A 112,861-nucleotide genomic window follows, 5' to 3' on the forward strand; every position below is an offset into this window, starting at 1 on the left:
GGCCGCTGCCACCGGTGCTGTGACCGCCGCCACGAGCCCGGCGACCGCCTCGAGCAGCACAGTCCCCGCCCTCGCCTCCGCTGATGTTGCGGCCGCTGCCACGGCTGACCGAGCGGCGACCGCCTCCGGCGAACCTGAGGCTTCAGCCGGACAGTCGGCAGGCGAGCAGGACTGCACTCTGGACGGACACGTGATGGCGGCTGCCGGCGGGCGGTCGGCGGACGAGCCCGGCGGCGCGTCGGGCGAGAGTGGTCTCGGTGAGCCGGAATCCGACGAGAACGTGTTGCGCGCTTCCGACGTCCGGTACGCCTACCGGGAAGGGCACGACGTGCTGCACGGCGTGTCCCTGACCGTCCGGCCGGGGGAGCGGCTGGCCGTGGTGGGGCCGTCGGGGGCGGGTAAGTCCACGCTCGGACGGCTGCTGGCCGGCATCCACGGCCCCCGCACCGGGTCCGTCACCGTCGGCGGCGTGCCGCTGGTGGAGCTGCCGCTCGACGAGCTGCGCGGCCAGGTCGCCCTCGTCACCCAGGAACACCACGTGTTCAAGGGCACCATCCGCGACAACCTCATCATCGCCCGCCCGGACGCCGCCGACTCCGCGGTCGTCGCGGCGCTCAAGGCCGTGGACGCCCTCGACTGGGTGCTGGACCTGCCCGACGGCCTGGACACCGAGGTCGGCTCCGGCGGCCACGCCGTGTCACCAGCTCAGGCCCAGCAGCTAGCGCTGGCCCGGCTCGTACTCGCCGACCCGCACACCCTCGTCCTGGACGAGGCCACCTCCCTCATCGACCCCCGGGCCGCCCGCGACCTCGAACGTTCCTTGGCCGCCGTCCTGGAAGGCCGCACGGTCATCGCCATCGCCCACCGCCTCTACACCGCCCACGACGCCGACCGGGTGGCGGTTGTCGAGGACGGCCGGATCACGGAGCTGGGCTCGCACGACGAACTGGTCGCGGCGGGCGGCTCGTACGCGGCACTCTGGCGCAGCTGGCACGGCAACCCCAACTCCAACCCCAGCACTGAGTCCTGATTCGGTCCTCGGTCCCGACGGTCCGCCTGCAGGTAGGCGGTCGAAACCAACCTGAGGAGTTCCGCGCTGCCTGCAAGGTCACCCGTGGACGGAACGGGGTCGGGCCCGGGTGCTGGGTCAGGTGAGGGTGAGGGAGCCGCGGTCGGTTCTCAGGACGGCGGTGAGGGTGGGGGTGGTGCCGTGGTCGAGGTCGAGGTCGAGGTGGACGTCCAGGGCCGAAAGGTCGCGGCGTATCGCCTCGGGGTCGGGATGGCGGGCGCGGAACGACGTCAGCTCGACCGTCGGCAGGCCCGTCTCCGTGGGATGGCGGGTGGCGCCCCAGTCGATGAGGAAGGGCACCAGGCCCGCCTTGGACGGTGGGGTGAGCCGCCAGCTCAGCAGCTCGCCGGAGGGCGTGTGGCGGGACATGTCCTGGGGGTCGCCGGGGTCGTAGCCCCGCTCGCGGGCACGGGCGACCGCCGCGTCGATGTCCGTCACCGCCGCCGCCCACGTCACCAGCCGTGCCATGGTGAGCGTGTCGATGCCGAACGGACGCGGCCCGGTCGGCGGCTCCTGCTCCGGATCCGGGCCGATGATCTCCAGGTACGCCCTGCCGCCCAGGCCGAGCAGCCGGTTGCGGGTGCCGAGCCCTGGATGTCGCCCGCCCTCCACCATCTGTACGTCGAGCTGCTGCTCGATCTCGGCCACGGTGGTGTCGAGGTTGGGAGTGGCGTAGACAAGGTGATCCAGCGTCATGTCTGCATTCCAACATCCCTTGATGGTGTGTCGGGGACCGGGGTGCCATCAGGGATCCGGGGTGCCATCAGGGATCCGGGCGTCATCAGGGGATCGGGTGTCATCAGCGGCGCTGTTGCTGGGTGGTTGTGTCGGGTTGGGGTTCTGTTCCTCTTTGGTGCTTCTCGGTCGTCCTGCTGGCTTCCCGGTCGTCCGGTCAGCTTTTCGCTTATCCGGGTGGTTTCTTGGTCGTGCGGGCGGCTTCTCGTTTGTCCGGGTGGTTTCTTGGTCGTGCGGGCGGCTTCTTGTTTGCCCGGTTGGGTTCTCGGCGTCCGCGCGGCTTCTCGGTTGTCCGAGTGGCGTCTTGGTCTCCGGGGTCAGCGCCTCGTGCTCGACGGGGGGAGGGAACCTCGTGGTTCTCGCCGCGGTCAGCACGTCGTGGTCTTGGAGGGGAGGGCGCGGGTGGTCAGGTACGTGTCGATGTGGTCGCGGGCGCAGGCGTTGGTGCCGTAGAGGGTGTGGCCGGGGCCGTCGTGGCGGATGACGACGCTGCCGGGGACCTGGGAGAGCACGCGCTGCGCCGAGTCCGACTCGTGCCAGGCGCCCGCGCCGAGCAGCGGCGGCAGGCCCTTAGGCAAGGTGGTCGGCGGATTGGTCACCGGGACGGGCCAGCCGATGCAGTTGAGGGTGGCCGAGGCCGGGGTGTTGGCGGCCCCCGTGTTGGGCGCGAGCTTGCGGAGCCTGGCCAGAGTGGTCATCAGCTCTTTGCGGGTGGCGGGGCGAGGCCAGTCGGTGCACTCGGTGACCGGGGTGGCCTGGTCGGGGTAGCGGGCGCCCTTGGCGGGGACGAAGCCCGAGGCGTCGCCCTTGGCGGCCTTGCGGATGGCCTCGGCGAGCTTGGGCCAGGCGGTCTCACCCTGGCGGGCGAGGCCGAGGGCGAAGGACTGGAGGTCGATGGCCCGGTAGGCGACGTTCGCCGTGCCGGTGGGGACGGGGGAGCGGTCGGCGCGGGCGATCAGCTTGCGCCAGAGGGCTCGTACGTCACCACAGCCGTTCGCGGCGCACCACGTGAAGAAGCGCCGCATGGACTGCTCGTTGGACTTCGCCGTCGCCTCCAGCTCGCGGGTCCAGTCGGCGGCGCTGTGGTTGAGCGTGCCGTCGAGGACCATCGTGCGGACGCGGTCAGGAAAGAGGCGGGCGTACGCCTGGCCGTAGAAGCCTGCGTAGGAGGCGCCGTAGAAGTTGAGCTTGTCCGCGCCCAGGGCCTTCCTGATCGCCTCCATGTCCCTGGCGTGGTCGGCCGAGCTCATGTTGGCGAACAGCTCAGGGTCTTTGAGCCGGCAGGCTTCGGCGTAGCCGCGGTTGGTGTCGGACAGGCGGCCGAAGTCGGCGTCGTCGCGCGGCACGGCGGCGATGGGGATGCGGGTCCACGAGCAGGGCAGGCCGGTGCTCAGGCCCCCGAACTGCTCGCCGTAGCCGCGGGTGTCCCACGTGATGACGTCCATGTGGCGGCGGAGCTTCGTCCACCAGTCGGCGAGCGAACGCGTCATGGCGATGCCCGGGGCTCCCGGACCGCCGTACGCCACCAGAACCTGGCCCTTCGACGGGCCGGTGGCCTTGAGCCTGCCCACCTTGAGGGTGATCTTCCGCCCCTCGGGTTTCCGCCAGTCGACCGGCACCTCTAGGTCGGCGCAGTCCATCTCCGTGCCCCCGCCGCCCGTCTCGCCGCTCTGGCAGGGTCGCCAGTTGAGCGACGACCGGGAGCCGACCGTGGTCGCCCCGGAAGCTTGTGCCTCTGCGGCGGTCGAGGGTTGCTGCAAGGTAGTGGCGGGCTGGTGGAAGGGCGTGGTGAGCAGGGTCAAGGCCACGGTCAGGGGCTTCAGCATGGCGATCACGATGCCGGAGCCGGGGCCGGGTTCGCGTCGGACCAGGGTTTGGTTTTCAGGGGCCTGTTGTACGACCTGGGTTCGACAGACCCCAGTCCGCCTGCCGTCCCTCCGCCGTTCAGCCCGCCATACGCCGCATCGCCCGTCAGTCCGCCGTACGCCGCACTGCCCGTTAGTCCGCCGTACGCCGCATCGCTCGTTAGTCCGCCGTACGCCGCATCGCCCGTCAGCCCGCCGTACGCCACGCCGCACGTCCCGCCTTCCCTCGTCCCCGTACGCGAAAAAGGCCGGGCGGGACACGAATCCCGCCCGGCCTTCCGCGTGAAGACCGCTAGCCCAGCGTCTTCTTCAGGAAGTCCACCTGCAACAGCAGCAGGTTCTCCGCCACGACCTCCTGCGGCGTCATGTGCGTCACCCCCGACAGCGGCAGCACGCTGTGCTGCCGCCCGGCCGCCAGCAGCGCGGAGGACAGGCGCAGCGTGTGGGCGGACACGACGTTGTCGTCGGCCAGGCCGTGGATGAGGAGGAGGGGGCGTTCGAGCTTGGCCGCGTCGGCGAACAGCGACGACTTCTCGTAGACCTCCGGCTGTTCGTTGGGGTCGCCGAGGTAGCGCTCGGTGTAGCAGGTGTCGTACAGCCGCCAGTCGGTCACCGGCGCGCCCGCCACGGCGGCGTGGAAGACGTCGGGGCGGCGCAGGACGGCGAGCGCCGCCAGGAAGCCGCCGAACGACCAGCCGCGGATGGCGACCCGCGACAGGTCGAGGTCGTCGGGGTACTGCTCGGCGACGCCCTGCAGCGCGTCGATCTGGTCCTCGAGCGCGGGGGTGGCGAGGTCGTTGAGCACGGCGCGCTCGAAGTCGACGCCTCGCCCGGGGGTGCCGCGGCCGTCGGCGACGATGACGGCGAAGCCCTGCTCGGCGAACCACTGGCTCTCCAGGTACGAGGCCCGCCGGTTGAGCACCCGCTGGGCGTGCGGGCCGCCGTACGGGTCCATCAGCACGGGCAGCTTGCGCGAGCCCGGCTCGTGCCAGGAGGGCAGCACCACGGCGGTGGCCAGCTCGCGCCGGCCGGAACGGCCGATGGAGACCCGCAGGTCGAGGCCCGGAGGCTCGGCGAAGGACGGGATCGGTACGGCCATCCCGTCGCGGCGTACGACCGTCGTGGAGACCCCTTCGGCGTCGAGGCTCTGCTCGGTCAGCACGCCGACACCGCCCGCCATGCGTCCGGAGAACACCCCGGACCGGGTCGAGACGGGCAGCAGCGAGTGGCCGTCCCACGTCCAGAGCTGGATCTCGGTGGGGTCGCCGCTCGCGGTGAACAGCACGCTGTCGTGATCGACGTCGAGCACGGCGCGCACCTGGAGGGTCGGCGGCGTGACGGCGCGGTCGCCGACGAACAGCCGGTGGCCGCCCTCGGAGTTGGCCACCCACACCAGGGAGCCGTCGTCGAGGTGGGCGGGCACGCCGGGCACGATGTCGACCCAGGCGGGGTCGGTGTCCTCGCGGACGAGCGTCTTGGCGCCGCTGGCCGGATCGACCTCGAACAGCCGCATCGTGCGCTGGTCGCGGGTGAGCGTGACGATCGACAGCGCGTGGGCGTCCCAGGCCGCGTTGGCGAGGTACTCCTCCTCGTATGGCACCCCCACCCGCGAGCCGTCGAGCCCCAGCACGTAGAGCTCGGTGATCGCGTTGGGCGTGCCGGCGGCGGGATAGCGCTGGGCGGTCGCGGGACGGTCGGGGTTGGCCGGGTCGGCGATGTGCCACACCTGGACGGGCGCCTCGTCGGCGCGCTCGACCAGCAGCGCGTCGCTCTGCGGCGACCACCAGAAGCCGCGCATCCTGTCCATCTCCTCGGCGGCGATGAACTCGGCCAGCCCGTACGTCACCGTCGGCGACTCCGGCTCGGCCAGCGCGCGGTCATGGCCGGACGCGAGGTCCTGGACGCGCAGCGCGCCGCCCGTCACATAGGCGACATGCCGCCCGTCGGGGGACAGGCGGGGGTCGATGACCGCCCCTGGCGTCTCCAGCCTGCGCGTCCGCCCGCCGGCCAGCTCCGCCACATAGAGCTGCCCGGACAGCGCGAAGCAGACCTTGCTCACGTGGAAGTCGGTGGCGTACGCGACGATGCCGCCCGCCGCCTCCCTGCTGCGCTCGCGCCTTGCCCGCTCCTCCGGCGGAAGGTTCTCCTCGTCCTCGCCGTGCAGCTCGCGCGGGTCGACGACCAGGCGCTCGACGTGGGTCTCGGTGTCGAGCTCCCACAGACAGGTCACCGGATCGGTGCCCGTCTTCGTACGCAGGAACACCACCCGGCCGCCGTCCGGGGAGATCGTGAAGCCTCTGGGAACGCCCAGCGTGAAGCGGCGGGTCCTGGCATTCAGGCGCGGGAAGCTCTCGCTCATGGCCTCAATCCTGCCATTGCTACGCTCGTGACCATGACTGACCGACGGCTGCTGCTCGTGCACGCCCATCCGGACGACGAGTCGATCGGCACCGGCGCCACCATCGCGAAGTACGTCGCGGAGGGCGCCCACGTGACGCTCGTGACGTGCACGCTCGGCGAGGAGGGGGAGATCATCCCCGGCGATCTCGCGCACCTGGCGGCCGATCGTGACGACGCGCTCGGGCCGTACCGCGTCGGCGAGCTGGCCGCCGCCTGCCAGGCGCTCGGCGTGGAGGACCACCGCTTCCTCGGCGGGCCCGGCCGCTGGCGCGACTCGGGCATGATGGGCGTCGCCTCCAACGACCACCCGAGGGCGTTCTGGCGCGCCGACCTCGACGAGGCGGCGGGGGAGCTGGTCAAGGTCATCCGCGAGGTACGCCCCCAGGTCCTGGTCACGTACGACGACAACGGCTTCTACGGTCACCCCGACCACATCCAGGCGCACCGGGTTTCGCGCAGGGCGTTCGAGCTGGCGGCGAAGCCCGGCTACGGCGAGGGCGAGCCGTGGCAGATCGCGAAGTTCTACCACACCGCCGTCCCCCGATCGATCCTGCGGCGCGGCACGGAGGCGCTGCGCGAGGCCGACACCGGCTTCCTCATCGAGGACGTCGACGACATGCCGTTCGGCTGCGCCGACGAGGAGGTCACCACCGAGATCGACGCGCGGCCCTGGATCGGCAACAAGATCGAGGCCATGCGCGCCCACGCCACCCAGATCACCGTCCGCCCGCCGTGGTACGCCCTGTCCAACGACATCGGCCAGGAGATCCTCGGCGTCGAGCACTACAGGCTGGCCATCGGCGTCCCGGGTCCCTCGGTGCCGGGACCGCCGGTCGAGGCCGGGGGCCTCGGTGAGCCGCACAACCGCGAGAACGATCTGTTCGCGGGCATCCACTAACCTCGTTCGACATGGAACATCGCAGCCAAGCCGAATCGGCGCTCGGCGGCGCCGCGTACGGCATGCTGTTCGTGCTCGGCGTCGTCATGGCGGTCGTGGGCGGGTTCACGCATCCGGAGTGGCAGGTCGGGCCGGTGCCCGGCGCGGCCGTGCTGTGGGTGCTGGCGCTGTTCGGGGTGAGCCTGGGCGCGGGCAAGCTGATGAGCGCGCGGCTCGGGGCCATGGCGACGGCGCTCGGGTGGCTGCTGGTGACGATGCCGTTCACGCTGGAGCTGGGCTCGGGCGACCTGGTGATCGCCGCCGGCACTCCGGGTTACGTCTACCTGTACGGCGGTTTGGTGAGCCTTGTCGCGGCTTATCTGCTTTCGCCCTCGTCAGGAGGCGGTTCGTGGCTTTTGCGGGGGTACCCCGTTAAAGAACCAGACCTAAAGGCATAAAGTATCTGAGTGCATTCCACAGAGCGGCACGTAGACCCTGCAACTTTCCGTAAGGTCGTCGGCCGCTTCGCCACCGGAGTCGCGATCGTCACGACCAGGCGTGGCGATGCCGATCACGCGATGACGATCAACTCCTTCACCTCCGTCTCGCTCGATCCCCTGCTTGTGCTCTTCTGCGCGGAGAAGATCGCGCGCTTCCACGACGCCGTGCTGGAGGCCGGGGTGTGGGGCGTCTCGGTGCTGCCGGCCACCATGGAGGACGCCTCCCGCTTCTTCGCCCACCGCGGCCGGCCGCTCAACGGACAGCTCGCCACCTGGGCCCACCACCGGGGCGAGTCGGGCGTCGCGCTCTTCGACGACGCCATCGCCACCCTGGAGTGCACGACCACGGCGGTGCACGACGGCGGTGACCACTCGATCGTGGTGGGCGGTGTGACGGCGCTCGGCACCCCGTCGGGCGCCGCGCCCCTGCTGTACCACGAGGGCCGCTACAAGTCGCTGTGACGTTCGGCCCGCGCCGGACGGAGGATGCGGACGTGTGACGGGCCAGGCGCTGCCGGCCTGGCCCGTTCACTGTGCGATGAGGTGTCCCGGCGATGAGCCGGGTGACCCCGTGCGGGGCGTTACTGAACCGGGACGCTCCCCGTCTGGGACGGATCGGGCGCCGTGCTCTCGGTCGGAGTCTCCGTCGATGTCGGGGTCTCCGTGGGGACGCTGGTTTCCGTCGGGGTCGGTTCCTCCGTCGGTTCCTGTGTCGGTTCCTCCGTCGGCTGCTCCGCCGGAGGCTCCGACGGCGGTGGGCAGGTCGGGATCGTGTCCGTCGGGGTCTCGGAGGGGGTCTCGGAGGGGGTCTCGGACGGGGTCTCCGTCGGGACGCCGGTGGGCGTCTCGGTCGGGAGGACCGGCACGGAAGGCGACGGGGCCGCCGTGTCCGTGGGGGTGTCCGGAGGCGTTTCCGCAGGAGTCTGCGTCGGGGCCGGAGCCGGGGTCTCCGTGGGGGTGGTCCCGTCCGTCGGAGGCGTGGAGACCGTGGGAGCGGGCGTCTCCGCCGGGTCGGAGGGCGGGACGGACTCCGTGGGCTCCACGTACGGCTGACAGGTGACGGTCACGGTGGGCCCGGGTTCGGTCACGGTGACGGTCTCGCGTACGGTGACGGTGGGCAGCGGCGCCACGATGACGGTCGGCTCCCCGCGCTTCCTGTACGTGCCCCGGCCCAGCCGGGCCTTGGCGGTGCCCTGGCCGCCGACCACGATCAGGTCGACGCCGGCCGTCTTGCACGACCGTCTCTTGCACACCCGCTGCTTGATGTTGAAGAAGGCCGCGCTCTCATGGGTGACCGAGACGTTCAGATAGGAGACACCCCTTCGCTTGACCACCTTCGTCTCGGCGGTGAACTCCCCGCTCGTGGGGCTCTCCGTCGGGGTGGGGGCCGGGGTCAGGGTCTCGGCGGGCGGCGGCGACGTCGTGGTGGACGCCGTGGGGGGCGTCGCGGGCGGTGAGGCCGTGGGGTCTGCCGTCGTGGGGTCTACGGCTAAGGCCACACGCTGTTGGGAGGGGTTACCAGTCAGTTGGAGGGGTTCGGACGACGATGTCTGGGTGATTGCGACTCCACCGGCTCCTGCCAGTGCGACGGTGCCGAGAAGTGCGCCCAGGATTGAGAATCTCATAATCCTGCTCTTGTGGGAGATTTCAGGACGGGTCTCGTTGGTCCGACTTGTCAACCTTGGTCAAGACTGAGACGCATGGACGGACGCTTCCGGTTCCGGCGTGTGGCGAACTATGTGAATCTTTCTACGCCACTCGGATTGCTGATCGCCGTCATCGGCGGCGCGACCAGGCGACCCGGCCCGAACGGGCTCATCCTGGCCTTCGGCTACCGCTACCGCTTTCCCGCCGCCGCGGCCTTCACCGTTGGAAATGTGGTCCTGACCAGGAGAAACGCACTCAGTGAGCGGCTTGTCCTGCATGAAGGCCGGCATGCGACGCAGTGGGCCTGGTGCCTCGGGCTGCCCATGCTGCCGCTCTATCTGCTGGCCATGCTGGTGTCCGTCATGGTCTGCGGTAATCCGGCGGCGTACAACATCTTCGAACGATCAGCCGATTTGGACGACGGCGGTTATCCGCGCAAAGCGGTGTGGTGGCGCAGGAGGAATGGCAGCCAGGGTTGACTCGATTTTGTCAAGAGCGCGGCTCGGCTGGAGCGCCGGCGCGATCCCGGCGGCGGCCCCCGCTGCGTAGCGGGGGCCCGGGAGAGCCGGTCAGGGGTTGAGCTTCAGGGTGTGGGCGGCGGCCTTCTTCACGGCGGCCTCGGACGAGTACATCGGCATCAGGTCGCCGCGCGCCCATGCCTCCGCCTGGTCCCAATAGTTCTCGTGGTACGCGTGCCCCGACGCCCCCGTCAGGTTGATCCACTGCGACTTGTCCAGGTCGGCCAGGTCCACGACCATCCGCATCGACGGCACCGCCGTGATCTCGTACCCGTTCTGAACGTTCCACCCGGTCGCGTTCACCGCGTCCTTACCGCCCGGGACCTTCAGCGGCCCCCGGTTGAACAGCGCCTCGATCGGCGCGATGCCGGAGGTGCCGAGCGAGCCGTTGACGAGTTCGAGCGTGTGCAGGTCGCCCCAGCGCCACGCCCTGACGTCCTCGCCGAGCCGGTCGGCGAGCTCCTGGTGCGCGGAGGCCATGGCCTGGCGCAGGATGTCGTCGCGGGTCTCGGTGTAGTTCTTCGTGGTCACGTCGTCCCAGAACGGGTCGTCGGGGGCGTCGAGCAGCCGCCTGACCACCTCGTACCAGCGGTCGCCGCCGGTCGGCCTGGCCCCTTCCGGCAGGTCGTCGTTGAAGGTGAGGATGAGCAGCTGCCGCCAGACGGCGTTGAAGTAGGCCGCGGCCGCCGAGTCGAGGCTCTGTGACCGGTCCCACGACTTCAGCAGGTCCCTCGCCTGTACGGCGGGGCCGGCCAGGTCCACCTTCAGCAGGGCGGGCACCAGCGTGTCGGCGAAGCCGTTGTGGGTGTCCTGCTGGATGCGGGCCATGGTGGCCGCGTCGATGGGGCCCTTCTTGATGGCCTCGCGGATGAGCGTGCGGATGCGCTCGGAGCGGTAGCCGTAGGACCAGTCCTGGGTGAGCAGGGGCTGGTAGCGGCTGGGGTCGATGACGGCGTTGTTGGCGGTGACGATGAAGCCGTCCGCCGGGTCCTCGATGCTCGGGAGCTGGTCGTACGGGATGGGCGCGGGCTTCCAGTCGTACTCGCCGGTCCAGCCGGGCACGGGCCAGGTGCCGTCGCCGTTCTCGCGTACGGGGATGCGCCCAGGCGCCTGATACCCGATCTTGCCGGAGGTGTCGGCGTAGATCAGGTTCTGGGCGGGCACCTCGAACAGCGCGGCCGCGGCCTTGAACTCGTCCCAGTCCTTCGCCCTGTTGAGCGCGAAGAGGGCGTCGGCCGTCCGTCCCGGCGTCAGGGCGGTCCACTGCAGCGCCACCGCGTTGGCCTCGCCGCTCGGCTTCGCGCTCGGGATCACCTCGTTGATGAGCGGCCCGTGCACGGTGCTCCTGACGGTCAGCGTGACCGTCTTGCCGCCGGCGACCTTGATCTTCTCCTCGCGGACGTCCAGCGGGAGCTGCTGGCCCTTGTACAGGTACGCGTCGCCCTCGACCTGTTCGAGGAAGAGGTCGGCCACGTCGGGCCCCAGGTTGGTGAACCCCCACGCGATCTTGTCCGTGTGGCCGATGATCACGCCGGGCACGCCGGAGAAGGTGAACCCCGTGACGTCGTACGGGCACTCCTCGCTCACCTTCCTGCAGTGCAGCCCCGCCTGGTACCAGACGGACGGCATCTGCGGCGACAGGTGCGGGTCGTTGGCGAGGAGCGGCTTGCCGCTCGCGGTGTACTCGCCGGAGATCACCCACGAGTTCGACCCGATGCCCGCGAGGTCGCCGGAGCTCATCGTGCTCGGGATGTTCGACAGCGTCTTGGCGGCCTGCGCGAGCGCCCGCCTGGTGGCGTTCTGCTGCGTGGGAGGCGGCTCGGGGTGCTGCTCGAAGCGGCCCTGGCGGATGCCGCCCTCGTTGACGATCGGCGCGTGCCGGTCGTACGGGTAGCCGGGCCAGAGCTGCTCGACCCGCTCCCTGGGCAGCTTGGTCGCCGCCAGCGCGCGGTCGATCTCGTCCTCCATGTTGGTGCGCAGGTCCCACGCCATGGCCTTCAGCCACGCCAGCGAGTCGACCGGCGTCCACTTCTCCGGCTTGCCACCGCTGCCTTGGAGCTTGAGCAGCGAGTACTCCAGGCTGCGGTCGGAGGCGTTCGGGTTGGCGGACAGCCAGGCGTTGACGCCCTTCGCGTACGCGGCCAGGTAGTCCCGCGTCTCCTGGGCCAGCTCGGGCAGCTCCTGTTCGGCGACCCGGCGCCAGCCCATGGTGCGCAGCGCCTTGTCGTTGTCGAGGGTGGCCTCGCCGTAGAGCTCCGACAGGCGGCCGGCGGTCAGATGGCGGCGGAAGTCCATCTCGTAGAAGCGGTCCTGGGCGTGCACGAAGCCCTGGGCCATGAACAGGTCGGCAGCGGTGTCGGCATAGATGTGCGGGATTCCTGATTTATCGCGATAAATCTCCACACTTCCTGACAAACCGGGCAGCCGTAACGACCCGTCCACTTGCGGGAACGACCTGCGCACCGTGTAGACGAACACCCCTGCCAGCACCACCGCAAGCGCCAGCAGGACGATCACCACCCGAGCGAACCACCGCAGGGGCCACGGCATCCACGCAAAGGGCCTCACCGCCACCTCCTTCATGCCGAACTGGCATCAAGTTTGGCAGTTCGCGATCACTCCTCAGACCCGGAGCCGACATCGTCGCAGGTCAAAGCGGTGCTCAGGTCCAGATCTGACCTTCGGGAGCGTCGGTCACGCGAACGCCGAGATCGGCAAGCTCCGCACGCAGCCGGTCGGCCGCCGCCGCGTCACCGGCCTCCTTGGCCCGCTCCCGCGCGGCCAGCAGCTCACCGGCACCCGGCGGCAGGACGTGCGGCTTGCCGATGTCGCTCGACAGGTCGAGCCCCAGCAGGGAGTCGAGGTGCAGGAACGTCTCGAACTTCGCACCCGGGGCCACCGAGGCGTCCAGCTCCAGCTCGCGCAGCACCCGCAGGGCGGCGGGGGTGTCGAGATCGTCGGCGAAGGCGGACTCGGCACGCTCGGCGTACGCGGTGGCCATGGGCGCGCTGACCGACTCCGACCACTCCGCCACCCTGGCCCGCCACCGGCGCACCAGGCCGTCGGCGGCGCGCAGCGCGTCCCACGTCAGGTCGAGCGGCTCGCGGTAGCGGCGCTGCAGGAACGCCATGCGCACGGCGAGCGGGTCGAGCCCGGCCTCGGTCACCTCGGAGAGCGGCGGAGAAGCGGACCCGCCGAACAGCACGGGCCCGGCGTGCGCCCAGTGGCGCGTCACCTCGTGCCCGGCGGCCGCGTCGGACTGGGCGCGCACGTTCTCATGGTGGGGGAAGAGCAGGTCGCCGCCGCCGGTGTGGACGTCGATCCTGGCGCCCAGGAAGCGCAGGGACAGGGCCGAGCAGCCGACGTGCGGCCCAGGAAGGCCGCGCCCCCACGGCGCCTGCCAGGCCGCCTCGCCGCCGGCGGGCTCCCACAGCGCCCAGTCGCCGGGGAACCGCTTGCGCTCATCGGCGAGGGCGTGCTCGTCGGGCTTGCCACCGGAGAGCTCCCCGTAGGCAGGGAAAGCGCGTACGTCGAAGAACACCGATCCATCGGCCGCCGCGTACGCGTGCCCCTTCTCAAGAAGCGCGGCGATCAGCCCGATGACCGGCTCGGCAGACTCGCCGACCCGGGGCGCGTACTCGGGAGGGCGGACATTGAGCGCGGCGGCGTCGGCCGCGAACGCCTCCGCACGCTCGCGCGCAAGCTCAGGCGGCACGCCGAGGTCACTGACGCCCTGGCAGGCCACGACCCGCACCCTGCGCCGCTCCAGCAACCGCCTGATGAGGTCGGACAGCACGGAGGCACGCAGATCGCCCACGTGCGCACGGAGCCGGACATCGGGCCCGCACGCGTACATCCGCAGCGCCTGCCCGGCGGCGATCTCCTCGATCCGCCCGGAGCGCGTGTTGTGGATCCGCACCATCACCCGAGCTTAGCCCGGCCGTCAGACGCCGAGGAAACCGAGGATGTCCCTGTCGCCGCGCTCGCGCAGCCTGGCGATCACCTCTTCGCGGGTCGCGTTGTCGGACAGCCCGATCCTGGCGCCGATGAGCCGCAGGCCCTCCATCTCGGAGCTGACCGGCGCGGTGTAGCCGAGCAGGTAGAGCGCCCGGTTGACGGGCGGCATGCCGGGAGGGGCGGCGGGCAGGTAGCGGGTCAGCAGCTCGCCGCCGTCGGAGACGGTGAGGAAGACGTGGTCGCCCTCGCTCGCCTTGTACTCCAGCAGCACGTTCCTGATCGAGCCCATGGTCGGCTGGTTGTGCCAGCTGATCACCACGTCGCCCGACGGCGCGGAGGCCGTGAGCTGCCCGCCGGGCGCCATCCCGAGGTAGGCGGCGAACCCGGTCGGCAGCGGCGAGCCGGAGCCGCGCAGGTGCTCGGCGTTGATGTCCACCCGGTGCCACCAGCGGCCGTCGCGGGAGCGGAAGCTGCGCCGCGTCTCCGAGACGTCCTTGCGCGGCTGGTACGGCTCCACCTCGCCGGTCGGCGACGTGCCCGCGACCCTGATCCAGCCGCGCTGCGTCCGCTCGAACCCCGGGCCGCCCGCGTAGGCGCGCACCGAGCTCTCGCTGACGTCGTAGCGCGAGGTCAGGTTGGCCACGATGGCGCTCACCGGGGCCTCGCCGCCGGCCCGCTCGATCTCCCTGACGATCATCTCGCGGATGCCGAGGTACTCGTCGCCGCCCCAGCGCGTGAGCCCGTACTTGTTGCGGTCGACCCGGCGGAACCGGTCGTCGGCGGTGAGCTGGTTGCGGATGCCGACGAGGCTGTAGTCCTCGCCGATGCGCTCCTGGATCTCCTCAGGCGACAGCGGCGTGCCCGCCACCGCCAGCACCGCCTCGGCCTTCTCGTTGATGCTGCGCGGCCACGGCACCACGTGCTGGCCGAGCACGCGCAGCTGCGGCACGGCCAGGATCCACCGCTCGGCGAGGTCCTCGCGCACGCCGAGCTGCGACACCATGGCGATGGCCTCGGGCAGCGGGCGCGGTCCGTCGGCGAAGAGCTGGCGGGTCTTCTCCCGCAGGTCGTCGGCGCCGCCCGCGACCAGCCAGCCGTCCGACTCCTCGTAGCCGGTCAGCAGCGTACGGACGAAGCGCCAGGCCGGGATGCCCAGCGAGCGCAGCTCGGCGCGGTGCCACGGCACGGCCGCCTGGAGATCGTCGGCCGGCACCGCCGAGCCCAGCCGCCCGCGCAGCCACGAGACGTGGGCGACCAGCGCGGCGGCCTCGGGCTTGCCCAGCCACGCGTCCACGTGCTCGCGCAGGTCGCGTTCGATCTGCCGGATGCGCTCGCGGGTGACCGAGAAGCGCTGGGCCAGCTCGTCGAGCGTGACCCTGCGGGTGGCGTACAGCCGGTCGCGGGCGATGGCCCGCTGCCGGTCGTCCAGCCCGCCGAACAGCTCGTCGATCAGGTCGGGCAGCGGCTTGTCCGGCCGGGACGGCGCGGCCTCGGGCGCGGGTTCGAGCAGCCGGTCGAAGACGCCGGTGAACAGCTTCTGTACCACGTCCCTGCCCAGGGCCTCCGGCGTCCGCTCGGCCTCGGCGGGGTCGGAGAAGCGCAGCAGGGGCAGGATGTCGCCGAGCATGAGATGCCCCCAGCAGGCCGCGGCGAGGTCGGCCAGGTGGCCCGCCACGGTCTGCGTGCCGATGATGGCGCACGCCCGATCGAGCGGGATCGCCTGCCACCAGGCCTCGGGCAGCTGGGGCTCCTCCACGATCGGCGCGATCTGACCAGGAGAGGTCCAGCGCAGGGGTGGAGCGAGGTCGCTCAGGCTGAGGTTCATTGAGGTCCAACCGGCAATGGGAATATATCCGCAGTTCAGACTATGTGATCAGAGGGGTAGAAACGGGCTGCCCCTTCCGGAATGGGAGATATAGAGGATCGAACGGGCACGCGTGCAAGCGACGAACAGTATGCTCCGTTCGCGCTCCAGCGCACGAGCCCGCGCGTACGGATCGGGCGGCGGATCCTGCGGCAGCGGCCGCGGCACCACGCCCTCGGCCACGCCGATCAGCGCCACCCGCTCGAATTCGAGGCCCTTGAGGTGCTGGAAGGTCAGCGCCCGCACGTCCAGGCCGTCGAGCGCCTGCTTGGCCGCGCGGACCAGCCGCTGATCGCGCGCCCCGACCGCGATCTCGTCCGGCGGCACGCCGTCGGCCAGCCACGACTCGACCGTGGTGCGCAGGCCGGCCAGCTCGGCCTCCTCCGACTCGTACGCCCTGACGACCGGCCGCTCGCCGTGGCGGGTCGCGGTGTAGTCGTACATGACGGTGGCGCCCTTGACCAGGCCGGGGGCGGGGCCGCCGCCGCGCAGCCGTACGGCGAAGGACAGCAGCTCCCGCGACAGCCGGTGTGAGACCCCGAGCATGTGCTGGTCGGCGGGGATGCCGACGGCGCCGAGCGCCACCCGCGTGTCGGTCACCCGCTGGTGCGGATCGCCCACGATGAACAGGTCGTCGCGCGCCCGCGGCACCACCGCGCGCAGCAGCCGCCACTGCGCGGGGCTGATGTCCTGCGCCTCGTCCACCACCACGTGCCGGTACGGCTTGCGCCCCGGGTCCACGTCGTCGAGCAGGTCGCCCGTGGAGATCGACAGCACCCGCAGCGCCTCGTCGGTGATCTGCGCGAGCGACCGCGACCCCGGCCCCACCAGCGCGGGACGCCGGCCCTCTGCGTCGGCCACGATGCGGATCGCCAGCCGCTCGGCGTTGTCCACCTCGATCCGCTTGCGGACCACCTCGTCGTCGATGAGCCGGTCCAGGCGGGCCGACAGCTCCTCGGCCAGGCTCTGCGAGAACGTCACCAGCAGCACCGGCCCCCTGCCCTGACCGGCCAGGTGAGCGGCCCGGTGCAGGGCCACGACCGTCTTGCCGGTGCCCGCGCCGCCGATCACCAGCACGGGATGGTCGTAGCCCGCCGCCCTGGCCAGGCGGTACTGCGCGGGACGCAGGAACGTGCACCACTCGGGCGCCTCCAGCACCCGGTCGAGCGCCACCTTGTCGGGCACGAACACCGCGCGGTCCGGGCTGCGCCGCAGCGCCGCGTACAGGTCGTCGGGGTCGATCGGGCCGGTCTCGTCGTCGGACGGCCGCAGGGTGTCCAGTTCGCGCCACGCCTCGGCCAGCGTGCCGCCTCTGGCCAGCACCGCCAGCGGCGCGTACTGGGTGGGCGGCAGCAGCGGCTCCAGCGCGGTGACGTCGGCCTCGGTCGTGATCAGCCGGAACAGCGGCAGTGCCGGCGCGTCCAGGCCGAGGCCGAGCAGGTCGCCGTCGCAGATGGCGTCGAACAGCCGGGACGGGCGCATCGAGCGGCGTAACGCGGGCTCCACCCGTTCCAGGGCCTCGGCGTCCCACTCCTCGATGACGCCGAGCACCGGGTTGACGCCGTAGCGGTGGCGGCGGGCGTACGACCACGCCTCGGGCTCGGGCAGGACGGTACGCAGCCAGTACACGTCCCGCTGCCGCACCACCACGCCCCGGTGGCCCTGCGCCAGGCGCAGGGTCGCCACCCGCGGGTCCCTGGCGCCCCGCACCCGCTCGGGATGCGGCGCGCCCGGCACGTTCAGCAGGAACCGGCGCAGCGCGACCACGGCGTTCCTGCGCACCGGCGGGGCCAGTGCGCTGAGCTCCCTGGGAAACTCAGGGCCGATCGCGAGCCGCGGCACCGGCTCAGTCCAGCAGTTCGAGCAGGTCGCGGTCCCCGCGCTCACGGAGCCTGTCGAGCAGGTCGGGCAGGGACACGGGGCCGGGCATGCCGATGCGGGTGGCGATCACCCTGGCCGCCTGCTCCCTGGTGCCGCCCGGAGCCGTGTAGCCGACAAGCCGGAGCGCCTTGGTGATCTTCTCGGCACCCGCCGCGGCCGCGGGCAGGTGCCTGGCGCGCAGCACGCCCTCGTCCGACAGCGTCAGGAACAGGTGGCCGCCCTCGCGGGCGCCCACGTCCACCAGCAGCCGCTCGATCGACTCCAGCACCGGCCTGCCGTGCCAGGACATCGTCAGCTCGCCCGCGGCGCTCCTGACCGTCTTGCTCTCGCCGGGGGACAGCCCCAGGTACGACGCGAACCCCGTGGGCAGCGCGCACTCGCCGCCCGCGAGCTGCTCGGCCGTCACGTCGATGCGCAGCCACCAGCGGCCGTCGGGCTGACGGAAGCAGCGCCGCGTCTGCGAGACGTCCTTCAGCGGCTGGTACGGCTTGTCGCCCTCGCCCGCGACACCGTTCGCATCGCCCGCCGGCGGGACGACCGGGGTGAACGCCTGGAACTGCGGCGGCCCCGGCGGCGGGGCGGGCGTCATGTGCACCGGGCCGAAGGCCGACGGCACCAGCTCCACCGGCGGCTGCGGGTACGGCTGCTGCTGGCGCTGCGCCTTCCGCCTGGGCAGCGGCTCGGCCGGGGGTTCCGGCACGGCCGGAGGCGGCGGTGGCGGCGCGAGCGCGGTCATCACGACCTGCCACGCGGGGACGTCAAGCGCCTGGATCTGCACCCGATGCCAGTCGGCCGCGGCGATCACCTGCTCCTTGGGAGCGCCCTGGCCGAGCGTCCTGACCAGCTCGTCCAGGTGCGCACGGAACGGGGCCGCCTCGTCGCTGGACAGCCACCGGTCCAGCTTGGCGCGCAGCTCGATCTCCGTGGAGATGATCTCGGCCTCGGGCACCGCGAAGAGCTTGGCGAGCTGGTCGGCCGCCGACGGCTCGTCGGTGAAGACGCGGTTCTGCGCCACCGCCCAGCTCTTGTCGTCGAGACCGGCGAAGGCGGCCTCGATGAGCTGCGGCAGCTCCTGCCCGCCGGGCTGAGCGGGCTCCTCATCGCCGTGCTGGTCCTCGGGAGTGAACTCGTAACCGGCGTGCCCGGCGCCCGCCGCCGCGACCTCGGGCTCGGGCTCCGCCTCGGCCGCTTCCTCGGGCTCGCCCGCAGCCGCCTGGGGCTCGGGCTCTGGCTCGGATCCGGCCTCCTCCTGAGGCCCGGCCGCCTCCTCGGCGAGCCCCTCGGCGCCGTGGGCCGCCTCGACCTGGGCGGGCTCGAAGGCCTCGCCGGACCCGGCGACGGCGTCCTGCTCGGAACGCTCCTCGGCGTCGCGAGCGACCTCGGCCTGGGCGACCTCGGCCTGATCTGCCTCGAATCGGTCTGCCTCGGCCTGGTCTGCCGCGGACGCCTCGTCGGCCGCTGCGACGGCCTCCTGCTCAGGAACGGCCTCCTGCTCGGGCACCGCATCAGGCAACGCATCGGGCACCGCTTCGGGCACCGCTTCGGGCGCCGCATCGGATGCCGCCTTGGCCTCGTGCGCGGCCTCGACGGCGGGAACAGCCTCCACGGAGGGGGCCGCGTCCTCGGCAAGCGCCTCTGCCGGGATCTGCGCCTCATGGGCGACCGGCTCGGGTGCGGGTGCGCCGCCGGCGACCGGCTCGGGCCGGGCCTCCGGCGCGGGAACGCCGGCGGCCGCGCGCTCGGGAGCCTCGGCGGGCGCGGGAGCCGGAGCCTCGGCGCCCGGCACGGGCATCGGCATCACGGCAGGCACGGACGCCGCCCCCGCGGGCACCACGTCCACGTCCACGTCCTCGTCGTCGGCGGGCCTGACGGGCGAGAAGCGGAGCAGCGCGGCGGAGAACAGCGTGTTGAGCACCGGCCGCGCCTGGATGAAGGGCTGATCCATCAGCTCGCGGACGGTCAGCGAGAGCAGCCCCGCCCACGAGCCGGCCCGGTCGAGCGCGATGGCGACGGCGGGCTCGTCGGCCTCTTCGGGATCCAGCACGTGCAGCGCGGGCAGCACGTCGCCGACCGCAGCCGCGGGCCAGTGCTCAAGGGCGATCTCCGTCAGCAGCTCGCCCAGCGACTCGGGGCCGATGGCCGCGAGCACCCGGGGCATGGGCAGGCTGCGCCACCACGCGTCCGGCAGATCCGGCTGCCCGGTGAGTAGCGTGATCGTCGACGCGTCGCTCCACCTCAACGGTGGTACGAGGTCGCTCAGGCAGAAATTCATCCCGTTCCGTTCACCAGCCCCTCACGCCGCCGCAGCGGTGCAGCCATAATCTCGCCGCCCACGGAACAGACCATAGTCCGGCAAAACAGCCCTACGCATCATGCTCTACGCATCAGCGCCGAACGGCGGCAAAGCGTAGACGCACGTAGTCGGCCATCCAGCCGGTCTCCCTGCGGAGTGCGGGCGCCGCGAGTTCGTTCACGCGCCGGAGCAGGGGCTCCACGATGTTGGGGGGAAGCCCTTCGAGCGCCGACGCGGCGAATGTGCGGACCCAGTCGGCGGCGCCGCCGGGGCACTCGTCGAGGGGTGTGGGACGGTCGAAGTATTCCAGCAGCCTGACGACGAACCCCTCTTGTTCGAGGCGGTGCGCGTACTCGGCAGGCGTGGGAAAGTACCACGGCAGCTCGGGTTCGCGCAGGCCGTATTCGCGCCAGGCGGTCAGCATCGCGGTGGTCAGCTCGGCGCAATTGCCGGCTCCGCCCATTTCCGCGACGAAACGTCCGCCAGGCATGAGTGCCTCGCGGACGTTGGCGATGACGGCGCGGGGGTCGCGGCTCATCCAGTGCAGTGCGGCGTTGGAGAAGACCGCGTCGTACTTGTCCGCGACCGTGAAGTCGTGCCCGTCGCCGACGATGAAGTTGATGCCCGGGTATTGGGCGAGCGCCTTTTCGATCATCGCGGGCGAGCCGTCGATGCCGAGGACGTCCGCGCCCCTGAAGGCGATCTGCGCGGTCAGCACCCCGGTGCCGCAACCGAGGTCGAGCACGCGCTCGCCGGGGCGCGGGTCGAGCAGGTCGACAAGCGGCGCGCCCTGCGTGGAGACGTAGCCGAAGCTGCTGTCGTAGGCACGACTGTTCCACCGCTCCAAGCTCGGCGTGTCGTATCGCAAGACGATCAGCTCACAATCGGTCAGACATCGGGCCCCCGTGGCCGTGCTGTCCGTTCACTTTAGAGCCTGATCGTCCCTACGACATATCAAGTCACATGGGACTCATCCCACACTCTTGGTCCATTCCCTCTTCAGGTACGCCTTCGCCGCATCCGTCTGCGGGATCGTCATGAGCACCGGCGGGCCGGGCGGCTTGGGCAGCTTGGCGGCCTGCTCGGTGTCGAGCGTGCCCTTCATCAGCATCGCCTCGCCGCGCGCCGGGCGGGCGAAGCCCTTCTGCAGGAGGTTCTGGCCCTCGTCGGAGAAGAGGAACTCCTGCCAGAGGCGGGCCGCGGCCGGATGCGGGGCCGCCTTGTTGATCGCCTGCACGTGGTAGCCGCCGAGCGCGGCCCCCTTGGGGATGACGACCTTCCACGCGTCGCCCTGCAGGGCGCTGCGCGCGGCGTTGAGGTGGTCCCACGAGACGACCACGTTGGCCTTGGACATGTCGGTCAGCCGACCGGCCTGCTTGAGCTTGGCGAACAGCTCCACGCCCTGCTCGGGCCTGGGTGCTCCTGAGGTGGACCCGGAGCTCATCGACGCCGCCATCACGCCGCCGAACGCCGCCGACGAGCGCAGCGGGTCGCCGTCGAGCGCGACGCGGTAGCCGGGCTTGAGCAGATCGGCGAAGGAGGCCGGCGGCTTGACCGCGCGCGGGTCGTAGCCGATCGACATGTAACCGCCGTAGGCGGCGTACCAGGCGCCCGACGGGTCCTTGACGTGGTCGGGCAGGTCCTGCCAGCCCTGCACCTTGTACGGCGCGAACTTGGCGGCCCCGTAGACCGCCATGTCCATGGTCAGGTCGAAGACGTCGGGTTTGAGCTGGGTGGCGACGTCGAGCTCGCGCTTGCTGTTCGCGGCGGGCTCGAGTTCGTTGATCTTGATGTCGTACTTGTCGGCGAAGGTGTCGAGGATCTCGCCGAAGTTCACCCAGTCGCGGGGCAGGGCGATGACGTTGAGCTCGCCTTCGCGCTGCGCGGCCTCGACGAGGCGCTCCATGGTGCCGAAGCCCGACTTCAGCGAGGTGGCCTTGACGTTGACGGGCGGCAGGTTCTTGTTCTCTGTGGTGGCGGTGTCGGTGGACGACGCGCCGCATCCGGCGCTGGCGAGGATGGCTGCTGCGGCGGCGCAGGTACGTACGGTCACAGATTGAATACTTACCGCTACATCCTCCCAGGTCGAGGAGGCGCGGCCGGTACGACCTTGGCTGCCACCAGCGTCTCCTCGGGGATCTCCACCACCGTGCCATCCCTTTTGCGGACCTTGAGAATCCCGTCCGACCACGACACGAGGATGCCCACCGCGTCACGAAACCCGCCGGGCACGCGCCTTCTGGTAGTGATCCGGGCGCCTATATCGTGACTTGTGATGGCGACGACGAGGCGTCCGGCCACGAGTTTGCCCCCCTCCGTTTCGGCCAGCGAGCAAGCACGGCAATACTAGGGCGTAGCAAACCGCGGTCAGAGTCATGCCATGGTGCGGAGAAGAAGGAGCTCGAGGTGACCTACGTCATCGCGCAGCCTTGCGTGGACGTCCTGGACAAGGCGTGCATCGAGGAGTGCCCCGTCGATTGCATCTACGAGGGCGAGCGCATGCTTTACATCCACCCCGACGAGTGCGTGGACTGCGGCGCGTGCGAGCCTGTGTGCCCCGTCGAGGCGATTTTCTATGAGGACGACCTTCCCGAGCAGTGGAAGGACTTCTACAAGGCGAACGTGGACTTCTTCGAGGACCTGGGCTCGCCCGGCGGCGCCTCGAAGGTCGGCAAGATCGAAAAGGACCACCCGATCGTGGCCGCCCTGCCGCCGCAGGGCGAGGGTCACTGACGATCGTTTCCTCGTCGTGCACGGGCGCATCCGGCCGGATGCGCCCCGTACGCGCGCGCCTCGTACGGCGACGCAACACCCTGGAGAACCGTGAACAACCTGCCTGACTTCCCTTGGGATCGGCTGGAGCCGTACAAGCAGCGCGCGCTGGCACACCCTGACGGCATCGTCGACCTCTCGGTCGGCACGCCCGTCGACCCCGTGCCGCAGATCGTCCAGGACGCGCTCATCGCGTCCGCGAACAGCCCCGGCTATCCGCTCACCCACGGCACCAAGGAGCTGCGCGAGGCCGCGGCCGGGTGGCTGGAGCGCAGGCATGGCGTGACCGTCGACCAGCGCGACGTGCTGCCGGTGATCGGCACCAAGGAGTTCGTCGCGTGGCTGCCCTCTTACCTGGGCGCCCGCAAGGTGGTCTTCCCCGAGCTGGCCTACCCCACCTACGACGTGGGCGCCAGGCTCGCCGGAGCCACGGGCATCGCCTCCGACAGCACGCTCGCGCTCGGTCCCGAGCGGGTCGATCTCATCTGGGTCAACTCCCCGGGCAACCCCACGGGCCGGGTGCTGCCCGCCGAGCACCTGCGCAAGGTCGTCGACTGGGCCCGCGAGCGCGGCGCCGTCGTGGCCTCCGACGAGTGCTACATCGAGCTCGGCTGGGAGGAGCGGCCCGTCTCGATCCTGCACCCCGACGTCTGCGGCGGCTCCCACGAGGGGCTGCTCGCCGTCCACTCGCTCTCCAAGCGCTCCAACCTGGCCGGCTACCGCGCCGGGTTCGTGACCGGCGACCCCGCCCTGGTCAAGCGGCTGCTGGAGATCCGCAAGCACGCCGGCATGCTGATGCCGAAGCCCGTACAGGCCGCCATGACGGTCGCGTTCGGCGACGACGAGCACGCCGACCGGCAGCGCGAGCGCTACGCCGCCCGCCGCGAGCTGCTGCGGCCCGCGCTGGAGAAGGCCGGCTGGACCATCGACCACTCGACGGCCGGGCTGTACTTCTGGGCCACGAACGGCCAGAGCGCCTGGGACCAGGTCGGCAAGCTTTCCGAAATCGGCATTTTGGTCGCGCCCGGTGAGTTCTACGGATCGGCAGGTGAGCGGCACATCCGGGTGGCGCTCACGGCCACCGATGAGCGGATCGCTGCGGCGGTGCGCCGCCTCCAGTAGGATCACCCGGCGAAGCCCGGCGGGAGCCGGGTTCGCGCGCATAAATTGATAAGGGCTTATGCCGAGGCAGACCGCGAGTGGAGCGAGCTGATCGATGAGCGTGACCTCCATGGTCGTTCTCGGGCTGAGCATCGCCACCGTCTTGCTGCTGCTTGGCGCCTTCTGGGCCACCCTGCGGCAGGACAGAAAGGGTCGCTCAAGCGCCGCCGCACCGGCCGAGGTCGCCTCAGTCGAGGCCCCGCTGGCGGCGCCGGTGAGCGTCCCTGGTCGAGCCGGCACCGACTACACCGACCCTCGCACGATCCAGGTCGGCGACCGGATCGAGGTGCACGGGTCGCCCGCGCGCGTGCTCGGCGCCATGCACATCTCCTGGCAGGGCCAGCAGTGGGTGGAGTTCCTGCTGCGCGACAGCTCGCGGCGGCTGCAGTGGCTCTCCGTCGAGGTGCGTCCCGGCGACCCGCCGCACCTTGAGGTGCAGCTCTGGAACGATGTGCCGACCCAGGGCATGGTCCCCGCCAAGAGCTCGCTGATCATGGAGGGCGTGGAGTTCCACCCCATCGAGCGGGGCACGGCGGCGTTCAGGAGCGAGGGCGACACCGGAAACCCCGACCGGGGGCTGCTCGACTTCGCCGACTACCGCGCCTCCGACGGGCGGCTGCTGTCTTTCGAGCGCATCCAGGGCCGCGCGTGGACCGCCGCCTACGCCCAGCCGCTGCCGCCCGGCTCGATCTCGATCGTCCGCCGCGCGTCCTGACCCCCGGGACGGCTCGCGCCTCCTGATCACTCCGAACACGCCCGGAACAGGGCGCGCGCCCCGACCTGTCACGACAGGCGGGTGCGCGTCCTGACCTGTCACGACAGACCGCGCGTGTCGACCATCACGACAGCTCGACGCGGCGGGTACCGGCCGTGCCGCCGTCCTGCCAGCCGTCGGCCTCGATGTCGTTGAGCCAGGTGGCGCCGTTGTAGCCGACGCGGGTGATCGCGTACTTCTCGGCGTGGGCCACCGACCAGGCCGCCACCAGCCAGCCGCGCCGCTTGCTGGTGATCGCGGTGCTGCCCAGGGCCCTGGCGAGCTGTTTGCGCGCGGCGGCGGTGCGCGGCTTCGGCGCGGGGGTCTTGTCGGTCGGATACCAGCAGTCCACGGCCCGCGGCACCCGGCCGGTGAAGGCGGCGGCGAGGATCTTCGCATCGCCCTCGTGCGGCGCGTACGCGTAGCCGCCCGCCGACCGCTGCACCGCCTGCGCCGCGTCCGCCAGCGGCATCTTGTGGTAGTCCTTCACCTTGACCAGCGCGGCGAAGAACTTGTTGGTGGCGTAGACCGGGTCCTGGAGCTGCTTCTTCGTGCCCCAGCCCTGCGAGGGCCGCTGCTGGAACACGCCCACCGAGTCGCGGTCGCCGTAGTCGAGGTTGAGCAGCTTCGACTCCTGCAGCGCGGTGCCGTACGCGATGACCACGGCACGCTCGGGCAGCCGCCGCCGCGCCGCCACGGCCGCGATGGTCGCGGAGATCTGCGCCTGCTCGGGGGAGAGCGTCAGCACCCCCTCAGGCGTCTTGACCACGCAGAACGGCTCCTCCTGCACCGCGAGGCGGGGCGTCCGCTTCAGCAGGTGGTACAGGCCCACGGACACGCCGACGGCGAGCACGGCAACGATGATCGCGATGGTGATGACTGCACGGGAGAAGCGCGGGCGCACGCAGGAAAACCTACCCGGCCGGATAAGCTCCCAGGGCATGAGCAACGTGCGCACGACGTCTCCGCTGCCCGCCGCGGTGGACGAGCTCTGGGAGCGCAGGGCCGAGCTGTCGCCCGCCGACGCCGAGGCCCGGCACCTCGTGGTGAGCGCGATCGACCTGCTCGACCGGGGCGAGGCCAGGGTCGCGAGGCTCGTGGACGGCGAGGTCGTGGTGGACGAGCGGGCCAAGCGCGCGATCCTGCTCGGTTTCAAGGTGCTCGGCATGACGCGCTCGCAGGTCGGCGACTTCCACCACCACGACAGGGTGCCGCTGAAGAGCTCGCTCGAGGGCGTACGCGTGGTGCCCGGCGCGATCGCGCGGTGGGGCGCGTACATCGCGCCCGGCGTGGTGCTCATGCCGTCGTTCACCAACATCGGCGCGTACGTCGACGAGGGCACGATGGTCGACACCTGGGCCACGGTCGGCTCCTGCGCCCAGATCGGCAAGAACGTGCACCTGTCGGGCGGCGTCGGCATCGGCGGCGTACTGGAGCCGCCGAACGCGGTGCCGGTGGTCATCGAGGACGGCGCGCTGATCGGCAGCCGGGCGATGATCGTCGAGGGCGCCAGGGTCGGCGAGGGCGCGGTCGTCGGCGCGGGAACGATCCTGTCCGCGTCGATGCCGGTGATCGACGTCGAGACCGGTGAGGAGCTGTCCCGCGGCGTGATCCCGCCGTGGTGCGTGGCGGTGGGCGGCACGCGGCAGAAAGAGTTCCCCGGAGGCACGTTCGGCCTGCCGTGCGTGCTGGTGCTCAAGCGCCTGGAGCCGGGGAGCAGGCACGACAAGGCGGCGCTCAACGATGTGCTGCGCGAACACGGAGTGAACACCTGATGCTTGACCTGACCCAGGACGTACGCGACCTGACCGCCGCGATCGTGGACATCGAGTCCGTCAGCGGCGGCGAGAAGGCGCTGGCCGACGAGGTCGAGCGAGCGCTCGCCGCGCTGCCGCACCTCAAGGTGACCCGGTCGGGCGAGACGGTCGTGGCCCGCACCGAGCTGGGGCGCTCCGAGCGCGTGCTGATCGCGGGACACCTCGACACCGTCCCCGTCGCCGGCAACCTGCCCAGCAGGGTCGAGGGCGACCTGCTCTACGGCTGCGGCACCACCGACATGAAGGCGGGCGTGGCCGTCGCGCTCAAGCTCGCCGCCACCCTGCCCGCGCCCAACCGCGACGTCACCTACGTCTTCTACGACTGCGAGGAGGTCGAGGCCGAGCGCAACGGGCTCGGCAGGGTCGCGCGCGAGCACGCCGACTGGCTGGCCGCCGACTTCGCGGTGCTGATGGAGCCCACCGACGGCGTCATCGAGGGCGGCTGCCAGGGCACGCTGCGCGCCGAGGTCATGGTGACCGGCAAGCGGGCGCACAGCGCGCGCTCGTGGTTCGGGGTCAACGCCATCCACGGCATCGAGCCGGTGCTGGCCAGGCTCAACGCGTACGAGCCGCGCCGGCCGGTGGTCGACGGGCTCGAATACCACGAGGGGCTCAACGCGGTGGGCGTACGCGGCGGCGTGGCCGGCAACGTCATCCCCGACCTGTGCGTGGTGAGCGTCAACTACCGCTTCGCGCCCGACCTGTCGATCAAGGAGGCCGAGCAGCACGTACGCGAGGTCTTCGACGGCTTCGCGGTGAACATCGTGGACGCGGCACCCGCGGCGCGGCCGGGGCTGACGCACCCGGTGGCGGCGGCGTTCACGGCGGCGGTCGGCGGCGAGCCGCGCGCCAAGCTGGGCTGGACCGACGTCGCCCGCTTCTCCGCGCTCGGCGTGCCGGCCGTCAACTACGGCCCTGGCGACCCCAACCTCGCGCACCAGCAGGGCGAGTACGTGTCGCTGCAGAAGATCGTGGAAAGCGAGCGCGCGATGCTCGACTGGCTGTCCGCCTGACACGGCCACCGGGACTCTTCCAACGGGCCCCTCACGTGAAAGTGGCCTTCCTCGCCGGCCATTTGGCGGGGAAGACCACTTTCAGTCCCGAGCAGCACCCTCGCCGATTAGACGCGGGCGGGCCGAAATCTGGTTCCCTGCTTCTTACAAGTTTTTTCAGAACGCCTTCCCACCTCCGCCACCTGCGGTTTCGTCCCCGGCACGCATGCTGGAGACGCGCAGGGGCGGCGAGGAGGCCGAGCTCGGACCGGCCACGCACGAGAAGGGCTAGCGTGATCCGCATGGAAAAGATCCGTCGAGAACGCCGACAGGGCCAGGCTTTCGTGCGCGGCAGCCTCGTCCCCCGCTCCACCCACGACCAGCGGCTGCTCGCCCCCCAGGGGCCGACCGACTGGGTGCACATGGACCCGTGGCGGGTCCTGCGCATCCAGGCCGAGTTCGTGGAGGGCTTCGGCCAGCTCGCCGAGCTTCCTCCGGCCGTGACCGTCTTCGGCTCGGCCCGTACGTCCCCCGACTCGACCGACTACGCGCTGGGCCGTGCGCTCGGCCGCAAGCTCGCCGAGGCCGGTTACGCGGTGATCACCGGCGGCGGGCCCGGCGTCATGGAGTCGGCCAACCGGGGCGCGAGCGAGGTCGACGGCGCGATCTCGGTGGGGCTCGGCATCGAGCTGCCGTTCGAGCAGCGCATGAACGACTACGTCGATCTCGGCATCGAGTTCCGCTACTTCTTCGTCCGCAAGACGATGTTCGTCAAGTACTCCTGCGGCTTCATCACGCTGCCCGGCGGCTTCGGCACGCTGGACGAGCTGTTCGAGGCGCTCACGCTGGTGCAGACCCAGAAGGTCACCTCGTTCCCCGTCGTGCTGCTCGGCAGCGAGTTCTGGGGCGGGCTGATCGACTGGATCAAGAGCCAGCTGCTCGGCACCGGCAAGATCGCCGCCCAGGACCTCGACCTGATCACCGTCACCGACGACCCCGACGAGGCCGTGCGCATCATCGTCGAGTCCGACCGGGCCCGCTCCCGGCAGCGTGAGGAGGAGATCGCGGCCGCCGCGGCGCAGCACGCGGAGCCTCAATAGGCTCGGCGGCGTGAACATCTGTGTCTACTGCGCCTCCAGCCAGACCATCCACGCCAAATACATCGAGCTGGCCGCCCGTGTCGGCACCGAGCTGGCCCGGCGGGGCCACACGCTGGTCAGCGGCGGCGGCTCCGTGTCCTGCATGGGCGCCGTCACCGCGGCCGCCCGCGCCGCAGGCGGCCGGACGATCGGCGTGATCCCCCAGGTCCTGATGGACATGGAGGTGGCGGACGAGGAATCGGACGAGCTGATCGTCACCGACGGCATGCGCGAGCGCAAGGGCGTCATGGACGCACGCTCCGACGCGTTCCTCGTGCTGCCCGGCGGCATCGGGACGCTGGAGGAGCTGTTCGAGATCTGGAGCGCCCGGGTGCTCGGCATCCACGACCGCCCGCTGGTGCTGCTCGACCCCTTCGGCCTGTACGACCCGCTCAAGGCGCTGGTCGAGCGCATGTACGACGAGGGCTTCACCCGTCCCGACGTGTTCGACGCCATCTCGTGGACCACGACGGTCGAGGAGGCGTTCGCGCACCTCGAAGGGCGTGCGCAGCCGGTCAGACCGAGCGTCGCCGAGCTGGGCGAGGCGTCCGGCTGACCGGTGTCCGCGCCGCCCGGTGACGTACCGGTTGCGGCATGTGCGGGACCTCGTGCCCCGATGCAATGAGTACGATGCCCATGTGCTGGTCATACTCGCCATCGCCGCCATCGCCATCCTGGTCTGCGTGGTCCTGGTCTCCCTGGGCAAGGGCGGTGAGCTGACCGAGTTCCCGCCCGACGTGCCCTCGCTCGACCTGCCGGAGGCCGGGCAGCTCACGGCGGCCGACGTCATGGCCATCCACCTGCCGGTCAACCTGGTCGGCTACCACACGCAGAGCGTCGACGAGACGCTGCGCAGGGCCGCGGGGGCGATCAGCGCGCGCGACAACCGCATCGCGGTGCTGGAGCAGCGGGTCTCCGAGCTGCTGTCCAACCGGCTGTACGCGCGGCAGGAGAGCTACGCCGCGCCGGGCGCCGGGCCGCGCACCGAGCACGCACCCGAGGCCCCTGCCGTGTCCCGGGAGCTGCCGGAGTCGGGCGACCCGGTGACCTCCAGCGGCGCCTCGGTGTCGTGGGACGGCGGGGCCCGGCTGACCAGCCCGCCTGAGGACCCGGAGTGGCGGGTGCCCGGCGTTCAGACTCAGCATCAGGCGGACGCCCGGGCGGAGGCTCCGGGCGAGCCCGTCGGTGAGACGGAGGCCGGCGGCGAGGCCGCCGGCGAGGCCGGCGATCAGGCCGCCGACACGACCGACACGACCGACACGACCGAGGCGGCACAGGCGAAGGCCGACGAGAAGGCTGGCGACAAGGCCGAGGAGAAGGACGGCGAGCCGGAGCGCGATGCGTCCGTGCGGGCCGGGCTCAACGGCCAGGGGGATGATCAGGGCAAGTGACCGAGCCGATCCGCTGCGCATGGGCCGGTCTGTCCGACCCGATGTACCTCGAGTACCACGACAAGGAGTGGGGCCGCCCGCTCAAGGGCGATGACGCGGTCTTCGAGCGGGTGTCGCTCGAGGCGTTCCAGTCGGGCCTGTCGTGGCTGACGATCCTGCGCAAGCGGGAGAACTTCCGCGCCGCCTTCGACGGCTTCTCGATCCCGAAGGTGGCCGCGTACACGGGCAAGGACGTCGAGCGGCTGCTCGGCGACGCGGGCATCGTACGCAACCGCGCCAAGATCGAGGCCGCCATCACCAACGCCAGGGCCGCGCTCGACCTGCCCGGCGGCCTGTCGGAGCTGGTGTGGCGGTACGCCGAGCCCGACAGGCCCGCGCCGCGCACCATGGCCGACGTGCCGGCCGCCACGCCAGGCTCGAAGGCGCTGGCCAAGGAGCTGAAGCGGCACGGGTTCGTGTTCGTCGGCCCGACCACCGCCTACGCGCTCATGCAGGCGATCGGGCTGGTCAACGACCACCTCGCGGACTGCGTCGCGCGTAGGTGGTGAGCGCGACGGCGTGGCTGCGCTTGGAGCCGTGACGGGCTCGAAGGCGCCCGCTGTGCCGTCGCCGGTGTGATCCCGCCCGCCGGCGGCCCGTACGCGTCTCCACGGCCACCCTGGCCCCGTCGAGCAGGTGACCGCCGGCCCCGCCGAGGTGCACCCGTACCGGCCGGTCACTCTCCGCTGAACGTCGGCTGCTCCTTGGCGAGGAAGGCGCGTGTGGCGTTGCGGTGGTCCTGGGTGGCGGCGCACTGGTCCTGCAGGTCGGCCTCCAGGGCGAGCGAGTCGGCGAGGGCGTGCGTGGCGGCGTAGGCCAGCGCCCGCTTCGTGGCCGCGTACGCCAGCGTGGGTCCCTGCGCGAGGCGTGCGGCGAGGTCCGTCGCGGCCTTCATGACGTCGTCGGCGGGCACCACGCGGTTGACCAGGCCCAGCTCGAGCGCGCGGGCGGCGTCGATCGCCTCGCCCAGCAGCATCAGCTCGGCGGCGCGGCCATGCCCGACCAGGCGCTGCAACGTCCACGACGCGCCCGAGTCCGGCGCGAGCCCGATCCCGGCGAACGCCAGCGCGAACTTCGCCCGCTCCGAGGCCACCCGCAGGTCGCAGGCGAAGGCCAGCGACGCGCCCGCGCCCGCGGCCACGCCGTTGACGGCGGCCACCACCGGCTTCGGCATCGTGCTGATCAGCTCGATGATCGGGTTGTAGTGCAGGCGCACGGTGTTGGCCAGGCCGTGCCCCGACTCCAGGTTGTCGGCGTGCTCGCGCAGGTCCTGGCCCGCGCAGAAGGCCCGGCCCGAGCCGGTCAGCAGCACCGCCCTGACCGCGCGGTCGTGCGCGGCCTTGCGCAGCGCGTCGTGCAGCGCCTGCTTGGCCTCGACGGTCAGCGAGTTCATCGCCTCCGGCCGGTCGAGCGTGATGGTGGCGACGGCGTCGGCCACGTCGTAGCGGATCACATCAACTCCCTGTCGACGAACGCGGCGGCCGCGGGCAGCAGCCTGGCGGCCTCCTGCTTGAAGAAGGCCCTCGCCTTCTCGCCCGGCCAGCCCGGCGGCAGCAGCTCGGGCGGCAGGCCGGGGTCGCGGAACAGGAAGTTGCGCCACCCGTGCACGAGCCTGCTGCGGGTGGCGAACACCTGATCGGGCGGCGCCTCTTCTGGCAGCGTGCTGATCAGCGTGACAGCCTCGGCCAGCCAGTGCTCGTACGCCTCGCCGATGGCGTCGAGATCCCATGCCCTGGCCACCAGCTCGCGCGGATCGCCTTCGAGCGCCGCGTCGAACCTGTCGGCCCGCACTCCTTCGCTCTCCAGCAGGTTGTCCAGCTCGATCGAGGAGCGCGGGCCGATCCACGTCGTCTCCGACAGCGACGCGTACCCCAGGAAGGTCAGATCCGCCCTGAGCCGCTCCCTGCGCTGCCGCTCCTTCACCGGCTCGAAGACGATGACGTGCCAGCGTCCGTGCCAGGTGAGGGTTCCAGCTCGGTAAATTCTCAGCGCGGCCTCATCAAGCCGTCTGACGCACTTCGGGGTCAGCCCGTAGCCCGCTCCCTGCGGCAGCCTCACCGGTCTCAGCCATCCCTGACGCACCATCCGCGACACCGCCGTACGCACCGCGGGAGCCGCGATTTCCAGGGGTTTCATGAGACGTACGAGGGCGGCTATGGTGGCCTGCCCGCCGCGAGAACGCAGGTGATCTCCGTAGAGGTCGAACAGAGCGGCGCGAGCGTGCACGAAGTCCAGTTTGGACGCCATCGCCTGGCTCGACAACGCATTCTGGGAGGAGATCGTTACCCATGAGCGCTCTCGATGCGGGAGAATAGGACATCACAGAAGACGTGAATGCGCCGGCCACCCTCCCGGGGTGGTCGGAAATCGCGGGCCGCGGGAGCCCAAGGCAGGAAGGGATACACGCATGGCGGCGATGAAGCCGCGGACCGGCGATGGTCCGCTCGAGGTCACCAAGGAAGGGCGCGGCATTGTCATGCGAGTCCCTCTGGAGGGTGGCGGCCGGCTCGTCGTGGAGATCTCCGCCGACGAGGCCAAGGCGCTCGGTGAGGCGTTGAAGAACGTCGTCGGCTGAGCGCTCCCCGGAGGAAGACCCTTGTTCTACGACCCTGGCGTGGCCACGACGCCAGGGTCGCTCACGTTTGAGGAGAGGTTCCGTGCCCATTGAGACCACTGCTTCGGTGGTCACCGAGGTTCCAGGCGACGCCGAACTGCTGGCCGTCCCCTACGACTCCGATCTCAGCCCGTCCGTCGAGCTGCCGCTTCCGGCCGCGGACCTGCTCGCGCACTACAACGCCAAGGGCGAGGCAGGCGAGATCGTCGAGGTGCCGGTCGCGCGGTCCGGCGGCGTGGGCCGGGTCCTGCTGTACGGCGTCGGCGACGGCTCACCGCGCGACCTGCGCACGGCCGCCGCCGCGCTGACCAGGAAGGTCAAGGGCAGGGAGACGCTGACCGTGGTGCCGCCGTCCGCGGACGACCTCTCACCGTTCGCGGAGGCGGCGCTGCTGGCGGCGTACACCTTCAAGATCGGCAAGCCGGGCAAGGAGCCGGTGCGGTCGCTCGTGTTCGCAGGGGCGGACGAGGGCCAGGTACGGCGCGCGGAGACCGTCGCGCAGGCCGTGGCCTTCGCTCGCGACCTGGCCAACACGCCGTCGTCGGTGAAGAACCCCGCCTGGCTCGCCGAGCGGGCTCAGGAGACCGGCCTGCCCGTCGAGGTGTGGGACGAGGAGCGGCTGCGGGCCGACGGCTTCGGCGGCATCCTCGCCGTCGGCCAGGGCTCGGCCAGCCCTCCGAGGCTCATCAAGCTCTCCTACACCCCCGACGAGCCGGCCACCCGGCACGTCGTGCTGGTCGGCAAGGGCATCACGTTCGACTCGGGCGGGCTGTCGCTCAAGCCGACCGACAACATGAAGACCCAGAAGACCGATATGGCGGGCGGTGCGGTCGTCATCGCCGTGCTGAAGGCGCTGGCCGCGCTCAAGGCCCCCGTACGCGTCACCGGCCTGGTCGCCGCCGCCGAGAACATGCCGTCGGGCACCGCGCAGCGGCCCAGCGACGTGATCACCCACTACGGCGGCCGCACGGTCGAGGTGCTCAACACCGACGCCGAAGGCCGGCTGGTGCTGGCCGACGCGCTGGCGTACGCCGACGCCGTGCTCGACCCCGACGCGGTGGTCGACATCGCCACGCTCACCGGCGCCATCACGGTCGCGCTCGGCCGCGCCTACGGCGCCGTCTACTCCTCCGACGACGAGCTCGCCGAGCGGCTCGTGGCGGCGGGGCAGGCGGCCGACGACCGGCTGTGGCGGATGCCGCTGGTCGAGGACTACCGGCCCGCGCTGGACTCGCAGATCGCCGACCTCGCCAACGTCGAGTCCGGCAACAAGTTCGGCGGCGGGTCGATCACCGCGGCGCTGTTCCTGCGGGAGTTCGCGGGCAAGCGGCCGTGGGCGCACCTCGACATCGCGGGCGTGGGGCGCAGCACGGCCGACGAGGGCACCCTCACCAAGGGCGCGACCGGCTTCGGCGTACGCGTGCTGCTGGAGTGGCTCACCAAGAGCTGACGGGCACCACCCGCCGGCCGGGGCTCACCGGGCCGGCGGGCGCCGCGCCCGGGGGCGAAGGCCCGACGGGCGCCGCGCTCGGGAGCGGAGGCCGGCCGCCGGCCCCTTGAGGCGGTTCGCCTGGGCCGGCGGGTCAGCCGGAGCTTGCAGTCCTGGATCAGTCGGAGATCTTCACGGCGGCCAGCAGGCCGTCGCCGAGCGGCATGAGCACCGAGCGCAGCCGCTCGTCCGACTGCACGAGCTTGCCGACCTCGCGCAGCGCCACCGTGTCGGTGTCGCGCTGAGCCGGGTCGGCCACGCGGTTGTGCCACAACATGTTGTCGAAGGCCACGATGCCGCCCACCCGCAGCAGGCGCACGGCCTCGGCCAGATAGTCGGCGTACTCCTGCTTGGCGCCGTCGGCGAAGACCATGTCGTACCCGCCGTCGGACAAGCGCGGCAGCACGTCCAGCGCGCGTCCTGAGATGAGCCGCACCCTGCTGCCGGAGAACCCGGCCTCTGTGAACGCCTGACGGGCCAGCCGCTGGTGCTCGGGCTCGACGTCCACGCTCGTCAATGTGCCGTCAGAACGCATGCCGCGCAGCAGCCACAGCCCCGACACGCCGCAGCCCGTGCCGATCTCGACGACCGACTTGGCGTTGATGACGGTCGCCAGGAAGCACAGGGCGGCGCCGCCGCCGGGAAGGATGGGTGTGGCACCCATCTCCAGCCCGCGCTGCCGCGCCGCGTGCAAGATCTCATCCTCGTGATGGAACTGCTCCGCATAGGCCAGAGTGGCCTCCACCGGAGTGGTCATCGGCCTCCTCCCCCACTTTCATGCGATAGGTCGCGAGGTATACGCGTGATTGGCACCGATCGCAGCCTAGGGGAGACACGCCGGGACGGGAACTCAAGAGGGCATCGAGGCGTTGCAGGTTTAAACGGGCTTTGCCGGTCCGGAAGGCAGGCAGTGCGCACGAAGGGACGAAACCAGGCACTATGGCGGTAGCGGTGGTCCCAGAGAGAGGAGTTCTGGTGGACGAGAGCGACCACCAGACCGATACTCCGGTGTCGTCCGAGTGGACGCCTCCCACCTGGGAGGAAGTGGTGCGGACGCACTCCGCGCGCGTGTATCGGCTGGCATACCGGCTGACCGGCAATGTCCATGACGCCGAAGACCTGACGCAGGAGGTCTTCGTCCGGGTCTTCAGGTCGCTGTCGAGTTACACCCCGGGCACGTTCGAGGGGTGGCTGCACCGGATCACGACCAACCTGTTCCTCGACATGGCGCGGCGCAAGCAGCGCATCAGGTTCGAGGGGCTCGCCGACGACGCCGCTGAGCGGCTGCGCGGTCGTGAGCCGTCCCCGGCTCAGGCGTTCGATGACGCCCACCTGGAGCCCGACATCCAAGACGCCCTCGACGCGCTCGCCCCCGAGTTCCGGGCCGCGATCGTGCTGTGTGACATCGAGGGCCTTTCTTACGAGGAGATCGCGGCCACGCTCGGCGTCAAGCTGGGTACGGTCCGAAGCCGTATCCACCGTGGCCGGGCGCAGTTGCGGGAGGCTCTCGATCACCGAGCCCCCCGTAATACTCAACTCCCCCCGACCGTGATCCGTGGGGAGGAGATCTGACATGGCTCATTTGGGAGAACGCGCTTCCGCGCTTGTCGATGGAGAGCTGAGCCACACCGAGCGCGAACGCGCGCTGGCTCATCTGACTTTCTGTGCTGACTGTCGTCGTGAAGTCGAGTCGGTAAGGGCGCTGAAGTCCCGCCTGCGCTCGCTTGAGATGCCGGCGATGCCGGCCGACCTGACGATGTCCCTACTTCGCATGGCGGAGCCCGGCGGCCCGTTGCCGCCGCGGGAACGCCCTTTTCCAACCCGTACGTTCGGGGGAGTGCCCATCCCCGGGCCGCACACGATCGCCCCCCTCGACAACCGTCCGCGGCGCGACGGCAGTGGCGGGGCTTCGGGACCTGGCCGCGGTGGTAGCCGGCGGCGTTCCACGTACGTGGCGGTCGGCGTGGTTTCGGCGGCCGTGGCGCTCGGCACCTTCTTCGCCGCGAGCGGAATCGGGCAGAACAATCCCGCTCCTCCGGTTGAACTGTTCCAGCAGCAGGCCCGTACTACGCCTACGAACGCCTCATCCAACGCCACACCTTGACCTCGGGGTCACCACGTTGATGCCGGCGGACATTCGGTTGGCGTAGTCGGCGGCAGAGCGGGCATACGATCTGGGTTCGGGAATTGTCACAGGCAAGTCCTGACAAAAGCTTTAGATCACTCGTATGCCGCAAAAGCCAGCATTTGCGGTGGCCGAGCCAAGGAGTGGTGAGATCTAGATGACCGACGAGACGCGGTCCCCGGAAGGGCGCACACCGTCGGACTCCCCCGAGCCACAGGGGCGGCCGGACTTCCTGCCCGCGGACGACAGGTCCGAGCAGCGGTCGGAGCCGCCCGCCTCCTTCGGCTTCTCGTGGGGCGACCCGTCCGGCCGCTCCGGGGGCTCCGGCTCGCCGCCGTACGAGCCGCGGCCGTACGACGCCTCGGCCGACCGGTCACCGTACGGCGGGCCTGGGCCCGGGCCTGGGGCGCAGCAGGGCACCGGGCCGCAGTACGGTGCGCCGTCGTTCGGCCCGCCTGACGGTTCCCACGATCACTCCTACGGTCGTCCCGACGCCGAGACCCGCGCCTACGACGGCCCCTCCTTCAGCCCGCCGGGCCCCTCGGGCAGCTCGCAGGGACCCTCGGGCCCCTCCTTCGGCCCGCCCGGCTCGACCGGGCCCTCCTTCGGTCCTCCAGGCCCGGCTGAGCCGTCCTTCGCGCCGCCCGGCTCCACTGAGCCGTCCTTCGCGCCGCCCAATGGCGACACGCGTGCGTACGAGAGCCCGTTCTTCGGACCGCCCGACGGGGGTGCCCGCGCCTACGACGGCCCGCCGATCGGATCGTCCGGCGAACACCCCGGTTTCGGCGGGGCCCCCGGCTCCTACGGGCCACCTCAGCCGCCGCCACCGCGCCAGGCCATGGGCATGGGCCCCGGCTGGGGTCCGCCCCCACCCGGAAGGGAGGCCGCCGCCGTGCAGCGGGGGCCGCGCACCGGGTTCTTGATCGCGATGGCCGTGGTGATCGCGCTGGTGGCCTCGATGCTCGGCAGCGTCGGCACGTACCTGCTGACCCGGCCGAGCAGCAACGCCATCGACCCCTCCTACAGCCTCGGCCCGCTGCCCACCGGAGCCACCAACCGCGCGCCCGACTCCGTCGCCGGCGTCGCCGCTCGGGTGCTGCCCAGCGTGGTCTCGCTGGAGGTCGGCAACGGCAGCAACACCGAGGGCGCGTCCGGCTCCGGCTTCGTGATCAAGAACGGCTACGTGGTCACCAACAACCACGTCGTCTCGCTGGCCGCGCAGGGCGGCGAGATCCGGATCATGTTCAACAACCGCAAGACCACCACCGGCCGCATCGTCGGCCGCGACCCGGGCTCCGACCTGGCGGTGATCAAGCCTGAGGAGACGTTCGGCACGCCGGAGATCACGCTCGGCAACTCCGACCAGGTGGTCGTCGGCGACCCGGTCATCGCCATCGGCTCGCCGCTCGGCCTGACCGGCACCGTCACCACCGGCATCGTCAGCTCGCTCAACCGGCCGGTCATCGCCGGTGACGAGTCCGGCACCAACGAGGAGCCGGCGTACATCAGCGCCATCCAGACCGACGCCGCCATCAACCCCGGCAACTCCGGCGGTCCGCTGGTGAACGGCAAGGGCGAGGTCGTCGGCGTCAACTCCGCGATCGCCACGCTCGGCCGTTCGCTGACCAGCCAGAGCGGCAGCATCGGCCTCGGCTTCGCGATCCCCGTCAACCAGACGCGGCGGGTCGCCGAAGAGCTGATCACCACCGGGCGGGCCAAGCGGCCCAAGATCGGCGTCGTTCTGGAGAAGGACTTCAGGGGGCAGGGCGTCAAGATCGCTACCGAGCCCGCCGCCGGTCAGCAGCCGGTCACGCCCGGCGGCCCCGCCGACAAGGCCGGCCTCAAGCCCGGTGACGTGATCCTGGAGATCGACGGGCTGGCCTTGCAGGACAGTAACGAGCTGATCGCCCTGATCCGCAGCAAGGAGCCGGGCTCGCAGATCAAGATCAAGTACCAGCGTGACGGCCAGGCCCGCACCGCCACCCTGACCGTGGTGGCCGAAGACGGCCCCGCCCCGTCACCCTCCTGACCCGGATCGACTGACCGCCTCACCCGGCCACCCCGGACGCTGGGTGGCCGGGTGAGCCGTTTCAGGCGCGGACCGGGAAGTTGCCCACGCCCCGCCACTCACGCGCGCCTCCGAGCTTGCGGGCGGTGGGTGCGGGCTGAGAGATCCGCTTCGCCGCCTCGCCGCCTCGCCGCCTTCGGGCCAGGGTGGGGTGGTAGGCACGAGGGGTGTAACGCCTAGGCCTCCGTGCGCCGCATACGTGCGCTCTCAGCATCTTCGGCCTGAGCGGTGGTAAGTGGGAGGGGTGGACGCCCAGACCTCCGCTCCATCGCATGCCGGCGCCCATCTGAGGCTGTGGGGCGTGGGGAGGTCCGGAGGCGAAGACGGCCCCAGCCTCTTGGGCTCGTCCTAACGCCGCCCCGGCCGCCTCTGGCGTGTGCCCCGGCTGCCTCTGGCGTGTGCCCCGGCCGCCTCTGGCGTGTGCGCTGGTCGCGTGAGGGTGAGGTGCGGCCGCCGTCGCGCCCACCTCCAGCCCTGCGGTGTCGGCGCGTGAGAGTGGGAAGGACCTTCGACCTCCGTTGCGCCGCTTGCGTGCGCTCCTGCCTCCTGGCTGCGCCGTGCTGTGAGGAGGGGGCGGTCTGGTCGCTGTCTCGCCGTTCGTGTGTGGGGTGTCGGGGCGGCGGCGCCAGTGTGGTGCACTCACGGAGCGGGGCCCAGAGGGTGGCGGTGCTGGTGTGGTGGGTCCGCTGAGCGGGAGGGCGTCGGTGTGGGTGGCCGCGATGGGTGGCGGTGCTGGTGTGGTGGGCCTGCGGAGCGGGAGGGCGTCGGTGTCGGTGGCCGCGAAGGGCGGAGGTGTCGGTGAGGAGGCGTCTGCGACCGGCCCTGAAGCCCGCTGGCGCCCTTCGGCTACTGGCCGGGCCTTGAGCTCCTAGGGCACTGTCAGAGGCTAACGGGGGCCGATCAACGGCCCGCCCGCCTGCCTGGTCTGGTGCCGCAACGTGGTCTGGCCTGGTGCCGCAACCGACCTGGACTGCGTGCTGCAACGCGGCCTGGACTGCGTGCTGCAACGCGGCCTGGACTGCGTGCTGCAACGCGGCCTGGACGCGTGCTGCGACCCCCGCCTGGGCTGTGTGCCGCATCGCGGACGGAGTCCGTGGACCGTGACCCCGAGATCGGTCGTCTTCGCGGCCGGGTGTTGCCATAGGGGCGTGGGTGGTTTGTCCTAGGGGGGACGACTCAGTCACGGCTGGAAGCCCTTAGTCTGTGGATAGGCCGGGGTTGTCCTCGGAGAGGTTGGACTGCGGTAGGAGCTCACGGTGTTCGAACTCGGGTGGATGGAGGTCGGAGCGCTGATCGTGATCGCGCTCCTCGTCTTCGGTCCCGACAAATTGCCGCAGGCCGCCGCGCAAGCGGGCCGGACCCTGCGCAACCTGCGCCGGATGGCCAACAACGCGCGCGAGGACCTGCGTGCCGGGCTTGGCCCCGAGTTTCAGAACTTCGACCCCGCCGACCTCAACCCGCGCAACTTCGTACGCAAGCATCTCCTCGACGACCTAGAGGACGACTGGAACAACGCGGGCAAGCCGAAGGAGCTGGAGCCGGTCGCGGCGACGTACACGCCGGAGCCGGTGGTCGATGAGCTCGGCTTCGGTGAGATTCCCCCGTACGACTCCGAGGCCACCTGACCTGCAAAGCAATGGGCCCGCCCCCAAGTGAAGGAGCGGGCCCGCAGCAAAAGGTCAGCGGCGAGGCGAGAGGCCGAGCTGCATGCCCTTGAGGCTGGTGGAGCGCTTGCTCAGCCCGGCCGCGATCGAGCGCAGCTCGGCGGCGGCCGGCGAGTCGGGGTCGGTGAGCACGAGCGGCTTGCCCTCGTCGCCGCCCTCGCGCAGCCGCATGTCGATGGGCACCTGGCCGAGCAGCGGCACGCGGGCGCCGAGCGTGCGGGTGAGCGCGTCGGCGACGGTCTGGCCGCCGCCCTCGCCGAAGACCGCGATGCGCTCGTCGCAGTGGGGGCAGGGCAGCCACGCCATGTTCTCGATGACGCCGGCGATCTGCTGGTGGGTCTGGGCCGCGATGGAGCCGGCCCGCTCGGCGACCTCGGCGGCGGCCATCTGGGGCGTGGTGACGACGAGGATCTCGGCCGACGGCAGCCGCTGGGCGACGGAGATGGCGATGTCGCCGGTGCCGGGCGGCAGGTCGAGCAGGAGCACGTCGAGGTCGCCCCAGTAGACGTCGGCGAGGAACTGGTGCAGCGCCCGGTCGAGCATGGGGCCGCGCCAGACGACGGGGGTGTTGCCCGGCGGCTTGAACATGCCGACCGAGATGACCTTGATGTCGTGGGCCACCGGCGGCATGATCATGTCTTCGACCTTGGTGGGCCGCTCGGAGGCGCCCAGCATGCGGGGGACGCTGTGGCCGTAGATGTCGGCGTCGACGATGCCGACCTTGAGGCCGTTGGACGCCATGGCGGCGGCGAGGTTGACCGTGACCGACGACTTGCCGACCCCGCCCTTGCCGCTCGCCACCGCGAAGACGCGGGTCAGCGAGCCCGGCTGGTTGAACGGGATCTCCTTCTCCGGCCCGCGGTCGCCCCTGAGCTTGGTCTGCAGGCTCTTGCGCTGCTCGGCGCTCATCACGTCGAGCTCGATCTGCACGGCGGTGACACCCTCGACCTTGGAGACGGCGGCGGTGACGTCGCGGCTGATGGTGTCCTTCATCGGACAGCCGGCCACGGTGAGGTAGATGCCGACGCGCACCGCCCCGTCGGGAGCGATATCGACGTTCTTGACCATGTCGAGGTCCGTGATGGGGCGACGGATCTCGGGGTCGATGACGGTGGACAGCGCGGCCGTCACGAGTTCCTGGGTAGGTGCCATCGAAGTCTCGGCACGAGGGAGTGTGCCGTCCCTCCTTTGTCGGTCTATATGTGACAGGCGCTGAAACGCCAGTAGTGAGGATGCCCCTCCATGGTATGAACCACGGTCCGCAGTGGGTTAATCCGCACTGTTAGATGTCTGTGCAACAGCGGTCCAAGGTTACTCCCCGGTGCTCTTGCGCGACGAGCGGCCGTCCGGCGAGGCCCCGCCGTCGATGCCGTCGATCTCCCTGAGCTCGTCGAGCAGCCGCCCGAGCTCGGCGCGCAGGTAGTCGCGGGTGGCCACCTCGTTGACGGCCAGGCGCAGGCCGGCGATCTCGCGCGTCAGGTACTCGATCTCGGCCTGGTTGCGTTCGGAGGTCTCGCGGTCCTGCTCGTACTGGATGCGGTCGCGGTCGTCCTGGCGGTTCTGGGCGAGCAGGATGAGCGGCGCGGAGTAGCTCGCCTGCAGCGAGAGCATCAGCGTGAGGAAGATGAACGGGTACGGGTCGAATTTCAGGTGCGGGGGCGCGAGCACGTTCCACAGCACCCAGACCGACACGAACACCGTCATGTAGACGATGAACCGGGCGGTGCCCAGGAACCGGGCGATCCGCTCCGACAGCCGGCCGAACGCCTCGGGGTCGTAGTGGGGCCGCAGTGAGCGGCGCAGCTCGCGCGGCTGGTCGAGCCGTTCAGTCGTCATGCGCGTCGTCCCTCTCCCGCCAGCCCTCGGGCAGCATGTGGTCGAGCACGTCGTCCACGGTCACCGCGCCGACCAGGCGGCCCAGCTCGTCCACGACGGGGGCCGCGACGAGGTTGTAGTTGGCCAGGTAGTACGTGACCTCGCGGAGCGTGAACTCCGGCTTGATCGGGTCGATGGACGGGTCGAGCGCGCCGCCGAGCAGGGTGGACGGCGGCTCGCGCAGCAGCCGCTGGAAGTGCGCGACGCCGAGGTAGGTGCCCGTCGGCGTCTCGGTCGGCGGCCTGGTGACGTAGACCTGGGCGGCCACCGCGGGCGTGAGGTCCTGCTGCCTGATGTGGGCGAGGGCCTCGGCGACGGTGGCGGTGGGCGGCAGGATCACCGGTTCGTTGGTCATCACGCCGCCCGCGCTGGTCTCCGGGTACGTGAGCAGCCGCCGCACCGGCGCCGCCTCTCCGGGCTCCATCAGCCCGAGCAGCTGGGCCGCCTGCTCTTCTGGCAGGTCGTGCAGCAGGTCGGCGGCGTCGTCCGGGCCCATCTCCTCCAGGACGACGGCCGCGCGCTCCGGCTCAAGCATGCCGAGGATGCCGATGCGGTCGTCGGGCGGCAGCTCCTCCAGCACGTCGGCGAGGCGGGTGTCGTCGAGCGCGCGGGCGATCTCCAGCCGGCGCTTGCTGGGCAGGCTGTGCATGGCGCTGGCCATGTCGGCGGCGCGCAGCGACTCGAACGCGGCGATCAGCCCGGCCGCGCCCTGGTCCTTCTGCAGCGTGTCGAACCCGGACACCTCGTCCCAGTCCACGATGCGAGGGTCGCGCCGCCTGCGCTTGTAGACGGCGACCTTGGTGATCTCCCAGACGGACGGCTTGATCTCCTCCATGGCGACGTCGTAGACGGTCATGGGCTCGCCGCCGACGCTCACGGTGAGGTCGAGCATCTCGCCGATGACCAGCGTCTCGGCGGTGCGCTGCTCGAACCTGCGCATGTTGAGCTTGCCGGTGAAGACGACGGCGCCCGCCTCGATGCGGCGGACGCGGGTGATGGGCAGGAAGACGCGGCGGCGCGGCTGCACCTCCACCACGAACCCGTGCACGGTGGGCCGCCGGGCGATGCGCAGCCCGACCACGACGTCCCTGACCCGGCCGATCTGGTCGCCGACCGGGTCGAAGACCGGGGTCCCCGGCAGCCGGGCCACGAAGATCTTCACCTGGTCAGGCTAACAGCGGGGCCCCATTGCGCTCGGGAGCCCGGACGTGTCAGTATCAAACCTGCTTAACGGTGATTACGGGGTATGCAGGGGGTCTGCGATGAGGTATGCGGGGCTCGCGCTCGCGTTCGTGTCCTCGTGCTGTTTCGCGTTCTCGGGGCCGATGGCGAAGTATCTCAACGCGGCCGGGCTCGCGCCCATCGAGGCGGTCTGGACGCGCATGGCCGGCGCCGGGCTGCTGCTGGTGGCCGTGCTCGCCGTGGTGCGGCCCCGCGCGCTGCGCATCCGCCGCTCCATGCTGCCCTTCGTCGCCCTGTACGCGGTCATGGCCGTCGCCGGGGTGCAGGCCCTGTACTTCGTGGCGATCACCCGGCTGCCGGTCGGGATCGCGCTGCTGCTGGAGTTCATGGCGCCGGTGATGGTGGTGGCGTGGGTGCGTCTTGTCCGCAAGGTGCGCCTGGTCAAGGCCGCGTATGTGGGCGCGGTCGTCGCCGTCGTGGGCCTCGGCATCGTCGTCGAGGCGTGGCAGGGCCTGCGCCTGGACGCGCTCGGCCTGCTGCTCGGCCTGCTGGCCGGGGCGTGCTGCGCCGGATATTTCCTGATGAACGATAGCTTCGGCGACGAGGTGGACCCCCTGGGCCTCATCGCGTGGGGCATGACCGGCGCGGCCGTGGTGCTGGCGCCGTTCTCCCGGCCGTGGGACATCCCCTGGAGCGCCTTCACGGCCACCGCCACCCCCGAGGGCGGCATCACGCTGCCGGTCGCCGGCGCGTACCTGTGGATGGTCGTGGTCGCCACCGTGCTCGCCTACATCCTGGGCGTGAACGCCGTGCGGCGGCTGTCGGCCGCGGTCGGCGCGACCGTGGCCTCGCTTGAGGTGATCTTCGGCGCCGTCGTGGCGTGGGCGCTGGTGGGGGAGAGGCTCGGCGTGTTCCAGATCGTCGGCGGGCTGATCGTGATCGGCGGCGCACTGCTCGCCCAGACCGCCACCTCGGCCACCCGTCCGCAGGCCGCGCCGGAGCCGGGCCAGGAGACGGGGCGGCAGACGGGCCAGGAGCCGGGCCAGGAGACGGGCCAGGAGACGGGACGGCAGGCGGGCCAGGAGCCCGGCCCCGAGCCGGTCACCACCGCCGGGTAGGTCACACCTGCGGGGTGAGCCGCCAGACGATGGACTCGCGGGCCCAGCGCTCGGGCAGGTGCTCGCTGTCGGGGGCGTTGAGCCGCTCCTTGGCCAGCACCGCCACCGCGTCGGACGCCGCCGTCTGGTCCACCTTCTCGACCGTCGCCTCGAACTCCGCAAGACGCGCGCCGTTGTCCTTGCTGCGCAGCGTGACCGTGACCCGGTCGAGCGACTCCAGGCCGGGCAGCTCCTGCTCGGCGCCGCCGGAGACGAGGTAGATGGCGCCGTCGTGCCAGGCGTGCCAGGCCAGGCGCGGACGGTCGAGGGTGAGCCAGCAGATGCCCGACTTCTTCGCGCCCTCTTCGACGGCCGCCGCGCTTACAGATCCCTCGCTCACAGGCACGACTGTAACCGCCGGGAGCGGGGGCGGTCACCGGGCGGCCGTGAGCAGGTTGCGCGAGTAGGTTGAGCGCATGCGCTCACGACGTTCGGTGCTCGCCGTGCCAGGCAGCAACCCCCGGTTCCTGGAGAAGGCCCAGACTCTGCCCGTCGACGAGGTCTTCCTCGACCTTGAGGACTCCGTCGCCCCCGCCGCCAAGGAGGAGGCGCGGGCCAACATCGTCACCGCACTGCGCGAGGGCGACTGGTCCGGCAAGACGCGGGTGGTCAGGGTGAACGACCTGACCACGCAGTGGACGTACCGCGACGTGATCGAGATCGTGGAGGGCGCGGGAGACCACCTCGACTGCCTCATGCTGCCGAAGGTGCAGGACCCGACCGAGGTGATCTGGCTCGACACACTGCTCACACAGATCGAGAAGACCATGGGGTACGAGGTCGGCCGCATCGGCATCGAGGCGCAGATCGAGAACGCCCGCGGCCTGGTCAACGTCGACGCCATCGCCAGGTCGTCCAAGCGCCTGGAGACGCTGGTGTTCGGCCCCGCCGACTTCATGGCCTCCATCAACATGCGCACGCTCGTCGTGGGCGAGCAGCCGCCCGGCTACGCCGAGGGCGACGCCTACCACTACATCCTCATGCGGCTGCTCATGGCCGCGAGGTCGCACGACTTGCAGGTCATCGACGGCCCCTACCTGCAGATCAAGGACGTCGAAGGCTTCCGCAGGGTCGCGATGCGCGCGGCGGCGCTGGGCTTCGACGGCAAGTGGGTGCTGCACCCCGCCCAGGTGGACGCGTGCAACGAGGTGTTCTCGCCGTCGCAGGAGGACTACGACCACGCCGAGCTCATCCTGGAGGCGTACGAGTACTACACCACCGTGGAGAAGCGCGGCGCGGTCATGCTGGGCGACGAGATGATCGACGAGGCCAGCAGGAAGATGGCGCTCGTCGTGGCCGCCAAGGGCCGGGCGGCCGGGCTGAGCAGGACCAAGCGGTTCACACCTTGATGCCGATGGCGGTGAAGAACCACAACGACGAGGTCAGCCAGAGCCCGGCCAGCGCGGTGAACGCGAGCCCGCCGAGCATCGGCAGCGTCCAGCCCGGCGCGTCCCGCTTGGGCAGGGCCAGCATCTTCGCGGTGAACACACCGTAGAAGAAGCAGCCGAGCAGCGAGTGGGCGAGCACCCTGGGCACGTCGTACTGCAGGCCCAGGGCGTACAGGCAGTGGAAGGCGACGGGGATCGTGAGCAGGAACGCCGCCCGCCCCGACCAGCGGTGCACGGCGGGCGGGATCGCGACGCCCAGCCTGCCCCACAGGGACAGGGCCGAGACGACCTGCACGATCGCCAGCACGAACGCGCCCGTCGTCAGCCACGCCTTCATCGGCAGCGCGCCGGAGAAACCGGCCACGCCGACCGCGAAGCCGGTCGGCGTGTGCGCGCGGCCGTACACGCCGAGTGCGATCATCACGAGGCCGCCGGCGAGCAGCGGCACGAGCAGCGGGGTCAGCCCGCGGGCGGGCCGCTGGGGGATGGCGGTCATTGCATCTCCTCGACGAACGAGTCGGCGTCCTTGGGGTACACGGTCGTGCCCTCGACCGTGATGGGCGCGGTCGGCCGCGCGGCGTCGAGCTGCGGGACGTCGAGCTGCTCCTCGCCCGCGAACGCGGCGCCGACCTGGTAGTAGCCGCCGTTCGGGTTCCGCACCAGGATCCAGCCGGCGCGGAACTTGGCGCCCCGCACGATGGCGGTGGCGCGGTAGAGGCCCGACGGCTTGGTGACGGCGGGCGCCTTGAAGGACCAGCGCTTGCCGGCGACGGTGACCGTGCCCTCGGCCCGCCCGCCGTCCAGCTCCGCCTTGACCGTGGAACGGGGGTCGGCGACGCTCTTGAGCCGCAGCTCGCCGGCCGACTCCGCGCCCGTGAACCAGGCCTCGATGCGCCCGTCGCAGAAGTAGCCGACGGCCTTGCCGTTCCTGATCGAGATGGCGATCAGCGCGCCGTTGCCCTTCACCCGGCCGCCGTAGTCGGCCTTCTCGATCTTCTTCGGCTCGGTGGGCGTGGGGGAGGGGGACGCGGAGGCGGTGCTCTCCTCGGCGCTCTCGGCGTTCCCTGATGGGCTCGCCTCGGCCGTGGGGGTGTTGGCGGTGGTGTCCGTACGCGTGCCGGTGGCGGCGGACTCTTTTGCCGCCGGTGCCGCGGCGGAGTCTTTTGCCGCCGGTGCCGCGGCGATGCTGGCGGCGCCCAGCCCCAGGGCGAGCACCGCGCCCGCCGTGAGGGTGATCACAGGTCCCAGCCGTGACGACATGGACTGCTCCCAGGGTCGAAATGTCTACGACATCGAGCATCCGCCGCTTTCCCGGCCCCGTCTGTGAACTATTACGTATGGGACGGACAGAATGGAGAGATGCAGGAGAAACCAGGGCCGCAGTATCCCTACGGTGGCTATCCGTACCCGCCGCCGGCGCCGTCCTGGTTCCTGCCGGTCCCGCGCCGGGCCCGCTACGACCACCTGGCCAGGACTCCCGCCACCCGGCCGTGGCAGGCGATCGTCGGCACGCTGGTCGTGGCGGCCGGGTTCCTGCTCATCGGCGTCATCGTGGTCACCATGTTCGTGCTGGGGGCGGCCGTGCTCGGCCTCCCCTCGCCGATCCACCCCAGCGGGCTGCCGAAGGGCACGCCCGCCGGGCTGGCCATGTCGCTGCTGTCCATCGCGCCCGTGCTGCTGCTGGTGTTCGGCACCGCGGCGCTCATCCAGCGGCGCCGCCCCGGGACGCTCTCGTCCGTGGCCGGGCGGCTGCGCTGGACGTGGCTGCTGACCTGCGCGGTCGTGGGACTGCTCGCGATGATCCTCGGGCAGGTCGCGCAGTACTTCGCGCTGACCTCGGCCGGCCTGGACACCGAGATGTTCGGCTGGGCGGGATGGGACGCCTTCCTGCCGCTGCTGGTGGTGATCGTGCTGCTCGTGCCGTTCCAGGCGGCGGCCGAGGAGTACGTCTTCCGCGGCTGGTTCGTGCAGGCCGTCGGCGCGCACGTGCGCAACCCGATCTGGTCGATTCTCATCGGGTCGGCGCTGTTCGCCTCGCTGCACGGCTACTCGTGGGCCGGGCTGCTCGACGTGTTCATGTTCGGTGCGGTGATGGCGTGGCTGAGCGTACGCACCGGAGGGCTGGAGGCGGCCATCGCGCTGCACGTGCTCAACAACGTGATCGCCTTCGGGACGAGCGCCGCCGCGGGCACTCTCGACGACGCTCTGAACCAGGGCAAGGTTCCGGTGCCCTGGCAGGCGTTGGCGGGAACCGTGGTGCAGCTCGGGGTGTATGCGTTTGGTGTGATGTATCTAGCTAAAAAGCGGTCGATTAGCACTATTTCGCAATAAAACGGGCGAGGGGTGCGGGGAATCTCGCTAGAGAGGTCTCGCTATTCCGGCCGAGACATGCTGGTCTGGATGCTGTCGGGACGGCGAGGGCAGGGGCAGTCCCCGGGCCCGGACCTTCCTGGAACGGTCCGCGTCAGCGGCCGGGATCGACCTGTACGACTCGTTCGACTAGGAGGGACGCCGCGTGGCCTCCGGCCCCAGCGAACCGCCACGGCGACCGCCGGAAGACGACGAGCCCCGTGCCGAGGGCCCGTCCGCTTCGCAGCCGCATGCCGAAGAGCCCAGAATCAGCCACTCGCCGCCCGGCCCCACCGACGACCGGGCCCGAGGGCTGCCCCTCGCCTCGCCGTGGGGCATGCCGCCGTTCGCCGCCCCGATCCCCGACGAGGAGCCCGAGCCGCCCAAGGGGCGCCGCCCGTACAGCTCGCCGACGGCCGAGCCCGACGTGGAGCCGCGCCGCCGGCCCCGGCGCATCGTCAACCGGCCTGACAAGCTCGTCGCGGGCGGGCCGCTCAGCCGGCCGCAGCCTCCTCAGGCAGGTGGGCAGGAGGGCGCGGGCGAGGTCACCCAGCCGCTGGCCGTCGCCCCCGGCGCCCCGGACCAGGATGCCCCGACCCGGGGAACCGGCCCTCAGGGGACGGATGCGCAGGAGGCCGCTGAGCAGGGGGCACAGCGGCGGCGGGACCGCACGCCGCCCCCGTACCGGCTGGTGTATCCGCTCCCGTCCCGCGAGACCCCGCACGAGTCCCCGGCACAGGAGCCGCCGGCGCAGGAGCCATCAGCGCAGGAGCCCGCGCCGCCGCAGGAGCAGCCGGGCGGCGAGGTCGAGCCCGAGGTGCGGCGCGTCGGACGCCCGCCCGCCGGCCGCCCCACCCGCCCCGACCTGCTGGTCGCCACCGGCCCCGCCCGCCCCCAAGGCGCGGGCGGACGGCACCAGAGGGGCCCCGCGCCGGCCGCCTTCCGCCGGGCCAGTCCCGTGCGCAGGCGCAGCAGGGCCGTGCCGGTCGCGCTGACCGTGGCCGCCGCCGTCCTGGTGGCCTCCGGCGTACTGGTCTGGCAGTGGCTCGGCGACGGCCCGGCGCTGCGCCTGGAGGCGGGCACCGGGCGTTCGGGCGACGAGCTGTTCACGGTCCCCGCCGCGGGCGAGGGCGTCAACCAGAAGCTCAACGACATGGCCTCGGCGGGCAAGGCGGTGGTGGCGGTCGGCAGCGACACGACCAGCCCGACCCCGCGCCCGCTCTTCCTGTTCTCGCCCGACGGCGGCAAGCGCTGGCAGCTCGGCCAGGTGCACGGCACCTCCGCCACCTCCACCGTACGCAGGGTGGTCGGTGGCGACGGCCGCTGGCTGGCCAGCGGCGGCGACGAGGCCACCGGCGAGCGCGGCCTGTGGACCAGCACCGACGGCTACAGCTGGACGGCCGTGCCGCCGTCGGGCCTGGCCGCGTTCAGAGCGGGCGACCACGTCGAGGACATCGCGCGCACGAAGTCCGGGTTCGTCGCGGTCGGCCGCACCACGGGCGCCGACGGCGGCACAGGACCGGCAGCCTGGCGCTCGGCCGACGGCTCCTCATGGGAGCGCGCCGAGCTGAGGGAGCCGGACGTCCGTGAGCTCAGGGCCGTCGTGGCCAGGGGCGACACGGTCGTGGCCATCGGAGTACCCGCGGACGGCGAGGGATCGCGGGTGCTCCGATCGGCCGACGGCGGACGCGGCTGGCAGGCGACCGGCTTCCGCCTCCCCGAGGCGGCCGACCCGCGCGCGGGGACGGTGGCGGTGCTGCCCAAGCGGTTCGTGCTGGTGCCGACGCGGCGGCGGACGATCGAGGGCGACGTACGCGTCTACTGCTCGCCGAACGGGACCCAGTGGTCGCAGTGCGGCTCCATCCGCGGGCTGGACGCGGCCAGTACCGGCGTGGAGTCGCTGATCTCCCACCCGTCGGGCGTGGCGGCGATCGCCCAGGCGGGCATCGGCCGCTACTCGGTGCTGACCAGCACCGACGGGCGCGACTGGGACAAGCGGGCCGACCTGCGCGACCTGAGGGGCGCCACGCTGCGCGGGTTCACGATCGCCGAGGGCGGCACCCTGTTCGCGGGCGGCGACCAGGCGGCCTCCGACGTCGACAACCAGATCGTGCTCATGGCCGCGCCGCAGCGTGGCTCGGTCTCACGGGTCGACCTCGGCAGGATCGACGGCCTGACCAGGATGTCCCGGGAGACCAACGCGCTGGCCGCGTACGACGGCAGGTACGTCGCCGTCGGCTCGGCCTCGGGCGACGCCGGCCTGTGGACGATCAGGAACTGGCAGAGCTGGAAGTCGATGAGCCTCGGCGGCCCCGGCAGGCAGACGCTGGAGGACGTCGCCCACGGCGGCCGCGGCTGGCTCGCCGTCGGCGGCACCGAGACCGGCGTCGCGCTCACCGACCCTCTCCTCGTCACCTCGCAGGACGGCGAGAACTGGAAGCGGGTGAACGTCACCGGTGACCTGGCCCGCCCTCAGGACCACCCGTTCCTGCGCACCGACGTGGTCACCGCCGGCACGAAGGGCTACGTGGTGGCCGGCGAGTCGCGCGACCAGGCGGGCTTGTCGCGGGCGGCCATGTGGTTCACGCCCGACACGCGCAAGTACACCCGGTCGGAGAAGCTGCCGCAGGGCGGCTCAGGCGTCCGCATCCACGACGTGGTCGCGGTCGGGGACGGGTTCGTCGCCGTCGGCGGCAAGGGCATGGGCGACCGCGAGGACGCCGTCGTCTGGTACTCCGCCGACGGGCTCAACTGGCGGGCCCGCGAGCCGGCGACCCCGGACGACGCGACCGCCGCCGGGCTGCGCAAGGTCGTGGTGCACCAGGGCAAGCTCGTCGCCATCGGCACGGCGGTCGCGGACGGCGCGCGCCGGGCGTACGCGGCGGTCTCCGACGACGACGGCGAGAGCTGGCGTACGGCCTGGCTGCCCGCCGAGCGCGCGGCCGGCGTCTTCGACCTCGCGGCGGCCGACGAGGGGCTGGTGGCGGTCGGCTGGCACGGCACGCAGGGCGAGGGCGACAGCGCGGCCTGGACCTCGCAGGACGGGCTGACCTGGAACCGCATGGAGCTCACCAAGGACCGCCTGGCCGGTCAGGGTGCGCAGTGGCTGTCGGCGGTGGCCGTGGCGGGCACGGAAGTGGTGGCGCTCGGGCGCTCCACGACGTACCAGGCCGACCACCTGATCCTGTGGACGTCCAGCCTGACGTCGAGCAGGTAGGGCGCCGACGGGCGCCCGGCTCGAAGGCGCGTGCTTCACGCGGTCAGGACGGGGGCAGCGCGTGCCACTCGGCGAGCGACTCCAGCAGGCCCTCGGTGAGCGGCAGCCGGGCCAGGTCGTCGCGCGTGCACCAGCGCACGTCGGCGGCGTCGTCACCGGCCGCGGCGACGTCTCCTGGCTGGGACATGGTCGCGAGGTAGTCGCGGATCACGTACGTCACCCCGCCGGGCCCCGGCCGCTCCACCGTGCCCGCGAGGCGGCCGACCCGCACCCGCAGCCCGGTCTCCTCCAGGACCTCGCGCCGCAGCCCGTCCTCGTCCGTCTCGCCCGGCTCCAGCCGCCCGCCGGGGATCGACCACAGGCCCATGCCGGGCGGATGACCGCGCTGGACGAGAAGCAGCCGGTCAGAGGCGTCGAAAATGATGGCTCCGACACAATTTACGCGCACATGACCAAGATTACGACGCGATAACGAGGAGCGGCCTTGACGGGGCCGCACCGGAGAAAGCACCGTGGGTAGTTGTGAGAGCGGCTCCAACCTGCCCGCGGTGTTTTGGCCCGCTTCACGGGCCGAGCGCCTGGTCGAGTGCGTATCGATGCGACACGCACGGCGATGTCCTGCCGTACCAGCCTCCGTGGCCGCCGACCAGCACCGGGCTGGAGGCGATTCGCAAGAGCTCGGTCGTGCCCGTGTGGCTGCCCTGGCCGTTGCCGGTCGGCTGGCTGGTCACGGGTTTCGGGGAGGTGGGCGATGAGCGTACGGGAGGGCGCGCCAGCCTGGTCGCCCTGAGCGGGCCCTCGCTCACGGAAGGGCCGGCCGACCTGCTGATCGTCGCAGAGGAGCCGGGCGTCGGGATCGGGGCGGGGTTCGCCGGCCTCGACGGGCCCGACCCGGGTGAGGGGTTCGACGCGGGGCCGCCCAATGCCAAGATCGCCGTGCTCGGCCATCCCACCGCGCTGTGGTGCGTCGACGGCAGGAGCGACCGCGCCGTGTACGCGGGCGAGGCCATGGGCAACTGGCTGTGGGCCATCGCCTGGCCGGCCGAGGCGGGATGCATGATCGCGCTCGCCGAGCTGTCCCTCATCGACGCCCGTGACCATGACCTGGACGTGCCGTTCGGTGCGTTCTCTCCCAGACTTGGGGCTTAGGACGCGCGATCGAGATTCGCTCTGTCAGGTAGACGGGCTAGAGTTCGGAGGCGTGACAGCGCGTATCGAGCGAGTGGTGACCGAGGGTGTCGTCGACATCGACGGCACCGAGCACAAGGTCGAGAACAACACGTGGATCGTGGGTGACGACGACGAGGTCATCGTCATCGACGCGGCGCGTGACGCCGACAAGATCATGGAGCAGGTGGGCGAGCGCGAGGTGCTGGCCGTCATCTGCACGGCGGGCCTGCCCGACCACGTCGCGGCCGCCATCGAGGTGGCCAGCAGAGACGAGGCCGTGATCGCCCTGCACCCCAAGGACAAGCCGCTGTGGCGGGAGACCTGGCGGGAGACCTGGCCCGACATCGACATGGAGGACGACGGCGTCTTCGAGGTGGCCGGCGTCCAGCTCGACGTCTTGGAGACGCCCGGGATCACGCCAGGCGGCGTGTCGCTCTACTCCGAGGGTCTCAAGGCCGTCTTCACCGGTAAGGCTCTCCAGGCCGACGGCCCCGGCAAGCTCGGCGGCGAATACCCCGCACTGGCCGACCAGCTCACCTCGATCGGCGGGCGGCTTTTCACGCTGCCGGCCGAGACGCGGGTGCTGCCCGCCCACGGTGAGGAGGTCACGATCGGCGACCTGGAGCCCCACTTCGACGACTGGGTGTCCGGCTCGCTGACCCGGAGCAAGACCGACGACGAGGGCGAGGGCGAGGGCGAGACGCCGCTCACCGACGGCACCAAGATCTCCGGCATCACGCTCAGCCCGGGCGACGACTAGGTGCAGGGGCAGCTTCCGCTCGAAGGGATGCCGCGGCGGCTCTACTCGTGCACGCCGTCGCGGTTGAACACCTGGCTCGACTGCCGCCGCCGCTACCGGTTCACCTACCTCGACCGGCCGCAGCCGTCCAAGGGTCCTGCCTGGGCGCACAACAGCGTGGGCGCGAGCGTGCACAACGCGCTGGCGGGATGGTGGCGTGAGCCGTACGAGCGCCGCACGCCGCTCACGGCCGCCGTCCTGCTCACCAACGGATGGATCACCGAGGGGTTCAGGGACGCCGAGCAGTCGGGGCGCTGGCTGGAGAGGGCCCGCGACCTCGTGTCCGGCTACGTCGCGACCCTCGATCCCTCCGACGATCCGGTGGGCGTCGAGCGCACGGTCGCCACGCGGACCAAGGTCATCGCGCTGTCCGGCCGCATCGACCGGCTCGACCGGCGCGGAGACGAACTGGTCGTGGTCGACTACAAGACAGGCCGCCGGCCGCTCACCCAGGACGACGCCCGCGGGTCGCTGGCCCTGGCCACGTACGCGGTGGCCGCCTCGACCATGATGCGCACCCCGTGCCGTACGGTCGAGCTGCACCACCTGCCCACCGGCGAGATCGTCCAGTGGCGCCACACCGACGAGTCGCTGGCCCGCCACATCGCCCGCGCCGAAGAGGTGGCCATGGAGGCCGCCGAGGCCGACGACCGCTACCGCGAGGCCGTCGCCACGCCACAGGGCGCCCGCCGCGCGCCCGGCGACCGGCAGCAGGTCGGGCCCGCGCAGGTGCCCGCCGACGTCGACAAGCTCTTCGCGCCCAACCCCGGCCCCCTCTGCTCGTGGTGCGACTTCCGCCGTCACTGTCCTGAAGGGCAGGCGGCGGCCCCTGAACGCCAGCCGTGGGACGGCCTCGCCGAGTGACGGCGGGGCTCACCCGGCGGCGGTCTTGGGCCAGCGGCGGGGGTCGATGAGACCCCTGAGCCCTTTGCCGACGTCGTAACCCGCCGCGCCGAGCCGTTCCCGCGCGCCCTGCAACATGCTGCGGGTCGCGGGCATGAAGGCGCGGTCGTGCACGGGCTCGGGCAGCGCGTTCAACCCGAACCTGAACGCCTTCAGCGCCGCCGTCACCGTGGCCTGCGGCACCTCGGGCAGCAGGCCGTACATGCGCCTGGCCCAGTCCGGCAGCGTGTAGTAGCACAGCGCGCCGAACGGGAAGTAGACCGGCTTGCCCGGCGACAGCAGGCGCAGCTCGCGCGGCAGCTTCGGCCACAGCAGGAACCGCACCGCCGACACCGCCTCCGGCGTCACCCGCAGCCGCGGGCGTACCTCCTTGAAGTAGGCGGCCATCTCCGCGCACGAGCCGGGCACGTCGTCGGGGTGCAGGCCCACGTACGCGGCGCTCTTGCGCTGCTCGCGCAGGTAGCGGTCGGCCTGCCGCTCGGTGAGCGCGAGCCCGCCGCGCCTGGCCACCTCCAGGTACGACGACACCTCCGCGCAGTGCACCCACAGCAGCAGCTCGGGATCGTCCACGCGATGCGTCCTGCCCGTCTCGGGGTCGCGGATGCGCAGCGCCTTGTGGATGCCGCGCACCCGGCGGCCGATCTCGCCGGCCTCCTCCGGGCTGCCGAACGTCACCCGCCCCACGAAGTCGGCCGTGCGGCGCAGCCGGCCGAACGGGTCGTCCTGGAAGTTCGAGTTCTGCCAGACGCCGAGCATGGCCAGCGGGTGCAGCGCCTGCAGCATCAGGCCACGTACGCCGCCCACCCACATCGACCGGTCGAGATGCACCACCCAGGTCGCCGTCTGCGGCGGCTGAACGACGAGGTCGGTCATAGTGACCGAAGGATTACACGGTGCTGGACCTCGTGTCCAAAAAGTGCTTCTCGGCCGCGTTCCAGAACCGCACCAGCGCCGCCGCCGTCGTCTCCGGCGCCTCGACCGCCGGGGAGTGCACCGCGCCCGGCACCACCACGGACTCCGCTCCGAGCCTGGCCGCCATGTCCGACTGCGCCTCGGGCGGCCAGCCGTCGTCGTGCTCGCCGTACAGCACCAGCGTCGGCACCTCGATCTGGCGCAGCTCGTCCGTACGGTCGCCCATCGTCAGCACCTGCTCGGCCATGCGTGACAGCCCGACAGGCGAGTTGGCCAGCAGGCGCTTGTGCAGGAACTCGACGATGTCGTCGGGCACGTCGTCGGCCAGCGCCTCGGGCTCGAACCTGGAACGCCACACGTGCTCCAGGCCCAGCGTCGGCGCCTCCTCCATGATCTTCCTGCCATGGTGGGCACGCCTGCCCTCGATCGGGCCGGGGCCCGAGCTCATCAGCGTGAACGAGGCGAACTTCGTCCGGCCGTCGATCACCGCCTCCCGCGCCACCAGCCCGCCGAACGAGTGGCCCACCAGGTGGACCGGGTCGCCGTCGCCGATCACCTGGGACAGCGCGTCCACGTCGGCGCCCAGGGCGGCGCACGTGTAGGCGGCCGGGTCGTCGGGGCCCGGGGTCTCGTACTGGCCGCGCAGATCGATCGCCACCACGCGGCGGCCCGACTGGGCCAGCGTCATCAGGACCGCGATGAAATCTTCCTTGCTGCCCGTCAGCCCTGGGACGAGGAGCGCGGGCCAGCGCTCAACCACACCACTGACCGGCACCGCCTCCAGGGCCGCGAACGTGCCCTGTGGCGTCTCGATCTTCTGTGGTGCAACGCCAGGAGGCAGGTCGAGGAATCGCGGCGTACTCACGTGGGGCAACAATACCCAGAGGTCAGCGCCTCGACACCGGCATGACGACGACGCCGGTGCGAGTTCTGACCGCTTGCGACGAATGGGCGGATCGCGTAGACGGGGGTCTTGGAGCCCGTCCCGTACGACCGTGGCCGCCCCGATGGCTCTGTATGGCACTCACAGCTCGTCACTTGCCGTGCCGTGCTCCCTTGTCCAAGGAGACGACCCAGACACCCCAGCGTCCCGCTGAGCGCCGTGCACGTGCCCCTGCGCCGCCACACACGCGGCCTGCGCTCCGGCTGGAAACGAACGCGACGAAAACGCCTGGCACGCCCGACCGGCGGGCGTCCGCGCAACTGGCGCACCGGCGGTTCGTCCGTGAGAGACGCGCACTGGCTACTCGTGCGCGCGAAACGCGCGCCGGCCACTCGTGCGTGAGAGACGCGCGCCGGCCATTCGTGCGCGAGAAGCGAAGGGGCGTGCATGTGAGCAAGCGGCCGCACACGCGAAAGGCGCGCACCCTGACTCGGTTCCGGGTGCGCGCCCTCTGCTCGCTCTGCGGTCAGCCGCGGCGGCGGCCGCCGCGGGACTGGCGGCGCTGCTGCTTGCGCTCGGTCGCGGCCGACGGCGCGATGTCGTCGTCGTCCGTGGCCAGGTCGGGCGACTGGAAGATCACCGTGAACGGGTTCGGCGGGATGATCCGCTCCGGCTCCTTGCGCGCCGGGGCGGGCGGCGCCGGGTAGTCCGCCTCGGGCTCGTCGTCGTACCGGTCGGACGGCGCGGCGACCGGCGGGGCCGCCTCGACGGTCTCCGGCTCGGCGGACGCGGCCCTGCGGGCACGCGTGCGACGCGCCGGCGCCTCGCTCTCCTCGGCGGCCGTCTCGGCGGAACGGCGTACGCGGGTGCGCTTGGCCGGCGCCTCCACCGTCTCCTCCGCCTCGGCGGCGCTGCGCCGGGCGCGGGTGCGGCGGGCCGGTGCCTCGGGGGCGTCGGCGAGTGCCTCCTCGATGGCCGAGGAGGCGGCGCCCCTGCGCGTACGTCCGCGCCTGGCCTCGCCCGCGGCCTCGATCTCGTCCGTTGTGAAGATCGCCGGAGTCTCCTCCGCCTGGTTGTTCACGGGCTCGACCTCCGGCTTCTCGACAGGTGCGGTCTCCACCAGCTCCTTGCCGCCGCGCAGACGGCGGCGCTGGCGCGGCTGACGCGCGGGGCGCTCGTCGCGCTCGTCCCTGCGCCGCCCGCCACGCGTGCGGGCCCGGCCGGTCTCGCCGAGGTCCTCGATGCGCTCGGCCGCCAGCCCCGCCCGCGAGCGGTTGGCGTGCGGCAGCACGCCCTTGGTGCCCTCGGGGATGTTGAGCTCGGAGTAGACGTGAGGCGAGGTCGAGTACGTCTCGGCGGGCTCGGTGAAGTCGAGGCCGAGCATCTGGTTGATGAGCTTCCAGCGGGTCAGCTCCTCCCACTCGACGAACGTGACCGCGGTGCCCGTGCGCCCGGCCCGGCCGGTACGGCCGATGCGGTGCACATAGGTCTTGTCGTCGGTGGGGCAGTCGTAGTTGACCACGTGGGTGACGTCGTCGATGTCGATGCCGCGCGCCGCCACGTCGGTGGCCACCAGCACGTCGATCTTGCCGTTGCGGAACGCCCGCAGCGCCTGCTCGCGCTGGCCCTGGCCGAGGTCGCCGTGGACGGCCGCGACCGCGAAACCACGCGTGTCGAGCTGGTCGGCGACCATGTCGCAGGCGCGCTTGGTCTCGCAGAAGACCATCGTGAGCCCGCGGCCCTCGGCCTGCAGCAGGCGGGCGAGGATCTCGATCTTGTCCATCCGGTGCGTGCGCCAGACGATCTGGCGTACCTGCGGCGTGGCCTCGCCCTCGCCGCTCTCCAGCTCGGCGCGCACGTGCGTCGGACGGTTGAGGTATTTACGCGACAGGGCGACGATCTCGCCCGGCATCGTGGCCGAGAACAGCATCGTCTGCCGCTGCGCCGGGATCAGCTTGAAGATCCGCTCGATGTCGGGCAGGAAGCCCAGGTCGAGCATCCTGTCGGCCTCGTCGAGCACGAGCGTGGTGATCTGGCCCAGGTCGAGGTGCTTCTGCTTGACGAGGTCGAGCAGCCGGCCCGGCGTGCCGACGATGACGTCGACGCCGGCCTTCAGCGCCTCGATCTGCGGCTCGTACGCGCGGCCGCCGTAAACGGTCAGGACCCGGGAGCCGAGCTTGCCGGCGGCGGTCACCAGGTCTTCGCTGACCTGCACGGCCAGCTCGCGGGTCGGCACGACGACCAGCCCGCGGGGCTTCTTGCGGTTCTTCCGCGGCTTGCCGATGCTCTGCAGCATCGCGATGCCGAACGCGTAGGTCTTGCCCGTACCCGTGCGCGCCTGCCCGATCAGGTCCTGGCCGCTCAGCGCGAGCGGAAGTGCCATCTCTTGGATGGGGAACGGTGTGACGATGCCCTCGGTCTCAAGGGCATCGGCGATCTCTGGTGTGACTCCGAGGTCTCGGAAAGTCGTCAGCGTGGCCTGCCTCAGTCTCAAATGAAGGCGGGCCTGCCGGGACCGACGGGCGGATACAGCCCCCGTGTCGTGGGTCCTCGCGGTAGAGCCAGCCCTCTCGCGTCATCAGCGACCGCGCACCCGGGGAATCGGGGGTATTCGGGACAATGGCCCGAATTAACACAGTGCGGTCGCACTTTCACAGAGCAGTGTACTCGATACCACAACGCTGGCCGAGCTTGCGTATGTTCCCGAAGATTAGCCGAAGTACGCTGCCTTCCATGAAGGAGTCTCCTGGAGTCGTCGACCTGCTCGGTGTGCTGGCGTACGCGGAGCTCAGCGCGTACGCGCGCATGACCGAGGACGCCGCCACGCTGGCGCCCACGCTGGCGGACCGCGCGGCGCTGAGCGAGCTGGCCGTCACCGAGTACGCCCACTTCCGCCTGCTCCGCGACCGGCTCGCCGAGCTCGGGGCCGATCCCGACGAGGCCATGTCGCCGTTCGTGGGCGCGCTGGACGCCTGGCACGCGCAGACCCGGCCGGCCGACTGGCTGCAGGCTCTGGTCAAGACGTACGTGGGGGACGGCATCGCGCACGACTTCTACCGGGAGGCCGCACGGCACCTGGACCCGTCGGTCGCCTCGCTGGTCGATGAGGTGCTGGTGGACGAGGAACGGTCGAAGTTCGCGGTCGAAAGGGTGCGGGCGGGCATCGAGGCCGAGCCGACGGCCGCCGGGCGGCTCGCACTGTGGGCGCGCCGCCTGGTGGGCGAGGCGCTGAGCCAGGGACAGCAGGTGGCCTCCGCGCGTCCTGAGCTGGCCCGGCTCCTGATGGAATCGCAGGGCGAGGGGCACACCGACATCTCGCGCCTGTTCGCCAGACTCACGGAGGCTCACAACAAGCGCATGGCCGCCATGGGCATCTGACCCCCACCCCACCCGCCTCGATCTTGACTGATCGGCCGGGCCGCCGCCGACTCCACCGGATCCTCCTCGACCATCCGAAGGCGTCGCCCACGCCCGGCCGCCACTCACCCGCCCGGAGGCGTCTTCCACGTCCGGCCGCCACTCACTCGCCCGGAGGCGTCTTCCACGTCCGGCCGCCACTCACTCGCCCGGAGGCGTCTTCCACGTCCGGCCGCCACTCACTCGCCCGCCGGCGTCTTCCACGTCCGGCCGCCACTCACTCGCCCGCCTCCCGGCGTGGTCACTCGTCTTGCACAGGGGCCCCACCTGCGTCTGGGAGGGCTGTCCGCCCGTTCCAGGAAAGGGCGCATGACCTCGGAGAAGCCGCCCGCAGCGCGGAGGGGCGGGCCCGCCCCGTGGAAGCCGCTCGGGTCCGGGGAAGCCGCTGATCGGCCGGCGGCGTCACCGCCCAACGCCCCAGACGCGGACCGCAGTGCCGAGGCCGCGCGTCCTGCACAGCCGGCCGCCCTCCTCTCGCGAAGGGAGTCACCGCGCACCGCGGGGCGGTGGTACCGCTCGACTCGTGGAGAAGGGCGCGTCCGCTGAAAGGTCGTCCGCCGAAACGACCGCTCGATTGCATCCGCTCGCTTGCAGAAGCCCGCTCGATCCGTTCAAAAGGAAGGGCTGCACGCCTTGGAAGCAGGCTCGGAAGCCCTCGCCCAGGCCGAACGGGGTGGTAGACGTGCGTCTGCGGGGTGGTTGTGGGAGTGTTGGGTGGCTCGTGGGAGGTGGTGTTGCGCTAACGGGCGGCGCACGGCGCTGAACGGTTGTACCGTGCCGACATGAGGGCCTCGCGCCGCTACGGCAATTCCTTGACGAGATGTGGGCCGAACCGCTGGGTACCCCGCGCAGTGCTGCGAAGGGAGAGCGCGGCCTGCCCGGCTGCGGAGTCGGGCCGGACGTGCGTTCCGTGCCCCCGCCGCCCCCGCGGCTGCCTGCTTCGCCGTTCCCCCCGCGTCTGAACCACCGCTCCGGTCCGAACCTACGGGACCTTCCGACTACTGACCCCCGCACGCATCCGCAACCGACCGTCCGCGTCGCCGTCGCATGCTGCCCGGAGACATCGCGGGAGCCGACAAGACGGGGCGCGGGACGGCGCCGGGCCGAGCCCAAAGACCACCAGGGACCTCGGACCGGCTGAACCACGCCGGTGACGGCGAAGGGTACGGCGATCGGAGCCGTACCCTTCCCGAAACAGCTCTTACAACGTCCCGCCGAATCCGACCGGGCGGGACTCGTCCTCCCCGATCTCGATGAACCCGAGCGAGGCCACCGGCACCACGACCCGCCTGCCCTTGACATCGGTCAGCGCGAACACGCCGCCGCGATCGACGGACAGGGCGTTCCTGATCTCCTGCTCCACCTGGTCGGCGGAGAGGTCGGTCTCGACAACGAGCTCGCGGTGTACGGAACGTACGCCGATCTTGACTTCCATCGTGGCTCCCTAGGTGACGGGCTGGCTCACCTTCATCGTGGCCGGTCGCACCGGTGAACACGACGAATGATCGCGCCCAGCGAACGGGTTATGCCGTACGCGGAAAACCGCTGATGCCCCGCCACGCGAGCCGGGCCATGAGCTGCTCGGCCGCGTCCTTGGGGATCGAGCCCTTCGTGGTGACCCAGTAGCGAGCGCTCACCTCGGCCATGCCGACCAGGCCCACACCGAGCAGATGAGCCTCGTCGCTGGTGCAGCCGGTGTCCTCCTGGATCAGCTCGCTGACCATCTCCGCGCAGTCGCTCAGCGCGCGTTCGACCCGCTGCCGCACCGGCGCGACGTTGCGCAGGTCGGACTCGAAGACCAGCCGGAACGCCTCGCCCTGCGTGGAGACGAAGTCGAAGAAGGCGCTGAACGTGGCCTGCACGCGCAGCTTGTTCTCCTGCGTGGAGGCGAGGGCCTCGCGGCAGCGGTTGACCATGTCGTCGACATGGAGGTCGAGCAGCGCGAGATAGAGCTCGAGCTTGCCGGGGAAGTGCTGGTAGAGCACGGGCTTGCTGACCCCGGCCCGGTCGGCGATCTCGTCCATGGCGGCCGCGTGATAGCCGTTCTCCACGAACACTTCCTGCGCGGCGCTCAGGAGCTGCCGGCGGCGGGCCAGGCGGGGCAGCCGGGTGCCCCGGGGCTTGGCATCCGGGGTTGCGGTCACGCGGGTCTCCATTGGTCTCTCAGCGAACTGTGCGGACATCCTACGTGCGGCAGGTCGCCGGCGTCGGACGCGTCCGTCCGCCTCCGACCCCCTTCACGCAGGTCACCGCCGCCGGGCCGGGGCTCAGCGGTAATAGTCGTCGTCGTCGAGATCGACCACGCGGTCCTGGTCGGCCCCGTCGGCGGGGTCGACGTCGAGCGGGAGCTCCCGGCGCAACTGCCCGGTGCTCTGGAGCATCTCGCGCTGCTGCTCGATCGCGTCCGCCTCGGGCGTCTCGATCGACAGCTCCTCCTCTTCGGTGTACGGACCTTCGTCCCCGCGTACGTCCATCTCCGACATCTTCGGCCCCCTTCTCGGTGTGGACGGAACCAGACTACGCCCGGCTGAAAAGGTCGCCGTGCTTCTCCACTCTCGCAAGTACGTCGGGCGCCGTGAACACCAGATCCTCAGGGTGTTCGCAGCCCTCGACCTCTTCCCAGGTGAGCGGAGTCGACACGGTCGGTTGTTCCCTGGCACGCAGAGAATAGGGTGCCACGGTGGTCTTCGCGGGGTTGTTCTGACTCCAGTCGATGAACACCTTGCCGGGCCGCGCCTTCTTCGTCATCACGCTGACGACCTGATCGGGGTGCTCCTTCTCCAGGAGCTGGGCCAGCCTCTTGGCGTACGCGGACGGCTCCTCGCGGCGGTCCCAGTCCGCGTACAGCTGCATGCCCTTGCTGCCGCTGGTCTTCGGCAGCGCGGTGAGCCCTTCGGCACCGAGCACCTCGCGCAGCATGAGCGCCACCCGCGTGCACTCGACGATGGTGGCGGGCGGGCCGGGGTCGAGGTCGAACACCAGCGTGTCGGGCGGCAGCGCCTGCCCGTCGTCGTCCACGCGCCACTGGGGGACGTGCAGTTCGAGCGCGGCGAGGTTGGCGTAGTAGACGAGCGTGGGCAGGTCGTCGACGACGGCGAAGTCGATGGTCTCGCGGTTCTTGGTGCTGCCGGGCGCGGGCAGGTTGACGCGCCTTACCCAGTCGGGGGTGTGCTCGGGGGCGTTCTTCTCGAAGAACGACTGTCCCGTCACGCCGTTGGGGTAGCGCTTGACGGTCAGGGGACGTCCCCGCAGATGCGGCAGCAGGACGGGGGCGACGCGGCTGTAATAGTCGATGATCTCGGCCTTGGTGAACCCGTTGTCGGGATAGAGGACCTTGCCGAGGTTGCTCAAGGTCAGCTCGCGCCCGTCGACTTTGACCGGCACCTTCATGGCGTCACCTCCGCGGGGAGCTTGTCGGGGCGCAGGCCGCGCCACACGGGGTGTCGCAACCGCTGGTCGTCGGTCCACATCGTGTAGGCCACCTCCCCGACGAGATCGGGCCTAACCCACCGATTGCGCCACGGCACCTGATCGGCGAACGGGCTGTACGGCACCTCCAGCGGGCGCAACATGCGGTGCAGGTCGTCGAGCGCGGCGTCGGTGAAGCCGGTGCCGACGTGGCCCACGTACGTCAGCCCCCGCTCCGTGAACACCCCCATGGCCAGCGAGCCGATCCCGCCCGCGCGCCGCCCCTTACCGGGCTTCCAGCCGCCGATGACGACCTCGCGGACGTTCAGGTTCTTGATTTTGATCCAGTACGGCGAGCGCGTGCCCGGCCTGTAGGGGGAGTCGAGGCGCTTGGCGACCACGCCTTCGAGCCCCTGCTCGGAAGTGGCGGCGAGCAGGCCGGAGTCGCCGGGGAAGTACGGGGGCGCGCCGATGTCCAGCTCGTCGAGCAGCGCCCTGCGGTCGCGGTACGGCAGGTCGAACAGCGGTACGCCGTCGAGGTAGAGCAGGTCGAAGGGCAGGTACGTGACGGGGTAGCGCTTCAGCATGGCCGGCTCGGGGTCGGTGAGGTGCATGCGGTGCTGGAGCCGGATGAAGCTGGGCTTGCCGCGCGCGTCGAGGGCGACCACCTCGCCGTCGATCACAGCGTTCTTCACCCCGAACACCGAAATTTCGGGATAGCGGCGCGTGTACTCGACTCCATGCCTCCCCGTCACCCTTGTCCCGCCGTTGACATGGATCAGGGCGCGGATGCCGTCCCACTTGACCTCCAGCCCGTACCGGTCGCGATCCGGCGGTAGTTCCCCAGGTACGGCGAGCATCGGTTCGACCGGGTATGGCATTGCTTGCCCCATGACGGGTATGTGCCCCACGGTGGGCCGTTGAGAGCTTGAGGAGTGACCATGCGCAGCATCTGGAAAGGTGCGATCTCCTTCGGTCTGGTCACGATCCCGGTCAAGCTGTACTCCGCCACGGAACAGAAGGACGTCACGTTCCACCAGGTCCACCGCAAAGACGGCGGCCGCATCCGCTACAAGCGCGTGTGCACCCAGGACGGCGAAGAGGTCCCGTACTCCGACATCGCCAAGGGCTACGAGCTGGCCACCGGCGAGATGGTCGTGCTCACCGACGAGGACTTCGAGGACCTGCCGCTCAGCAGCTCGCGCAGGATCGACGTCCTGCAGTTCACCCCCGCCGAGCAGATCGACCCCATCTACTTCGCCAAGTCGTACTACCTGGAGCCCGACGCGCAGGGCGCGAAGCCGTACGTGCTGCTGCGCAACGCCCTGGAGAGCTCGGGGCAGGTCGCCGTCGTCAAGGTCGCCCTGCGCCAGCGCGAGTCCCTCGCGACACTGCGCGTCCGCGACGGCGTCTTCGTCCTGGAGACCATGCTCTGGCCGGACGAGATCCGCGAGCCCGACTTCGCCTTCCTCGACGAGGACATCGAGGTACGTCCCCAGGAGCTCAAGATGGCGGAGTCCCTCATCAGCACCATGGAGTCGGACTTCGACCCGAGCGAGTACCACGACACCTACCGCGAGGCCCTGCAAGAGGTCATCGAGGCCAAGGTGGCGGGCAAGGAGGTCATCCCGGCCCAGGAGGAAGAGGAGGCCAAGCCCGCCGTGGACCTGATGGCCGCCCTGCGGGCCAGCGTGGAGGCCGCGAAGCGGGAACGAGAAGGCGCCTCCGCCAAGCCGAAGAAGACGGTCGCCGGGAAGGCGAAGGACTCCAAGGCGTCGTCCAAGGAGTCGAAGGACGAAGAGAAGGCACCCGCCAAGCGCAAGACCCGCAAGACCGCCTGACACCGCGCACGTCCAGCACCGGCAGCCCGGACGCTCCGGCAACCGTCGACTCGGGCGCTCGGGCAAGCGGCAGCTCGGGCGCTCGGGCAACCGTCGACTCGGGCGCTCGGGCAACCGGCAGCTCGGGCGCTCGGGCAACCGCCGACTCGGACGCTCTGGCGCTGGCAACCGAACGCAGACGCGCTCCGCCACCGCGCCCCGAACGCGGCCGCTCGCGCAGTAATCGACGTGTCCGATCCCGAGCACGCCGTCTACTAACGCGACCGCTCGCGCATGCGGCGCCCGAGCCGGGATGTTGCGGCACCGCGCTCGCAAACGGCCACTCGGCACTAGGCACCTGCACGCGGTCGCTTGGGCACGGGGCACCCGCACACAGCCGCTCGACGTCAGGAGCGGCCTGTGGCGCGAACCTTGGCACCACGCCTGCCCTAACGCGTGACAGCGGTGGGCGCGATCGATGGCCGGCGGCGTTGACGCCGCGAGGGCTAGCTGCAAGTCCCACGTGAACCGACACGTCCGGACACCTACGTGACCGTGTCGCCTGGGCGGAGGCCGCAGCAGTGGCGTAGTGCGGGTGCGTCAGCAGTGGCGTGGTGCGGGTGCGTCGCTCCCCACCTCACGCGTAGCCCTCCCCTGCGTCGGTGACGATGGCCGGCGGATGCCCCCGATACACGGGACCCCGGCGCGCCTCTCCGGCACCCACAGCCGTTCAGCTCCGGCTGTCCCTGGTTGGAGCGCGGCACCGCCCAGCACCGGCTGTCAGGCCGCGTCGATGGGCCTGGTGCGGTGTGGTGTGGACGTGCGGCAGCGGCTCCATGTCGAGACTGCCTGGGTTCCGCCGGTGGCGTCCCGCTGACGTCCCGCTGTGGCGTCCCGCTCGTAGCGTCCGCCGCCCGGGGAGGTAGCCGCGCCTGCCCGGGGAGGTAGCCGCGCCTGGGGGATACCCGTGCCCGGGGAGTAGCCGCGTCCGGGGGAGTACCCGTGCCCGGGGAGCAGCCGCGTCCGGGGGAGTACCCGTGCCCGGGAAGTAGCCGCGCTCGGGGGAGTAGCTGCCCAAGAGGAGAGTAGCTGCGCTTGCAGCGAGTGTGCGCTGCGCCTACCACCCCGTACCGGTCATGCCGGGCTGGCACGCGGCGTGCGCGCCGGCCCGTCGCACGGGAGATCCTCGCTGCCCCGAGACGCCCTGTACGGCGTACCTGCTAAGTGACGCGCCCTCCAGGGGCCGGGGAGGGGCTTGCGCCCTCAGGCCGCCTTGGTCGCCGCTCCCCGGGCGCGTCGGCGAAAAGGACATATCACCTTAATTCACATCATTTCATTGGATAGATGGCTAATGCAAGCAATAAGATTCTTAATGCAGAGCAAAATGAATGCGCTTCTGTTTGTGTGCCGATCTGCCGGAAATGACACTTCGTGGATGACTCTTCAGCAGGCGTCCAAGACCTGTTTCCGGTTATCCGGGAACGTCGAGAACGGGGCAATCGATCCTTTAGGGGGAAAACGCAATGCCCAAGCTCAAGAGTGTTATCGCGGGCCTCGCCATCAGCACCGCGCTGACCGGCGGCGTGGTCAGCGCCGGTGCCGCCACCACCTCCGCCAGCGCCGACGCTGCCACGCAGGTCAGCACCGGCAACTCCGTCCTCGCCGGCTGCGGCGGCTGGGGCTGGGGCTCGCGGCGCTGCGGTTGGGGCTGGGGACACCGTCGTCACCACCACCACAGGCTGCGGGTGAAGGTCAGGGTCTTCAACCGTAACGTCAACCGCAACCACGAGCACCGCCACCACGACCACCGCAACCTGCCGCCGCGCGTCGCCGATGCGGAAACCCGTTGATATGACCGCGTGACAATGGCGTAGGAAATCTCGGTTTCCTAGTCTCCGCGGGATTCAAAGTGAGGGCTCTCCCGGTGCTTCCGGGGGGCCCTCGCTGCATCGTTCTTGGCCCATTCTTAAGTTCTGGCGGTGGGCTTTCGGCGTTGTGCGCGAATTGCAGTACTGCGGGACATGAACCGGCTCTGATGAGCCTCTGCCGTGCGGGCCCGGTGCCCGCACGGTTTCTTGCTCGCCGCCCAGGTCGATGTCGCCCTGATGGTGTCTCTGGGCGAGCGAGCCGGCCTGCGCATGCAACGGCCTCGTGCGGCTTGTGCCCGTTGCGGGTTGCGAGCTCGGTCGCCGCGCTCTTGGCGGCCGTCGGGCAAGAAGCGCGGTCTCGCGAGCCGAACGTGCCCTGCGAGGCGGCGTGCGGTCTGTGAGGCGGAGCGTTCCTGCCAGGCGGAGTGTGGCCTGCGAGGCGGGTCAGCCGGCGGTCGGGCTCGGAGGTGCGGTTCGTCACGTGGGCATCCCTCCTCAGCGGGAACGCGGTCTTGCCAAGCGGAGTGTGGCCCGAGTCGCGGAACGCGGTCTTGCCGGGTGGGGACCGGCCAACGAGCGGCCGATGCTCTCCTGCGCATCCGCCGCCGGGGCGGGCGTCGGCGACTACGCTCCCGCCGCCGGGATGCCGGACGGCCGCCTGGGCGACCTTTGCCCGCGCGGACGGTGACGGACGCTCGGGGCGGGCCTGCCCGGGTGCTGGCCGAGTGCTGTGTGCGGTCAGGGGTGAATCGCTGTGCGGTGCCGCTGAGGCGAGACGGTGAGCGCGACGCGGCTCAAGGCTGAGGCGAGACGGTGACCGGCACGCGGGATAAGGGTTGTGCGGTGCGGCCGGTGGCTGCGGCTCCGAGGTGCTGAATGTGCGGGGCTGAATCGGTGGCGGCGAAAGTGAGTGCGGACTGGGGCAGGGAGGGGCGAATGCGGTAGGGGGAAGAGCGCGGTGCCTGCTCGCCTTCGGCGGTGCGCTTGAGTGGGCTCGCACCTGGGTGGACGAGGTCGGGTGAGTGGTCCTGAGCGGCGGGGAGGTTGGGCGCGGCGGCCTGTCTGCGGTGGGGGATGGGTGCCGCCGGTGCTCGCCTTCGATGAGGTGGTTGAGCGGGCGGCGACGCTTGGCGGGTGTGGATGGCTGGGTGGTTCTGTGCGGTGGTGGGGTGGTTCGTTGGACGGCGGTGGGGTGGACGACTGGATGGACCGTGCGATCAGATGGGGGGCCGGATGAAACCGGGGCGGTGAGGTGGGGGTCGGATGGATCCTGGGCGGTGAGGTGGAGGTGGACGGGGTGAGTGCCCGCATTCCGGTGGGCCCTGTCCTTGGCGCCGAGGACGTCGGGTGGCTTCCGGTGAATACGGGCACTCATTTCAGGTTCGGCCTGAGTTCATCGCATGGGCGGACTCATCGGCCGGGGACTACCACCGCCTGTCGTGGCGGTTGTCGTTGTGGTTGTGGTTCTTGTTGACGATGACGATGCGGATCCGGCCGACACCGTGGTGGTGGCGGTGACCCCACCTCTTCCAGGGCTTCCAGCCCCAGCCCCAGCCGCAACGGCGGGGACGCCAGCCGCAGCCGTGTCCGGCCAGGACCGACTTGCCGGCGGTGATCTGGGTGGTGGCGGCGTTGGCGCTCGCGGTGGTTGTGGCGGCCCCGAGGCTGACCACACCGCCCGTAAGAGCGGTGCTCATGGCGAGACCGGCGATGACACTCTTGAGCTTGGGCATTGCGCTTTCCCCCTAAAGGATCGATTGCCCCGTTCGCGGATGAGACTTGCGATTCATCCGCACAGTGCATATTTCCCGACGAAAGCAGAAGAAACGGACATTAGCGGCTCTTGTCCTAGTCCAGTACTTCTCATGACGCGGCGCGCCCATAGAAGGGCGACAGAGCGCGCCGGAGCCGGGCGAATAAGCCGCGCACGGGAGAATGTGCGGGCATAGGAAAACGCCCCAAGGCATGGAACGGGTGCGCGCCGGCACCCGTCGTTCCACGCGCGAAATCCCGGCCGCGGACGCGACCGGGAAATGACGCAGTGAGGGCCTCCCAGACGATGCCGGGAGGGCCCTCACCGGTATTACCGCGAAGACGAGGAGAATGAACCTCAGGCCGAACCGCGCGTGAAATGCGGACCGTCCACGAGAACTCCTTGCGCCATCAATGCACGGCCATCTGCTACCAGTTGCGGTTGTGGTGGTGGTCGTGACGCTCGCGGGGGCTGTTGTCGTTCACGTTGTCGTTGCGGACGATGATGCAGATCTCGCCGCGGTGACGACGGTGGCCCCAGCCCCAGCCGCCCCAGCCCCAGCCGCCGCCGTGGTTCTTACCGCAGCGGGCGTGGTGGTGGTGGTGACGGTGGTGGTGACGGCGGTTACCCCAGCCCCAGCCCCAGCCGTCGTCCATGAGGACGGACGTGCCGGTGCTGACCTGGGTGGTGGCGCCCGCGGCGGACGTGGCCGCGCCCACGCCCACAACGCCGCCGGTCACCGCCGTGCTGAGGGCGAGGCCTGCGATAACACTCTTGAGCTTGGGCATTGTGTTTCCCCCTAAAGGATCGATTGCCCCGTTCTCGGCCGTTTCCTATTTGACAGGAAACAGATCTTGGACGGCTGCTGAAGGCTCATCCGTCGAATGTCATTTCCGTGCCGAAGGGCGGGCAAACGGCGAAGACCCCATTTTGCTCTGCATTAACAATCTTATTGCTCGCATTACATAATTATCAAATGATAAGAGATGATATGTCCGATTCGACGGCATATCGAACCGCGAAGCGCGGGTGGCAAGGGGCGGCCATCGCGGGTCGCCGGACGTGCCGGAAGTGCCATTCGCGGCGGTCGTGCGCAGGCGGCGATTGCGCGCGCGGACGTGAGATTCCGCGAGCGCGAGAAAAGCCGCGACGCCGAGCCCGATAAAATGCCGGACATCGCGTTGAGGCCGGCCGGATGCACCATTCAGGTGATGCGTGCGCGGCCGCTCGCCGATGCCGAGCGTCGTGCGGGCGCGGCGGCGGCCATCGTGGTACGGGGGAGGCCCCCGGAGATGTCTGCCGCTCTGCGTTGGTCCCCGGGCGTGACGGCCGACGGCCACTCTCTGTTAACGGTGAGTGGCGTTGGTGTCACGCTGGGTACCGTGATGCTTTCCGGGTCGGTGTGTCATAAACGGCAAACGCCAGCTTTTGCCACATGCTTGGGGCGGCAAGAGATCGATTAGAGATCTATGACGTGAAATGTCCAGGTATGGGTGGATCTGTCCCTCTGTTGATGTGCGGGGTTGTTGGGGCAGATGGGGCGTTTGGGGCGGTCGAGACGGATGGACGTGAGGTGAGGTGGGTCGGGGATCAGCGTTGCTCGGTGGGGATGGCGCCAACCGGTGGGGATGGCGCTGATCTGTGGGGATGGGGGCGATCGGTGTGGCTCGGCCGGCGGGGTGGCCAGGACGGCTGTCTGCTGGGCGTGCCCCTCCCGAGAGTCGGGCCGGCGCGCAGGCGCCCTCCGCGGGGGGCGGGCGGCCAGGAGGTACGTCTCCGAGCGGTCGGGTGGTCGGGGGCCTGTCTCGTGAGGTGGCTGGGGTGTCGCGAGGGTGGGGTGCGGGAGCTCGCCGCATGGGACGGGCTAGCGGCGGCCCGGCTTCTTGAGCTAGCGGCGGCCCAGCTTCTTGAGGTAGTGGCCGTACGCGTAGCCCGTCAGCTTGTTCTCTGTCCCCTTGATCTGGCGCCAGTCGCCGACCTTCGTGCACGGCCCCCACGTGCGGTCGCCGGGATAGATCTTGTCCAGCACCTCGCCGCCGGGCTGTACCCGGATGTTCAGGTGCGTCTTCACCCGTACCACTCGATAGAGGCACTCCACGCGCTCCTCCGAGGCGGCCATGGCGGCCGCGTCGGCGGGCCGGGCGGTACCGCAGCAGAAAGCGCCGCAGCACAGAGCGCCGCAGCTCAGAGCTGCGGCGGCGAGTGGAGCGGCGATACGGCTGGTGAGCATTGACTACCCCTGTCCCTGTCCGGGGGCTATCGGGTCACATGTCCAGAAAAATCATGGAAATAACCGCCCTGTACGGAATCCAGACCGCCCGTAGAAGCGATGGTTATCGTCAGAGGAAGGGGAAGACGCGTTCGAGGAACGAGGAGGAGCAGCGATGACCGCGGAGCCGGTCCCGCACTGGCCGGGCAGGATGATCGGTCCGGTGCACGTCAGGTCCACCCCCGAAGGCCCCGCGGAGCAGGCGGTGTTCGTGCACGGCCTGGCCGGTTCGGCGACCAACTGGACCGACCTGATGGACGAGCTCAAGGACACGGTCACCGGCCACGCCATCGATCTTCCCGGTGCCGGCTTCTCGCCCGCCCCCGCAGACGGCGACTACTCCGTGGCGGCCCATTCCAACGTGGTGATCGGCCTGCTGGAGCACACGGGCCCCGCCCACCTGTTCGGCAACTCGATGGGCGGCGCGATCTCCGTCAGGGTCGCCGCCCAGCGGCCCGACCTGGTGCGCTCGCTCACGCTCATCTCCCCGGCGCTGCCCGACCTGCTGCCCCGCTACGGCCCCATCCGGGTGGCCGCCGCCGCGATACCCCGGCTGGGCGAGTGGGTGGCCGACCGGCTGCGCCTGGTGCCCGTCGAACAGCGCATCACCGCGTCCATGGCCATGGTCTACGCCGACATGCGGGCGGTCCACCCCGTACGCCTGCGCGACGCCATCGAGGAGCAGCGCAGGCGCGACGAGCTGCCGTACGCGGGCCAGGCGATCGTGGGCTCGGCGCGCGGCATCGTGTCGGAGTACTTCCGCAGGGGCGAGGAGAACCTGTGGCGGCAGGCGGCCAAGGTCAAGGCGCCCACGCTGATCATCCACGGACGCCACGACCGGCTGGTGCGCCCGGCGATGGCGAAGAAGGCGTACCGTACGTTCCGGCAGGTCAGGCTGGTTCTTCTGCCGACGGCGGGACACGTGGCGATGATGGAGATGCCGCGCGTCGTGGCGGCCGAGGCGCGGCGTCTGATCAGTGAGACGCGATTGGGGAATGCCCCACTGCCCAGCTAGGTTTCACAATGAGATGGGTCCCCTTTAAAACGGGAGCGTAGAAAGTGTCGTTGCCACCGCTGGTCGAGCCGGCCGATGAGCTGACCGTCGACGAAGTGCGCCGCTACTCACGCCACCTGATCATTCCCGACGTGGGCATGGCGGGGCAGAAGCGGCTGAAGAACGCCAAGGTGCTGTGTGTGGGCGCCGGGGGCCTGGGCTCGCCCACGCTGATGTACCTCGCCGCGGCGGGCGTCGGCACCCTCGGCATCATCGACTTCGACGTGGTCGATGAGTCCAACCTGCAGCGCCAGGTCATTCACGGCCAGTCCGACGTGGGCAGGCCCAAGGCCGAGAGCGCCGCCGCGACGATCCGCGAGATCAACCCGCTGGTCAACGTCGTGATCCACGACACGATGCTGGCCGTCGACAACGTCATGGAGATCTTCTCCGGCTACGACCTCATCGTCGACGGCACCGACAACTTCGCCACCCGCTACATGGTCAACGACGCGGCGGTGCTGCTCGGCAAGCCGTACGTCTGGGGCTCGATCTACCGCTTCGACGGCCAGGCCAGCGTCTTCTGGGCCGAGCACGGCCCCTGCTACCGCTGCCTCTACCCGGAGCCCCCGCCTCCCGGCATGGTGCCGTCGTGCGCCGAGGGCGGCGTGCTCGGCGTGCTGTGCGCGTCGATCGGCTCCATCCAGGTCAACGAGGCCATCAAGCTGCTGACCGGCATCGGCGACCCGCTGGTCGGGCGACTGATGATCTACGACGCCCTGGAGATGAAGTACCGCGACGTCAAGGTCCGTAAGGACCCCGAGTGCGTGCTGTGCGGCAAGAACCCGACGCTGACCACGCTCCTCGACGACTACGAGGCGTTCTGCGGCGCGATCTCCGATGAGGCCGCCGAGGCGGCCAGCGGCTCGACGATCACGGCGCAGGAGCTCAAGGGCATGATGGACCGCGGCGAGAACATCTTCCTCGTCGACGTCCGCGAGCCCAACGAGTACGAGATCGTCAACATCCCCGGCGCCACGCTGATCCCGAAGGGCGAGTTCCTCAACGGCTCGGCCCTGGAGAAGCTGCCGCAGGACAAGAAGATCGTGCTCCACTGCAAGTCGGGTGCGCGTTCGGCCGAGGCGCTCGCGGTCGTCAAGAACGCCGGCTTCTCCGACGCCGTCCACGTCGGCGGCGGCGTGCTGAGCTGGATCAAGACGGTCGACCCGAGCCTGCCCACCTATTAAGCGGTTTCCGCCGGGACCTCCCGGTTAAGGTCGTTGCCGTGAACTCCGCCCGTCCATGGCCGACCCTCGTGGTGGCCTCCGCGCTGACGCTGATCTGCGCGGTGGCCGCCGGGGTCGCGGGGAGCGCGGCCGGCACGGAGCTCACCCGCGGCCCGACGGCGGCCGAGCTACGTGCCGCGGCCCAGCGCGAGGTCGCAGAGCGCTGGCGCACCTGGCCGGCGGGCCGCATCTTTCCCGCGACGCTGCCCTACTCCGCCGAGCAGGGCGGCCGGGAACGTGCCAGAAGAATCGGCATCTCGCCGCGCACCTCCTGCGACGGCGAGGCGGTGGACGCCGCCGCCGTCGAGGCGCTGCGCCGGGCCGGGTGCAAGGGCGTGCTGCGGGCCACGTACGTCGACGCGCTGCGCGGCGTGCTCGTCACCGTCGGCGTGGTGGCGCTGCGCGACGAGGCCCACGCCGTACGCGCGAGGTCCGCGTTCTCCGACACCGGCAAGCCCACCCCAGGGCTGCGGCCGGTCGCCTTCCGCAAGACGCTGGCCGACCGGTTCACGCCCGGTGTGCGCGAGGCGGGATCGGTCCGCCAGGCGGGCCCGTACCTCGTGCTCACCACCTCGGGCCAGGTGGACGGGCGGCCCGCGAAGGCGGCGGGCGAGCCGCGGCCGTCCATCTTCGCCTTCGCCACCGAGATCTCCGAGCAGGTGCTCGCCGAGCTGAGCAGGCCCCGCATGCCCGACTGCGGATCGGGGGAGTGGCGGTGCTGAAAGGGCGCGCGAGAGCGTTGCGAAGGAGCGCGACGGTGCTGAAAGGGCGCGCGAGAGCGTTGCGAAGGGGCGCGGCGGCCGCCGCGGCCGTCGCGCTGCTGTGGCCGCCCGCGCCCGCGTCCGCCGATGACGTGCGCGGCGGGCAGCGCGCGGTGATCGAGACGCTGGCGCTGACCAAGGCGTGGCGGGTCAGCAAGGGCGCCGGGGTGACGGTGGCCGTGCTGGACTCGGGCGTCGATCCTCACCACCGCGACCTGGCCGGGTCCGTACGCGTCGGCAAGGACTTCACCGCCGGCGCGAACCCGCCCGGCACCGCTCCCAGCAGGTTGCACGGCACGTACATGGCGTCGCTGATCGCCGGGCACGGCCACGGGCCAGACCGAAAACGGGGGATCATCGGCGTGGCGCCCGAAGCGGACGTACTGTCGGTAAGGGTCATCCTGGAGGACGAGGAGCCGGGTTTCCTGACGTTCAACTCGGCCGAGCGCTTCGAGAACGTGGTGGCCAGGGGCATCCGCTACGCGGTCGACGAAGGGGCCGACGTGATCAACCTGTCGATCTCCAAGGAGCTGGCCACCCGCGAGGAGCGGGCGGCCGTGCGCTACGCGATCGGCAAGGGCGTGGTGCTGGTCGCCGCCGCGGGGAACGACGGTGACAGGAAGACCCACGGCGACTTCGCTCCCTACTCCTATCCGGCGGCGTTCCCCGGCGTGGTGTCGGTGGGGGCGACCGACCGGCGGCTGCGGCGGGCCGCGTTCTCCAACTGGAACTCCTCGGTGCTGGTGGCCGCGCCGGGCGTGGACATCATGGGCGCGGGCCCCGGTGACGAGTACTGGGTCGGCAGGGGCACGTCGCAGGCGACCGCGCTGGTGTCGGGCGTCGCCGCCCTCATTAAGTCGAAATATCCGGAGATGTCGCCGCCGCTCGTCGCGCGAGCCCTGGCCGCGAGCGCCAAGGACCTGCCGCCCGGCGGCTACGACACCGGCACCGGCTTCGGCGTCGTCAACGCCGCGCGGGCGCTCTCCGAGGCGTCCAGGCTGGCGGGACACACCGAGGTGGCCAAGGGCGAGCAGGCGCACGACCCGGCCAGGCCGCTGGCCGGCGGGCGTTCGGGCCCCATCGACGTCGTCATCAGGGACGAGCGGCGCGTCACGATCTACGCGGCCGTCGCCGCCGGTGCCGCCGCAGGAGCGCTGGCCTCCCTCGCCGTCATCTTTATCCTGGTCAGACGCGTACGGCGGGGGCACATGTCGCAAGACGCATGATCCGCCCCTTCAGGGGGACGAAATAGACATCGATGCGAATGCGGGAACGAGGCGGTGGTGAAGGCACGTAGGTCGACGACAGGGCTACCGCGCGCCGAGGGGGACGCCACGCAGAGGCGGAGGAACCCGCTCGGCGCCACAACCGGCCGCCGCTCGCGTGTGCGCTCGTGGCCGGCGGCGAACTCGCGTCAGCGCACGGCAGCCAAGGAACGCGCCGAACTGGCGGCGCTCCAGCAGGGAATCCGTTACCGCCGCGCCTTCGTGGTGCTGCTCGGGACCATCATCGCCGTCTCGGCGCTCGTCGTGCTGCTCGGCACCGTCGGACTGTTCACCGAGACGCGCTCGCGGCCGCTGACGTCCGCCGAGCAGAGCCGCTACCAGCAGGAGGAGGTCGCCCGCCGATGGCAGGCGTGGCCCGCCACCGGCGTCTTCCCCGGAGAGGTCAAATACCTCGGACTCGACCGCGCCCAGCAGTACGCCAGGCGCGTCGGCATCGCACCCGAGACCGACTGCGGCAAGGGCGTGGACGCCTCCGTGGCCGCCGTGCTGCAGAACCACGGCTGCAGGACGCTGCTGCGGGCCACGTACGTCGACCAGACCGCCACCTTCGTCTTCACCATCGGCGTGGCCGTGCTCGAAGACGAGGAGGCGCGGGTCTCCGCCGGCGAGGAGCTGACCCAGGACGACCGCGTCGGCGTGCTGCCCGTCGCCTTCCCCGGCACCGTCACCGAGCGCTTCGGCCCCGAGCAGCGGCAGCGGACGAGCTGGGTGGGCGCGGGGCCGTACATCGTCTTCTCGACCGGCGGGTACGCCGACGGGCGCACCAGGGCCGCGATCCCGCCCGAGGAGATCCTGCACAGCGAGCTGTGGCCGGCCGCCAAGTCCATCGGCAACCAGATCGCCTACTTCCTCGCGGACCCGCCCACGGTGCCGCCCTGCACTCAGGGGAACGTGTGCTGACCGTCGTACGCGTGCTGACCGCCGCCGTGCTCGCCTTCTCCGGCACCACGGCGGATCCGATAAAAGCGCAGCAGGAGTGGGTGCTGGACGCGCTCAACGTCAAGCAGGCGTGGACGGTCACCAAGGGCGAGGGCGTCACCGTCGCCGTTGTGGACAGCGCCGTGGACACGCGCGTCAAGGAGCTCAAGGGCCGCGTCACCACCGGCCCCGACATGACCACGGGCTCGGTGCAGCGCGAGCTGCCGCCCGGCCGGCACGGCACCGCCATGGCCGCGCTCATCGCCGGCTCGGGCAAGGGCGACGGCTACACCGGCGTCGCGCCGTCCGCGCGCATCCTGTCGCTGCCCATGGTCATCGACGAGGAGCCCGGCTCCGCCGTGCCGCCCATGGAGGAGCAGCCGGGCGTCCAGAGCCCGCTGGCCCGCGCCCTGCGCTACGCCGCCAACCACGGCGCCCAGGTCGTCAGCATGTCGATCGGCTCCTACGGCCCGCTCAGGTCCGAGCGCGAGGCCGTCTCGTACGCGCTGAGCAAAGGCGTCGTGCTGGTCGCCGCCGTCGGCAACGACGGCCAGACCCAGTACGCCAGGGACAAGGGCACCTCCTACTGGAGCTTCCCGGCCGGTTACCCGGGCGTCATCGGTGTGGCCGCCGTCGACAAGCAGGGCAAGCGGGCTTCGTTCAGCAGCGACAACCTGTCCGTGCTGGTCTCCGCGCCCGGCGTGGACGTCCCCGTCGTCAAGCGCGGCAGCGGCTACGAGCTGTCCCAGGGCACCAGCTCCGCCGCCGCGCTCGTGGCCGGTGTGGCCGCGCTGCTCAAGGCGCGCTATCCGGCCCTGGCGCCCGAGCAGGTGGCGCAGGCGCTCGCCGCCAGCGCCAGGGGACGCCCCGCCGCCGGCTACGACGACGAGACCGGCTTCGGCGTGGTGGACGCCGCCGCCGCGCTCAACGCCGCCGAGCGGCTCGTCGGCGCCAAGCGCAGCATCACGCCCGGCGTCGAGCACTTCGGCCAGGGCGAGGATACGCCGGTGCCCAGCCGTCCGGGGCCCGACCCGGTCCGGCTGTGGCTGTACGGGGGCGGCGTGCTCGTGGCGCTCGCCATGTTCTGCGGCGCGATCGTCGTGCTCAACCAGCGCAAGGAGCAGTGACCTCGACCGGCGCAAGGGGCGATGACCCCGACCGGCGCAAGGAGCGACGCCCCCGACCGGCGTAGAGAGCGATGACCTCGATCGGCGCCAGGGGCGATGACCTGGGGCAGCACAAGGAGTGATGACCTCCGTCAGCGCAGGGAGCCATGACGGACCCGACCAGGCATAACAGCGGTTTCGTGAACAGGTTTCCAGGTCGGGAGAAGATCCGCTATGGTCCCCCGTCATGGGATACGAGCTGCGAGTGGTACGCGAGTCGCCACTCGCCTTCGCCGAGCTGGCGAAGGCCATCGCGCCGGCCGGTTTCGAGCTGCGCGGATCCGACGAGATCGTGGCCGGCCACGGAGACGCCAAGCACACCGTGGCCCGCTGGCAGGGCCAGGTCGTCGGTGAGCCGGGCTCCGACTGGCAGGTGGCCCAGCTCCTGCGTCTGTCCACCGCGCTCGGCGCCCGGCTCGTGGGCGAGGACGGCGAGGTCTACTCGCTGCGCGACGGCGTGATGGAGGTCGCCACCGGCGACAGCGTCATGGAGCTCGGCAAGTTCGATGAGATCATCGAGGCGGGTCCGGCGGCGTGGAGCCCATAAGCCCGTTCGCGGAGCGGGTGCTCGATCTTGTCGAGCGCATCCCGCCCGGCAAGGTCATGTCGTACGGCGACATCGCCGAATACCTCGGCGAGGGCGGGCCGCGCCAGGTCGGCAAGGTGATGTCCATCTGGGGCGGCGGTGTGCCGTGGTGGCGCGTCGTGCACGCCGACGGCTCCGGCGCGGCGCCTGACCACCTGCAACGTTGCCTGGCTCACTGGCGCGAAGAGGGCACGCCGCTGCGCGGCGACCGGGTCGACATGCGCCTGGCCCGCTGGGACGGGCGTTCAGCCGATTTTCAGTAACCCTCCTGACCTGCACTTTCGTCGAACAGGCGATTTCGTGACATGTGACTCCCATTACCATGGGCGAAACAGTGATGGCGGCCTGAAAGGCGGTGCCTCCCCTATGGCCACCGGCGTCACAGCCCGAAGCCAGGGTGGCGACTCGCTCGCCGACCGCCTGAAGGCTGTCCAGGATCTCTGCGATCGTGGTGAGCCTCTCGAAGCGGTCATGCGAGCGGTCGGCCCCGGCGGTCGCGACGCGGCGTTCGACACCGAGGTGCTGAGCGGTCCCCTCGGGGGCCGTATCGACCTCGCGGTCAAGCGCGGCGCCGCGCGTCGGCGCGAGATGCTCGATCTTGTACGCCCGTACCTCGCGGGCGTCGACCCCAAGGTCAAACGCGATCTGCCGGTCGCGCGTCGTCTCATCGTCCACCTGATAGAGACGCGTCCCGACGAGGAGCTCGTCGAGGGCGAGACGCTGCTCAAGGTGGTCACGGCGGCGGCCGAACCGTCCAAGCGCATCCGCAAGGGCCTGCGCTGGTATGCCGACCTGCCCTTCCGTGACGAGCTGCCGCCCGACCTCTACCGGTTGCGCCGCGCCGACCTGGTGCCGGTCACCCACATCGACGACATCGTCTGGGCCGACGGCAAGCTGCGCGTCAGCGGCTACGCCTACCTGGCCGGCCTGTCGGTGCGCAGCCGCAGGTTCAACTGGGCGACCGTGGTGCTGCGCGGCCCGCGCTGGCTGCCGCCGGTCCGCATGCGCACCCGCCGCGTCCTCGCCCCCGAGGCCACCCACGGCGCGCGCGAGCCCGGCTGCAACTACGACTGGTCCGGCTTCACCGCCGAGCTGAACCCGTGGCCGCTGCGCTGGCGGGGCGCGGTGCGCGGCTTCGTCCACGGCGTACGGCGGCGCATGCGTCACCGTCCCGGCGTGCCCGACGCCACCACGTGGCGGGCCGAGATCGTGTTCTGGAGCCGTGGCGCGCGGGCCACCGGTCTGCTGCGCGGCTCCTCCATCGGCCGTCCCGAGCGGCCCGCCGGGCTCAACGTCAAGCCGGGCTGGTGGCTGCGTCCCGTCTGGACGTCCGACCGCGCGCTGCAGGTCGTGCTCCAGCCCAACAGGGCCGAGCTGAAGTCCGTGGAGCTCGACGGCGAGCGCCTGGAGCTGAAGATCTTCCTGCCGGGCCGGCAGGTCACCAAGGGCCACGCCAGGCTCGGCGGCCACCGCATCGCCGCCGACTTCACGCCGTCCGGCGACGGCACGCAGGTCGTGGTCGGGCTGGCCGTGCCCGCGCTGCTCCAGGAGAAGGACGGCCGGCGGCTCTGGGTCGAGCCCAAGGGCGACCCGGCGGCTCCCGTCATGCTGGCCGGCGCCGCCGAGACCCGCTCCATCGTGGGCGACCGCGAGATCACCGTGCTGGGCGACCGCCGCGATCGCGTCGTGGTCTCCGCCCACCGCATCAGGCCGATCATCTCCTCGGCGGTCTGGGAGGGCTCCGCGCTCGTGCTGCGCGGCCACTACCCCGACGCGGAAGGCCCCCGCACGCTGACGCTGCGCCACCGGTCCGGGCTGTCGTACCAGCTGCCGATGGAGCGCTCCGGCGCCGACTTCACCGTACGCGTCGAGCCCGCCGCGATGGACCGCTTCGGCGAGCCCGTGCCGCTCGCGTCCGGCACGTGGAACATGTCGCTGCGCCACCCGTCGGGCGAGATCGTGCCGCTGCGCATGGACCACGCCGCGCTGCCCGGCCTCGACGAGGACCCGCGGACGATCGGCGGCCACGTCTTCCGGATGATCTCCACCCGCTTCGACGTGCCGGTGATCACCGTCGAGGAGGACAGGCCGGCCGAGGAGCGCGGCGTCGCCGGCACTCACGTGCTGCGCCGCGTCTTCTACCCGGCACAGCGCAGCGAGCCGCTGCGCGACACCACGGTCTACGTCGTCAACGACGGCCGCCTCTACGCCGACAGCGTGCGCGCCATCTACGAGGAGCGGGTGCGCAGGGGCGACGACGGCGAGCACGTGTGGATCGTCAAGGACGGCGCCTTCGTGCCGCCGGGCCCGGCGAAGGTCATCCGCGCCGGCAGCCGCGAGCACCATGAGGCGCTGGCCAGGTCGCGCCACATCGTCACCAACGCGTTCCTGCCCGCCTGGTTCCGCGCCCGCGAGGATCAGGTGGTCGTCCAGACCTGGCATGGCACCCCCGCCAAGCTCATCGGCGGCGACCAGGCTCACATGAAGCGCGACCCGAGGCCGCCCATCTGGTACCGCCAGGCGGCCGAGGTGCGCGGCTGGAGCCTGCTGCTGTCGCAGTCGCCGTGGGCCACGCAGGTGCTGCGCAAGGCGTTCGGCTACAAGGGCGAGATCCTGGAGAGCGGGCTGCCGCGCAACGACGTGCTCAACGCGCCCGACCGCGAGGCGCGGGCGGCGGCGGTGCGCGAGCGGCTCGGGCTGGCCGAGGGCAAGCGGGTCGTGCTGTACGCGCCGACGTACCGCGACTACGACCGCAAGAACGCCATGGTCAAGCTCGACCTCGCCAAGGCGCGCCAGGCGCTGGGCGCCGACCACGAGATCCTGGTACGCGCCCACCCGATGCAGGCCATGCCCGCCGTCCCCGACATCGCCCGCGACGTCACCACGTATCCCGACATCGCGGAGCTGCTGCTGGTGGCCGACGTGCTGGTGACCGACTACTCCTCGGTCATGTTCGACTTCGCCGCCACCGGCAAGCCGATCGTCCTGTACGCCTACGACCGCACGAAGTACTCCAACAAGCGGGGCCTCTACCTCGACCTGGACGAGCAGGCGCCGGGGCCGGTGCTCGCGACGTCGGCCGACGTGGTGGAGGCGCTGCGGTCGATCGACGAGGTCGCCGCCGCACACGCCGACCGCTACGACGCCTTCCGCGCCACGTTCGCCCCGCGCGACGACGGCAAGGCCACGGCGCGCGTGGTGGACCACCTGTTCTCATGACGTGACGGCGTCACGGCCCGGGGCACGAGCCCCGGGCCGTTCTTCTTTGTGAGTGCCGCCGTTTGACGCCGACGGCGAACACGGCGCCCGGCGTGTCACGAGAAAAACCGGTATCTGCCTCGATACCGTAGGCGGATCGCTGAGGGAGACCGGGCAAGTCGGCACGATCTACCCCTGTGGTCTGGTGGAATCTAGTGCTGTGAGTGCTCAGACCTGGCGGTTGGTGCGACGAGGCAGCGGGGGGCCCGATGCGCCTCCTGTGCTCGATGAGCACCAGCGTGCCGTGGTCGAGCACGAGGGCGGCCCGCTGCTCGTCCTCGCGGGCCCCGGCACCGGCAAGACCACCACGATCGTCGAGAGCGTGGTCGACAGGATCGAGCGGCGCGGCCTCGACCCCGAGCGCGTGCTCATCCTCACCTTCAGCCGCAAGGCCGCAGAAGAGCTGCGCAGACGCGTCACCGGCCGCCTGCGCCGCACCACCCGCACACCGCTCGCGCTGACCTTCCACTCCTACGCCTACGCGCTGCTGCGCCGCGAGTCCCTGCTGGCGGGCAAGGAGCCGCCGCGCCTGCTCACCGGCCCCGAGCAGCTCCTGGAGATCCGGCGGCTGCTCCACGGCGAGCTGGAGCAGGGCGCGCCCGGCTGGCCCGCCTCGCTGCGCGAGGCGCTCAAGACCCGGGGCTTCGCCGAGGAGCTGCGCGACTTTTTGTCCCGCGCGTACGAGCGGGGCCTCGACCCCGAGCACATCGTGGCGCTCGGCCGGCTGCACGGGCGGGCCGACTGGGTGGCGGCGGGCCGCTTCGCCGAGCGCTACCAAGACCGCTTCGACCTCGCCCCGGAGGAGACCTACGACTATGCCGAGCTGATCGGCGCCGCCTGCGCGCTGCTCGACCGGCCGGAGGTGCGCGAGCGCGAGCGCGCCGCCCACGACGCGGTCTTCGTTGACGAATACCAGGACACCGACCCGGCCCAGGAGCGGCTGCTCGCCCACCTGGCGGGCGACGGCCGCGACCTCGTGGTGGTCGGCGACCCCGACCAGTCGATCTACGGGTTCAGGGGCGCCGACGTCCAGGGCATCATGCGGTTCCCCGAGCGCTTCAGGACGCGCGACGGCCGCGAGGCGCCGGTGGTGGCGCTGCGGGTGTGCCGCAGGAGCGGCGCCGACCTGCTGGAGGCGTCCCGGCGGGTGGCCGCCAAGCTGCCCGTCGCCCCGGCCCCGGAGCACGACCAGCGCCACGGCCACCGCGACCTCGCGCCGCTGCCCGACGCCGACCCGGGCGAGGTGCGGGTCCTGCTGGCCGACAGCACCAGCCAGGAGGCCGCGATCGTGGCCGACGCGCTGCGCCGCGCCCACCTCATCGACGGCGTGCCCTGGCACCGCATGGCCGTGCTGGTCCGCTCGGCCCGCCGTCAGGTGCCGCTGCTGCGGCGGGCGCTGACCAACGCCGGCGTGCCCACCATGATCGCCGGTGACGAGGTGCCGATCGCGCAGGAGCCGGGCGTGCGGCCGCTGCTCACGATGCTGCGGGTGGCGCTCGATCCGTCCCAGCTCGACGAGTCGGTGGCCGAGGAGCTGCTGACGGGCCCCCTCGGCGGCACCGACATGCTCGGCGTCCGCCGCCTGCGCCGCGCACTCAAGATCGCCGAGAACGAGGCCGTGGCCGCGCTCGCGGACCTGCCGGGCCAGGCGGCGCAGGCCACAGGAGAGGAGACCGGTGCGGACGAGGACGAGCCGCAGGGGCCGCCCAAGGCGCGCTCGTCCGGCGAGCTGCTGGTCGCCGCCATCAAAGACGTCCGCGAGCTGACCCGCCTCGAGCCCCACGTCGCCCTGCCGGCGGAGCGCGTCGGCAAGCTGCTGAGCGAGGCCCGCAAGGCAGCCGCCCAGGGCGGCACGGCCGAAGACCTGCTGTGGACGATCTGGCAGGGCAGCGGCCTGGCCGAGCGCTGGAGCGAGCTGAGCCTGCAGGGCGGCCCGAGGGGCGCGCAGGCCGACCGCGACCTCGACGCGGTGGTGGCGCTGTTCGACCACGCCGCGCGGTTCGTCGACCGCATGCCGATGGCGGGCCCCGAGGTGTTCATCGACGACCTCGCGGCCCAGGAGATCCCCGGCGACACGCTGGCCGACCGCGCGCCCGACGGCGACGCCGTACGCGTGCTGACCGCCCACCGCGCCAAGGGCCTCGAATGGGACGTCGTGGTGGTGGCGGGCGTCCAGGAGGGCGTCTGGCCCGACCTGCGGCTGCGCGGCTCCATGCTGGGCGTGGAAGACCTGGTGGAGGTGGCGGGAGGCGCCGAGCCCAACGCCGCCTCGCTGACCTCGAAGCTGCTCGCGGAGGAGCGCAGGCTGTTCTACGTCGCGGTCACCAGGGCCAGGCGCCGCCTGGTGGTGACGGCGGTGGGCGGCGAGGACACCGACGAGCGTCCTTCGCGGTTCCTGACCGAGCTGATGCCCGGCGGGGTCGAGCCGGCCACGGTCGACGACCGTTCGCGCTGGCTCAACATGCAGGCACTGGTGGCCGACCTGCGCAGCGCGGTCACCGACCCGACCAAGCCGCGCACGATGCGCCGCAAGGCGGCACAGCAGCTCGCCCAGCTGGCCGCGGCAGGCGTGCAGGGCGCCCATCCCAACGACTGGTACGCGCTCACCCCCATCTCCGACGACCGCCCGCTGAGCTGGCCCGGCGGCGTCGTCAGCATCTCGCCGTCGGCGGTGGAGAGCTTCACCAAGTGCGGCCTGCGCTGGCTGCTGGAGACGGCGGTCGGCGCGGCGGGCACCAGCACGGCCCAGGGCCTGGGCAACGTCATCCACGCGCTCGCGGTGCTCGCCGCCACCGACCTGCCGAGCGAGGACCTGCTCGGCGAGCGGCTCGACCAGATCTGGAACGAGCTCGACTTTGGCGGCGTCTGGTACAACCGCAAGCAGCGCCAGGTCGCCGAGCAGATGATCGGCCGCTTCCTGCGCTGGCATAAGGAGAATCCCCGCGAGCTGGTGGCCCTTGAGGAGGCGTTCACGGCGATGGTGTCGGAGGGCGTCCAGATCAAGGGCCGGGTCGACCGCGTCGAGCGCGACTCCGAGGGCCGCGCGGTGATCATCGACCTCAAGACGGGCGGCTCCAAGCCCAAGGCCGGCGACATCGACCGCCATCCGCAGCTCGGCGTCTACCAGCTCGCGGCGCTGCTCGGCGCGTTCGCCAGGCACGGCATGACCGAGCCAGGCGGCGCGGCGCTGGTGCAGCTCGGCAAGGCGGCGGGCAAGCACGACGCGGTCGAGCAGAAGCAGCGCCCGCTGGGCGAGGACGACGACCCCGGCTGGGCCAAAGACCTGGTCGACACGGTGGCGATCGGCATGTCGGGCCCGTTCTTCCAGGCCAAGGTCAACGACGGCTGCCGCACGTGCGCGGCCAAGGCGAGCTGCCCGGTCAACGACAGCGGGGGGCAGGTGTGCTGACCCCGGCCGAACTCGCCGGCAAGCTCGGCATCCTGCCACCCACGCCCGAGCAGGCCGCGGTGATCGAGGCGCCGCTTGAGCCGATGGTGGTGATGGCCGGCGCGGGCTCGGGCAAGAGCGAGACGATGGCCGGGCGGGTGGTCTGGCTGGTCGCCAACGGCCTCGTCAAGCCGGAGAACGTGCTGGGGCTGACGTTCACCCGCAAGGCCGCCGCCGAGCTGGCCACCCGGGTCAGGGAGCGGCTGGCCGGGCTGGCCGAGGCCGGTCTCGTCGAGCCGGGCGCGCTCGACAGCGAGCCGACCGTCTCCACCTACCACGCCTACGCCGCCCGCCTGGTCACCGACCACGCGCTGCGCGAGGGGCTTGAGCCGACGATGCGCCTGGTCACCCCGGCCGTGTCGTGGCAGCTCGCCTCCCGGGTGGTGGCCATGCACGACGGGCCGATGGACAAGATCGAGCTGGGCCCGCCCTCGGTCACCGCCGCCCTGCTGGAGCTGGCCGGTGAGCTGTCGGAGCACCTGCGCACGCCCGCCGACGTGCGGCGGGTGGGGGAGTGGCTGCAGGAGCGCCTGGCGGCGCTGCCGGGCAGGACGACGCAGGCCCAGCGCAGGCCCGTCGCCGTCCAGGCGGCGCGCGAGCAGCTGCTGCCGCTGGTGGAGGCGTACGAACGGCTCAAGCGCTCCCGCGAGGTGATCGACTACGGCGACCAGATGTCGCTGGCGGCCAGGATCGCCTCCCGGCACAAGGAGGTCGGCGAGATCGAGCGGTCCCGCTACCACGTGGTGCTGCTCGACGAATACCAGGACACCAGCCACGCCCAGCTCGTGCTGCTGCGCTCGCTCTACGGCGGCGGCCACCCGGTCACCGCCGTCGGCGACCCGTGCCAGTCGATCTACGGCTGGCGCGGCGCGTCGTCGGGCAACCTGCGCCGCTTCCCCAGCGACTTCCGCACCGCCACCGGCGACCCCGCGCCGGTGCGGCAGCTCAGCGTGAGCTTCCGCAACGGCGACCGGGTGCTCGACGTCGCCGCCCGCGTGCAGCTTCCGCTGCGCATGGAGGCCCGCGAGGTGCCGGTGCTGGTGCCGGGCCCCAACCGGGTGGAGCGCGGCCGGGTCACCTGCGCCTTCCACGAGACCGCCGAGGACGAGGCGAAGTGGATCGCCGACGGCATCGCGGGGCTGCTCGGGCAGGAGACGGCGCCCGACGGCCTGCCGTGGGGTGAGAAGGAGCGCAAGAAGACGCTCGCCATCCAGCCGCAGGACATCGCGATCCTGGCCCGTAAGCGCTCGCAGTTCCCCGTGCTGCGCAGGGCGCTGGAGGAGCGTGACATCCCGGTCGAGGTGGTGGGCCTGGGCGGCCTGCTGACCGTGCCCGAGGTGAGCGACATCGTCGCGACCCTGCGCGTCCTGTACGACCCCACCGCCGGCGACGCGCTGGCCCGGCTGCTGGCGGGCCCCCGCTGGCGGATCGGCCCCGCCGACCTGCGGGTGCTGGGGGAGCACGCGCGTACGCTGGCCCGCGAGCTGAGCGAGAGCGGCCGCGCCGACGACCCGCTCGACCAGGTGGTGGCCGACCTCGCCGAAGAGCGGGGCAGCCTGGTGGACGCGCTGGACGAGCTGCCCGAGCGGGAGGAGTGGCTTGAGCCGTTCTCGCCGCTGGCCCGCACCCGCCTGGTCGCGCTCGCGCACGAGCTGCGCCAGCTCCGCGCCCACACCGCGCAGCCGCTGCCCGACCTGATCACCGAGGTGGAGCGCAGGCTGGGGCTGGACATCGAGGTGGCGGCCCGCAGCGGCACGGCGAGCGCGTTCGCGGCGCGGGCCGACCTCGACGCCTTCATCGACGCGGCGTCGAGGTTCGCCGGTGACGCCGAGGACCCGACGCTGGGGGCGTTCCTCGCCTACCTCCAGGCGGCCGAGACCGAGGAGTTCGGGCTGGAGGCGGGCCGGGTCGGCGAGAGCAACAGCGTCAAGCTGATGACCGTCCACGCCTCCAAGGGCCTGGAGTGGCCGGTCGTGGTGGTGCCGGGCCTGTCGCAGCTCGTCAGCTCGAAGGGGACGATCGCGACCGGCAGCATCTTCCCCGCCACGCCGGTCATGAACAGCCGCTGGACGGAGAACCCGCGCAAGCTGCCGTACCCGCTGCGCGGCGACGCCGCCGACCTGCCGCGGCTCCGCGGGCTCAGCAAGGAGGAGCTGGCCGCGTTCGACGAGCAGTGCCGCGAGCGCGACCTGATGGAGGAGCGCAGGCTCGCCTACGTCGCCGTCACCCGCGCCCACTACCACCTCATCGCCTCCGGCTACCGCTGGGGCACCGCCACCAAGCCGCTGGAGCCTTCGGAGTTCCTGCTGGAGATCCGCGACACCGCCGACCGCGTCGCGGTCTGGGCCGAAGAGCCCGCAGAGGGCGCGACCAACCCGCTGCTCGCCGAGCCCGCCGAGGCCACCTGGCCGGTGACGCCCGAAGGGCTGCGCTATGAGTCGGTGCTCGACGGCGCCCGCCTGGTGGAGGACGCGCTGGCGGGCACGCTCGCCGACGAGGAGGGCGGCGAGGCGCTCAAGACGTACGAGGAGGAGCGGCTGCGCGCCTGGGAGCGCGACACCGACCTGCTGCTGCGCGAGCGCGAGCTGCACCGCCGCCGCCCGGCCACCACGGTCGAGCTGCCGCAGAAGCTCACCGTGTCGTCGCTGGTGACGCTGGCCGCCGACCCGCGCGAGCTGGCCCGCAGGATTCGCCGCCCGGTGCCGCTCAAGCCCGCGCCGCTGGCCAGGCGCGGCACCTCGTTCCACAAATGGCTGGAGACCCGGTGGGACCAGCAGCGGCTCATCGACGACTTCGAGCTCTTCGACGAGGAGCCGGAGGAGGCCGACGTGCGCCTCGCGGAGCTGCAGGAGCGCTTCGAGCAGAGCGAGTGGGCCGACCGGCGGCCGATCGACCTGGAGATCCCGTTCGAGATGATGATCGCCGACCGGCTGGTGCGCGGCCGGATGGACGCCGTCTTCGAGCGGCCCGGCGGCGGCTACGAGGTCGTCGACTGGAAGACCGGCGCGCCGCCCCGGGGCAAGAAGGCGCAGCGGGCGGCGGCTGTGCAGCTCGCGGCGTACCGGCTGGCCTGGTCGCACCTCGCGGAGGTGCCGCTGGAAGAGGTGGGCGCGGCCTTCCACTACGTACGCGACAACCGCACCGTACGCCCGATCGACCTGCTCGACGCCGACGGCCTGGTCGCCCTGATCGAGAAGGTCAGGCTCGAAGATGATGAAACGCCGGCTTCGGGTGCATGAGGTGTGTCCTTCACCCGCATGCGGGTGAAGACGTTCTTTCGGGGTGCAGAGCCGACCGACACCTCGTGGGCGGCGGGGCATCCGCAGCAGCTCGGGATCGGGGTCGGCCTTGACCGCGTAGTACAGCTCCGTGGCCCCCAGAGCCCGCCGTACGGCCGCCGCGCGCTCGTCCAGCGCTTAGACGTAGGCGGGGACCTCGGAAAGCCGCGCAGCGGGCTCCTGGACGCGGCGGGCCGATCATGCGAGGGGGCTCGCGATCGGCACATGATCGGCGGCCCTGGCCCAGCGCCCAGGTTCGCCTTGGCCGGCAGCGGCGCGCCCGCCGGCAGGTCCGACGGCGCGAGCGGCCGGCCCAGCGCCTTCGCCCGGCGGGCGAGCAGGTCGCGGGCCGGCTCGGCCGGTGAGGATCGTCACCTCGCAGCCGAGCGCCCGCGCCGCAGGCGGGAAACCGTCCGTCACGGAGCCGGTCGGTCAGAGCACGGTCAGGTAGAGCCGCAGCGCGAAGGCACTTCCAGCTCTGGTAAGGCAACCCCACTTGTTGATGTCGGCCCGCCCGAGATCATCGTGAGGTGCCGGTTCTGTAATCACCGGCTAACTGCGAGGTCATAGGATGACAGGGACTTCGGGAGGGGGCGGCCAGTGCAGACCGCGGAAGACAAGCTCATCGGACCACTGCTTCTCGCGCGGGGGACCATCGACAGATCCTCCGCGCTGCGGGCCGACGAGGGGTGGCTGGAACAGGCGTGGTCCGATCCGGCGACCAGGGTGCTGGTGATCGACAACGGCCACACGCTGGTACGGCGCACGGACGACGAGATCCACGCGGTGCTGTACTCATCGGCCGACGCGCCGGCCGGCCCGCGCTACTTCCTGGGGGTCGAGGACGGGGTCGCCTACTTCGCGGTGGCCGCGCCGCTGCCCGGCCTGCCGGGGGGCGACGTCAACGGCCGCCTCACCACGCCCATGACGCTGCGCGACGCCCCTGACGGCAGGCCGGTGCCCGCCGGGCTGCGCCAGGTCGGCGGGCTGCTCGGCGACCGCGAGGCGGGCCTGCTCGTCCACGCCGTGGCCCTCGAGGCCTGGCACTCCACCCACGAGTTCTGCCCGCGCTGCGGCACGCGCACCGACGTGCAGGCGGGCGGTCACGTCCGGGTGTGCCCGAGCGACGGCAGCCAGCACTTCCCGCGCGTCGACCCGGCCGTCATCATGCTCGTACGCGACGCCGACGACCGCTGCCTGCTGGCCCGCGGCCCCCAGTGGCCCGAGGGGCGGCTGTCGATCCTCGCCGGGTTCGTGGAGCCCGGCGAGTCGCTTGAGGCGGCGGTCATCCGCGAGGTGGCGGAAGAGGTCGGCATCACCGTCGCCAACCCGCGCTACCTCGGCAGCCAGCCCTGGCCGTTCCCGCGCAGCCTGATGCTCGGCTTCTTCGCCGAGGCCACCACCACCGAGCTGCGGCCCGACGCCGACGAGATCGCCGAGGCGCACTGGTTCACGCGGGAAGAGCTGACCCGCGCTCTGGACGCGGGTGAGCTACGGCTGCCGCCGCCGGTGTCGATCGCTCGCCGCCTGATCGAGACGTGGTACGGCGGTGAGCTGATCGGTGACTGGTGAGGCGATCCGGGGCGCGCGTCCATGCCATGGAGAGGTGGCTCGGAGCGCCCGCTGGACCGCCGGTGAGCCGGTAGGTGCGCGTCAGGCCCGCGGGGGTGCGATGACCGGCGCGCGCCGGGCGGTGGTGAGGGTGATCAGACCGGTGGTGCGTGTGTCAGGCCGCTTCGAGCAGGGCCTTGACCTCCATGGCCGACGGGTTCGTCCGCACGACGCGCCCCTTCGGGGTCTCGATGACCACGGTCGGCACCACCTGGTTGCCGTTGTTGACGCTCATGACGAATTCGGCGGCCTTCGGGTCGCTTTCGATGTCGATGTCCTCGAACGCGATGCCCTCGCGCGTGAGCTGCGCCTTGAGCCGCTTGCAGGGGCCGCACCACGTGGTGCTGTAGACCGTGAGCGCCATGTTGGGAAATCCCTCCAAGGTCAGGAAATCAGGCGATCCGTGCAACAACCCGGAGCGTCCGCTTAATCCCGCATTCCTACCCGATGCGTTCCGCGATCCAAGCCTGCACCCGCTCGGCCACGCCCGGCTCGCGGTAGAGCGGCGAGCTGTGGTTGGTGCCCGGCGCCGTCAGCACCTTCACCGGCACGCCCACCTGGCCGAGCATCCGCTTGAGCAGCTGGCTCTGCACCGGCGGCACGAACTCGTCCTTGGAGTGCACGGTCAGCATCGGCGCGTCCTTGCGGCTGGCGTGCCAGGCCACCTCCATGCTGGCCCAGACCCGCGAGCATTTGCCCTTGGGCGCGCAGCCGCCGGCCAGCTTGATGGCCGCCGTACGCAGCCGGCGCTTGTTCGGATCGGTGGACTTCGCCCCGTCGGAGTACGCGCGCAGCGGCGAGATGATCGGCGACAGCCCCACCACGCCCTTCAGGCCGCTGATGCCGTCGCCGTACGTGCCCACCGAGGCCGCGATGTGCCCGCCGGCGGAGAACCCGACCAGCACGTAGTTCTTCGGGTCGAAGGCCCACCTGTCGGCGTGCTTGCGCGCCATCCTGATGGCCGCCAGCGCGTCGGTGCGCTGCGCGGGCCAGGGCGCGTCGCCCGACAGGCGGTAGTTGAGGTTGAAGACCGTGTAGCCCAGCTCGGCGTAGCCGCGGACGATCTCCTTCATGTACTTCTTGTCGCCGCTCGACCACCAGCCGCCGTGGATGAGGAAGACGCCAGGGCGCTGCTGACCGTCAGGCGTCCACCACACGTCCATGTTCTGGCGGCGGTGCGAGCCGTAGCGTACGGTCTCGACCGATAACCCGCCGAGCCCCTGCGGATCGAGGGGGTTGTGCACCGTGGGCAGCGGGGAGGGATCTCCCGACGACGCGCTCGCGGCGACGGGTGTGAGCACAACGGCAGCGAGCGCGAGGGCGCTCACACAAACCGCAGTTCGCACGGCCTTCCTTTCCCCCCATGCACATGGTCGGCCCCATTCTGGGGGAAGAGACCAGTTCTTGCATCTCGGTGACTAGGAGCATACGTCGGGGCGCATGTTGCCAGAATAAAGTCTGGCACCGCCAGCGGCTGGGAGGATTCAGGGGTGAACAACGCGGACGACGTACTGATCGGGCTCGACCCCGAGCAGCGTGCGGTCGCCGAGGCCGTGCGCGGTCCCGTGTGCGTGCTGGCCGGCGCGGGGACGGGCAAGACCAGGGCGATCACCCACCGCATCGCGTACGCGGTCCGCAGCGGCGTCGTCGACGCCCAGAGCGTGCTGGCTGTGACATTCACCACTCGCGCGGCCGGAGAGCTGCGCCAGCGCCTGCGCGCGCTGGGCGCGCCCGGCGTGCAGGCCCGCACGTTCCACGCCGCGGCGCTGCGCCAGCTCACCTATTTCTGGCCGCGCGTCATCGGCGGCGAGGCGCCGTCGGTCATCGAGTCGAAGCTGCCCGTGCTCGCCGAGGCGTGCCGCCGGCTGCGCAGGAACACCGAACGCGCCGAGCTGCGCGACATCGCCTCCGAGGTCGAGTGGGCCAAGGTCACCCAGATCGGGCCCGAGGACTACGTCGAGGCCGCGGCGAAGCACCACCGCACGCCGCCGATCAAGCCGGCCGAGCTCGCCGACGTCTACGACGCGTACGAGCAGATCAGGCGCGAGCGCCACCTGGTCGACTTCGAGACCATCCTCGAGCTCACCGCCGCCGTCATGACCGAGCACAAGGAGGTGGCGGCGCAGATCCGCCAGCAGTACCGCTACTTCGTGGTCGACGAGTACCAAGACGTCAACCCGCTGCAGAAGCTGCTGCTCGACACCTGGCTCGGCGGGCGTGACGACCTGTGCGTGGTCGGCGACCCCAACCAGACCATCTACTCCTTCACCGGCGCCAGCCCCCGCTACCTGACGAACTTCGCCGTCGACTACCCCAACGCGACCGTCATCAAGCTCGTCCGCGACTACCGCTCCACGCCGCAGGTCGTCGACCTGGCCAACCTCGTCATCGCCAAGGGCAACTCGCCCCACCGCCTCGAGCTGGTCGCTCAGCGCCCCGACGGCCCCAAGCCGGCCTTCAAGGAGTACGACGACGAGCCCGCCGAGGCCGCCGACGTGGCCCGCGCGATCAGGAGGCTCATCGACAAGGGCGTGCCGTCGCGCGAGATCGCGGTGCTGTTCCGGGTCAACTCGCAGTCGGAGGCGTACGAGGAGGCGCTGGCCAAAGCCGACATCCCTTACGTGCTGCGCGGCGCGGAGCGCTTCTTCGAGCGTCCCGAGGTCCGCCAGGCCGTGGTGCTGCTGCGCGGCGCCGCCCGCTCCTACTCCGGCGAGCCGCTGGCCTCCGAGGTCCACCACATCCTGGGCGGCATCGGCCTGACCCCCACGCCGCCCGGCGGCGGCAAGGCCAGGGAGAAGTGGGAGTCGCTCAAGGCGCTCGCCGACCTCGCCGAGGACATGGCGGCCGAGGGTGCCGACCTGCCCGCGTTCGTCGCCGAGCTCGAACGCCGCGCCTCCGAGCAGCACGCCCCGCCCGTCGAGGGCGTCACCCTCGCCTCGCTCCACGCCGCCAAGGGCCTGGAGTGGGACGCCGTCTTCCTCGTCGGCGTCACCGACGGCATGCTGCCGATCATCTACGCCGAGACGCCCGAGCAGATCGAGGAAGAGCGCCGCCTGCTCTACGTCGGCCTCACCCGCGCCAGGGAGCACCTGACGATCTCGTGGGCGCTGGCCAGGGCCCCGGGCGGCCGCAAGAGCCGCCGGCCGTCCCGCTTCCTCGACGGCCTCACCGGCCGCGCCCCCTCCGCGCCCCGCGTCGCGCCCTCCGCTCGCGAACGCCGCCAGGTGGCCGCGCCCGTCAACTGCCGGGTCTGCGCCAAGACGCTCACTGCCGCCGCCGAGCAGAAGCTCGGCCGCTGCGCCACCTGCCCCGCCGACTACGACGAGGCCCTGCTCGAACGCCTCAAGTCCTGGCGCACGGCCACCGCCAAGGAGTCGAAGGTGCCGCCGTACGTCATCTTCACCGACGTCACGCTCCAGGCCATCGCGGAGCGCGCGCCGGCGACCGAGCAGGAGCTGCGGGCGATCGCGGGCGTTGGCAAGGTCAAAATCGACCGGTACGGCGAAGCCGTCCTGGCTTTGTGCCGCGCCTCTTGACCGCGGCTTCCTGACCACGGCCCACCCGGCCCTCCTCCACCGAGCCACAGCTCATCGACCGGGGCCATCGGTTGTGGTCCACCGGCCGCAGTCCATTGGTTGTGGTCCACCGGCCGCAGCTCATCGGCCGCAGGCCGCCGGCTGGAGTCCACAGCTCGGAGACCACAGCTCGGAGACCACAGAGCGGGGACCACAGCCCGGGGACCTCCGGGCGCAGGCCGCCCACCACGGTCCGTCGGCCGGGCCCATCGGCCGCAGGCCGCCGGCTGGAGTCCACAGCCCGGGGACCACAGAGCGGGGACCACAGCCCGGGGACCTCCGGGCGCAGGCCGCCCACCACGGTCCGTCGGCCGGGCCCATCGGCGGCAGGCCGCCGATCGCTGACCGCTGGCCGCACCTCGCTGGCCGCAGCCTGCCGACCGCGAGCAGACGCGCCATTCGTCCCCCCACCGCCACACGCCACCCCCATCGCCACACGCCACCCGCTCTCACCCACCGTGAGCTCTTCACCCCCTTCCGCCCGACTAGCCGAGGGCGTATCCCGCAGACGCTCCTCCCTTCACGAAGAGTCAGTTACGGATAGGCGAGGATCGCGACAGACAGACGTAACAGGGGGCACACCCGCAACCCCCGCCGGACGGGAGCAACGAAACCCCTGAGACGGCCGCAACGGCGACCCGCCGAACGCGCGCAACGGAAACCCGCAGGACGCCCGCAACAAAGAGCCGCCGGACGCCCGCACCCGCAACCCCGGACGGACGGACGCAAGGGCGGACCCGGAGGGGCGTAACAGGGGCGAAACGGAACTACGGCATCATTCCGGCGAACCGACCGGCCCGCTTTCGCTCCGGTCTGACCGGCACGTCACACTTGTCGCAGGACCGGAAAACCCAGGGGGGACGACACGTGAACGAAGCGCTGAAAGAGCTACTGGACCTGCTCGACCTTGAGCAGATCGAGCTCGACATCTTCCGCGGCAGGAGCCCGGAAGAGCGCATCCAGCGGGTCTTCGGGGGTCAGGTGGCGGCCCAGGCTCTGGTGGCGGCCGGCCGTACCGTTCCCAAAGACCGCAACGTCCACTCCCTGCACGCCTACTTCATCCGGCCGGGCGACCCCTCCATCCCGATCGTCTACAACGTCGAGCGGGTACGCGACGGCCGTTCGTTCACCACGCGCCGGGTCGTGGCCGTCCAGCACGGCAAGGCGATCTTCACGATGTCGGCGTCGTTCCACATCGACGAGGAGGGCGTCTCCCACCAGGCGTCCGTGATGCCCGAGGTGCCCGACCCCGAGACGCTGCCGACGTACCAGGACCGCATGTTCGAGCTCGTCGGCGATCACCCCGAGCTGCGCGAGTGGGCCGCACGCCCCCGGCCCGTCGACGCCCGCTACGCCTCGCCGCTCACCTGGGAGGCGCACCTCAACCCCGAGCTGCGCAGCGCCCAGACCAACGTGTGGTTCCGCTACGACGCCGACCTGCCCGACGACCCGCTCCTGCACGTGGTGCTGGCCGCGTACGCCTCCGACTTCACCCTCGTCGACACGATCCTGCTCGCGCACGGCATGGCCTGGGGCGCATCCGACATCATGGGCGCCTCGCTCGACCACGCCATGTGGTTCCACCGCCCGTTCAGGGCCGACGACTGGCTGCTCTATGCTCAGGAGTCCCCGTGGTCAGCGGGGGCCCGGGGGCTGGCGAGAGGCGAGATGTTCACCGCGTCCGGCGAACTCGTGGTCTCGGTCGTGCAGGAGGCCATGATCCGCCGAACAAAGTGATGAAATCGCAGGTAGAAAATATGTTGCCCGTTCCTGGCAACCGGGTTTAGGGTCTTGGTCAAGCGAGTCGGACAGCCTTGTTCCGACGATCCCATGAGTGGAGGTGAACCCCAGTGATCAGCATCGAGATGTCTGCCACGCCGTGGTTCGCCTCTGCGTGCCGTAACTCGGTGGTGTCGCTGGCCGATGCCGCCAAGCTGCGGCAGGAGAAGTCTGCCCGTCGTCAGGCCGCCGCCGCCTTCTTTGCGCGAGCTCACTCTGGTGTGGCCGCTGAAGGCGCTCCTGTCTACGCGGGACGTATCGAACTGCCGGCCTACCAGCTCACCAAGGGTGGACTGTGCGGTCCGCAACCCTGGCGGGATGCTCCGGTCATAACCTGACCGGCTTACAGCAGCCCCCAGGCCGCGGATCCACAGACTTGGATCCGCGGCCTTCTTGTTTGTCCGTGATCTCCGACCACCTACGAGGTGTCCGACCAAGATCAAACAGATCGAACAAAAGGAGAAGCAGATGGGGGCGAAGACGATCATGGACATGATCGACGAAGCCAAGATCCCCTGTCGTACCGACCCCGACCTGTGGTTCGCCGAGTCGCCTGAGGACGTCGAGTTCGCCAAGGCACTCTGCGGCGGCTGCCCGATCCAGAAGGCCTGCCTGGAGCGCGCGCTCGAGCGCGAGGAGCCCTGGGGCGTCTGGGGCGGGGAGCTCATCCTCAGGGGAACGATCGTTCCCCGTAAGCGTCCGCGCGGGCGTCCCCGCAAGCACCCGGTCGCTGCCTGACACACCGCACCTGCTGAAAGCAAGGAGTACGTCACCATGAGAAACCAGTCGACGAGGAGTCTCGCAGTGCCGCATCTCATCCATGACCTGGTGAGTGACCGAATACAAACCCTCCACAAGGAGGCGGCGGAGCAGCGCCTCGTCCTCCGCGTTCAGCGCCTGCGGCGCGCGCGGCGCGACGTGAAGCGCGCGAACGAGCGCCTCCACAGGGTGCTGAGCCGCGAGTTCTGACCTGGGAGATCCTGCCGCCGGCGCAGGATCTCCCTGTCGGATCCGTGAAGAGGAGAGGAGCCGGGCGCGGGCAAGCGCCCGGCTCCTCTCGCTCACTGAGCACCCGATCTCCCCTTGAACGCCGGCCCGCCCTTCAATCCCACTGCCTGTACCCGCGTGACCAAGAGCGGCAGCCCGATCCCACTTGAACGGTGCGTCGGGGATTAGGGGTGGGTCGGCCTTCAACCCGAACCCGCACTCGCCCCCGGGTCTTACTTGCGGACGCTGACCGGCACCCAGCTCCGGCCTTTTGCGCCGATGTCGTTCCGTGAGCGAGCTCGACCCTGCGTGCCAGCGTGAACTCGCCTCCGGTCCTCGTCTCGTTCGCCGACACCGAGTCGTAACCGACCCTGCTCTCGCTTGCTGGGGCTGGTCTTGGCCTTGGCTCCGTTCTCGCTTGCCGGGACTGGTCTTGGCCTTGGCTCCGTTCTCCCTTGCTGGGGCTGGTCTTGGCCTCGGCCCCGATCTCGCCCGCCGGCGCTGATCCTCGCCCCGACCCTGGGCCCTGTGGTCGAATGCTGGCCGCCACGCCGACCCCAGGTTCGTTTTCCGGGCACTGATCCACACACCGACTCCGGCGCTCCAGCGTCAGAACCCCGTTGCCCGTCTTGCTTCGGTGCTATTCGTAGCCCACATCAGCGTTTCAGGCCTGGCCCGCAACCACACGTCGCTTCCAACCGCAGCGGCCTGGCGCTCGCTATCCATCGCTTGCGCCGCACCTGGCTGCAGCATCCCGACACCTGCCAAGTCTCCACCGTTGCTCTCTGTCCGATGGCTCGGGTTCAAGGGGCAGCGCAACGCACCAAGGGGAGCTGGACGGGAAAGCCCTGGTATGAGGGGTCCACGACGGCGGTGATCTCACCGAGGTTGGATCTCACGCATTCAAGCACGGCAGCGGGATCAACGGCCGCATTCGTGGCGGGCGCGACCACGAGCAACCCCGTGCCGGTCAGGACGGCGGCAGCGAGCAGGCGCACGATTCCCTTCACAGAACCCTCCAGTGATGGTAACGCACAGCAATCATATACGTGCTCACAGTAATGAGTTGCCAAATGCCGGCTGCTCAAAGCTCACGCGCACGTGTCGAGTTGGCGGCCCATCGTCCGGCTTCTGTTACGGCCCACCGTTTGGGGCTGGCGGGAGCTCGCCAAACGGGCCGGCATCCGGGTGGAGAGGTGGGGTGGGCCGGTCGGGGTGAGCCGGCGCGCTGCCGGGTGCCAAGGAGATCTGACAGGCGGCTGGCCACAGAGGCAGTGGCGGCTGGGAAGGCAGCCGGTCGAGGGCGCTTTCGGACAGGTTGGCGCCGATCGGCGGTGCGTTTCGGGGTGGGTCGGTATGGGTCGATGGCGCGTTTGCGCGGGGTGGGCATCGGCCGACGGTCCGTTTCCAGGGGCGGTACCGGTTGAGGGTGCTTACGGGCAGGCTGACGCCGATCAAGGGCGCGTTCCCGCAGGGTGGGCATCGGCTGGCGGCGCGTTCCTGCAAGGTGGGCATCAGTTGATGACGCGTTGCGCGGGATCGGCATCGACCGACGGCCTGTTTTCCGCAGAGCCGGTACTGTCCGACGGCCCGCTTTCCGCGGAGTCGGTACCGGTCGGCGGCCCATTCCCATGGGCGGTACCGGTGGAGGGCGCGTTCGTCCAGGTGAGCGGCACTAACCGGCGGCTGCTTCCGAGCGGGTGGGCGGTTGCGTGTGGCTTCGAAGCTAGCCGATGGCCAAAGCCTCATCATCTGGGTTGGGGTCGGCGTCGTCGGCGAAGCCCGGGACCCAGCGGATCACCTCGTCGCGGAAGCGGGCCGTGGTGCCCAGCTGGCAGAGGACGCCGACGCCGGCCGCATGAACGCGGTGGATGAGCACGTACGAGGGCGGCAGGTTGAGCTGGCGTACCACGTTGTTAGGCCGCAGGTCGGTCACGCTGGCCGCCTGCGCCTGCAGCCACTCGCGGCTGAACGTGAACTCCTCGACCGCCGTCGGCTCCACGTACGGTGCGAGGAAGGCGCGCAGCGCGTCGGGATCGACTTCGACGCCCTCGCGGATGAAGCCCTCCTGGCGCAGCCCGGCCATCACGGTCTCCATGTCACCCTGGATGAAGATCCGGGTGAGCTGGCCGAACGCCTTGGGGTAGCCGTCGGGCAGCCGGTTGACCGCGCCGAAGTCGAGCGCGCCGAGCCGGCCGTCGTCGAGCATGCGGAAGTTGCCCGGGTGGGGGTCGGCGTGCAGCATCCCGACGCGCGCGGGCGAGCAGAACAGGAAGCGGACGAACAGCAGCCCCGCCCGATTGCGCTCCTCCTGGGTGCCCTCGGCGATGATGCGCGACAACGGCGTGCCGTCCATCCACTCGGTGACCAGCACCATCTCGTTGGCGGCGACGACGTCGGGCACGTAGAAGTCGGGGTCGCCGTTGAACTCCAGCGCGAACGCGTGCTGCGCCTCGGCCTCGCGCAGGTAGTCGAGCTCTTCGGCGATCCGCTCGCGCAGCTCGTTGAGCACGGACTTCATGTCGAGCCCCGGCAGTAGCGCGCCGAACAGTTTGCCCAGGCGCGCGAGCTGCGCGAAGTCGCCGAGCAGCGCCTTGCCCGCCCCCGGATACTGGATCTTGACGGCGACCACCCGGCCGTCGTGCCAGACGGCCTTATGGACCTGCCCGATCGAGGCGGCGGCGGTCGGCTGGTCGTCGAACGACTGGAAGTGCTGACGCCAATCGTCACCCAACTGCTCGGCCAGCACCTTGTGCGCGGTCGCCACTGGGAGCGGCGGCGCGGCCTCCTGGAGCTTGGTCAGCGTGGCGCGATAGGGCCCGGCGATCTCCTGCGGCAGCGCGGCCTCGAAAATCGATAGGGCCTGGCCCAGTTTCATGGCCCCGCCCTTGAGCTCGCCGAGCACCTTGAAGATCTGCTCCGCAGTACGCTGCTGCACCTCCTGGGCCACGATTTCCGCTGATTTGCCGCCGATGCGCTTGCCCAGGCCGAGGGCGGCGCGGCCGGCGAAACCGAGCGGAAGGGTGGCCAATTTGGCCGAGCGCGTGACGGCACGGCGCGGGAGATCGTTCACACTGATGCGCGGAACCTCGGCGAGATACCGCTTCCCCCCTTCGTGATCATCCTTTGAGCACGTCAGTCACGGTTGGGTGCCATGACCATTCTTAGCGAATACCGTTTGTTTCGCATACAGCGACATTGCGGATGTATCACCCACGATCTTCTTATCCACTGCCAATCAGGCGTTACCTCGAATGTGCCGTTGGTCACAGTGGGTGTCCTTCCGTCGAGGAACGCCAGCGCGTGCCCCACCGCCCCCGCTGCGACGACACCCGCCATCGCCACGTCGCAGGCGATCTCACCGGGCGGATAGCCGCCCAGCTGCGCCGTGACCATGCCCCAGCCCGGATCGCGGTCGCGCCGGGCCAGGTCGAGGCAGTGAACGCACGCCGTGAGCCCTGGCAGGACCAGCGGGCCCACCGCGCCGTGCCCCTCGAAGGCGGATACGAGAAGGTGGGGGATGTCGTAGTCGATCAGTTCATTGACCAGCACCCCGTCGAGGGGTGTGACCGGCGCCAAAATGACGAGGTCAGGCCGATCTGTCCTGTCCCCAAGATACGGCCCTCCGGCGAGCACATTGACCGTCGGCCGGCATGCCTCCTCACCCAGCTCCCGCTCGTACGCGCTGACACGAGGTACTCCGACCGGCCCGTTGGCCCTTCGTCCGTCTCTTTCACCTCTTGCACCTCCCGCGCCTCTCTCCGGCTTCCTCCCTTCGCCTCCCTTCTCCGCTCTCCCTCTGTTCGGGCTCTGCGCCCTCGCCGTGACCGAGTTCTGTGCGGTCCCTGTGTCCGGGACCTGTGCCATTCGCGTGTCCGGGACCTGTGCTGTTCGCGTGTCCGGGGTCTGTGCCGGTCGTGTGTCTGAGGTCTGTGCCGTCCCTTTGTCTGGGGTCTGCGCCGTCTCTGCGCTTGGTCCCTGCGTCTTCCGTTCAGCTCGTTCCTGTGGCTCATGTCCGGGCGGTCCCTGTGTCTTCCGTCCGGTCGGTCCCTGCGCCGTGCTTTCGGCCGGCTCTTGTGCGGTTCCCCGGCCTGGCTTCTGTGCCGTTCCCCTGGCGGGCCGCGCCGCAGGCCCTCCGGCCTGCCGTGCGTCAGAGCGGCTGCCCATGGCCTGGGCTGCCTTGTCGGCGATGGACGGGGTGATGCCGCCCCACTTCACCACTGAGTCCTGCGGGAAGCGTGCCGACACGGTCGGTACGGCGGGGGAGGGGGCGGGCCGGACCGCGTCGTGGGCCTGGAACTGGGACGGCGGAGGCGGGTCGCCTGCGGTGAGGCGGCGGGCCACGGCGACGGCGCCCGCCTCGCGGGGAAGGCCGACCTCCGCCCAGGTCAGCCCGCCTGGCGTGAGGTCGCAGGGACGGGCGGGATCAGGGTCGAGGACGCGGATGGTGCCCACCCCGGCGGCCGCGAGCAGGGCGACGATCTGCGCGCCGACCCGGCCGGCACCGTACACCCGCACCCGCGCCTTGCGGCGGCGCTCGAACGTCGTGAGCATCCCGTCGGGCGCGCTGGAGGCGAGGTCGAGGGCGTCGAGGTCGGGCCTGAGCCGGTCGCGCTGGGCCAACGGCAGCTCACCGAGGCACCCAGGAGCGGCCGAGGCGTCGTGGAGCACGCCCTGGCCGGTGAGGTGGTCGATCAGGCACCGGGCGCGCGGCTCATCGAGCCCCGCACGTACGGCATCCTGCAGCACGGCCTGAAGGTCTCGCGTGCCGTCGAGACTCGCGATCCACTTGCGCACGCGCTCGCTCAGGCCGCTCAACATGACCGCTCTGAGCGGATGCGTGCCGAACTGGACGGTGGTCTCGTCGCGCGAGAGGTGCCGCAGAGCGGGCTTCACACGTGGCCTCATGCCGGGAAAGTTTCCACGTCAGACCAAGATCAGGAGGGACTTCGCCACGGACTGTGGATAACTGACTACACGCGGAGCGGCCTGTGGATAATCCGCCAACCGGTCGTGCCGTCCCGGACCTATGGGCCTCCCTGCGGCACCCCTGCCAACGACTCCCGTGCACCTGCGCCCACGACTCCCCGTGCGCCCGTGCTAAGGACGCCAGCAACTTCCCGTGCGCCCGTGCTAGCGACGCCAGCGACTCCCCGTGCGCCCGTGCTAGCGACGCCAACGACTCCCCATGCACCTGTGGTGACGACTCCCGCGCGCATCCGCGCGTACCCGAATCTCGCGCGCACCCCTACCTACGGAACCCCCTGCCTACGGGACCCCTGCAAGTTACGCTCCCCGCATGAACGAGCTCTTGGTTGATCGCAAAGACGACGGAGTCGTGCTCATCACCCTCAACCGCCCCGACATGCGCAACGCCATGACCGACACCATGACGGCCGAGTGGCGCGCGGTCATGGCCGAGCTGCGCGACGACAGGCAGGCGCGCTGCGTCATCGTCACCGGCGCCGGTACGGCGTTCTCCTCGGGCGGCGACCTGTCGTGGATCAGTGAGCGCGGTACGGAGGCCGTCCCGCAGCTCCGCGACCGCATGCTCGCCTTTTACCGCACCTGGCTGGCGATCACCGAGCTCGAGATCCCCACGATCGCGGCGGTCAACGGCCCGGCGGTGGGGGCCGGCCTGTGCGTGGCGCTGGCCTGCGACCTCGTGTACGCCGCCGACGACGCCAAGCTACTGGTCCCGTTCACGTCACTGGGCCTGCACCCGGGGATGGCGGCGACGTACCTGCTGCCTCAGCGCGCGGGCGCGCGGCTGGCGCGGGAGATGCTTCTGACCGGTCGCAGCGTGTCTGGGCGGGAAGCGGCCGGCAAAGGTCTGGTAAATCAATCTTTCCCGAAAAATCATCTAATGTCGGAAGTGGAAGCCATCGCCCGGAAGATCGCCCAGAACGCCCCCATTGCCACACGGCTCACCAAAGTAGCCCTCAACCAAGACCATCAAGACCTGGAAGCCGCGCTGATGTGGGAATCTCTGGCCCAGCCCGTGACCATGGCCTCCGCCGACATGATCGAGGGGCTGACCGCCCATCGGGAAAGGCGCGTGCCCAAATTCACCGGGTCTTAATCATCTGACCAGCAGAAACATGCTCCACCCTCTGTGGAATTTCGTCAGTCTCGGCTAACGTGCATATGTGCCCCCCGAGACAGTCGAGGTTCGTCGCAGTTCTCGTCGCCGGCGTACGGTTTCCGCCTACCGTGACGGCGACAAGACGATCGTGCTCCTGCCCGCCTGGCTGAGCGGTGAAGACGCGGATGAATGGGTGAGCCGCATGCTGGATCGGCTGGCCGCGAAGGAACGCCGTCGCAGACCGACCGACGAGGCTCTGCTGGAGAGGGCCAAAGAGCTGTCGGCCAAATATCTGGACGGCGAGCCCGACCCGGTGAGCGTGCGCTGGGTGGACAACCAGCGGCACCGCTGGGGCTCGTGCACCCCGGAGACGGGTGCGATCAGGATCTCCACCAGGCTCAAGGGCCTGCCCGAATGGGTCATCAACTACGTGATCATCCACGAGCTGGTGCACCTGCTGGTGCCCAGCCACGGGCCGAAGTTCTGGGCGCTGGTAGAACAGTATCCGAAGGCGGAGCGGGCCCGCGGGTTCCTTGAAGGGTTCTCCGCCGCGGCCCACACCGCACCGGAGGAGTGTTGACGCGGATCGTCGCGGTCCTGGTTCATCCGCACATGGCGCAGGCGGCGCCGCCCGGCGTCGATCCCGAAAGGTTCCTCGAAGCGGTGGCCGAGGACACGTACGAGATGGCCGCCGCGCTCGACCTCGTCACCCCCGTGCTCGCCACCAGCGTCCCCGGCCTTGAGGACATCGTCTGGCCGGGCACCGAGGTCATCACGATCGCCGAGAACGAGCCGCTCAAGACCACGCTCGCCCGCCTCGACGCCGACCAGGCGGCGGTGATCTGCGCCGACGCGCCCGACCTGCCGCCCCTGCTGGTGGGCAAGCTGTTCAGGGAGCTGGGCCGCGCCGAGATCACGGTCTGCCCGGCGGAGAACGGCGGAGCCGTCGCCCTGGCCTGCGGCCTGCCCGCGCCGGCGTGGGCCGAGCCCGACCTCGACGCGTACGACATCGTGAAAGAGCTGCGCGCGCAGGCGCCGGGACCCCGCAGGGTGGCCACCACGCCAGGCTGGCACCGCCTGCGCACCCCCGGCGACCTCGCCCGCCTCGACCCCGGCCTGGAAGGCTGGGAGAGCACGAGGGCGCTGATCGGGGCTCAGTGAGCCGGGAGAGCGCCGAACATCGCTCGAAGCGCAGCAGGCCGGGCTGGCCGGTGCAGGGGCACGGATCGGGCACGGGCGCCGATCAGGGCACGATGAGCCGGGCCAGCACGGCGCGGTGGTCGGTGAACGGCACGTCGCGCACACTGACCTCATGCACCCCCACCCGCCGGTCCACCAGCACGTGATCGATGGTGATGAGCGGCGGCACCTTCTTGTTCGCCGGCCAGGTGGGGATCAGCCCGGCCCCGACCTCGTCGGCGGCGTCCTTGTAGCCGCGTGCGAGCACCCTGCGCATGGAGGAGTGGTCGAGCGAGGCGTTGAAGTCGCCGGCGATGATCCGGATCCGGTCGGGGGAGGCGGGCGGAAAGGACTCCAGCGCCCGCTCCCAGTCGGCGACCTGCGGCCCGAGCGGCGGGAACGGATGGGCGTCGATGAACTCGATCGGCTCGCCCCCGGGCAGCGCGATCGTCGCCGCCGGCATGTGGTGCCCGGCAGGAGGGCTCCAGCCCGCGAGCGGCTCCATGCGGTGCCTGGAGAACAGCCCGCTGCCGCTCGCGTTCCACTCGGCCTCGAGCACCCGGTACGGCATCAGCTCCTTCAGCCCCGCCGCGTCGAGGTCTTCGACCGCTCCAGGGGTCAGCTCCTGGGTGCTCAGCACGTCGGGCCGGAACTCGCGTACGAGCCGCAGGATCGTCTCCGCGTCTGCCTTGCCGAACAGCATGTTGACCGTCATGACCCGCATCGGCCTGCCCTTGGCCGCCGCGTCGGCCGTGCCGAGCGCCCTGGGCAGCACGCTGAAGCCGAGCGCCGTCGTCGCGAGCAGCGCGACGACGGCGGCGGCACGCCTGCGTCCGAGCGCGGCGATCATGAGGGGCAGCAGCGAGCCCGCCGCCGCGTACGGGGTCGCGGTCATGAGCTGCGTCGGCAGCGACCCGCGTTCGAGGCCGGCCACCCTGGCCACCGCCCACGCGGCGAACGGCGTCACGGCCATCCAGGTCAGCGCCGTCCGTGGCAGCCTGCGGCGTTTGCGAACCGGAGTCACGATCGTGCCACCGACGGCCGAACCCTCCACACGAGCCCCCCTTTGGAACGACGCAAAAGGACTCTAGCCAAGTGTGCGTGAGCCCGAGTTAAGCGCCTCGCGTCCGCGTGCGGCCAGCCGTCTCGTGGCCTCGTCAGACGGCTCGGGGATGTCATCGACGGGGAACCATCGCAGGTCGAGCGACTCGTCGCTGATGACGGCCGTGGCATCGGGAGGCGCCACCGCCGCGTATTCCACGTCGAGATGCCAGCTGTGCGGCGGATGGCACCACACCAGGTGCTTGTCCACGGCGAGCGGTCCGGGCAGCAGGTGAAGCCCGGTGATGCCGGACTCCTCCCACGCCTCCCGCAGCGCCACCTCGGCCAGCGAGGCGTCGGACGTCTCACAGTGGCCGCCCATCGGCAGCCACATCTTGGCCTTCGGGTGCAGCGTGAGCAGCACCTGGGATCCGTCGTGCGACAGCACCGCCGTCGTCGCCGTCAGATGCCCGGGCACGCACTGGCGCAGCATCGCGTCGTCGTGGGTCCGCAGGTGGTCGAGGAACTCCAGGCGCAGCGCCTCTTCCTCGGGCGTCGGCGCGGTCCAGGAGGACAGCACCGTCACCGCGTCGGCGTGCAGGCTCAACTCGCGCCTTCCCCGCCCTTGTCGCCGCCCTCGCCGTCGCTCGCGCCGCCGTCCTCGGGCTTGGCCTCCAGCTGGGAGATGTCCCAGGTGGTCTCACCGCGTACGAACGCGTCGGGGTTGTCGAGATCGTCGGCCGTCGGCATCAGGTCGGGGTGGTTCCACACCGCGTCACGCCCGTCGAGACCGCGCGCCTCCTCCAGCGCCTTCCACAGCGCCGCGGCCTCGCGCAGCCGGCGCGGCCGCAGCTCCAGCCCCACCAGCGTGCCGAACGTCAGTTCGGCCGGCCCGCCGGTGGCCCGGCGCCTGCGCAGGGTCTCGGCCAGCGCCACCGCCGAGGGCAGCTTGCCCTGCGCGGCGTTGTCGACCACGGTGGCCACCCACCCCTCGACCAGCGCGAGCATCGTCTCAAGGCGGGACAGCGCGGCCTTCTGCCGTTCGGTCTCCTCGGGCTTGAGCAGGTTGCCCGCGCTCAGCGCCTCCTGGATGGCCTGCGGGTTGTTGATGTCGAGCCCGCGGATCTGCTCTTCGAGCTTGGAGGTGTCGACCGTGATGCCCCTGGCGTACTCCTCGACCGCGCCGAGCAGGTGGGACCGCAGCCACGGCACGTGCTGGAACAGCCGGTGGTGCGCGGCCTCGCGCAACGCCAGATAGAGGCGGATCTCGTCGGCGGGGATCTCCAGGCCCTCACTGAAGGACGCGATGCCGCCGGGCAGCAGCGCGGCCGTGTCGGACAGGGGAAGCCCGATGTCGGTGGTGCCGATGACCTCGCGCGCCAGCGAACCGATCGCCTGCCCGATCTGCTGGCCGACCATCATGCCGCCCATCTGCTTGAGCATCCCCAGCAGCGGCCCCGCCATCTGCTGGGCCTCGGGAGGCAGGCCCGAGCCGCCGATGGCGCCGCCCATGGTCTCGACCATGCGCTCGGCGATCGGCTCGCACAGCTTGCGCCAGATCGGGATCGTGTTCTCGATCCACTCGGACCGGCTCCAGGCCTGCGGCGTCGACACGCCGCTCGGCAGCGTCGTCGCCTCGTTGAGCCACAGGTCGGCCAGGCTGAGCGCCTCGACGATCTGGCGGCGCTCGCCTTCCATGACACTCGGGTCGCCACCGGCCACCACGGAGTGCCTGGCGATGTTCTTGGCCATGTCCCAGTTGACAGGGCCTGAACCCTGCGGCGCCGACAGCATGTCGGCGAACTGGCGCATCGCCTGAGCCATCTGCTCAGGGTTGCCGAACATGGCGAACGGGTTCTCGTTGGGGTCGTTTTCGCGACCTGGCAGGTCAGTCACCGCTCTACCTCGTGCAGGATGGAGGAGTCCACATCCGCCACGTTAGTCGTCCTACGGCGGATCAGTGCAAAGTGAGGACCTGGTGCCAACCTCGAAACGCTCGCGCCAACCCGTCGTCGCCGTCACCGGCGCGGCCTCCGGCCTGGGCCGCGAGCTGCTCGCGAGGCTCGTATCCGCCGCGGATTTCCGCAGAGTGGTGGCCATCGACGAGCAGCGCGGCGACGTCCAGGAAGCCACGTGGAGAGTGATCGACGTACGAGATCCGCTCTTGGCGAACCGGATCTCCGACATCGACGTCCTGGTCCATCTCGCCGGTGACTACGCCGTCGACTCCGACCCGGGGGAGCGGCGGGCGTACAACCTGCGTGCCGCGCAGACCGTGCTCACCGCCAGCGCCGCCGCCCGCGTGCGCAAGGTCGTGCTCGTCACGAGCGCGATGGTGTACGGCGCCGCGCCGGACAACGAGGTGCCGCTGCCTGAGGACGCCCCCGTGGCGGCCGAGCCCGACACCGGCGTGGTCGGCGACTTCCTGGAGATCGAGTCCCTGGTACGCAGGTCCCTGCGCAGCCACCCCGGCCTGGAGGTCACCGTGCTGCGCCCGGCCGCCGTCGTCGGCCCCGGCGTCGACACCGTGATCACCCGCCATTTCGAGTCGCCCAGGCTGCTCACGGTCAAGGGCTGCAGCCCGCGCTGGCAGTTCTGCCACATCGACGACCTGGTCTCCGCTCTGGAGATGGCCGCGCGCGGCCTGGTCAGCGGCGTGGTCGCGGTCGGCAGCGACGGCTGGCTCGAACACGAGCAGATCGAGGAGCTGTCCGGCATCCGCAGCCTTGAGCTGCCCGCGGGCGTGACGTTCGGCACCGCTCAGCGCCTGCACCGGCTCGGCGTCACCCCGGCGCCCGCCACCGATCTCCATTACGTCGTCTATCCGTGGGTGGTCGACTGCGCGACGCTGCGCGAGGCCGGCTGGAAGCCGCAGTGGACCAACGAGGCCGCGTTCCGGCAGCTCCTGGAGCTGCGCGAGAACCGTACGACCGTGGTCGGGCGCCGCCTGCCCGTCAAGGAGGCCACGCTCACCGCCGCGGGCGCGACCGTCGCCGTCATCGGTACCGCCGCGATCGTCCGTCAGGTACGCAAGAAGCGTCGCTCGTAACGGTTAGGCTCTTTCCGTGGACGTCATCCGCTTGCTCGGCATACGCGAGACCCCGCTCTCCGTCGACGAGGTGCTGGCCGCCGTGCGCGACCACGCCGCGGGCGGCACCGCCTTGTTCCTGGGCACCGTACGTGAGCAGGACCACGGCAAGCAGGTGACCGCTCTGTCCTACTCCTCCCATCCGACGGCCGAGGCCGAGCTGCGCCAGGTGGCCGAGAAGGTGGCGGCCGACTTCCCGGTGACCGCCGTCGCCGCCGTCCACCGGGTGGGCGATCTGGCGCTCGGCGACATCGCGGTGATCGTCGCGGTCGCCGCGCCTCACCGGGACGAGGCGTTCAAGGCGGCGCGCCGGCTGATCGACGACCTCAAGGCGCGCGTACCGATCTGGAAACACCAGACGTTCGCCGACGGCGAGACCGAGTGGGTCGGCGCCGGCGAATAAGCTCGAAGACATGTCACGACGCGCCCTGACCCTCCTGCTCGCGGGATTCCTCGTACTCGCGCTCGGCGTGGTGGGCGCGTTCCAGCCGGTCCCGTACGTCGTGCTGAGCCCCGGCCCGACCGAGAACACGATCGGCCTGGTCGACAACAAGCCCGTCATCTCGATCAAGGGCAGGCAGACCTATCCCACCAGCGGCGCGCTACAGCTCGTCACGGTGGCCTATCAGGGCGGCCCCGCGGCCAAGATCGACCTGCTGACCGCGCTGCGCGGCTGGATCGATCCCACCGTCGCGGTGGTGCCGCAGGAGACGATCTTCGCGCCCGACCGCACCCCGGAGGAGGTCGAGCAGGAGAACTCCGTCGAGATGACCGACTCCCAAGACGCCGCCACCGCCGCCGCGCTCAACGAGCTGAAGATCCCCTACACCATGGTCGTGGGCGTCGTCTCCACCGAGAAGGGCCGCCCCGCCGACGGCAAGCTGCTCAAGGGCGACGAGATCAACGCCGTCGACGGCAAGCCGACCAACGACGTCACGGCCGTCGCCGACGCGGTCAAGGCGCACAAACCCGGCGAAAACGTCACCTTCACCGTCACCAGAGGCACGCAGCAGCTCGACGTCACCGTGCCGACCGTCGCGGGCCCCAAGTCACAGAGCGTCGTCGGCGTGATGATGCAGGCGAAGTACAAGTTCCCGTTCGAAGTGGACATCAACGTCGGCGACGTGGGCGGGCCCAGCGCCGGGCTGATGTTCTCACTCGGCATCATCGACAAGCTCACCCCCGGCGAGCTGACCGGCGGCAAGAACATCGCCGGCACCGGCACCATCACCCCCGCGGGCGAGGTCGGCGCGATCGGCGGCATCGCGCAGAAGATGGTCGGCGCGAAGAAGTCCGGCGCCACGATCTTCCTGACCCCGGCCGACAACTGCGCCGAGGCGCTCAAAAGCGTTCCTGACGGGCTGCGGCTGGTCAGGGCCGACACACTGCACAGTGCGGTGGCGGCGCTCGACGCGCTGCGCACCGGCAAGGGCGATGTGCCCGCATGCGACGCCGGATGAAACTTCTGGCGGTCGTCGTGCGTTAGCCGTACGGCTGGCGCTGCGGTGTAGGTTGCCAGACACGGACCGTTTCTTCATTACGACGAGGGGTTGGCCTTGAGCTTCCGGACCCCAGGAGCCGGCAGGGCGATGCGCTTGCCCCGCCGACCGCGACTGCTTCTGCCTGTGGCGATAGCCCTCGTGGCGATCGTCGCGTTGTTCTTCCTGTTCTCGGGCATCTATACCGACTATCTGTGGTTCGACTCGGTCGGCTTCACCACGGTCTTCAGCGGGGTGGTGCTGACCCAGATCGTGCTGTTCCTGGTCGGGGCGGCGCTCATGGTCGCCATCGCGGGCGGCAACATGCTGCTCGCCTTCCGCACCAGGCCCATGTTCGGGCCGGCGATGTTCGGCGGGGCGAGCGGCGCCGACCGCTACCGCATGGCGCTCGACCCGCACCGCAAGCTGATCTTCATCGTCGGTATGGCGCTACTGGCGCTCTTCTCCGGATCCTCGTTCTCAGGCCAGTGGGGCACGTGGCTGCAGTTCGTCAACGGGGAGTCGTTCGGCAAGACGGACAAGTTGTTCGGGATCGACATCTCGTTCTTCATGTTCGACTACCCGTTCATCCGGATGGTGCTGAACTTCCTGTTCACCGCCGTGATCATCTCGATCGTGCTGGCGACGATCACGCACTATCTGTACGGCGGGTTCCGCCTCCAGCAGCCCGGCGTCCACGCCTCGCGCGCCGCCCGCATCCACCTGTCGGTGCTGCTCGGCGTCTTCGTCCTGCTCAAGGCCGTGGCCTACTGGCTCGACCGGTACGGACTCGTCTTCTCCGACCGGGGCTTCGTCCACGGCGCCTCCTACACCGACGTCAACGCCGTCCTGCCGGCCAAGACCATCCTCGCGATCATCGCGCTGATCTGCGCCGTGCTCTTCTTCGCCGGCGTGATCCGGCCCGGCGGCATGCTGCCCGGCGTCTCCTTCGGCCTGCTCGTGCTCTCGGCCATCCTCATCGGCGGCGTCTACCCGGCGCTGGTCGAGCAGTTCCAGGTCAAGCCCAACCAGCAGGGCAAGGAGTCGCCGTACATCCAGCGCAACATCGAGGCTACGCGCGAGGCGTACAACGTCGACAAAGTCGAGGTCGAGACGTACAACGCGCAGGCCGACCCGAGCAAGGTGCAGGCCAGCGGCGACACCTCCGTCTCCGGCGTGCGCCTGCTCGACCCGGCCCTGGTCTCCTCGACGTACGAGCAGACCCAGCGCATCAGGGGCTTCTACAGCTTCGCCGACCCGCTCGACGTCGACCGCTACCCCGACAGCTCGGGCAAGCTGATCGACCACATCGTCGGCGTCCGCGAGCTCGACGGCCCGCCCGAGGGCCAGAACAACTGGATCAACCGCCACCTCGTCTACACCCACGGCTACGGCTTCGTCGCCGCGCCGGGCAACCAGGTCGACAGCAGCGGCCTGCCCGCGTACGACGCCAAGGACATGCCGGTCACGGGCCCGCTGGTCCAGAGCACCCAGCTCAAGGAGTCGCGCATCTACTACGGCGAGGACCCGGCATCGGCCCAATACGTCATCGCCGGCGGCAACCCCAACGCGCCGCAGGAGCTCGACTACCCGGAGACCGGCGGCACCGGGCAGAAGAACACCACCTACACCGGCCGGGGCGGCGTCCCCGTCGGCTCGTTCTTCAACCGGCTCCTGTACGCCGCCAAGTACGGCGAGGCGAACATCCTGCTGTCCGGCGACATCAACGACAACTCCAAGATCCTGTACGTCCGCAACCCGCGTGAGCGGGTCCAGAAGGTCGCGCCCTACCTCACCCTCGACGGCAACGCCTACCCGGCGATCGTCGACGGGCGGGTGCAGTGGATCGTCGACGGCTACACGACGAGCAACGACTACCCGTACTCGCAGAGCGAGAGCCTCGGCGAGATGACGCGCGACACCTCGACCGACCGCCGTGTCATCGCCCAGCAGCCGAGCGACCGCATCAACTACATCCGCAACTCCGTCAAGGCCACGGTCGACGCCTACGACGGCACGGTCCGCCTCTACGCCTGGGACAGCAACGACCCGGTGCTGAAGACCTGGAGCAAGGCCTTCCCCGGCACGGTCCGCCCGGCCTCGGAGATGAGCTCTGAGCTGCGCCAGCACGTGCGCTACCCGGAGGACCTGTTCAAGGTGCAGCGCTACACGCTGTCGCGCTACCACATCACCGACCCGGCCGCCTTCTACAGCGGCCAGGACTTCTGGAACGTCCCCAACGACCCGACCCAGGACGACAAGAACATCAAGCAGCCGCCCTACTACCTGACCACCACGATGCCGGGCGGCCAGCCGACGTTCTCGCTGACCACCACGTTCGTGCCGCGTCAGGGTCCGAACCTGGCGGCGTTCATGGCGGTCGACTCCTCGGCGAGCGGCGAGTACGGCCGGATGCGCATCCTGCGGATGCCGTCCAGCACCCCGATCCCCGGCCCAGGACAGGCCCAGAACGCCTTCCAGAGCCGCTTCGCGGGTGAGCTGAACCTGCTGGGCGTCGGTGCCTCGTCGGTCCGTTACGGCAACCTGCTGACGCTCCCGTACGCGGGCGGCCTGGTCTACATCGAGCCGGTGTACATCCAGGTGGCCGCGGGCGGCGGTCAGGAGCCGTACCCGATCCTGCAGCGCGTGCTGGTCTCGTTCGGCAGCAAGATCGGTGTGGCGCGCACGCTGGAGGACGCGCTCAAGGAGGTCTTCGGCACCGAGCAGCAGCAACAGGATCAGCAACAGCAGGAGCAGGAGCAGCAACAGGAGCAGACGGAGGAGCAGGCCCGGCCCGACCAGGCCAGCACGGCGCTCAACAACGCGATCTCCAACGCTCGCAAGGCCTACTCCGACGCGCAGAAGGCGCTACAGGCCAGCCCGCCCGACTGGGACGCCTACGGCGACGCCCAGAAGCGGCTGGAGGAGGCGCTGCAGCAGCTGGAGAGCGCGCAGAAGCAGCAGGCGTCGCCGGCGCCGTCGCCCACCGGATCTCCGGAGGCGTCACCGTCAGCCACTCCGACGGGTTCACCGTCGGCTTCGCCCAGCCCGTCACCGACCGGCTAGCAATTCGGTTTGCGCCCGCCCCGCGTCGCCCGGTAGCCTTCAAGAGCGCGACGACGCGGGGTGGAGCAGTTCGGTAGCTCGCTGGGCTCATAACCCAGAGGTCGCAGGTTCAAATCCTGCCCCCGCTACCAAGGCGAGAGCCCGGGATCCAGGGATGGAGACCCGGGCTTTCTGCATGATCGGATCCGATGATCCGGAGGCTTCAGGGGTGTCAGCGGCCTCGATGGTCAAAGCACTCCTGCGGAGCCTGTAGAGTATGTACAGCACATCGACGCGGGGTGGAGCAGTTCGGTAGCTCGCTGGGCTCATAACCCAGAGGTCGCAGGTTCAAATCCTGTCCCCGCTACCAAGTAGAGTCCCCGCCTCCGGCTCGTCCGGAGGCGGGGACTTTTTCGTTTTCTGGATGCGGGCGCTGTGCGCTCGGCCGATGTCGTCTGTCATATGGCCCGGCTGATCAGAAGGAACGCCTTCCGTACGGCCCAGCCGAAGAGGAGCACTCCGAAGACGATCTGGACGACGCGCATCCACAGGGGCGACCCCAGGTCCGCATAAATCACGATGCCGACCCACATCAGGCCGAACAGCCCGACCAGGACGACAGCCGCCCAGTTCAGCCCACGTTGCCACATATGCGCAGTCTTACAGGCGGTCGGCCAAGGGCGGGTATGCCCGAAGTCGTCATCATGTCATCGCTTGTGTGGCGGTACTGGGGGTCTGTGGGAGATCGGAGTGGTTCACCGGCGGAGGTGTCGTCCGGTGCCGACGCAGCTCCGCATCCGCGGGCCGCGGGGACGCGACAGGGCACGGTTCGCCGGGGCCTCGGTTTGGGGTAGCGGGTCGGGTGATGACGGGCCGAGGCTCGGGGTGGAGTGGACGTGAGGGTCCGGCAAGTCCTGGCCGGTGAACGTCGGGCCGGTGAACGTCGGGCCGACGAAGGTCGGGCCGGTGATCGTCGGGTCGATGAGGGGGCCGTCCGGCAGAGGGGCGCCGGTGTTGGGCGGCTCGTACTCGTACGGTGCCGGCCCTTGTGACGCCGGTCCTGCCCCGGCGTGTCCTTCCCGAGGCGCTTCCTCTCCGGGGACGCCGGTCACAGGCTGGCTCGGCCATGGCCGACCCTCGTGATCCGGACCCTCGTGAGTCTGGCCTTCGTGAGGTTGACCTTCATGGATCTGGCCTCCGTGCGCCTCGCTCTCATCGGGCCGGGATTCCAGGTAGGCGCGCAGGGCGGCGGCTGCGCGTGCGTCGGCGAGGATGTGCTGTACGGCCTCATCGTCCTCGGGCAACTGGCCCCGCTCGGCCAGCTCGTGCCGGATGAAGGCCAGGGGGTCGGGCTCACCCGCGATGTCGGCCGCCACCGTCGCCCGCGCCGCGGTCAGCAGCCGCAGGTAGTCGTTGCGCAGGGAGGCCTCGCGCAACCGGGCGTGCTCCAGGTCGTCGATCAGAGTCCTGGCGATCCCCAGCAGGTCTCCGAGGTGGGTCGTCTTGTCGGCGAGGAACGCGCGGATGTCGTCGAACTCCGACCGGGTCATAGCGGTCACCCCTCCGTGAGCGGAGTCTGCTCGTGACCTACTTCGTACCTGGGCGCGATTGCGGATGACTTGCTGTCGGCTTGCCCCTCCACTCCGGATGGGCAGTGACATGCCGAGGTTTGAGTGTCTAGAGGGCAGGGAAGTACCTGCTGATTACCTGAGTGGGCTCGAGTAGGTCGTGCAGACTGCTAGAGTTGCTTCCCGCAGGGCCGCCGAGGGGCTCCCAGAGCCCCGAAGATGCCCGGCAAATCCCACTACCTTCAAGGTCGTCCGGCCGACGATTACGCATCGGTTCGGATCGGCTGGTAAGTTAGAGGGGTTGTCTCCGAAAGGGGACGCGGCTTAATTCTTGGCAAGTCGTTCGAGTCGGGTCAATTTGACAGGGCTCGGGGCGGCTGAAAAGATTAAGACACAACAAAACGAACGGAGTGAACGCCTCCGCCGCCGGGATCGCGGATGTG

Annotated in this window: 95 protein-coding genes, 2 tRNA genes and 1 pseudogene; 56 read left to right on the forward strand and 42 right to left on the reverse strand. The window is 70.7% G+C overall.

All coding sequences use genetic code 11. The features are described from left to right. Nucleotides 1-292 precede the first annotated feature (292 nt). Nucleotides 293-1,030 (forward strand): annotated as a pseudogene (locus AB0K67_RS35635) (ABC transporter ATP-binding protein); the annotation flags it as partial. 117 nt (nucleotides 1,031-1,147) lie between these two features. Here the strand turns inward: AB0K67_RS35635 and AB0K67_RS35640 are convergent. The 3 genes from AB0K67_RS35640 to AB0K67_RS35650 all read right to left on the reverse strand — a co-directional run bounded on the left by AB0K67_RS35640 (nucleotide 1,148) and on the right by AB0K67_RS35650 (nucleotide 6,028). Then, nucleotides 1,148-1,765: a VOC family protein gene (locus AB0K67_RS35640; protein ID WP_364068946.1), complete on the reverse strand. Its 618-nt coding sequence runs from the start codon at nucleotides 1,763-1,765 to the stop codon at nucleotides 1,148-1,150. Between the two features lie 407 nt (nucleotides 1,766-2,172). Continuing rightward, nucleotides 2,173-3,630 (reverse strand): alpha/beta fold hydrolase, encoded by a 1,458-nt coding sequence (locus tag AB0K67_RS35645; RefSeq protein WP_364068948.1) that lies wholly within the window; start codon nucleotides 3,628-3,630, stop codon nucleotides 2,173-2,175. A 331-nt stretch (nucleotides 3,631-3,961) separates the two neighbouring features. After that, entirely contained in the window at nucleotides 3,962-6,028 is a 2,067-nt protein-coding gene (locus AB0K67_RS35650) for a prolyl oligopeptidase family serine peptidase (RefSeq protein WP_364068950.1), read from the reverse strand. 33 nt (nucleotides 6,029-6,061) lie between these two features. Here AB0K67_RS35650 and mshB point away from each other — a divergent pair, with 33 nt between their 5' ends. From mshB to AB0K67_RS35665, 3 genes are read left to right on the forward strand one after another with little or no spacing between them, the layout of a single operon-like run. Beyond that, nucleotides 6,062-6,967, forward strand: coding sequence for an N-acetyl-1-D-myo-inositol-2-amino-2-deoxy-alpha-D-glucopyranoside deacetylase (gene mshB, locus AB0K67_RS35655; protein WP_364068952.1), 906 nt, complete (start codon nucleotides 6,062-6,064; stop codon nucleotides 6,965-6,967). 11 nt (nucleotides 6,968-6,978) lie between these two features. Beyond that, nucleotides 6,979-7,404, forward strand: a complete 426-nt coding sequence (locus AB0K67_RS35660; protein WP_364068954.1) for a DUF6113 family protein — start codon at nucleotides 6,979-6,981, stop codon at nucleotides 7,402-7,404. A 9-nt stretch (nucleotides 7,405-7,413) separates the two neighbouring features. Continuing rightward, on the forward strand, nucleotides 7,414-7,908 hold the full coding sequence (locus AB0K67_RS35665) for a flavin reductase family protein (RefSeq protein ID WP_364068956.1): 495 nt from the start codon (nucleotides 7,414-7,416) through the stop codon (nucleotides 7,906-7,908). Between the two features lie 119 nt (nucleotides 7,909-8,027). Here AB0K67_RS35665 and AB0K67_RS35670 read toward each other — a convergent pair whose 3' ends face one another. Beyond that, nucleotides 8,028-8,945: a hypothetical protein gene (locus AB0K67_RS35670; protein WP_364068958.1), complete on the reverse strand. Its 918-nt coding sequence runs from the start codon at nucleotides 8,943-8,945 to the stop codon at nucleotides 8,028-8,030. Between the two features lie 201 nt (nucleotides 8,946-9,146). Between AB0K67_RS35670 and AB0K67_RS35675 the strand changes: the two genes are divergently transcribed. Next, nucleotides 9,147-9,572: a hypothetical protein gene (locus tag AB0K67_RS35675; RefSeq protein WP_364068960.1), complete on the forward strand. Its 426-nt coding sequence runs from the start codon at nucleotides 9,147-9,149 to the stop codon at nucleotides 9,570-9,572. Nucleotides 9,573-9,662: 90 nt separating this feature from the next. Here the strand turns inward: AB0K67_RS35675 and AB0K67_RS35680 are convergent, their stop codons facing one another. The 7 genes from AB0K67_RS35680 to AB0K67_RS35710 form a co-directional block, all read right to left on the reverse strand. Continuing rightward, nucleotides 9,663-12,161 (reverse strand): penicillin acylase family protein, encoded by a 2,499-nt coding sequence (locus AB0K67_RS35680; RefSeq protein ID WP_364069130.1) that lies wholly within the window; start codon nucleotides 12,159-12,161, stop codon nucleotides 9,663-9,665. 112 nt (nucleotides 12,162-12,273) lie between these two features. Next, complete coding sequence (locus AB0K67_RS35685) at nucleotides 12,274-13,533, reverse strand: cysteine--tRNA ligase (protein WP_364068962.1); 1,260 nt, start codon at nucleotides 13,531-13,533, stop codon at nucleotides 12,274-12,276. Nucleotides 13,534-13,554: 21 nt separating this feature from the next. Beyond that, nucleotides 13,555-15,393 carry a sigma factor-like helix-turn-helix DNA-binding protein gene (locus AB0K67_RS35690; RefSeq protein WP_364068964.1) on the reverse strand — a complete coding sequence of 613 codons (1,839 nt, stop codon included), beginning with the start codon at nucleotides 15,391-15,393 and terminating at the stop codon, nucleotides 13,555-13,557. 48 nt (nucleotides 15,394-15,441) lie between these two features. After that, nucleotides 15,442-17,274: a UvrD-helicase domain-containing protein gene (locus tag AB0K67_RS35695; protein ID WP_364068966.1), complete on the reverse strand. Its 1,833-nt coding sequence runs from the start codon at nucleotides 17,272-17,274 to the stop codon at nucleotides 15,442-15,444. A gap of 4 nt (nucleotides 17,275-17,278) precedes the next feature. Then, nucleotides 17,279-19,552 (reverse strand): hypothetical protein, encoded by a 2,274-nt coding sequence (locus AB0K67_RS35700; protein ID WP_364068968.1) that lies wholly within the window; start codon nucleotides 19,550-19,552, stop codon nucleotides 17,279-17,281. Between the two features lie 145 nt (nucleotides 19,553-19,697). Continuing rightward, nucleotides 19,698-20,453: a methyltransferase domain-containing protein gene (locus tag AB0K67_RS35705; protein ID WP_364068970.1), complete on the reverse strand. Its 756-nt coding sequence runs from the start codon at nucleotides 20,451-20,453 to the stop codon at nucleotides 19,698-19,700. Nucleotides 20,454-20,576: 123 nt separating this feature from the next. Further along, nucleotides 20,577-21,659, reverse strand: a complete 1,083-nt coding sequence (locus AB0K67_RS35710) for an ABC transporter substrate-binding protein (RefSeq protein WP_364068972.1) — start codon at nucleotides 21,657-21,659, stop codon at nucleotides 20,577-20,579. A gap of 353 nt (nucleotides 21,660-22,012) precedes the next feature. On the opposite strand from AB0K67_RS35710, the gene fdxA reads away from it, so the two are divergent. The 3 genes from fdxA (at nucleotide 22,013) to AB0K67_RS35725 (ending at nucleotide 24,254) form a co-directional block, all read left to right on the forward strand. Beyond that, nucleotides 22,013-22,339: a ferredoxin gene (gene fdxA, locus AB0K67_RS35715; protein WP_364068974.1), complete on the forward strand. Its 327-nt coding sequence runs from the start codon at nucleotides 22,013-22,015 to the stop codon at nucleotides 22,337-22,339. Nucleotides 22,340-22,429: 90 nt separating this feature from the next. Beyond that, nucleotides 22,430-23,500, forward strand: a complete 1,071-nt coding sequence (gene dapC / locus AB0K67_RS35720) for a succinyldiaminopimelate transaminase (RefSeq protein WP_364068976.1) — start codon at nucleotides 22,430-22,432, stop codon at nucleotides 23,498-23,500. Between the two features lie 94 nt (nucleotides 23,501-23,594). Then, entirely contained in the window at nucleotides 23,595-24,254 is a 660-nt protein-coding gene (locus AB0K67_RS35725; protein WP_364068978.1) for a DUF4178 domain-containing protein, read from the forward strand. 124 nt (nucleotides 24,255-24,378) lie between these two features. On the opposite strand, the gene AB0K67_RS35730 is transcribed toward AB0K67_RS35725, so the two are convergent. Continuing rightward, nucleotides 24,379-25,197, reverse strand: coding sequence for a hypothetical protein (locus AB0K67_RS35730; RefSeq protein ID WP_364068980.1), 819 nt, complete (start codon nucleotides 25,195-25,197; stop codon nucleotides 24,379-24,381). 37 nt (nucleotides 25,198-25,234) lie between these two features. On the opposite strand from AB0K67_RS35730, the gene AB0K67_RS35735 reads away from it, so the two are divergent. The 6 genes from AB0K67_RS35735 (at nucleotide 25,235) to AB0K67_RS35760 (ending at nucleotide 30,180) form a co-directional block, all read left to right on the forward strand. Then, nucleotides 25,235-26,068: a 2,3,4,5-tetrahydropyridine-2,6-dicarboxylate N-succinyltransferase gene (locus AB0K67_RS35735; RefSeq protein WP_364068982.1), complete on the forward strand. Its 834-nt coding sequence runs from the start codon at nucleotides 25,235-25,237 to the stop codon at nucleotides 26,066-26,068. Next, a complete protein-coding gene (dapE, locus tag AB0K67_RS35740; RefSeq protein WP_364068984.1) occupies nucleotides 26,068-27,123 on the forward strand; it encodes a succinyl-diaminopimelate desuccinylase in 1,056 nt (351 codons plus the stop codon). The genes AB0K67_RS35735 and dapE overlap by 1 nt, the downstream gene beginning before the upstream one ends. A gap of 281 nt (nucleotides 27,124-27,404) precedes the next feature. Next, nucleotides 27,405-28,202 (forward strand): TIGR00730 family Rossman fold protein, encoded by a 798-nt coding sequence (locus tag AB0K67_RS35745; RefSeq protein WP_364068986.1) that lies wholly within the window; start codon nucleotides 27,405-27,407, stop codon nucleotides 28,200-28,202. A 10-nt stretch (nucleotides 28,203-28,212) separates the two neighbouring features. Further along, nucleotides 28,213-28,797 (forward strand): TIGR00730 family Rossman fold protein, encoded by a 585-nt coding sequence (locus AB0K67_RS35750; protein ID WP_364068988.1) that lies wholly within the window; start codon nucleotides 28,213-28,215, stop codon nucleotides 28,795-28,797. Nucleotides 28,798-28,879: 82 nt separating this feature from the next. After that, nucleotides 28,880-29,632, forward strand: coding sequence for a hypothetical protein (locus AB0K67_RS35755; protein ID WP_364068990.1), 753 nt, complete (start codon nucleotides 28,880-28,882; stop codon nucleotides 29,630-29,632). Further along, nucleotides 29,629-30,180: a DNA-3-methyladenine glycosylase I gene (locus AB0K67_RS35760; RefSeq protein WP_364068992.1), complete on the forward strand. Its 552-nt coding sequence runs from the start codon at nucleotides 29,629-29,631 to the stop codon at nucleotides 30,178-30,180. The genes AB0K67_RS35755 and AB0K67_RS35760 overlap by 4 nt, the downstream gene beginning before the upstream one ends. Nucleotides 30,181-30,347: 167 nt before the next feature. On the opposite strand, the gene AB0K67_RS35765 is transcribed toward AB0K67_RS35760, so the two are convergent. Both AB0K67_RS35765 and AB0K67_RS35770 read right to left on the reverse strand, forming a co-directional pair. Then, nucleotides 30,348-31,124, reverse strand: coding sequence for an enoyl-CoA hydratase-related protein (locus AB0K67_RS35765; RefSeq protein WP_364068994.1), 777 nt, complete (start codon nucleotides 31,122-31,124; stop codon nucleotides 30,348-30,350). Beyond that, nucleotides 31,121-31,918, reverse strand: coding sequence for a PaaX family transcriptional regulator C-terminal domain-containing protein (locus tag AB0K67_RS35770; protein ID WP_364068996.1), 798 nt, complete (start codon nucleotides 31,916-31,918; stop codon nucleotides 31,121-31,123). Before AB0K67_RS35770 ends, AB0K67_RS35765 begins: the two co-directional genes overlap by 4 nt. Nucleotides 31,919-32,078: 160 nt before the next feature. Here AB0K67_RS35770 and AB0K67_RS35775 point away from each other — a divergent pair, with 160 nt between their 5' ends. Both AB0K67_RS35775 and AB0K67_RS35780 read left to right on the forward strand, forming a co-directional pair. Next, entirely contained in the window at nucleotides 32,079-32,246 is a 168-nt protein-coding gene (locus AB0K67_RS35775; protein ID WP_020545024.1) for a DUF3117 domain-containing protein, read from the forward strand. 82 nt (nucleotides 32,247-32,328) lie between these two features. Then, complete coding sequence (locus AB0K67_RS35780) at nucleotides 32,329-33,735, forward strand: leucyl aminopeptidase (RefSeq protein ID WP_364068998.1); 1,407 nt, start codon at nucleotides 32,329-32,331, stop codon at nucleotides 33,733-33,735. A 157-nt stretch (nucleotides 33,736-33,892) separates the two neighbouring features. On the opposite strand, the gene AB0K67_RS35785 is transcribed toward AB0K67_RS35780, so the two are convergent. Further along, nucleotides 33,893-34,531: an O-methyltransferase gene (locus AB0K67_RS35785; RefSeq protein ID WP_364069000.1), complete on the reverse strand. Its 639-nt coding sequence runs from the start codon at nucleotides 34,529-34,531 to the stop codon at nucleotides 33,893-33,895. 182 nt (nucleotides 34,532-34,713) lie between these two features. Between AB0K67_RS35785 and sigE the strand changes: the two genes are divergently transcribed. From sigE to AB0K67_RS35805, 4 genes are all read left to right on the forward strand, one after another. Continuing rightward, nucleotides 34,714-35,346, forward strand: a complete 633-nt coding sequence (gene sigE / locus AB0K67_RS35790) for an RNA polymerase sigma factor SigE (protein ID WP_364069002.1) — start codon at nucleotides 34,714-34,716, stop codon at nucleotides 35,344-35,346. Nucleotide 35,347: 1 nt separating this feature from the next. Continuing rightward, a complete protein-coding gene (locus AB0K67_RS35795; RefSeq protein WP_364069004.1) occupies nucleotides 35,348-35,878 on the forward strand; it encodes a zf-HC2 domain-containing protein in 531 nt (176 codons plus the stop codon). Between the two features lie 178 nt (nucleotides 35,879-36,056). Continuing rightward, the gene (locus AB0K67_RS35800) at nucleotides 36,057-37,928 is read left to right on the forward strand and encodes a trypsin-like peptidase domain-containing protein (RefSeq protein ID WP_364069006.1); all 1,872 of its coding nucleotides are present in this window, start codon (nucleotides 36,057-36,059) and stop codon (nucleotides 37,926-37,928) included. 1,295 nt (nucleotides 37,929-39,223) lie between these two features. After that, on the forward strand, nucleotides 39,224-39,592 hold the full coding sequence (locus tag AB0K67_RS35805) for a sec-independent translocase (protein WP_364069008.1): 369 nt from the start codon (nucleotides 39,224-39,226) through the stop codon (nucleotides 39,590-39,592). A 54-nt stretch (nucleotides 39,593-39,646) separates the two neighbouring features. On the opposite strand, the gene AB0K67_RS35810 is transcribed toward AB0K67_RS35805, so the two are convergent. The 3 genes from AB0K67_RS35810 to AB0K67_RS35820 form a co-directional block, all read right to left on the reverse strand. Beyond that, on the reverse strand, nucleotides 39,647-40,783 hold the full coding sequence (locus AB0K67_RS35810) for an Mrp/NBP35 family ATP-binding protein (RefSeq protein WP_364069010.1): 1,137 nt from the start codon (nucleotides 40,781-40,783) through the stop codon (nucleotides 39,647-39,649). Nucleotides 40,784-40,942: 159 nt separating this feature from the next. Further along, nucleotides 40,943-41,467: a DUF1003 domain-containing protein gene (locus AB0K67_RS35815; protein ID WP_364069012.1), complete on the reverse strand. Its 525-nt coding sequence runs from the start codon at nucleotides 41,465-41,467 to the stop codon at nucleotides 40,943-40,945. Continuing rightward, nucleotides 41,457-42,668 carry a CBS domain-containing protein gene (locus tag AB0K67_RS35820; RefSeq protein WP_364069014.1) on the reverse strand — a complete coding sequence of 404 codons (1,212 nt, stop codon included), beginning with the start codon at nucleotides 42,666-42,668 and terminating at the stop codon, nucleotides 41,457-41,459. The genes AB0K67_RS35815 and AB0K67_RS35820 overlap by 11 nt, the downstream gene beginning before the upstream one ends. Before the next feature lie 100 nt (nucleotides 42,669-42,768). Here AB0K67_RS35820 and AB0K67_RS35825 point away from each other — a divergent pair, with 100 nt between their 5' ends. Beyond that, the gene (locus AB0K67_RS35825) at nucleotides 42,769-43,806 is read left to right on the forward strand and encodes an EamA family transporter (protein ID WP_364069015.1); all 1,038 of its coding nucleotides are present in this window, start codon (nucleotides 42,769-42,771) and stop codon (nucleotides 43,804-43,806) included. 1 nt (nucleotide 43,807) lies between these two features. On the opposite strand, the gene AB0K67_RS35830 is transcribed toward AB0K67_RS35825, so the two are convergent. Continuing rightward, nucleotides 43,808-44,185, reverse strand: coding sequence for a hypothetical protein (locus tag AB0K67_RS35830; protein ID WP_364069017.1), 378 nt, complete (start codon nucleotides 44,183-44,185; stop codon nucleotides 43,808-43,810). 76 nt (nucleotides 44,186-44,261) lie between these two features. On the opposite strand from AB0K67_RS35830, the gene AB0K67_RS35835 reads away from it, so the two are divergent. After that, nucleotides 44,262-45,194 carry a CoA ester lyase gene (locus AB0K67_RS35835; protein ID WP_364069019.1) on the forward strand — a complete coding sequence of 311 codons (933 nt, stop codon included), beginning with the start codon at nucleotides 44,262-44,264 and terminating at the stop codon, nucleotides 45,192-45,194. On the opposite strand, the gene AB0K67_RS35840 is transcribed toward AB0K67_RS35835, so the two are convergent. Both AB0K67_RS35840 and AB0K67_RS35845 read right to left on the reverse strand, forming a co-directional pair. Beyond that, nucleotides 45,184-45,729 carry a DUF6529 family protein gene (locus AB0K67_RS35840; protein WP_364069021.1) on the reverse strand — a complete coding sequence of 182 codons (546 nt, stop codon included), beginning with the start codon at nucleotides 45,727-45,729 and terminating at the stop codon, nucleotides 45,184-45,186. The two genes, AB0K67_RS35835 and AB0K67_RS35840, sit on opposite strands and share 11 nt — an antisense overlap. Further along, nucleotides 45,726-46,493, reverse strand: coding sequence for a hypothetical protein (locus AB0K67_RS35845; RefSeq protein WP_364069023.1), 768 nt, complete (start codon nucleotides 46,491-46,493; stop codon nucleotides 45,726-45,728). The genes AB0K67_RS35840 and AB0K67_RS35845 overlap by 4 nt, the downstream gene beginning before the upstream one ends. Before the next feature lie 99 nt (nucleotides 46,494-46,592). Here AB0K67_RS35845 and AB0K67_RS35850 point away from each other — a divergent pair, with 99 nt between their 5' ends. Both AB0K67_RS35850 and AB0K67_RS35855 read left to right on the forward strand, forming a co-directional pair. After that, nucleotides 46,593-47,564: a type II CAAX endopeptidase family protein gene (locus tag AB0K67_RS35850; RefSeq protein WP_364069025.1), complete on the forward strand. Its 972-nt coding sequence runs from the start codon at nucleotides 46,593-46,595 to the stop codon at nucleotides 47,562-47,564. 184 nt (nucleotides 47,565-47,748) lie between these two features. After that, the gene (locus AB0K67_RS35855; RefSeq protein ID WP_364069027.1) at nucleotides 47,749-50,799 is read left to right on the forward strand and encodes a hypothetical protein; all 3,051 of its coding nucleotides are present in this window, start codon (nucleotides 47,749-47,751) and stop codon (nucleotides 50,797-50,799) included. A gap of 43 nt (nucleotides 50,800-50,842) precedes the next feature. Here AB0K67_RS35855 and AB0K67_RS35860 read toward each other — a convergent pair whose 3' ends face one another. Continuing rightward, nucleotides 50,843-51,247: an NUDIX domain-containing protein gene (locus tag AB0K67_RS35860; RefSeq protein ID WP_364069029.1), complete on the reverse strand. Its 405-nt coding sequence runs from the start codon at nucleotides 51,245-51,247 to the stop codon at nucleotides 50,843-50,845. Between the two features lie 74 nt (nucleotides 51,248-51,321). Here AB0K67_RS35860 and AB0K67_RS35865 point away from each other — a divergent pair, with 74 nt between their 5' ends. Genes AB0K67_RS35865 through AB0K67_RS35875 form a run of 3 tightly spaced genes read left to right on the forward strand, consistent with a single transcriptional unit; the run spans nucleotide 51,322 to nucleotide 53,632 of the window. Next, nucleotides 51,322-51,948, forward strand: coding sequence for a DUF6758 family protein (locus AB0K67_RS35865; RefSeq protein WP_364069031.1), 627 nt, complete (start codon nucleotides 51,322-51,324; stop codon nucleotides 51,946-51,948). 52 nt (nucleotides 51,949-52,000) lie between these two features. Next, nucleotides 52,001-52,729, forward strand: coding sequence for an MBL fold metallo-hydrolase (locus tag AB0K67_RS35870; RefSeq protein WP_364069033.1), 729 nt, complete (start codon nucleotides 52,001-52,003; stop codon nucleotides 52,727-52,729). Between the two features lie 27 nt (nucleotides 52,730-52,756). Next, nucleotides 52,757-53,632, forward strand: coding sequence for a PD-(D/E)XK nuclease family protein (locus AB0K67_RS35875; protein ID WP_364069035.1), 876 nt, complete (start codon nucleotides 52,757-52,759; stop codon nucleotides 53,630-53,632). 9 nt (nucleotides 53,633-53,641) lie between these two features. On the opposite strand, the gene AB0K67_RS35880 is transcribed toward AB0K67_RS35875, so the two are convergent. From AB0K67_RS35880 to AB0K67_RS35890, 3 genes are all read right to left on the reverse strand, one after another. Beyond that, nucleotides 53,642-54,544: an oxygenase MpaB family protein gene (locus tag AB0K67_RS35880; protein WP_364069037.1), complete on the reverse strand. Its 903-nt coding sequence runs from the start codon at nucleotides 54,542-54,544 to the stop codon at nucleotides 53,642-53,644. Between the two features lie 13 nt (nucleotides 54,545-54,557). Next, nucleotides 54,558-55,448: an alpha/beta hydrolase gene (locus AB0K67_RS35885; RefSeq protein WP_364069039.1), complete on the reverse strand. Its 891-nt coding sequence runs from the start codon at nucleotides 55,446-55,448 to the stop codon at nucleotides 54,558-54,560. A 544-nt stretch (nucleotides 55,449-55,992) separates the two neighbouring features. Then, nucleotides 55,993-57,849, reverse strand: coding sequence for a DEAD/DEAH box helicase (locus AB0K67_RS35890; RefSeq protein ID WP_364069041.1), 1,857 nt, complete (start codon nucleotides 57,847-57,849; stop codon nucleotides 55,993-55,995). A 350-nt stretch (nucleotides 57,850-58,199) separates the two neighbouring features. Between AB0K67_RS35890 and AB0K67_RS35895 the strand changes: the two genes are divergently transcribed. Further along, entirely contained in the window at nucleotides 58,200-58,844 is a 645-nt protein-coding gene (locus tag AB0K67_RS35895) for a ferritin-like fold-containing protein (RefSeq protein ID WP_364069043.1), read from the forward strand. Between the two features lie 1,240 nt (nucleotides 58,845-60,084). Here AB0K67_RS35895 and AB0K67_RS35900 read toward each other — a convergent pair. The 5 genes from AB0K67_RS35900 to ligD (AB0K67_RS35920) form a co-directional block, all read right to left on the reverse strand. Then, nucleotides 60,085-60,318: a DUF3107 domain-containing protein gene (locus tag AB0K67_RS35900; protein WP_345389806.1), complete on the reverse strand. Its 234-nt coding sequence runs from the start codon at nucleotides 60,316-60,318 to the stop codon at nucleotides 60,085-60,087. A gap of 88 nt (nucleotides 60,319-60,406) precedes the next feature. Then, nucleotides 60,407-61,027: a TetR/AcrR family transcriptional regulator gene (locus tag AB0K67_RS35905; protein WP_364069045.1), complete on the reverse strand. Its 621-nt coding sequence runs from the start codon at nucleotides 61,025-61,027 to the stop codon at nucleotides 60,407-60,409. A 123-nt stretch (nucleotides 61,028-61,150) separates the two neighbouring features. Continuing rightward, complete coding sequence (locus tag AB0K67_RS35910; RefSeq protein ID WP_364069047.1) at nucleotides 61,151-61,366, reverse strand: hypothetical protein; 216 nt, start codon at nucleotides 61,364-61,366, stop codon at nucleotides 61,151-61,153. Nucleotides 61,367-61,400: 34 nt separating this feature from the next. Further along, the gene (gene ligD / locus AB0K67_RS35915; RefSeq protein ID WP_364069049.1) at nucleotides 61,401-62,273 is read right to left on the reverse strand and encodes a non-homologous end-joining DNA ligase; all 873 of its coding nucleotides are present in this window, start codon (nucleotides 62,271-62,273) and stop codon (nucleotides 61,401-61,403) included. Beyond that, nucleotides 62,270-63,172, reverse strand: a complete 903-nt coding sequence (gene ligD, locus AB0K67_RS35920) for a non-homologous end-joining DNA ligase (RefSeq protein ID WP_364069051.1) — start codon at nucleotides 63,170-63,172, stop codon at nucleotides 62,270-62,272. The genes ligD (AB0K67_RS35915) and ligD (AB0K67_RS35920) overlap by 4 nt, the downstream gene beginning before the upstream one ends. 60 nt (nucleotides 63,173-63,232) lie before the next feature. Here ligD (AB0K67_RS35920) and AB0K67_RS35925 point away from each other — a divergent pair, with 60 nt between their 5' ends. Further along, nucleotides 63,233-64,132, forward strand: a complete 900-nt coding sequence (locus AB0K67_RS35925; protein ID WP_364069053.1) for a Ku protein — start codon at nucleotides 63,233-63,235, stop codon at nucleotides 64,130-64,132. 1,502 nt (nucleotides 64,133-65,634) lie between these two features. Then, a complete protein-coding gene (locus tag AB0K67_RS35930; RefSeq protein WP_364069055.1) occupies nucleotides 65,635-65,961 on the forward strand; it encodes a hypothetical protein in 327 nt (108 codons plus the stop codon). A 1,442-nt stretch (nucleotides 65,962-67,403) separates the two neighbouring features. Here AB0K67_RS35930 and AB0K67_RS35935 read toward each other — a convergent pair. From AB0K67_RS35935 to AB0K67_RS35945, 3 genes are all read right to left on the reverse strand, one after another. Beyond that, the gene (locus tag AB0K67_RS35935; protein WP_364069057.1) at nucleotides 67,404-67,712 is read right to left on the reverse strand and encodes a hypothetical protein; all 309 of its coding nucleotides are present in this window, start codon (nucleotides 67,710-67,712) and stop codon (nucleotides 67,404-67,406) included. Nucleotides 67,713-68,160: 448 nt separating this feature from the next. After that, complete coding sequence (locus tag AB0K67_RS35940) at nucleotides 68,161-68,520, reverse strand: hypothetical protein (RefSeq protein WP_364069059.1); 360 nt, start codon at nucleotides 68,518-68,520, stop codon at nucleotides 68,161-68,163. 1,100 nt (nucleotides 68,521-69,620) lie between these two features. Continuing rightward, on the reverse strand, nucleotides 69,621-69,962 hold the full coding sequence (locus AB0K67_RS35945; protein ID WP_364069061.1) for a hypothetical protein: 342 nt from the start codon (nucleotides 69,960-69,962) through the stop codon (nucleotides 69,621-69,623). A gap of 154 nt (nucleotides 69,963-70,116) precedes the next feature. Here AB0K67_RS35945 and AB0K67_RS35950 point away from each other — a divergent pair, with 154 nt between their 5' ends. From AB0K67_RS35950 to nudC, 12 genes are all read left to right on the forward strand, one after another. After that, nucleotides 70,117-71,016 carry an alpha/beta hydrolase gene (locus AB0K67_RS35950; protein WP_364069063.1) on the forward strand — a complete coding sequence of 300 codons (900 nt, stop codon included), beginning with the start codon at nucleotides 70,117-70,119 and terminating at the stop codon, nucleotides 71,014-71,016. A gap of 44 nt (nucleotides 71,017-71,060) precedes the next feature. After that, nucleotides 71,061-72,242, forward strand: coding sequence for an adenylyltransferase/sulfurtransferase MoeZ (moeZ, locus tag AB0K67_RS35955; RefSeq protein WP_364069065.1), 1,182 nt, complete (start codon nucleotides 71,061-71,063; stop codon nucleotides 72,240-72,242). 38 nt (nucleotides 72,243-72,280) lie between these two features. Beyond that, the gene (locus AB0K67_RS35960; protein ID WP_364069067.1) at nucleotides 72,281-73,003 is read left to right on the forward strand and encodes a hypothetical protein; all 723 of its coding nucleotides are present in this window, start codon (nucleotides 72,281-72,283) and stop codon (nucleotides 73,001-73,003) included. Between the two features lie 35 nt (nucleotides 73,004-73,038). Further along, complete coding sequence (locus AB0K67_RS35965; RefSeq protein WP_364069069.1) at nucleotides 73,039-74,268, forward strand: S8 family serine peptidase; 1,230 nt, start codon at nucleotides 73,039-73,041, stop codon at nucleotides 74,266-74,268. 159 nt (nucleotides 74,269-74,427) lie between these two features. Further along, nucleotides 74,428-75,228 (forward strand): hypothetical protein, encoded by an 801-nt coding sequence (locus AB0K67_RS35970; protein WP_364069071.1) that lies wholly within the window; start codon nucleotides 74,428-74,430, stop codon nucleotides 75,226-75,228. After that, nucleotides 75,222-76,373: a S8 family serine peptidase gene (locus tag AB0K67_RS35975; protein WP_364069073.1), complete on the forward strand. Its 1,152-nt coding sequence runs from the start codon at nucleotides 75,222-75,224 to the stop codon at nucleotides 76,371-76,373. The genes AB0K67_RS35970 and AB0K67_RS35975 overlap by 7 nt, the downstream gene beginning before the upstream one ends. A gap of 226 nt (nucleotides 76,374-76,599) precedes the next feature. Beyond that, entirely contained in the window at nucleotides 76,600-76,959 is a 360-nt protein-coding gene (locus tag AB0K67_RS35980) for a hypothetical protein (protein ID WP_364069075.1), read from the forward strand. Continuing rightward, a complete protein-coding gene (locus AB0K67_RS35985; RefSeq protein WP_364069077.1) occupies nucleotides 76,947-77,261 on the forward strand; it encodes an MGMT family protein in 315 nt (104 codons plus the stop codon). Before AB0K67_RS35980 ends, AB0K67_RS35985 begins: the two co-directional genes overlap by 13 nt. A gap of 208 nt (nucleotides 77,262-77,469) precedes the next feature. Next, nucleotides 77,470-80,217, forward strand: coding sequence for a CDP-glycerol glycerophosphotransferase family protein (locus tag AB0K67_RS35990; protein WP_364069079.1), 2,748 nt, complete (start codon nucleotides 77,470-77,472; stop codon nucleotides 80,215-80,217). Nucleotides 80,218-80,476: 259 nt separating this feature from the next. After that, entirely contained in the window at nucleotides 80,477-83,665 is a 3,189-nt protein-coding gene (locus AB0K67_RS35995; RefSeq protein WP_364069081.1) for an ATP-dependent DNA helicase, read from the forward strand. After that, nucleotides 83,659-86,943, forward strand: a complete 3,285-nt coding sequence (locus tag AB0K67_RS36000; protein WP_364069083.1) for an ATP-dependent DNA helicase — start codon at nucleotides 83,659-83,661, stop codon at nucleotides 86,941-86,943. The genes AB0K67_RS35995 and AB0K67_RS36000 overlap by 7 nt, the downstream gene beginning before the upstream one ends. Before the next feature lie 639 nt (nucleotides 86,944-87,582). Further along, entirely contained in the window at nucleotides 87,583-88,554 is a 972-nt protein-coding gene (nudC, locus tag AB0K67_RS36005; protein WP_364069085.1) for an NAD(+) diphosphatase, read from the forward strand. Nucleotides 88,555-88,708: 154 nt separating this feature from the next. On the opposite strand, the gene AB0K67_RS36010 is transcribed toward nudC, so the two are convergent. After that, entirely contained in the window at nucleotides 88,709-88,957 is a 249-nt protein-coding gene (locus tag AB0K67_RS36010) for a mycoredoxin (protein WP_364069087.1), read from the reverse strand. Nucleotides 88,958-89,033: 76 nt separating this feature from the next. After that, the gene (locus tag AB0K67_RS36015; RefSeq protein WP_364069089.1) at nucleotides 89,034-89,894 is read right to left on the reverse strand and encodes an alpha/beta hydrolase; all 861 of its coding nucleotides are present in this window, start codon (nucleotides 89,892-89,894) and stop codon (nucleotides 89,034-89,036) included. A gap of 189 nt (nucleotides 89,895-90,083) precedes the next feature. On the opposite strand from AB0K67_RS36015, the gene AB0K67_RS36020 reads away from it, so the two are divergent. The 5 genes from AB0K67_RS36020 to AB0K67_RS36040 all read left to right on the forward strand — a co-directional run bounded on the left by AB0K67_RS36020 (nucleotide 90,084) and on the right by AB0K67_RS36040 (nucleotide 94,916). Then, nucleotides 90,084-92,129 (forward strand): ATP-dependent DNA helicase UvrD2, encoded by a 2,046-nt coding sequence (locus tag AB0K67_RS36020; protein WP_364069091.1) that lies wholly within the window; start codon nucleotides 90,084-90,086, stop codon nucleotides 92,127-92,129. Nucleotides 92,130-93,035: 906 nt separating this feature from the next. Beyond that, complete coding sequence (gene tesB / locus AB0K67_RS36025) at nucleotides 93,036-93,905, forward strand: acyl-CoA thioesterase II (protein ID WP_364069093.1); 870 nt, start codon at nucleotides 93,036-93,038, stop codon at nucleotides 93,903-93,905. A gap of 113 nt (nucleotides 93,906-94,018) precedes the next feature. After that, nucleotides 94,019-94,285, forward strand: a complete 267-nt coding sequence (locus tag AB0K67_RS36030) for a hypothetical protein (RefSeq protein ID WP_364069095.1) — start codon at nucleotides 94,019-94,021, stop codon at nucleotides 94,283-94,285. Between the two features lie 130 nt (nucleotides 94,286-94,415). Next, the gene (locus tag AB0K67_RS36035) at nucleotides 94,416-94,685 is read left to right on the forward strand and encodes a WhiB family transcriptional regulator (protein WP_364069097.1); all 270 of its coding nucleotides are present in this window, start codon (nucleotides 94,416-94,418) and stop codon (nucleotides 94,683-94,685) included. A gap of 66 nt (nucleotides 94,686-94,751) precedes the next feature. Beyond that, nucleotides 94,752-94,916, forward strand: coding sequence for a hypothetical protein (locus AB0K67_RS36040; protein ID WP_364069099.1), 165 nt, complete (start codon nucleotides 94,752-94,754; stop codon nucleotides 94,914-94,916). A gap of 1,744 nt (nucleotides 94,917-96,660) precedes the next feature. Here the strand turns inward: AB0K67_RS36040 and AB0K67_RS36045 are convergent. Both AB0K67_RS36045 and AB0K67_RS36050 read right to left on the reverse strand, forming a co-directional pair. Then, nucleotides 96,661-98,007: an AarF/ABC1/UbiB kinase family protein gene (locus tag AB0K67_RS36045; protein ID WP_364069101.1), complete on the reverse strand. Its 1,347-nt coding sequence runs from the start codon at nucleotides 98,005-98,007 to the stop codon at nucleotides 96,661-96,663. Nucleotides 98,008-98,069: 62 nt separating this feature from the next. Beyond that, the gene (locus AB0K67_RS36050) at nucleotides 98,070-99,830 is read right to left on the reverse strand and encodes a ThiF family adenylyltransferase (RefSeq protein ID WP_364069103.1); all 1,761 of its coding nucleotides are present in this window, start codon (nucleotides 99,828-99,830) and stop codon (nucleotides 98,070-98,072) included. A gap of 403 nt (nucleotides 99,831-100,233) precedes the next feature. On the opposite strand from AB0K67_RS36050, the gene AB0K67_RS36055 reads away from it, so the two are divergent. The 3 genes from AB0K67_RS36055 (at nucleotide 100,234) to AB0K67_RS36065 (ending at nucleotide 102,180) form a co-directional block, all read left to right on the forward strand. Next, nucleotides 100,234-101,016 (forward strand): enoyl-CoA hydratase-related protein, encoded by a 783-nt coding sequence (locus AB0K67_RS36055; protein ID WP_364069105.1) that lies wholly within the window; start codon nucleotides 100,234-100,236, stop codon nucleotides 101,014-101,016. A gap of 67 nt (nucleotides 101,017-101,083) precedes the next feature. Continuing rightward, nucleotides 101,084-101,599: a M48 family metallopeptidase gene (locus AB0K67_RS36060; RefSeq protein WP_364069107.1), complete on the forward strand. Its 516-nt coding sequence runs from the start codon at nucleotides 101,084-101,086 to the stop codon at nucleotides 101,597-101,599. Then, nucleotides 101,596-102,180, forward strand: a complete 585-nt coding sequence (locus AB0K67_RS36065) for a hypothetical protein (protein WP_364069109.1) — start codon at nucleotides 101,596-101,598, stop codon at nucleotides 102,178-102,180. The genes AB0K67_RS36060 and AB0K67_RS36065 overlap by 4 nt, the downstream gene beginning before the upstream one ends. An 82-nt stretch (nucleotides 102,181-102,262) precedes the next feature. Here the strand turns inward: AB0K67_RS36065 and AB0K67_RS36070 are convergent, their stop codons facing one another. The 3 genes from AB0K67_RS36070 to AB0K67_RS36080 all read right to left on the reverse strand — a co-directional run bounded on the left by AB0K67_RS36070 (nucleotide 102,263) and on the right by AB0K67_RS36080 (nucleotide 105,084). After that, nucleotides 102,263-103,222, reverse strand: coding sequence for an endonuclease/exonuclease/phosphatase family protein (locus AB0K67_RS36070; protein WP_364069111.1), 960 nt, complete (start codon nucleotides 103,220-103,222; stop codon nucleotides 102,263-102,265). 63 nt (nucleotides 103,223-103,285) lie between these two features. After that, the gene (locus tag AB0K67_RS36075; RefSeq protein ID WP_364069113.1) at nucleotides 103,286-103,846 is read right to left on the reverse strand and encodes an NUDIX hydrolase; all 561 of its coding nucleotides are present in this window, start codon (nucleotides 103,844-103,846) and stop codon (nucleotides 103,286-103,288) included. After that, nucleotides 103,843-105,084, reverse strand: a complete 1,242-nt coding sequence (locus AB0K67_RS36080; protein ID WP_364069132.1) for a zinc-dependent metalloprotease — start codon at nucleotides 105,082-105,084, stop codon at nucleotides 103,843-103,845. Before AB0K67_RS36080 ends, AB0K67_RS36075 begins: the two co-directional genes overlap by 4 nt. Nucleotides 105,085-105,214: 130 nt before the next feature. Between AB0K67_RS36080 and AB0K67_RS36085 the strand changes: the two genes are divergently transcribed. The 6 genes from AB0K67_RS36085 (at nucleotide 105,215) to AB0K67_RS36110 (ending at nucleotide 111,220) form a co-directional block, all read left to right on the forward strand. Continuing rightward, nucleotides 105,215-106,288, forward strand: coding sequence for an NAD-dependent epimerase/dehydratase family protein (locus tag AB0K67_RS36085; protein ID WP_364069134.1), 1,074 nt, complete (start codon nucleotides 105,215-105,217; stop codon nucleotides 106,286-106,288). Between the two features lie 16 nt (nucleotides 106,289-106,304). Beyond that, nucleotides 106,305-106,730 (forward strand): molybdenum cofactor biosynthesis protein MoaE, encoded by a 426-nt coding sequence (locus AB0K67_RS36090; protein ID WP_364069115.1) that lies wholly within the window; start codon nucleotides 106,305-106,307, stop codon nucleotides 106,728-106,730. 10 nt (nucleotides 106,731-106,740) lie between these two features. After that, nucleotides 106,741-107,787, forward strand: a complete 1,047-nt coding sequence (locus AB0K67_RS36095; RefSeq protein WP_364069116.1) for a PDZ domain-containing protein — start codon at nucleotides 106,741-106,743, stop codon at nucleotides 107,785-107,787. 129 nt (nucleotides 107,788-107,916) lie between these two features. Continuing rightward, nucleotides 107,917-110,871 (forward strand): UPF0182 family protein, encoded by a 2,955-nt coding sequence (locus AB0K67_RS36100; protein WP_364069118.1) that lies wholly within the window; start codon nucleotides 107,917-107,919, stop codon nucleotides 110,869-110,871. 54 nt (nucleotides 110,872-110,925) lie between these two features. Next, a tRNA-Met gene (locus AB0K67_RS36105) sits at nucleotides 110,926-111,002 on the forward strand. A gap of 141 nt (nucleotides 111,003-111,143) precedes the next feature. Continuing rightward, nucleotides 111,144-111,220 (forward strand) — tRNA-Met (locus AB0K67_RS36110). A gap of 88 nt (nucleotides 111,221-111,308) precedes the next feature. Here the strand turns inward: AB0K67_RS36110 and AB0K67_RS36115 are convergent. Beyond that, entirely contained in the window at nucleotides 111,309-111,500 is a 192-nt protein-coding gene (locus tag AB0K67_RS36115) for a hypothetical protein (RefSeq protein WP_364069120.1), read from the reverse strand. A 105-nt stretch (nucleotides 111,501-111,605) separates the two neighbouring features. After that, on the reverse strand, nucleotides 111,606-112,400 hold the full coding sequence (locus AB0K67_RS36120) for a hypothetical protein (protein ID WP_364069122.1): 795 nt from the start codon (nucleotides 112,398-112,400) through the stop codon (nucleotides 111,606-111,608). Between the last annotated feature and the right edge of the window lie 461 nt (nucleotides 112,401-112,861).

This window comes from Nonomuraea sp. NPDC052634 (assembly GCF_040678535.1).
In the GTDB taxonomy this organism is placed as follows: domain Bacteria; phylum Actinomycetota; class Actinomycetes; order Streptosporangiales; family Streptosporangiaceae; genus Nonomuraea; species Nonomuraea fastidiosa.

Bases quoted from the DNA above. Each gene is read 5' to 3' on its own strand.
- sigE (WP_364069002.1), top strand. From the start codon at position 34,714: ATGGCGGTAGCGGTGGTCCCAGAGAGAGGAGTTCTGGTGGACGAGAGC.
- AB0K67_RS35880 (WP_364069037.1), bottom strand. From the start codon at position 54,544: ATGACCGACCTCGTCGTTCAGCCGCCGCAGACGGCGACCTGGGTGGTG.
- AB0K67_RS36035 (WP_364069097.1), top strand. From the start codon at position 94,416: ATGGGGGCGAAGACGATCATGGACATGATCGACGAAGCCAAGATCCCC.
- AB0K67_RS35735 (WP_364068982.1), top strand. From the start codon at position 25,235: ATGAGCAACGTGCGCACGACGTCTCCGCTGCCCGCCGCGGTGGACGAG.
- AB0K67_RS36055 (WP_364069105.1), top strand. From the start codon at position 100,234: ATGAACGAGCTCTTGGTTGATCGCAAAGACGACGGAGTCGTGCTCATC.
- AB0K67_RS36080 (WP_364069132.1), bottom strand. From the start codon at position 105,084: ATGTTCGGCAACCCTGAGCAGATGGCTCAGGCGATGCGCCAGTTCGCC.
- AB0K67_RS35910 (WP_364069047.1), bottom strand. From the start codon at position 61,366: ATGTCGGAGATGGACGTACGCGGGGACGAAGGTCCGTACACCGAAGAG.
- AB0K67_RS36100 (WP_364069118.1), top strand. From the start codon at position 107,917: ATGCGCTTGCCCCGCCGACCGCGACTGCTTCTGCCTGTGGCGATAGCC.
- AB0K67_RS35770 (WP_364068996.1), bottom strand. From the start codon at position 31,918: ATGGCGTCCAAACTGGACTTCGTGCACGCTCGCGCCGCTCTGTTCGAC.
- AB0K67_RS35990 (WP_364069079.1), top strand. From the start codon at position 77,470: ATGCGAGCGGTCGGCCCCGGCGGTCGCGACGCGGCGTTCGACACCGAG.
- AB0K67_RS35900 (WP_345389806.1), bottom strand. From the start codon at position 60,318: ATGGAAGTCAAGATCGGCGTACGTTCCGTACACCGCGAGCTCGTTGTC.
- AB0K67_RS35845 (WP_364069023.1), bottom strand. From the start codon at position 46,493: ATGTCGTCACGGCTGGGACCTGTGATCACCCTCACGGCGGGCGCGGTG.
- AB0K67_RS35890 (WP_364069041.1), bottom strand. From the start codon at position 57,849: ATGGCACTTCCGCTCGCGCTGAGCGGCCAGGACCTGATCGGGCAGGCG.
- AB0K67_RS35640 (WP_364068946.1), bottom strand. From the start codon at position 1,765: ATGACGCTGGATCACCTTGTCTACGCCACTCCCAACCTCGACACCACC.
- AB0K67_RS35785 (WP_364069000.1), bottom strand. From the start codon at position 34,531: ATGACCACTCCGGTGGAGGCCACTCTGGCCTATGCGGAGCAGTTCCAT.
- AB0K67_RS35675 (WP_364068960.1), top strand. From the start codon at position 9,147: ATGGACGGACGCTTCCGGTTCCGGCGTGTGGCGAACTATGTGAATCTT.
- AB0K67_RS36115 (WP_364069120.1), bottom strand. From the start codon at position 111,500: ATGTGGCAACGTGGGCTGAACTGGGCGGCTGTCGTCCTGGTCGGGCTG.
- AB0K67_RS35895 (WP_364069043.1), top strand. From the start codon at position 58,200: ATGAAGGAGTCTCCTGGAGTCGTCGACCTGCTCGGTGTGCTGGCGTAC.
- AB0K67_RS35810 (WP_364069010.1), bottom strand. From the start codon at position 40,783: ATGGCACCTACCCAGGAACTCGTGACGGCCGCGCTGTCCACCGTCATC.
- AB0K67_RS35685 (WP_364068962.1), bottom strand. From the start codon at position 13,533: ATGGTGCGGATCCACAACACGCGCTCCGGGCGGATCGAGGAGATCGCC.
- AB0K67_RS35815 (WP_364069012.1), bottom strand. From the start codon at position 41,467: ATGACGACTGAACGGCTCGACCAGCCGCGCGAGCTGCGCCGCTCACTG.
- ligD (WP_364069051.1), bottom strand. From the start codon at position 63,172: ATGCCATACCCGGTCGAACCGATGCTCGCCGTACCTGGGGAACTACCG.
- AB0K67_RS35835 (WP_364069019.1), top strand. From the start codon at position 44,262: ATGCGCTCACGACGTTCGGTGCTCGCCGTGCCAGGCAGCAACCCCCGG.
- AB0K67_RS35850 (WP_364069025.1), top strand. From the start codon at position 46,593: ATGCAGGAGAAACCAGGGCCGCAGTATCCCTACGGTGGCTATCCGTAC.
- AB0K67_RS35950 (WP_364069063.1), top strand. From the start codon at position 70,117: ATGACCGCGGAGCCGGTCCCGCACTGGCCGGGCAGGATGATCGGTCCG.
- AB0K67_RS35795 (WP_364069004.1), top strand. From the start codon at position 35,348: ATGGCTCATTTGGGAGAACGCGCTTCCGCGCTTGTCGATGGAGAGCTG.
- AB0K67_RS35980 (WP_364069075.1), top strand. From the start codon at position 76,600: ATGGGATACGAGCTGCGAGTGGTACGCGAGTCGCCACTCGCCTTCGCC.
- AB0K67_RS35940 (WP_364069059.1), bottom strand. From the start codon at position 68,520: ATGCCCAAGCTCAAGAGTGTTATCGCAGGCCTCGCCCTCAGCACGGCG.
- AB0K67_RS35680 (WP_364069130.1), bottom strand. From the start codon at position 12,161: ATGCCGTGGCCCCTGCGGTGGTTCGCTCGGGTGGTGATCGTCCTGCTG.
- mshB (WP_364068952.1), top strand. From the start codon at position 6,062: ATGACTGACCGACGGCTGCTGCTCGTGCACGCCCATCCGGACGACGAG.
- AB0K67_RS35645 (WP_364068948.1), bottom strand. From the start codon at position 3,630: ATGCTGAAGCCCCTGACCGTGGCCTTGACCCTGCTCACCACGCCCTTC.
- AB0K67_RS36010 (WP_364069087.1), bottom strand. From the start codon at position 88,957: ATGGCGCTCACGGTCTACAGCACCACGTGGTGCGGCCCCTGCAAGCGG.
- AB0K67_RS35650 (WP_364068950.1), bottom strand. From the start codon at position 6,028: ATGAGCGAGAGCTTCCCGCGCCTGAATGCCAGGACCCGCCGCTTCACG.
- AB0K67_RS35775 (WP_020545024.1), top strand. From the start codon at position 32,079: ATGGCGGCGATGAAGCCGCGGACCGGCGATGGTCCGCTCGAGGTCACC.
- ligD (WP_364069049.1), bottom strand. From the start codon at position 62,273: ATGAAGGTGCCGGTCAAAGTCGACGGGCGCGAGCTGACCTTGAGCAAC.
- AB0K67_RS35945 (WP_364069061.1), bottom strand. From the start codon at position 69,962: ATGCTCACCAGCCGTATCGCCGCTCCACTCGCCGCCGCAGCTCTGAGC.
- AB0K67_RS36120 (WP_364069122.1), bottom strand. From the start codon at position 112,400: ATGACCCGGTCGGAGTTCGACGACATCCGCGCGTTCCTCGCCGACAAG.
- AB0K67_RS35800 (WP_364069006.1), top strand. From the start codon at position 36,057: ATGACCGACGAGACGCGGTCCCCGGAAGGGCGCACACCGTCGGACTCC.
- AB0K67_RS35925 (WP_364069053.1), top strand. From the start codon at position 63,233: ATGCGCAGCATCTGGAAAGGTGCGATCTCCTTCGGTCTGGTCACGATC.
- AB0K67_RS35840 (WP_364069021.1), bottom strand. From the start codon at position 45,729: ATGACCGCCATCCCCCAGCGGCCCGCCCGCGGGCTGACCCCGCTGCTC.
- AB0K67_RS35825 (WP_364069015.1), top strand. From the start codon at position 42,769: ATGAGGTATGCGGGGCTCGCGCTCGCGTTCGTGTCCTCGTGCTGTTTC.
- AB0K67_RS35725 (WP_364068978.1), top strand. From the start codon at position 23,595: ATGAGCGTGACCTCCATGGTCGTTCTCGGGCTGAGCATCGCCACCGTC.
- AB0K67_RS36095 (WP_364069116.1), top strand. From the start codon at position 106,741: ATGTCACGACGCGCCCTGACCCTCCTGCTCGCGGGATTCCTCGTACTC.
- AB0K67_RS35875 (WP_364069035.1), top strand. From the start codon at position 52,757: ATGCCGCGGCGGCTCTACTCGTGCACGCCGTCGCGGTTGAACACCTGG.
- AB0K67_RS35690 (WP_364068964.1), bottom strand. From the start codon at position 15,393: ATGAACCTCAGCCTGAGCGACCTCGCTCCACCCCTGCGCTGGACCTCT.
- AB0K67_RS35935 (WP_364069057.1), bottom strand. From the start codon at position 67,712: ATGCCCAAGCTCAAGAGTGTCATCGCCGGTCTCGCCATGAGCACCGCT.
- AB0K67_RS35745 (WP_364068986.1), top strand. From the start codon at position 27,405: ATGGAAAAGATCCGTCGAGAACGCCGACAGGGCCAGGCTTTCGTGCGC.
- dapE (WP_364068984.1), top strand. From the start codon at position 26,068: ATGCTTGACCTGACCCAGGACGTACGCGACCTGACCGCCGCGATCGTG.
- AB0K67_RS35660 (WP_364068954.1), top strand. From the start codon at position 6,979: ATGGAACATCGCAGCCAAGCCGAATCGGCGCTCGGCGGCGCCGCGTAC.
- AB0K67_RS35930 (WP_364069055.1), top strand. From the start codon at position 65,635: ATGCCCAAGCTCAAGAGTGTTATCGCGGGCCTCGCCATCAGCACCGCG.